The sequence below is a fragment of the Occallatibacter riparius genome (assembly GCF_025264625.1).
In the GTDB taxonomy this organism is placed as follows: Bacteria; Acidobacteriota; Terriglobia; order Terriglobales; family Acidobacteriaceae; genus Telmatobacter; species Telmatobacter riparius.
Genome location: NZ_CP093313.1, coordinates 6,159,801 through 6,275,143 on the forward strand (window position 1 = coordinate 6,159,801; position 115,343 = coordinate 6,275,143).

Sequence of the window (115,343 nt, forward strand, 5' to 3'; positions counted from 1 at the left end):
CTCCGCTATGACCTCCGCGTCCAACGCGCCCACCAAGATTGAATCCACCTCCTTCCCCTCCGGCGTCTGCATGGGCGCCACCTGGGACGCCCCCCTCGTCCAGAAGGAAGGCCAGGCCATCGCCCAGGAGACCAAAGCCCTCGGCCGCGACATGATCCTCGGCCCCACCGTCAACATCAACCGCCAGCCGCTCTGGGGACGCAACTTCGAAGGCTACGGCGAGGACCCCTATCTCTCCGGCAAGCTCGGCGTCGCCTACATCCGCGGCGTGCAGGGCGAAGGCGTCATCCCCAGCCTCAAGCACTTCGTCGCCAATAACGAGGAGTTCGAGCGCCACCGCATCAACGAAACCATCAGCGAGCGCGCCCTCCACGAAATCTACCTGCCCGCCTTCAAAGCTGGAGTGCAGCAGGGCGGCGTCTGGAACGTCATGTCCGCCTACCAGCTCGTCAACGGCGCGCACATGGCCGAAAACATTCCGCTCGTTCGCGATGTCCTTCAGCGCGAGTTCGGTTTCCAGGGCTTCGTCATCTCCGACTGGGGCTCCACCTACTCCACCGCGCCCACCGTCAACGCCGGCATGTCGCTCGAAATGCCCGGCGGCGAGCCAGCCAAGGCCATGATGGCCCGTCCGCAGACCCTGACCAACGGCAACAGCGACCTCTGGCTCGTACCCGACAAAGTCAAAGCCGAGCTCACCGCTGGCCACATCACTGAGGCGCAGATCAACGACAACGTCACCCGCATGCTCCGCGTCATCTTCGTCAGCGGCCTCTTCGACCACCCCCACCCCGGCGGCGGTGAAGTCGACACACCCGAGCAGCGCGCGATCGCCCTTCAAGGGGCAACAGAAGGCATCGTCCTCCTTAAGAACGACGCCAACCTGCTCCCCCTCGACACCACCAAGATCCACTCCATCGCCGTCATCGGCCCCAACGCCGCCGTCGCCCGCACCGGCGGTGGAGGCTCCTCGCTCGTCCGTCCCAAACAGGCCGTAGCCCCGCTCGACGGCATCAAGGAGAAGGCCGGCAGCGCCACGGTCACTTACGCCCTCGGCGTCGGCATGGACGGCGAAGATCCCACCCACGACACCCCAGAAGCCCGCGCCAAAGATCTCGCCCAGGCCGCCGAAGCCGCCTCCCACGCTGACGTCGCCATCGTCGTCGTCGGCCGCTACAATAAGAACGAAGGCGAAGGCTTTGACGTCGCCACAATGGATCTGCCCGCCGGACAGAACGCCCTCATTGAAGCCGTCGAGAAGGCCAATCCCCACACCATCGTCGTGCTCAACACCGGCAACCCCGTCACCATGAGCTGGCTCGACAAAACACCCGCCCTGCTCGACATGTGGTACGGCGGCCAGGAAGGCGGCAACGCCCTCGCCGCGGTCCTCTTCGGCGAAGCCAATCCCTCCGGCAAGCTGCCCGTCTCACTCCCCAAGCGCTACGAGGACAACCCCACCTACGGCCACTACCCCGGCGAGAATCTCCAGGTCGCCTACGACGAAGGCATCTACGTCGGCTACCGCTACTATGACAGCAAGAAGGTCGAGCCCGCCTTCCCCTTCGGCTACGGCCTCAGCTACACAACCTTCCAGTACGACAACATGGGCGCGGTCCCCCACCTCACCAGCACGAGCTCAGGCCGCACCCTCAATGTGGTCGTTGACGTCAGCATCCAGAACACCGGCACCCGCGCCGGAGCTGAAGTCGTCCAGCTCTATGTAAAGGAGAACAAGCCCAAGATCGACCGCCCCACGCACGAGCTCAAAGGCTTCCAGCGCGTCATGCTCCAGCCCGGCGAAACCAAGTGGGCCCACTTCCGCCTCGACCGCTCCGCCTTCTCCTACTGGGACCCCGCCACCAAATCCTGGACCACCGACCCCGGCGACTACGAAATCCAGATTGCCGCATCCTCCCGCGACATCCGCCAGAAGAAGGTCATCACCATCCCCGCCACCTGGCTCCGCGAACACTGACTACAGCAGCTGAGCGCATTGAGGCATCAGAGGGCAGTTTTCACAGTTTTGGCTTTTCCTCGGCGATCATCGAAACCCTGAAAACGGAGTCGAGCTCTGTCCTCAAGACCTGCAAACGCTCATTAGCTTCCCTCGCTCGGTCACCGAAGATTCGAACGTCCAACTGAAAATCCGAGAAGCTCCCCATTCCTCCGAAGATCATGCGATGTAGTTCTTGGCGATGCTGCGCCGTAAGTTCCTTCGATTCGCTTTCAAACATTTCTGCGTATCGCATTAGGATCCTGCACCATCCTGTTACATAATCTGGCTCCTGGCATTGCCCTTCAGGGTCAGAGCTGAAACCACGTGGCTCAATTGGAGCGATGCTTACCCCCGCCACTTGACTCCCTCGCGGTTGAAGGTGCTCCGCCACAGCCTTCCAAAACGCTGCCTCGTCACTTTTCCCCTCAGAGAGGGCTTCCGCTGCCAGATTCGCTGCATACCGGCAGGCGTTCCGGCCGTGACGGTTCACGAGTTCAAAGGCCGTCCGTCCGACTTCGATGAAGTCCGGCTTGGAATGCACACGGTGAGAGCGATCTTCCAGAGCCGCGTACGATTCCAGCTCGTGCGCGATCCGCGCGAGTAAGAGTGCGATTTTGTAGTCGTTTAGCACGGGCTCAGAATACGAAGGCGAGATGCAAACCTATATCCAAGAGGTATGGCTCGGCAATAGCTCTAGGCGAGCGACCGAAATATGGCCTTCTCGTCGCCCAATCACGGCTTCACAGGAATCGCCAGCAACACCGCAACATACTGCCGTACTTTGGTTAGCATTGCCGGCGCCACCTTCGAGTGGAAGTCCGCGTGACGCCCGGCCCAATCCAGGCTCTTGAGCTGGTCGGCCAGCACCGCGCCCTCAACTCCACCCACATTGATCGGCAGAGCGAACGGATATGGCTTGCGCTTACTAGTCAGCGGGCACACAACGGCGAGCCCACTCGCCCGGTTATACCGCACATCCGTAAGCACCAGCGCCGGACGCCGCTTCGCCTGTTCGCGCCCAACCTGAGGATCGAAGTCCAGCATCACGATGTCGCCGGCGTCAGGAACATACGGCTTCACCACTCCACCGCTTCCTTGCCGAACTCCGGACCGGTGCCGATCTCCTCATAGCGATTCTCTGGAGTAATCTGCGCAACCAGTTGGGCGAGGGTCGGGATCTTCCCGCCGCGATGCAGTTGCAGAGAGCCCTGCCCAGAGACCTCGATCTCTATTGGATCACCCTCGCTCAAACTCGCCTGCTCGGCAATCGGCTTAGGAATCCGTACCGCCAGGCTGTTCCCCCACTTCAGAATCTGTGCGCGCATCGCCAATACCTCCCGGCCGCTGTTTTCCCGCCTGTAGATACATCGTATCATCGCAGGTCGCTTGGATAATGAACCGATCTGCGGCTGCTTCCGAGCAAGGCCAGAGACCGCGATATGATTGCCCTGCACTATGACTCGATTCACCACTACACCCCTGCTCGCGCTCCTGGCTCTCGCACTCACTCCAGCGTGCAAGCCTCAGAATCCCAGCGCGCAACCCGAAATCATCGGCACGTGGCGCGGAAACTCCGAATGCACCTTCAAAAACAGTCCCTGCCGCGACGAAACCAACATCTATCGCTTCACCGCAATCGCCGCCCGCCCGGGCTGGTTCTCCGGCGACGGCAGCAAGCTGGTAAAGGACAAAGAAGTATCGATGGGGCCGTTGGTTTTCCGATACGACGCGAGCACCCACATCCTCCAGAGCAACACACCCAACGGAGTGTTCCGCTTCGTCATCCACGACGACAAGATGGTGGGCACCCTCTCGCTCCCCGACTCCACCATCTACCGCCGAATCCACCTGACCAAGGTGAAGTGATATTCATCGCGCGAAGGTGCGAATACGAAGTCGACCCCGCCTAGTTTTGCGCGACTCAATTCGCCATCGGCGTCACCACCGATACCGACGCCGCATGCGGCACCGCATACGGTGACCCCGGCGCCGATTCTACTCCGGAAGGCTTGAGCAAGTACACCAGCAGTCGATCCCCCAGAACCGCATAGATACGCTCCCCGTCCCATGCGATGCTGCCGAACTGCGGCCCCGAACAATCGCTGCTCGTGCACGAGCTCCCGCCGCTGATCTTCCCCATTGGAGTGAGAACGCTATTCTCCCCGTCCCACGCGAACAGTTGTATCTCTGCGCCGTCATTGGCTTCGAAGTATTTCCCGTCCGGTGAAAACCCGAACGTGACCCCGTTTTGAGTCACCGGAAATCCATTGTTCGCCATGTTCTTCCACGTGCTGTTTGTGCTGAGTGTGCCGGCATCATCAACCGTGTAGATCGCGAATTGCCAAGGCCCGCTTGGATCGCAGAATGGCCCTCCACAGTCTGTATAGGGCCGCACCTGAATCACAATGTGATTCGAACGATCCGCCGCAACACCCTGCGGGCAGTAATGACTGCCGACAGCAGGCTCAGGAAAAAGTCCAGATCCGACGTACTTCAGCGCACCATTGTCCTCTCTCTTGAACTCCGAGATCTGTGGCCCCACCCGGTAATAACAGGTGGCGCTCACCGCGTATCGGTCGTTCGATGCAATCGTAAGCGGGTACTCGCTAGCCGGGTTGGTCGCCGTGGCATTGATCGGTGCGACCTGTCCGGTATTCCCATCGAAACTGAAGCTGGCGTAATAGCCCTCCTCCGAAGGAACGAACACACTGCTGTAAAGATCCTCGTACTTCGGATCGAAGAACAAAGACGTCGGGCCGGAATAGATCGGTTGCCCCGCAATCCCGGTGCCCGCCGGTTGGCCCGCCACCAGCGAGCTTACCTCGCTGATGCAGCCATCCGAATGAATCGCATACGAGTAGATCTTGTAGCTATCCGCTCCGAACAGGTTCGATCCCCTGCCCACAGTGCCCAGCGGAGCCACTCCCTCCGTAGCGAACTGAGAGCCTGGAACCGCCGTCAACGAACTATCCTCGCCGACGGCAAACCCATAGATCTGGTAATTGGTGTCCTGTTGATCGCCGGTAGAGACATAAACGAACGAAGCGACTCCATTCGATCGTCCACTGTTGCACGCAGAGCCTCCCCCGCCGGGATCTACCGGCGCGGGATTCACGACGAGAGAAACCGTCGCAGTTACAGTCCTGTAGTCCGCCGCGTCCGTCGGAGTAAAGATAGTCGAGATCGTCTGGGTTCCGGCACTCAGCACCGTCCCGGCGGCCGGCGAATATGCGAACGTCCCCGCCACGTCGGCGCTCGCATTCAACTGCGCAGAAGTGAGCGGCGCGGGGTTAGTGATCGCCGCTGGCGTCGCCCACGTGATCACCGGCGTCTTTTTCTCGGGGATCGGACTCGAGCCACCACCCTGATTCGAACCGAGAGTTACGCTTGAGCAGGAAGTCAGGAGGGAAAGAGCTACAGCGGAAGACAGCACAAGAGCTACCGACCCAATGCGCATGTTGTTCCCCAGGAATGCGTAGACTCAACGCCAGCTACTTAGATGTCTCGCATTGTGCAATGGTGGTTTCCCGACGCAGTTCCTTCAGGAAACCTACACCGGATGCTCAAACACCCCATCCGCCTTGGCCCCGCTCCGCGCCGCCAGCCACGCAATATAGAGTCCTGAGCTCACAATCAGCACACTCCCCGCCACCATCCACACCGTCGGCAGCTCCCGCCACAGCGCATACGACATCACCGCCCCCGTCAGCAACTGCGTGTAGTGATACTGCGACACATTCGACGCCGACGTATGCTTCACCGCCGTATAGAAACACAGCGTCCCTGCCGCGCAGAACACGCCCATCATCACCAGTTGCGCCAGCAGCCGCCCGCCAATCGGCTCAGCATGCACCAGCATCGCAATCCCGCCGCTCACCGTCATGATCATGCCCGAAAAAAACGCCAGGCTCTCCGGTGACTCGGTCTGCGTCAGCACCCGCGACCACACCATGTTCACGCTGAAGCACGCCACGCACGTCATGCACGCCGCATATCCGATCCAGTCCCCTGGTGCATTCCCGCCCCACGGATCGAGCGCCACCACCACCCCCGCAAACCCGGCCACAATCGCAAAGATCTTGCGCGGCTCCCGATTCTCCCCCAGCACAATCACCGCCAGAAACGTAATCACCATCGGCGACGTGAACACCAGAATGTAGAACAGCGTCAGCGACACATGCCGCAGCGCAATCACCACGCAGAGATTGTTCACCAGGTCCAGGCACGACCGCACCAACTGCCGCTTCGGCTGCCTCGGCCGCAGAGTCTTCAAGTTCCCGTGCAGCCCCGCCCACGCCGCCAGCGTCAGGCACATCACCACGCCCAGAAAGAACAAAATCTCCAGCGGCGAAAGACGTGACCTCCCCACCACCTTCATCGTGGTGTCCGTCAGCACCCAGAAGGTGAACCCGGCAATCGCCAGCCCAATCGCCTCAATATGCGACTTGCGATCGCTCACGCACCCATCCGCTCATTTGGCGTCGAATCCGCACACTCTGTGCTCGCCACAAATCTCCGCATACCTAGAGCCTAACAATCGAGGGCTTCTGCTTTTGCCTTTGCTTTTCTTTCTGTCATTCCCACAGGGAATCTGCTGTTCGCCCGGCGCGTTCCACCACAAAGCTCTCGTGCCCCATCCTGTCGACTTTTTCTGTCGACAGGGTGGGAAACCACGAACCCAACCCAGCCGAGAATGGCGCCGAAGGTGCGGTGGCCGCACCGAAGGTGCCGGAATCCGCCCACCTCCGGACCGCATCTCACCTCCGTCAAGGAGCACCCTCATGCAGACCAGAAAGCTCGGCCACAACGGCCCTGAAGTTCCCATCATCTGCCTCGGCGGCAACGTCTTCGGCTGGACCGTCTCCGAAGCCGACAGCCTCAACCAGCTCGATCGCGCCGTCTCCTCCGGCCTTACCTTCATCGACACCGCCGACGTCTACTCCCGCTGGGCCCCCGGCCACCAGGGCGGCGAGTCCGAAACCATCCTCGGCAAATGGTTCGCCCGCTCCGGCCGTCGCAAAGACGTTATCCTCGCCACCAAGGTCGGCATGGAGATGGGTGAAGGCAAGAAAGGACTCAACCCCCGCTACATCGCCCAGGCAGTCGACGACTCCCTCCGCCGCCTCCAGACCGACTACATCGACCTCTACCAGGCACACCAGGACGACCCCTCCACCCCTCTCGAGGAGACCCTCGGCGCCTTCGACAAGCTCGTCAAAGCCGGAAAGGTCCGCTACATCGGCGCCTCCAACTACTCCGGCGCGCGCCTCTCCGAAGCCGTCGAAACCAGCCGCAAAAACGGCCTCGCCGAGTACACCTCGCTCCAGCCCCACTACAACCTCGTCGAGCGCCACAACTTCGAGTCCGACCTGCTCCCCGTCGTCCAGAAATACCAACTCGGCGTGATCCCCTACTTCTCCCTAGCCGCGGGATTCCTCACCGGCAAGTACCGCCGCGACTCCGAGACCCAGTCAGCCCGCGCCGGAATGGTAAAGAAGTACTTCAACGATCAGGGCTATGCTGTTGTAGATGCACTGGATGAAGTCGCCAGCCAGCACAAGGCCACACCCGCCCAGGTAGCCCTGGCGTGGCTCCTCGCTCAGCCCGGCATCACGGCTCCCATCGCCAGCGCGACCAGCGACAAGCACCTCGACGATCTCGTCTCCGCCGCCAATCTCAAGCTCGACCCAGCCAGCATTCAGCGCCTAACCGAAGCCAGCACCCCCGTAGCGGCCTGACTCGTTGAGCACCTAGAACAAAACAAAGGGCGCAATCCGCGTCAGCGGATTGCGCCCCATCTAATCCCTAAACCCTAACCCCTAAGCCCTGCTTTTCTATTCCCTATTCCCTATTCCCTGCTCTTATCACCTCGGCGCCTCATACGGCTCCACCCGCAGCATGTCGCTCAGGATATTTCGCTCCTGCGGCGAGAACTGCCCCTGGTATCGTGCGGAGTTCAGCACAATCGACCTCTGATCCGGCGGCACCGACCGCAAATCCCGAAACGCATTCCGCATGATCGACTGCCGATCCTGAGGCAGCGTCCGCCACTCCTGCGCCGAGTGATTCACCTTCAGCCGCTCCTCGGGCGACAGCCTTTCCAGGTTCTCCGCCCTGGCCAGCCGCCGTTCCCGCTGCTGCTCGCTCATGTTGTCCACGTGCTGCAGTTGCTGCACCAGCCGCTGCTGCTCGCCCTGCGGAAGCTGCTTGAAGCTCGGATCGCTCCGCAGCATCCTCTCCTGGTTCGCCACCGGCACATTGCGGTGCTGATCCAGCCAGTTCTGCAGATGCCCCGGTGGCGCAGTTGCCGGCGCGCGATATCCCGGATACACCGGCCGCGTATTCGACGGCGCAATGAAGTGCTGCCCTTGCGGCGGTTGATTGAACTGACTCGGACTCGTCGGCCGCTGATTGAACTGATTCGGAGGCGGTGTCCGCGGCTGCGTGTACTGCGGCGGCGCGTTCGTCGGCCTCGGCGGAACATTCGTAGGCCGCGGCTGTGTATTCGGCGGCCGCACCTGCGAACTCGGCGGCGGCGTGTAGCTATGCTGATTCCGCGCCGGCGACTCCGGATGGCTCTGCGCCCGCGGCGGCGGAGCCGAATTGTGTTGAGGCTGCGGATGCGATGGCGGCGGGCTCTGCTTATGGTTCTGCGCCCACCCGGCCGGCAGGCACAACGCCGCTGCAACCACGGCGGTAATCCCCGCCCGGCGCAACTCGCTCGCCTTAACCAACCCCTTCATCGCCTCCACCTCGTCTTTGCTTTTCTGTTCCCTGTTCCCTGTTCCCTGTTCCCTGCTTTACTGCTGCACCGTGTCCCCGTTATCATCCGGCGCTGAAATCGTCTCCAGCTGATCAAGCAGTTGCGCATTGTTATCCAGTGTCTGCAGATCGTGCACCACCGCCGCATGCGGATCCGCCGGAGTCGACTGCCAGTAGAAATCCAGGTACGCACCGCCGCCCACCAGCAGCAGCACCGTCATCGCCATCGCCGCCAACGGACGCGCATGCAGCCTATGCGGCTGCATCATGAAACGTGCCCGCATCCTCTCCAGCCACCCCGCCGGCTTCGCTAGTTGCTCTTCCCGAAGCCGCGCCTGAAACCTGGTCATGAAGTACGGATTCGGCTCCGGAGCCTCCCAGGCATCCATCAGCCCCATCGTGGCGCGCAGTTCCTCGAGTTCGCGGCGGCAACCGTCACACTCGCTGACATGCGTTTTCACCGCGGCAGGCACAGTCTCAGGATCGAGCAGCAGGTCCGCCAGCCTCGTCTCCATTCCCGCGCAGATCGTCGTGTTCCGTTCCATCTCAACCACCCCAGCTTTGTGGCCGTCCCCCGGCCTCAATTCCCTTTTGCCTTCTTAGACGAAATTCCCTCAAACGAATTCCTTCAACTTTTCCCGCAGCGTTTGATACGCCCGAAACAGCAGTGACTTCGTCGCCGACTCGCTCAGTTTCAGCACTTCCCCAATCTGCCGATAATCGAGCCCCTGGTACTTGTGCATCAGCACCGCGGTCCGCTGCCTCTCCGGCAGTGCCATCACGTGCTTGCGAATCGCGGCCATCCGTTCGTCCTTCAACAGCGACTGCTCCACCGAAGGCCGGTCGTCCGCCACCTCCGGCGTCGTGCCCGTCTCTTCATCCGGCACGTCCAGGTATACGTTCTGTGCCGCCCGTTCGTGCTTCGTATCCCGCGCGTTGTTCACCGCGAGATTCGTGGCAATCCGATAAAGCCACGTCGTAAACTTCGCCTCGGCGCGGTAGCTCTCGCGGCTCCGGTAAACCCGCAGGAAAACCTCCTGCGCCAGCTCCTCGGCAACTGCCTGATTGTGCACCATCCGGTAGAGGAAATTAATCATCGCCCGGTGGTATTTTCCGACCAGGTAGTTGAACCCCGCCTCATCCCCTGCCGCCACCCGCAGCATGATCGCCGCATCGCTGTTCGGATCGGCCGCTGCCGCTCCCGCCACATGCGGTTCCTGGCTCGGTTGCGGACCCGCTCCAGCGAGTCCCGGCCCCGTTCCTAACGCCGCATTGTCCAGCACCAGGGTTGCCATATCCTCTTCAACCCCGGAGTCCTCATTTTGTTGCGCCTTTTCCGCAACTTCCGAATCGTCATCCAGGCTCGAATCCGGCTCCTCGTCATCCCCGCCAAACCGTCTTCCCGCCGGCCTCGCCGCACCGCCGCCAGAGGCTCCCAGCGGCCGGTTCTCAGCATCGCCATCCGCCCGCGACCGCGCCAGCATCTTGGCAAATAATCCAGCCATAGCGCCAGCGGCAACCGAGCCACCGCCCGCAGCGGGCCCATCGGTCACGCCGAACGCACGCACCCCCGCCCCGCCCTCCGGAAGGAAGTCCGCCGCCGCCCGCATTCGCCTGAACCGAAACAACATACGTTCCGTGAATAACCCTCGGGCAGGTCCTTGCCTGTCCCTATTCCCTACTCCCTATTCCCTTGTCCCTCTGCCCCTTGTCCCTTTGTCCCTGCAACTTGGCCCTGTCGCCCTGCAAGTGTTACTCTAAATCACGTCGGGTTCACAATTGGGCGGTTAGCTCAGCTGGTTAGAGCGCCTGCTTCACACGCAGGAGGTCCGGGGTTCGAGTCCCTGACCGCCCACCAAATCCCACCACAAACCCGCACCCCCCACAACTTTGTCATTCTGAGCCACAGGCGAAGAACCCGCTGTTGCTTCTCCCCTCAAGCTATCGTCCTGAGGACCATGCGCTCCGGTCACTTCTCCCTCTGATCCCGTTCCCTCGCCTTCAGTATCTTGGGCGCGAACTCCCGCCGAATGCGCTCCAGAGCCGCCTCCATTTGCTCCCTCGAGGGCATCGTCCCTTCCCGAACCATACGCTTCGCTTCAGCTTCCATCGCAACCGGATCGAACCGCTTGTTTTGCTCCGTTTCGGTCAGAGTAGTTTGCGCAGCTTTGGGCCGCGTCCGTGCTTTCTTCGGCATTTGCTCCTCCAGATTCTTCGGTGACTCGAGCTCTCTCGATTGGGACCTTTGCCGCCCGCCAGCGAGTTAACTGATCACTAGCGGCAAAAGTCCCGTCCCAAAGGGGAACGCAACCTTGCGTCACTTCCTTAAACGGGCCCTTAGTTTCTCTGGCAACTCGGAGTAGCTAATACAAACCGGGCCTGGATTCCAGTCGTAGACGTGCCTCAGACCATCCCAGATAAAGGTTCTTCTGCTCTTCAACAGTTGGTGGAAAAGTTCATTCTTCTCAATGTCGCTCATGCTTGCCAGCACATCAGAGCCGACAACTATCTCTTCACAGTGATCCATCTGGCCCAGTAATTCCTTCAGCTTCTCGCTTCCGTCCTGTTGAAAAGCTTTGAAAAGTTCAGCCGCTGTGAAATGCTTTTTTGATTCGGATTGCTCAGACATCTACGCTCCTCTTTAGCCGCATTCGCCCTCAGGGCAGGGGCGGCAATCTGGAACAAATCCCCCTCGGTCAGCTTCCACATGGCAGGCGACCAGCCTGAGAATGGATCCGGACCTCACGCGAGTTAGCAAAATTGGTGCCCTGTCAGGCCAAAACGAAAACCCTCCGAGCGGAGGGTATGCCCGCTTGGTTGCCCTATCAGGACCGCATCCGCATTTCGCGACCACCTTGCCCGGGAAGGCAGGTTGGCATGGGTCGAACCGAACCCAATTCTTGATGCAGGTACAGACTACAGCAAGCCAGCAGGTGAGGCAATCCTACAATCAGTATTCGCTCTCGATGAGCGATCATCCTGCGGATATGAGCAGCCCAACTCAGCGAACGTCCAACGCCAGGCAGCATTCCAGCGCAACGAGAAATCCCGACGCGCATGGAATGCTCCTGGATCAAGAGCCCGACGCGCAGCTTTGCGCAGCAGCACTCAGGGTGGATTGAACGCCCACCGCTACGAATGCGGTCCGACGCTCAGATCATGGCCCGCCGCCGGCACTCTGGCCTTAGCGGCAGCCCCTGCTTCCTTGCGCACCGCGAAAAAGCTTCCGGTGCCGGGATTCGATCCAGCGGCCGCGTATCCCATAATGCCGTCCAGCGCATTCCGGGTCACATTCGCCGTGTAGATCAGGGTTGGATATTTGTTGAAGTTCCACGCCACAAGACCCTCCACCTGAATCCAGCGCCCTCCGCCGAATTGATAGGTCCAGGTCCCGTCCGGATTGAAGGTCCACTGTGTCGTCGCATTGCTCACCCCAGGACCGGAGTCGCCCCATGCAACGTGCCCATCCCAGGTGCCCACAATATTGGTTGCTGCTGCCATCGAGGCAGAGGCGTGAATGGCTTCAGTTAACATCGCGATTCTCCTTTCGTTCAGTTCGAGTTCGCGTCCCGCCGGCTGTTGATCAAAACCAGCGGCAGATCACGCTGCACCGCAGGCGAGAAGGCTGCTTCGCCCGCCGGCAATGTATCTCCGGGCTCGAGCACTGGTCTCGTGGCGGACTCGTCGATAACGAATCTCTTTGCAGATTTAAGGGGAAAATCTTCGCGCCTTCGCAGGCGTGGGGAACCGGAATCTCGCACCGTCCGGCGTCATCTCTCCGACGCTCGAATCGGTCGTCCTTAACGCACGAGCAACATACCCGGAGATCCGCGCGCGATTACAGCACTTCTCCTGCATGAAGACAGTGACCGGAGTCACCTATCGGTGTGAGCTACAGGATCACAGCACCGCCGCAGAAAGACGCGTCTCTTTCGCCGTGACTCAACTCCACCCCGGCCCCAGCCCTGTGAAACCACATCAGGAGCCGATCACACCCCGACCGCCTCCTCCTCATGCACAGGCGTCTCTGCCGCCACATCGAACCTCACCCGATCCGCCCGGCAGATCGCCTTCACCGTCGGCCGCGCCGTCATCGGCCCCGAAGGCAGCCCACCCCCCGGCATGATCCATTGCCCCACCATCATGAACTGCTTCAGCCCCGGCAGATGGTTCGGCAGCATCCGCATCCCGTCGCCCGGCTTGAACAGCCACCCCTCCTGGCTCCCGCACCAGTTCCCCGTGTAGCGCATCACCGTCGCCGGAGTCGACACGTCAACCGTCTCCACCGCGGCCCGAATTCCCGGCATCCGCCGCTCCAGAACCCCGATCACCGTCTCCGCAATTCGGTTCTTCGCCGAGTAGTACGCCATCGGAGCATTCCGCCGCAGTTCGTTCCAATACCGGAAATTCCGCGTCGGAAGAATGCACGTCACCGCCGTCTTACCCACCGGTGCAAACGTCGGGTCGAAGTGGAAGAACCGGAACCCCAGGTGCTCCACCGTCGTCTCCGGATCCACCACGATCGGTATCTCCAGAATCCGCGACACCATCGGCGGCTCGCCGCTCAAGTCCCGCGCCACACCCAGCGATACCTGCAGATACGACGCGAAGGTCTCGCCCTGCTGATACTGCTTCTGCGTCACGGGATCGATGTACCTTCCCCCCAGCAGCTCGAACACCGTCGTGTGCCCATCCGCCGCCGAGACCACCCAATCCCCCCGGACCAGTTCCCCGTTCGCCAGTTGCACGCCCACCGCCGTATCGCTCTCCACCAGCACACGGCGCACCCGCGCCTTGTACCGGATCTTTCCGCCGAGTGCCGCAATCTTCTCCTCGATCAACCGGATCAGCGCCTGCGACCCGCCGATGCAATACCCCGCATTTCCCGCGCCCATCCATGCCAGCGACAGCACCATCGCAATTGCCGGCAGCTTGCCCACATCCCCCATCGAGAAGAAATTCCGCAGCATCGAATCCGAGAACCGGCTCCCGTACTCCTTCCCGCTCATCTTCGTCAGCCGCGACAGCAGCGGAAAGATCGGAACATCCTGCAGCATGCCCCGCCAGTTCCCCGCCAACCCCCGCGACGGCTCCACAATCTTGAACTTCCGCAGGCTCCGGATCCCGTGCGTCAGCGCCCGGATCGGCGCCTCATCCTGCGGCGCATGCGCCAGCAGCTCCGCCTCCAGCCTGTCCGGATCCGTATACAGATTCAGCTCGCCGCCGCGCTCGTCTTCGATCCGCGCAAACACCTCCGGATCCACAAACGTCAGCTTCTCGATGTCGCAGACCTCCTGCCACATCTCGTGGAACTCGCCCCCAGGTCGCGACCCCACCAGCCAGTGGAGGCATGTCTCGAAGGTGTAGTCGCCACGCTTCCAGCTCATCGCGAGACCGCCGGCCATGTCGTGCATCTCCAGCACTTCCACGTCGTAGCCGCACTTCAGCGCATACACCGCCGCCGACAGCCCGGCAATGCCGCCGCCAATGATCACAATCTTGCGTCCATTGCGTTCCATCGCACACTCCTCCGCCCAGAGCATCGGAGTACCGAAGAACAATCCGAACCGACCCCATCTGCGCATGCGTGCAGCGTCTGCGCACGTGCGCAGCAACCTGCGCAGGGACGCAGCGATAGCCCGCGACCATCCTCCGGGCCCGTGTCCGCAGATTATGGGGCTACTCAGCCCCCGCCGCCGTGACAGCAGTCACCACCCGCCGTGATCACCAGAAGGTGGCGTCCCAGCCCCGAACCGAGGGTGCCCCATCCTTCGCGCGGCCTCATCGCGCGTAGGGTTGGAAACCAACCCAACCCCGCCTAGCCGCCTTTGTCTTTGCCTTTGCTTTTCTTTCTGTCATTCCCGAAGGGAATCTGCTGTTCGCCGCACTGCCGCCCGAGGCGGGAAGCCGAACACGCTCTTAAAGTTTCACTTGAAGTACGACTACGCAAACCGCACAAGGCTAACTAAACTATCCTCGGGTACTCGCTACCCATGCTCCCCTGTTCAATCGCCCCCAACCAATCCCTCAAGTTCTGCCTCAGCTCACTCACTGCAACCCCTTCAAAGCGCTCCGGATACCGCTCCAGTCTCCTCAGCGATCGCGTCAGCAGCGACCGCGCCCCCGCCACATTCCCGCGCCCCAGGTGATGAAAGGCCGCGGACACCTGAATCAGCGACTGCAGAAACGTCTTCTCCGGCTCTGCGCACCTCAGCCAGACCAGCTCCCAGTGCTCATGTGCCTCGAAGAACTCCCCCCTCCGGTAGCACCCGAGTCCCGCCGCCAGCTCCCCCTCCCCCCAGTCCCAGTTCATCGTTTCCCGTCCGCCCGCACCCGCCAATGCTTCCCATCTTGGCTGGTCCACACAGTCCCCGCATCGGTGGTCATTTCGAACACCTGCCCGCCACCCGCAGGCACAACCGCGAGCCGCTCCGCCTTCCCCGCCCACTTCGGCTTGACCTTCTTCCAGGTCTTGCCCGAGTCTCGGCTCAGATAGAGACGTCCCGCACCATCCATGCTGAGCATCCGTCCGCCCACCGAAACCCGCGCAGCAGCAGCCGCACCCCCCGGCAGCTTCTCCTCCTGCAGCAGACTCGCGACAGAAACCTCCGCCGTATCCAGCGGCGCATTGTTCGTCTCCACTGTCACAGTCTGCGAAGCCGCACCCACAGTCAGCACCGGTTCGAGCTTCGCCACTTGGCTCCCCGTCAGCTCCACCGATTCCACGCGCGTGTTGAATCCCCGCGCCGATACCCGCAGCTCATACTTCCCCGCCGGCACATCCGTAATCCGGAACCGCCCATCAAGCCCCGTCGCCACCTCCCGAACGGCCTTGTCCGCCCCCCCATTCAGGCTCACCGACGCCCCCCCAATCACTGCCCCACTCGCATCCTTCACCACGCCGCTCACTTCGCCCAGCGTCTGATCGTGCAAAACCTCAAGCGCCGCAAGATTCCGCCCCGTCAACGTAGCCCCCGCAACTGGATACTGCTGCTGCGCCGAAGGCCCTCCCTGCGCGGGCTTGTTCGCGGCAATCGCCTGCTGCTGCTGTGCCCCAGCATCCGCCACGGCCGCCGCAGCCGGCGCAGGCGCTGCCATGGCAGGAGGCGGCGGCGCAGCCGGAGCCGCAACCGCATTCTGCTGGAATCGCACCATATTCCCACGCGCCGCATCCAGCGCCTGCTCATTCGCCGTCACCGTCGGAGGCGCCTCCGGAGCCGCCTCGGGCACACCCACACCCAATCCACCACCCGAACCCCGTCCCCCACCAGACGCAGCCTTCCGGGCCTTAATCCCTTCCGCACCCTTGCTAGCCTGATCCGCCTCAATCGTCGGCTGAGCCTTCTGCATTCCCTCCGGCGATGGGGCATTCGCGGGACCAGTCGCCGGCGCCTCCACCCTCGCCATCTGCCCATCGCCCACCGGCGCGCCCGGCTGCCGCACATAGATCATGAGCGCCAAACCGAACGCCAGCACCGCCCCCGCCAGCCCGAACGGCATCCACCCGCGCCGCCACCACGCAGTGACCCGCCGATCCTCCGGCACCGCAACCGGCTCCGGATCTGCCACCCCCTGCGCCAGGAACACCATCTCCCGGCACGCCGCGCAGCCTGCCAAATGCTCCAGCATCTGCGCGCGCTCCTGCGCAGTCGCCGCCCCCTCCAGGAACAGGCTGATCTGGTCGGCATCGGGATGAACCCCGGTCTGGAACCGCTCCGTCACAGTCCTCCTTCCTTCCTGAGGAACGCCGGATCGCCCGGAGCTTGCAGCAGCTTTCGCAAATTCAAATCCAAATCCCCGGGATCGACGCCCAAAGCCTCCTCGGCGGCCCGGCGGCTCATCCCCCGATTCTGCAACGCCTTCAACAACTTCTTCCTGACCTCCTCGGTCACGCGCTTCAGCTTGCGGCTCACCGTGGCCTCATGCACCCGCAGCACCCCGCCCAGCTCCAGCAGCGTTCTCCGGTCCAGATAGTACGCCGACAGCAAGAACCGCGCCTCCGCATCCAGACCGCCCAGAACCCCGCTTACCGCCTCGGCCAGTTCCGTCGCCTGCACAGGCTGCGGCTCGGCCACCGCGTTCGCCACCGGCTCCACATCCTCCAGCGGACTCTCCCGGTGCGTCTTCCTGAAATGGTTCACATGCCGCTGCGCCAGCATGGCCCGCAGCCATCCCATCAGCGACCCGCGTCCCGAATACGTCTCCAGCGGCGACCACCGCCTGCCGTCCCTTTGAGTCAATCCGAACAGTTCTGAATAAAGCGAGTCCGCCAGCTCCTCACCCAGCGAGCTTGACCGCGTAATCCCGATCGCCGCCTGCAGCACCGGCCCCCGAAACTCCGCCATGAATTGCGTCCACGCCGCCTCGCGTCCCAGCGCACACGCCCGCGCCAGCGCAAGCTCCCGCAGGTGCAGCGCCCGATAAAATGCCTGTCTCTGATGAGCTTCCGCCGGCGCGCCGGCCGCCAATCCGAAGTTGCTCTTCCGTCCCGCCTCGTCCAGCGCCACCGCGAAATCCGCGAGCGTCAGGCCGAACGCCTCCGCCCCGCTCAGCCGATAGAGATCGTCCACCGCCTCCACGTCACGCAGACTCGAAGCCACAACATCCCGAGGCCGAACCTCAGCCGTTGCCTGCTCCAGATCTGCGGAATCGGATGCGCTGTCCACTCGCCCCTAAACTACACCATGTGCGCGCGGAGCAGCGTCTTCCGTGGCCGCCTCACCCAACCCGTTCACCACCGCAGGGGTCAGCCTCGTAGGAAGCACAACCCGCATCACCGTCCCCTTACCCAGCTCGCTCGAAGCCTCAATCGTCCCCTGCGCGGCATTCACAATGCTCTTGCAGATCGCCAATCCCAGCCCCGCTCCGCCCGTAGCGCGCGATCGCGAACTATCCTCGCGGAAGAATCGCTCGAACACCCGCTCCAGGTTCTCCGGCGCAATCCCCGACCCCGCGTCCCGCACCTCCAGCCGCACCTGGTCCCCCTCACGCTCGACTGTTACCACAACCTCCGCTCCCGCTGGGCTGTGCTGCAGCGCATTCAGAATCAGGTTTGAAGCCAGCGTCCGAGCTGCATCCGCCGCCACACCAACCTGCGTATCGTGCAGCGCGCACCGCACCGTCGCTCCCTGCATCTCGGCAAAGCTGCGCAGCGCGTGCGCCGCCGACCGAACCTCTTCCGCGAGGTTGCACTCGCCGTTGGCCGCGCCACTGCGATCATCAAAGCTGGCCAGCGTCAGCATCTGCCGCACCAGCCCCTCCACGCGCTCGTTGTCTTGGAGTACATCCTCCAACCCCTGCCGATACTCCTCCGCCGTCCGAGGTCGCATGTCCAGCACCTGGATCGACGACCGCACCACCGCCACCGCCGTCTTCAATTCATGCGCCGCATCATTAATGAACCGATGCTGCCGCTCGAACGCCTCCCGCACACGCGCCACCATCGCCGACAGCGCCTGCACCAGCGGCACCAGTTCCGTCACGCGCTCCGCAGAAGGCGGCGGCTCAAACGCCAGCGCATCTGTGTTGATTTGTGAAGCGCTCACCGCAAGCTGCTCCAGCGGAGACAGCAGCCGGCGCAGCAGCCATATCAGCACCAGCGCCGTCGCAAGTAACAGCCCCACGCTCACCATCAGGTAGAACTGGGTGGCCTCCACCGTCTCATGCCACAGGTGATTGGTCGTCGTCGCGTACACCACGGTGAACGGCCGCCGGATCCCCACGCCGTGCGTCTCATCGCGGTCGATAATGCGCAGCGCCTCGCGCTGCAGCACGCGAAATCGATGGTTGCCGTGCCGCGCATCGCGAAAGCCGTCCTTCTGCAGCGTCAGAAGCTCCGGCAACGCCTCCCCGAATTGCCCGATCAGCTTGCCGCTCGAGTTGAACACGGCGAACGAATCCCCCTTCGGAGCCGTAAACTCCTCCGGATTCACCGTGACATTGTCCTCAGGGTCCTCGGCATCCTGCACCGCGCCCATCAGCGAGTCCGCGCGCCCCTCCAGCGAGATATCGAGGGACCGCATGCGGCTGCCCCACTCATGCCACAGCGCGGTCGAAAGAATCCCCATCGCGCACAGCAATTCAATCAGCAGCACCGAGAGAATCGCCCGCCGCACCAGGGAATTACGCTTCATCGCACTGCCTCATCCATCACGGCCAGCCTGTACCCGCGCCCCCGCAGCGTCTCCACCACCGCCAGTTCCGACGCATTCCGCAGCTTCCGCCGCAAATTCGAGATATGCGCTTCAATCACGTTCGAGTGATGCTCCCACGTGAAGTCGTAGAGATGCTCCAGCAGCGTCTCCTTCGACACCACCGCGCGCGGATGATGCATCAGGTACTCGAGAATCCGATACTCCGTCGGCGACAGGTCGATATCCTTCCCTGCCACCATCACTCTCTGCTCGGCGATGCTCACGACCACGGGCCCCACTTTCAGCGTCGTGTTCTTCACGCCCTTGCCCCGCCGGATCAGCGCCCGCGCCCGAGCAATCAACTCGCCCAGGTCGAACGGCTTGGTCATGTAGTCGTCCGCGCCCAGGTTCAGCAGCTCGATCGTGCTCTCCGCCCCGCTTACCGCCGTCAGCACCAGCACCGGCATCACCTGGTTGTTGCGACGCAACCGTCGCAACAACTGGTCCCCCCTCACCTTCGGCAGCATCAGGTCCAGGATCGCGAGATCGTAGCTCGTCACATCGCACAGCAGCAGGGCCTCTTCGCCATCGTGGCAAACGTCCACCGCATAGTTCGGCCCCTCGCGCAGCGCCGCCGCAATGTTCTGCGCCAGCCGAACTTCGTCCTCGACCACAAGCACCCGCATCACCACCGAACCTAACACTTTCAACCTTAATCCCCGCTGAAATTCCCGGTGCCGGCAATCTTCCCTCTTTGGGTATCAATACACAGACGATAACCTTTAGCCTGGCGGAGTTGCGTCGTTCTTATTTCAACGGCAAGCCTGAGTCGCTTGGAGAGTCGCGTTGAAAGTCTTTTTGGTTGATGGCACCTACGAATTGTTTCGCCACTACTTCGGCGCCCCGAAGGCTCGGGACGCAAAGGGCCGCGAAGTGGGAGCGGTGCGAGGAGTCCTGGCATCATTGCTTGGCATGATGCGGGGCGGAGTCACCCACGTCGGCGTTGCCACCGACCACGTCATCGAGTCGTTTCGCAACAACCTCTGGGCAGGGTACAAGACCGGCGAGGGCGTTGAGCCCGACCTGCTCTCGCAGTTTCCCATCCTGGAGGAAACGCTCGCCGCAGCCGGCATTACGGTCTGGCCAATGGTGGAGTTTGAAGCCGACGACGCCCTCGCCTCGGCCTGTGCCTTCGCCTTGAAGGATCCCCGAGTCGAGCAGGTTGTCATCTGCACACCAGACAAGGACCTTTGCCAATGCGTTCGTGGATCGCATGTGGTGCAGTTGGTCAGGCGGACGGGCGTCACCATCGATGAAGCCGGCGTCTTCGCCAAGTTTGGCGTGACTCCGGAGTCGATCCCCGACTACCTTGCCCTCGTGGGCGATTCCGCTGATGGCTATCCGGGTCTTCCCGGCTGGGGAGCAAAGTCCAGCGCCTCTGTGCTGGCCAAATTCGGCCACATTGAATCCATTCCGGCATCCGCACGGGACTGGCATGTGAATGTAATGAACTCGGCTTCTCTGGCTGACACTTTGTCGCGCGAGCGTAAGCTTGCCCTGCTCTTCAGAATCCTCGCCACCCTCAGGAGCGACATCCCCCTTCTCGATAACGTGGACAGCTTGAAGTGGACTGGACCTCAACCGGACTTTGACGCAATCGCCAGACTGCTCGACGAAGCCGTAACCGAAAAGACGACCCGGAAACAGCCCAAAGTGAGAACTGGAGCGAACCAAACGGTTTGACCTTGAGGACAAATAACGATATATTCCGCAATATGGACGTTCGTTTCATGCCCGCTGGCTGTTGTTGCGCGTGTTGTCCCGCGCTGTGCCGGCCGTGTGCGTAAGCTGAACTCCTCTCAGTTTCGTTTCGAGGCCGCGTATCAGCCACTCCGCTGACGCGGCCTTTGTGCTTTCGGGCCCCGTCCACGGCCACCCCCAACGTGAGCAGCAAGACCCCGATGAGCACGACCTTTATTCAACTCGGCCAGATCGCTTCCGCCGCCCGGCGGATCGGCTGTTGTTGTTGTCGCTGATTTCCCTTTCTTCTCTTCATTCCAAATCAGCCTGAAAGTACCCGCCACTCACACGCGGAACTTGTCAGCACATTCCGATTCACCCTTTTTGCAGTCTTAACGGAGGTCTTACGTGATTTCTCTTAGGAAGCTGTATATTCCGGCATTCCTCTTGTCACTCCTGGTTGCCCTGCCCGCTGCTGCGCAAATCGTCGGAGGCACCATCAGCGGAACCGTGCACGACCCCAGCGGCGCCGCGCTCTCCGGCGCAAGCGTCATTGTCCGCCAGGTTGAAACCGGCGCAACCCGCACGCTGACCACCTCGCCCGATGGCCGCTTCTACGCCCCGTCCGTCCCCGTCGGTCACTATTCCGTCTCCGTGAAAGCTGACGGCTTCGATCCGCAGCAGCGCTCCGGCTTTGACCTCACCGTCGGCCAGAGCCTCTCCGTCGACTTCGTCCTCGGCATCGCCAATGTCGAGCAGCAGGTCGAAGTCGACGCCGCCGGCGAAGCCATCAACACCAGCACGCAATCCGTCTCCGGCCTCGTCGACGAGCGCCAGGTCAAAGAGCTTCCCCTCAACGGCCGCAGCTACGACCAACTCATCACCCTCAATCCCGGCACCGTGAACTACACCGGCCAGCGCTCCGGCGGAACCGGCACCTCCAACTCCTCCGTCGGCAACATGTTCTCCGTCAGCGGCCGCCGCCCTCAGGACAATCTCTTCCTCCTCAACGGCATTGAATACACCGGCGCATCGCTCATCAACGTCACCCCCGGCGGCACCAGCGGCCAGCTCCTCGGCGTCGATGCCGTAAAGGAATTCAACGTGGTCAGCGACACCTACGGCGCCAGCTATGGCAAGCGCTCGGGCGCGCAGGTCAGCGTCATCACCACTTCGGGCACCAACAACCTCCACGGCACCGCATTCGAGTTCATCCGGAACAGCGCCTTTGACGCCCGCAACTACTTCGACCAGGGCGACATCCCCAACTTCCAGCGCAACCAGTTCGGCGGCTCGCTCGGCGGACCCATCCGCAAGAACAAGCTCTTCCTCTTCGGCAACTACGAAGGCTTCCGCCAGGCCTGGGGACTCACCGCCGTCACCTTCGTTCCCGACAACCGCGCTCGTCAGGGCTATCTGCCCAACTCCTCCGGCGGCGAAACCTACGTCGGCGTCGATCCCTCCGTAAAACCTCTGCTCGATCTATGGCCCGTTCAGAACGGCCCCGAGCTCGGCGGCGGAATCGCCAAAGCCTTCAGCAATCCCAAGCAGCATATCCGCGAAGACTTCGGCACCGCGCGCGTCGACCACAACATCACCGCCAACGACCTCCTCTTCGGCGTCTACACAATCGACGACAGCTCGGCGAACTCACCCTCCCAAAACCCGCTCAGCCTCATCGATGAAACCCTCCGCGCGCAGGTCGCCAGCATCCAGGAGCAGCACGTCTTCTCCACCTCCCTGCTCAACACCGCGCGCTTCGGCTACTCGCGAGCCAGCTTCTTCTTCACCGGATACTCGCCCATCGATGTCCCCGGCTGGGTCGCCGGCAAGCCCATCGGCACCATCGTCGTGAGCGGCAGCACCGCATCCAACGGCGCATCGCAGATCACTCAGGCCGGCACCAACACCGGCAGCAACAACGACTCCACCCGCAACCTCTTCACCTTCGACGACCACGTCTACTGGACCCACGGCAAGCACGAAATCGAATTCGGCGGCTGGATCCAGCGCCAGCAGGCAAACGACATCCTCGCCCAGAACCAGTACGGCCAGGCCTCGTTCGCCGACCTACAGACCCTCCTTCAGGGCACGGTTAAAACCTTCACCGTCGTGCCTTCGCCCACCAAGCTCGGCTGGCGATCGCTCTTCGGCGCTGTCTTTGTTGAAGACACCTGGAAGGTTTCGCCGCGCCTTGAACTCCGCGCCGGCTTCCGCTTCGAATCCTCCAACGGCTGGAACGAGTCCCAGGGCCGCGCCTCCAACTACGCCATCGTCGACGGCGTCCTCCAGACCGACCCCATCGTTGGCAACTCAGCCCTCAGCAAGAATCGCGCAAAGTTCCTTCCCGAGCCCCGCGTCGGCTTTGCCTGGAACGTCTGGGGCAACGGCAAAACCGCCGTCCACGGCGGCTTCGGCATCTACAACGGCCTGCTCGACACCCTCAACTATCGCCTCGACCAGACCGCCCCATTCAACACCACGCAGTCTCTCTCCAACGTCAAGGTCGCAGACCTCCAGATCACCCCCGGCACACCCCCTCCGGCCGGCTCCAAAATCTCGCCCAGCAACGTGCAGCCCGATCTCAACACCCCCGAAGTCCTCGAGTGGAACCTCCGCATCGAGCAGCAGCTCGCGCCGCGCACGTCGCTCTCCGTCGGCTACGTCGGCTCGCACAGCTATCACCAGATCCTCTCCGCGGACCTGAACCAGCCAGTCCCCAGCTACACGCCCGACGGCAAGATCTACTATCCCTTCGCGAAGGACGCTAAAGGCCCGGCTTTCGCCAATCCCAAGCTCGCCAACACTACCTCGTGGATCTCCCCAGGCGCCGGTCTCTACAGCGGCTTCGTCGCCGACGTCCGCCGCACCTTCGGCCAGGGATTCCAGATTCGTGGCAACTACACCTGGTCGAAGAATCTCGACAACGGCTCCGCCTGGAATACCAGCGTCAGCGCCAACACCCCCGCCTATGTCGAGTTCCCGCTGAACCCCAAGCTCGACTGGGGTCCCGGCGCAACCGACATCCGGAACGCCGCCTCCATCAACGCCAGCTACGAGCTTCCCTTCGGCCCTGGCCACGCCCTGCTCGCCCACGCCACAGGACTCACCCGCTCCGCCGCCACCGGCTGGACCGTCAGCAGCATCATCGCTTCGCAGTCGGGCTTCCCCTTCACCCCGCAGCTCGGCTATAACCCCACGCTCAACGGCGACACGCGCAACCCCGTCCGCCCCAACTGGAACCCCGACTACCACGGCAAGCTGTATCCCAAGACCGCCGCGCAGTGGTTCGATCCCAACGCGTTCCTGCCGCCCACCATCACCTTCGATACCCCCACCTGCGGCAGCAGCAACACCTGCGGCACCTACGGCAACGTACGCCGCGACTCGCTCCAAGGCCCCGGCCTCACCACGGTCGACTTCTCGGTATCGAAGAACACCCGCTTCACCGAGCGCACCGGCCTCCAGTTCCGCGCCGAGTTCTTCAATCTCCTCAACCACACCAACTTCCTCACGCCCAACCCGGTGACCTACACGTCAGCCACGTCGGGAATCTCCCCCACCGCTGGCGTCATCACCGCAACCTCCACAACCTCGCGCCAGATCCAATTCGGCGCCAAGCTGGAGTTCTAACCACCTGCGGTGGGGCCAACTGCCTTCGGCCACCAGAGCTAAGCTAGTGGCTGAAGTCAGTTGGCTCTCACTTGAATCAATCGATGGGCACCCTTCTCTTCGGCTGCTCCGGCGGCTCCGAATAATACCCGGCCTTATATCGAATATTGAACTGCTCCGCCGCCGCCCTCGGCACCGTCACGCTCACGCGATGAAAGCTGATCCCGGGCTCCTGCTTGTGCGGATAGTAGCCGATCATGTATTGCGTACGCAGATCGTCGCTGACCTTCGCAAAAGCCTTGTCCAGGCCGCCCTGCTCGGCATAAAAGCTCTTCCCGCCCGTCTGCTCGGCCAGCGTAATCAGCGCGTGCTCGCCGCCCAGGTCGCGCCCCGCGCTCGCTTCAATCGGCACGTCGATGATCGAGTAGATCATCACTTCCCCGCGCAGCGCATGCTCCAGCGCGTCGTCATAGGTACTGTTCTTGGCCGTGTCCCCGCCATCGGAAACAATCACCAGCACCTTGCGCCCCTTCTTCGACGCAAGCGAGTCCGAGGCGGCATAGATCGCGTCGTAAAGCGCTGTCGCATCTCCGCCTTTCAGTGAGTTGAGTCCGTGATCGAGCTGGCCCACCTTGTTCGTAAACGGCACCAGCAGGTTCACGAAGGTGGCGAACTCGATAAGGCTCATCTGGTCCTGCTCCCGCATCAGCGCATGGATGAACGTCTTCGACGCATCGCGCTCGCGGGTGCGGTCAATCGCCGTGCTGGCGCTGGTGTCAATCGCCAGAATCAGCGACAGCGGCATCGCCGACTCGCGCTCAAACACCGCAATCTCCTGCGGCCGACCGTCTTCAAGAATCTTGAAGTCGTCTTTCGTGAGCCCGCCGACAATCGACCCGTTCCGGTCTGTCACGTTGACGAACAAATTCACCAGCTTCGATTCAATCCGAAACGTCGCGCCCGAATCCTCCTGCGCGCCTGCCGACGGAGCGAGGACCGGCAACAGAACGGCACAGAAGAGCGCCCGCCGAAAAAGCGAAGTTTTGATGGGGCAGGACTTCACTGCTTGCTGGAAAAGGCCATTCGGCACAGGTCTTGTATCAGGGGCTGCCTTCAGGCAGCCCACATGCGGCTCTATTCGTTGATCCTGGGCTTTAGCCCCTGCCAAAGCTGACTCGCTGAAAAGGCCTGATCTCGTTTTTTTCAACAAGCTGTTCGGTCGTGCCGTTAAACCGCCCAGAACAACCGCGGCTTTAGCCGCTGAGGGAGGGTTTTGCGCTCTCAGCGCAACGCTATCGTTCTGCCCAAAACCACCTGCAGGCGTCCGCCTCTGAGCGAAGGATTTACCCATGCGCCGGCTCCCCGCGCCCAGCCGCAATGTCTTCCGGAAACGGCTCTCCATCGGCCCACACAGCGCCATCCACGAAGGTCTCCTTCTTCCAGATCGGTACCGTCTTCTTAAGCGTATCGATCAGCCACCGCGAAGCCTCGTAGGCCTGCGCGCGATGCGCCGAAGCCACCACGATCAGCACACTGGTCTCGCCCACCAGCAGCCGCCCCAGCCGGTGTACGATGACGACCTGGCGCACGCCAAAACGGCTAACGGATTCCTGGGCTAGTTCGCGCATCTGCTTGCCGGCCATCTCCTCATACGCTTCATAGTCGAGATGAAGCGTTTGGCGCCCGCGCGAGTTGTTCCGCACGATCCCGTCGAACACGACAACCGCGCCGTCCTCGCCCTTCTTGATCGCTTCGATGATCTCTGCTGATTCGATCGGGACGCGATACAGCGCAGTCGCGGTCCGCAGCCCCTGTCCACGAATGAGGTGTGCAAGGGAAGAAGGATCCGGTTCACCGGACCCACCCGATACCGGCGGCAGCAACCCCACCTCATCGCCCTCGCGCAGCATCTGCGCCGCCTGCGCATACTCATGATTCACGCTGACCGCAATGCTCGCCCACGTCGACGCGGGCACAGCCGCAGGCGCCGCCGCCAGCCGCTCGAGCAGCGTCGCCACCGTCGCGCCCTCAGGCAGTTCCAAGGTGGATGCGCCGAGCCAGTCTTTCAGGATTCCGAAGGGAAGAACGCGTATTTGCATCGAGATAAAGAATAGCGCCTCAACTGACTTAGACGCGCCCGATGGCGTTTCATGTTCCCGGCGCTCCACCTCCGCCGCGCAACAGGCAGAACCCGCACCATCGCGCACGCTATAATCAGCGAGTTCATGGAGCCGGCTTCCCGCCATCAATGCCTTATCTACGGGGGTCCGCCGTCACGTCACCTGCCGGCCCTCGCTGCACTCCTGCGCCAAAAACTCCACCAGAACTTCCGCTGCCTCTACTTCAACAGTCCGCCCATGGTCACAGGCCTGCAGTCCTACCTCGCCGCGGCCGGTCTCGACGTCAACCACGAGCTCAAGAAGGGCAGCCTGCTCCTGTCTTCCGATCAGGGCCACCTCGTTGACGGCCTGTTTCACGCCGACACCATGCTTGAAGGGCTCGAGCTCGCCGCCCATCAGGCCCAGTCCGACGGCTACGAGGGCCTGTTTGCCGTCGGCGACATGACCTGGGAACTCGGCCTCGACCGCGACATCAAAAAGCTCCTTCAGTACGAATGGAAGCTCGAACAGCTCTTCCACCGCTGCCCTGCCCTCACCGGCATCTGCATGTATCACTCCGATACGCTTCCCCGTGAGCTGGTCCAGCACGGAACCCTCTCCCACGGCTCCATCTTCGTCAATCAGACGCTCTCCATCATCAATCCCTTCCACGTCCACACCGGCGCTCCCCGCCAACCGGTCCAAACCCTCGGCACCGAAGTCGAGGCGTTTTTGTCGAGAGTGATGCCCGAGACAATGAGCTAGCGCGCTGCTGGCTGCCCCAACTCCCGGTTCTAAGGAAACTCTGTCATCCTGAGCACCGGGTGCCCCATCCAAGCTCTGCTTGGGTGGGAGATCACCTACTCGCGCCTCCACCATCATCCCGGACTTTCGCGGGAGTGATCTGCATCCTGCCTCCCGTAGGGAGGCATCGAAAATAGCCCAGGCCGGGGTCCCCAGCGACAGGTCTTCGTCGCTGGGGTGGAGGCCGGAGCGAAGCGACGTCCTGGGACAACGCGGCCTAGCGTGAACCTCCCGACCGAGAACCTGGCGCGAGCCGTGACCACCATCACAGCCCGGCTTCCCCAAACGCGCTAATCTTTTCATGTCGTGTACCCTGTTCACGATCGTCGCGTCATCTCTGGATCGATTGAGCCTGTGGTATGAAGTGGGGGGAAGTAAACATGCACCGGAAATGCAGCATGTTTACTAGAGAATTAGCTACCCCTCCCCCTGTTTTTGCTTCTCCGTTTATTCGCTTTTCCGGCGGATATTTCGCGCTAAGCACCTGAATAACAGTAAGTTAATCCCGTTATGGTAATCCATATATTCACTTGGCGAAGAAGTGGCGAACCTCGCAAACTTTAACTCATCAGTAAACAAAAAAGGCTGCTCCGCGCTCCCACATTTTTACTAAACAAAAAGGCCGGCAGTTTCGCCGGCCTTTCCTGCACATTCTGCTGCGTTTACGCCGCGGCAGTCACGGGCTGATCCACCGCAGCGGGTGCTGCCACGTGCCGCACCTTGAACTGCGGCAACGCCACCTCCAGCACATCGTCAATCGTCCGCGCGAAGTGAACCGAGACGCCTTCCATCATCTCCGGCGTCAGATCCTCTTCCACGTCCTGCTTGTTGTCCGCCGGCAGAATCACGGTTGTGACTCCGGCACGGCGCGCGGCAAGGAACTTCTCCTTTATGCCGCCCACCGGAAGCACATTGCCGCTCAGCGTAATCTCGCCCGTCATCGCCGTCTTCTCATGCACCGGCGTATCCGAAAGCAGCGATGCCAGCACCGTTGCCATCGTCACACCCGCCGAAGGACCGTCCTTCGGGATCGCGCCCGAAGGCACGTGAATGTGGATGTCGAGATCCTTATTGAAGTCCTCCGGCAATCCCAGTCGGCTCGAGTTCGAACGCACCCACGTCAGCGCGGCCTGCATGGATTCCTGCATGACCTCGCCAATCTGCCCAGTGATCGTGAAGCTTCCCTTGCCCTTCATCTTGTTCGCCTCGATGAAGAGCACATCGCCGCCGGCCGGCGTCCACGCCAGGCCCACAGCCACGCCCGGACGCTTCACGCGCTCCGCCACTTCGGTCTCAACGCGTACCTGGATGTTGCCCAGGAACTCCTTGATGACCTCGAACGAAACGATCAGCTTCTCCTTCTTGCCTTCCACCACGCGGCGCGCTTCCTTCCGGCAAATGGTGCCGATCACCTGCTCCAGCTTCCGCACGCCGGCTTCGCGCGTGTAGTGCCGGATCACGTGCCGCACCGCCTCATCCGGGAACTCGATCTGCTCCGGCGTAATGCCGTTCTCCTTGATCTGCCGCGGAATCAGATAGCGTTTCGCGATATGCAGCTTCTCTTCCTCGCTGTAGCCCTGCAGCGGAATCAGTTCCATGCGGTCCAGCAGCGGCGGGGGCACCGTGTCGAGCATGTTCGCCGTGCAGATAAACAGCACCTTCGACAAGTCGAACGGCACGTCGAGATAGTTGTCGCGGAACGTGTTGTTCTGTTCCGGATCCAGCGTCTCAAGCAGCGCCGAAGCCGGATCGCCGCGGAAGTCGCGTCCCAGCTTGTCGATCTCGTCCAGCATGATCACCGGGTCGTTGGTTTCCGCCCGGCGAATGCTCTGGATGATCTGCCCCGGCAACGCTCCTATATAGGTGCGCCGGTGCCCGCGAATCTCGGCCTCGTCATGCATGCCGCCCAGCGAGATGCGCTGGAACTTGCGTCCCAGGGCGCGCGCAATCGAGCGGCCCAGCGAAGTCTTGCCCACGCCTGGAGGCCCGACAAAGCACAGAATCGGCCCCTTCATGTCGGGCTTGAGTTCCAGCACCGACAGGTAATCGAGGATGCGATCCTTCACCTTGCGCAGTTCGTAGTGATCCTCGTCCAGAATGTCCTTGGCCTTGGTGATGTCGATCGTCGAGCCCGACGACTTCGCCCACGGCAGCACCGCCAGCCACTCAATATAGTTGCGCGTGAGCGAGTAGTCGGCGGCCATCGGAGACATGCGGCCGAGGCGAGACAGTTCCTTCATCGCCTCCTTCTTCACGTCCTCCGGCATGCCGGCTTCATCAATCTTCTTGCGCAGGTCTTCGACCTCACGCTGGCCCTCGTCCTGCTCGCCCAGTTCCTTCTGGATGGCCTTCATCTGCTCGCGCAGATAGTAGTCCCGCTGCGACTGCTGGACCTGGTCCTGCACCTCGTTCTGGATCTTGGCGCGAAGCTGCTGTACCTCAATCTCCTTGGCGAGATGCGTATTGATCAGCTCCAGCCGCGCGCCGACGCTCGGCGTCTCGAGAAGCTGCTGCTTGTCGTCGGTAGTCAGGAACGGCAACGACGAGGCAACAAAGTCCACCAGCCTGCCCGGCTCCTCAATATTGGCCGCGATCGTGCGCAGTTCATCCGACAGCGTCGGCGACTCGGAGACAATCTGCTGAAACTGGCCGATCACAACCCGGACCAGTGCCTCCACCGAGGATGTGCTCTCGTGCTCGCCGGCTTCCAGCGGCTCAACTTCGGCAACCATGAACGGCTCGGTCTGCACATACCGCACCAGCTTCACTCGCTCCACGCCTTCGGTGAAGACGAAGCGACTTTGGTTCGGCATCCGGACTACCTTGTGCACCGTGGCCAGGGTGCCGACCTCGTGCATATCCGCCGGACTGGGCGAATCAAGGCGAGCGTCTTTCTGAGCGGTGACGGCAATGGTGCGCTCGTCCCCCAGCGACTCAATCAGCTGGATCGAGCTTTCACGTCCGACGGTAAGCGGCAGAACAGCATGGGGAAAAAGGACGGTATCCCGCACGGGAAGCACGGGTATGCGCCGGAGGCCTGAGGCAGGTGTCTCGGGAGATTTCGGCGTGGCAACTAATGGGTTCTGTTCAGGCATTGAGTGTCCTCTTGTCAACTTCTCTTACATTAGAGAGCGCAGTATACCAAAAGTTTCGAGATTCTGGCCGCCCGCATCGACTGCCCTGGATTACGGTCGCGGCCGCCCTGCTGTTCCCTTAGACAGCGCGCACCCTGCCTTGGAGTTGCTACAGTTTTCGCCCCACACCAATGTCTTGATGCCAGCCGGAACTGCTCCCAAAGCATATCGGCCACACCCACGCGAAGGTGAGTGTGGCCGATAGGGATGAATCAACACTGCGACGAATTAAAGGCTGGCGCCATGAAACTGTCCCCTCCGTGAAGGGTAGAAACGACGCGTGACGCCGGCCGGGCGGGGAGTTTATCCCCGGCTGGGTTGTTTTTCGGTGACTTCCGGTTCTTTGGGTTCCTCGCTGTCCTTATCGCGACCGATCGCGGACTGGATCTGTTCCCACAAGCGGTCCGGCGGATCCTCCACCGGGAAGAGCTGGCGGGCAGCCTCGGCAATCGTCTCCAGATCTTGCAAGAGGGCACGGCACAGAGCACAGCTTTGGACGTGAGGATGCCCCGACAGGTCTTCGCCGGAGCCGATCATCTCCGGCATATGCGACTGGAACTCCTCACATGTCATGTCTTTCAGGTTTTCGGTCATCGCCATCCCTCCCTGGGATGCGGCGGAGACTTGTGCCCGGCAGTCCTGATTTGCGTTCCGTGAGCCGGAAAGCTTCTCTCGCCCAACTGGTCATCGTTCGCCATGGCGTTGTCCTGTGGATTCCAATTCTCCATCACTTTGGTGCGAAAAACCAGGCGCAACCCGGGCATAGGATACGACATGCGTTCGTCGATCTCTCCCAGTGGTGCAATTTCTTCGCTGATCTTTTCCCACACGTTATCGGAAGGGTCGACATCGGGAAAGAGTTGCTGCGCGGCCTGAGCAATTGCTTCAAGGTCGGCAATCAGCGCCCGATGTATCCTGCAGTTCCTCACGTGCGGATGCGCGAAGATATCCTCTCCGGAAGCTACCAGCTGGGGCATCGCCGCGGTGAATTCTTCACACGTCATATGCCGGCGGTTCTTCATGGGCGCCGCCCTTCTCTCCGGGGAATGGTCCGCATGGCGTCCCGCAATTTGAGGCGGGCCTTGTGTAGCTGCGATTTGCTGTTACCGATCGAGCAGTCGAGCATGGCGGCGATCTCATTGTGCTCGTAGCCTTCGATATCGTGCAGGACAAAAATCAGACGATATCCGGCCGGCAGATCGGAGATGGCGCGCTCCAGCGCGAGCCGATCAATAGAGCCGGTCAAAGAAAGGTCGGGAGCGCCAAAGCTGCGGCCTGGACCTTCCTCGGGCGTCGGTTCCATAGCCTCGTCAAGGCTGATCACCGAAAGTCCCTTCTTGCGAAGATGCATGAGCACCACATTGATCGCCAGTCGGTGCAGCCATGTGGAAAACGCAGAGTCGCCGCGGAAAGTAGCGATCTTGCGATGCAGCTGAAGGAACGCTTCCTGCGTCAAATCCTCAGCTTCAGCCACGTTTCCGACCATGCGCAGGCACAGCGAGTAAATGCGCCGCTTGTGGAGGGAATACAGCTGTGCGAATGCATAGTGGTCACCGGCCTGGGCGCGCGCCAGAATATCAGCGTCGCTTCCGGGTGCGGGTGGTACGGCAGGTTTGGGGATAGCGGAGTCTGCAGGTGCGGTGGTATCGCCATTGTCCTGAACAGCCGTCGAAGTTTCCGTCTCGGATTCCTCGGCAGCGGCGGTCCGGATCGGAGTCACATTGGAAGTCTGCATAGTTGACCTGCTTAGCGTCATTCGTTTCCTTGGAGGACCGACCGAAAGGTCGCGAAGGGCTGCGCCGCTCATCATTCCTCGTTAGTATAGGGGGCAGCGGTTTGAAGTGGCAGAAGATCGGCTGAATCGCCGGGATCCTAAGCCTCGCTGATACCTGTTTAGATGCAGCTTTCCGGGCAAGTGTTGATCGGCGGCAAATTGGGAGTACGGATTTGAGGTCTGCAGACAGGGGAAGAGGCGGCGCGGTTCATAAGCGGCTATTTGCGTGCGTGCTGCTCGCCGTTCTCTTCAATATTTCGGCGATAGCGAAAGCGGGTCCGGTGGGCCCGGAACAGGACCAGGCGGCGCAACTTCAGGGCCAGCCGGTTCGCCATATCTTATTTGAGGGAATAGCCGCCGAGCGGATCGCCGCCCTGGAAGGCAAACTGCCGCAAAAGATCGGCGCTCCGCTCGACTCACAGAAGATTGCAGACAGCCTGCGTGAACTCTTCGCCACGGGTCTCTTTGATGCCGTGGACGTCTCGGCAGAACAGGGACCCGACGGCATAACCGTCATTTTTCAGGGAAAGCCCCGAATGTTCATCGGCAGGGTGACGGTGGCCGGCGCCAAGGGCGGCACCGTGAACACGCAGTTGGAACGAGCCGCGCGTCTCAACCCCGGCACACGCCTGACCAAGGCCAAGATGGCCCAGGCTGAGATCGCCATGCGCACGGTGCTGGCGCAAAACGGCTACAACGAGCCGACAATCAAGCACGAATTCACCGAGCACTCGCAGGAGCAACTCACCGACATCGCCTTTCAGATCGTTTCCGGCCCGCGGGCCCGCATAGGCGACGTGACGGTCACGGGCGATCCGGGCATGACAGTGGCCGAGTTCCGCAGCCTTGGCAAGCTGAAGGCCGGTGCAGCAGTCGACCGCGACACCGTGAGCCGCGCGCTTACGTCGATTCTCAAGCACTACCGAAAGCAGAAGCACCTCGAAGCTGAGATCAAGCTGGAGTCGCAGGAGTACGCCGCACACCGTGTGAATTACCGGTTCACGGCCAACCGAGGACGCGTTGTGAAGGTAGTTGTGGAGGGTGCGAGCCTGAGCGACGACCACATCGAAAAGCTGGTGCCTGTCTTTGAAGAAGGTACGGTAGACGACGACCTGCTGAACGAGGGCAACCGGCGCATACGCAACTACTTCCAAAGTCTCGGGTATTTCGATGTAAAGGTAGACCACCAGACGTCAACGCCGCCGGCCGGCGAAGTACTGATCGCCTTCAACGTGAACCTGGGACCGCGTCGCAGCGTGGAGAAGGTTTTAGTAGACGGCAACCACTACTTCAGCTCGGCCACGCTGGAGGATCTGTTGAGCGTTCACTCGGCCAGTTCCTTCGATCGTCACGGCGCTTACAGCCAGGCACTGGTGTCCTCCGACGTCGCCGCGCTGGAGGCGGTCTACAAGAACAACGGATTTTCCGATGTGAAGGTGACTCCGGAGACGCTATCCGGCGCCCCGCCTCCAGGTTCTCCGCAGGCTCCGCCTCCGTCTCAGGATCCCGCTTCGCAGCTTAGGCTTGTGTACCACATTCAAGAAGGACAACAGCAGCGGGTTGGGTCTCTGCTCTTCGAGGGAAATGATCACCTCACTTCACAGGAGCTTGCCTCCCAGCTGAACACAGAATCGGGCCAGTTGCTCTCCGCGCAGAACCTTGCCGCTGACCGTGACACTTTGGCCTCACAGTACGTGAGCAAGGGATTCGATCAGGTGCGCGTTGAGGTGGAACAGACCACCGAGGCGGGCGACACAACAAAAGCCGACGTGACGTTCCGGATTACCGAGGGACCGCAGATCTTCGTGCGCAACGTGCTGATGACCGGCCTGCACTACACGCGTCCGCAGACCGTTGCGAAGGCCATAACGATCAAGCCCGGCGATCCGCTGAACCAGCAGGCGATGGAAGAGACACAGCGAAACATGTATGACTTCGGGCTCTTCAGCGAGATCAACATGGCCGTACAGAATCCGAATGGCGGTGAGACGCAGAAGACGATCTTGCTCCAAGCCACCGAGGCGCGAAGATGGACGTTCACCTACGGCGGAGGGTTCGAGGTGCAGACCGGCACGCCCGTGAACGGCTGCCAGGGATATCTTGCGATTGGCATCACTACGTGCACCCCGGAAGGGAAAACCGGAGTCAGCCCCCGGGTACTGGGGGCGTTAACACGGAACAATTTGTTCGGGCGCGAGCAGTCGGCCTCCATCTCCGGGAACTACGGCCTTCTGGAACAAAAGATCGACCTTATTTACCAGAGCCCGCATTTTCTGGGGAGCCGCAACTTCGGTTTCACGTTCACCGGTGGATATGCGAACAGCCAGACGGTGACCACTTACGTCGCCTCTCGCCTCGAAGCGGGCTTTCGCGTCAGCCAGACATACAGCCGTCCGGGATCGGCCCTGCTGCGCGCCAACACGTTCATCTACAGCTACGACTTCCGGCGCGTGAAGGTCGCGCTCGAGAGCCTGCAGGTTTATCCAAGCCTGCTGACGCCGCTGTCCTCGGCGACTCGTGTGGGCGGCCCCAGCATCACCTGGGTGCGCGACACGCGCGACAGCCCTGTCGATTCGCATCGCGGCACGTATACGAGCTTCTCGGAATTCATCTCAGCGGCGCCGTTCGGAGCAGAGGCTCACTTTAACCGCATCGATATGTCCAACTCGAGCTACTACGGCTTCGATAAGGATCGGTGGGTGATCGCCCGCAACACCCGCTACGGCCAGGAGCGCGCGTTCGGTACGGATGCCGCCCGGCTGCTGCCGCTACCGGAACGGCTGTTCTCCGGCGGTGCGACCTCTCTGCGAGGCTTCTCGATCAACGCGGCCGGACCACGGGACCCAGACACCGGCTTCCCGATCGGCGGCGCCGGCGCGCTGGTGAACAGCACGGAATTGCGCTTACCGCCTACTCCGCTTCCCTACCTCGGGAATGCGTTGAGCTTTGTGATCTTTCATGACATGGGCAACATCTTCAATAACTCGAGCGATGTGTGGCCCAGCCTGCTGCGCACCTCGCAGCCCGACCGTGACAAGTGCAAAATTCTCACGAAGCCGATTCCGAACCCCAACCCGCCGCCCCCTGAGATCCTTCCCGAGCCTAGCGGTCCGGAGTATTCCACCGGCAAGTCCGGCCAGTGCCGGTTCGACTATTTCGCGCAGATCCCGGGGCTCGGCATGCGCTACCACACGCCGGTCGGCCCTATCCGGCTGGATTTCAGCTACAACCTGAACCCGCCCATCTATCCCGTGAACGTAGACTATGGCTTGAAAGAACCGTTCTCAGATCAGCACGTTGGCGCAGCGAGCCACTTCAACTTCTTCTTCAGCCTTGGACAGACATTCTGATGCAGGTGGCGCGGACAATTCGCTTGATGGCAGCGACGATCGCACTGTTGTGCGCGGCGTGCCTGTGCTCGCGTGCCCAGGAGGCAAAGCCAACCCGCGTGCTGCTCGATCGGGTTGTGGCTGTGGTGAATAACAGGGCGATCCTGGCCAGTGATGTCGAGCGCGCAATGAGGCTTTCAGCGCTGGAGCCCCGCACGAACAGCGAGGTTCCTGATGCGAGAAGCACGCTCGACCGCTTGATCAGCCGCTCGCTCATCCAGCAACAAATGGGCCGCGAGGAAGAGGTAGCAGACGCCCCGACGGACGGCGATGTGCAGGCCCGGATTGCGGAAATTCGCAAAGAACTGCCGGCCTGCGTACGGGCCAACTGCGCCACCGATCAAGGATGGAGCGCGTTTCTCGCGGCCAACAGACTGACGGTCGGCGAAGTGGAGAGCTACCTGCGCCTGCGCCTGCAGTTCCTGTCGTTTATTGAGAACCGGTTCCGCTCAGGCATTCATATTGCGCCGGAAGAGATTCAGGCTTATTACACCAATACCCTCGTTCCTCAGTACGCGAAGGACCAGAAGCCGCCCGCGCTGGAAGCCGTGTCGCAGCGAATCGAGGAGATCCTGCTTCAGGAGCAGGTCAACAAGCTGTTCAGCGCGTGGCTTGACAATCTCCGCAAGCAGGGCGATGTGCAGATTCTCGATCCGTCGCTGGAAATGCCAGCCAGGCAGGCGAGCAACAGTGGAGACAACGAATGAGTTCCACTGAGATCGAGCCCTCCGCGCAGCCACGCTCCGGGCGCAGACGCATATGGGTCTTTCGCATCGCGGGCCTGCTCGTAGCTGTCAGCGCTATCGTTGCGGCGCTCGGCTTCTGGGCGAACACGGCGCAGTTTCAGGACATGTTCCGGCGCGCGCTCATTTCAAAGCTGCAGAACGCGACAGGCGGCCGCGTGGAGATCGGTTCCTTCCGCTGTCGGTTAAGCGATCTCGAAGTGGAAGCCAAAAACGTCGTCATTCACGGCGATGAGGCAGCGACAGATGACCCCTATGCTCGCGTAGACCGGCTCCGCGCGAAGATCAGCATCCTCGGCTTCTGGTGGAGTCCGAATATCCTGCTGCGCGATCTCGAGATTGAGCGGCCGCAGCTTCACCTCATCCTGTATCCAGACGGGCTGACAAATCAGCCGCATCCCGCGAAGCCGCCGAAGAAGTCGAATACGCCGGCGATGGAGACGCTGTTCAATCTGCAGGCCGGACATGTGGCCGTTGAAAACGGAATGCTCGATATCGACGATCGCGTCGCAGAGGCGCTCGATACGCAGAATCGTTATCAGCCTCTGGATTTCAGGGCGGACGATCTGGGACTCGTGATGCGCTATATTCCGGCGGCAAATCAGGCGCCGGAGATGTACCGCATCGATGCAAGCGTCAAGGATTTGAATCTCTCGCGCAGCGGTGCCTTGAAGCAGAAGCTTCCGGTGCACGGATACCTGGAGAGTTCGATCGACCTGACCCGCGATGCAGCGACGCTGCGTTTCCTTCGTCTGACGGCTCGTGCGAAGGGCGTGCCCGACCGCACGCTCAACATCTCCGGCGCACTGAACCAATTTTCGCGGCCACGCTGGCAGGCGGTGGTAAAGGGCGAATTGGATCTGCGGCTGCTGGATCTGGTGGTGGGATATCCGTATGCGCCTGAGGGGCTTGCCCACCTGGACCTGACGAGCGGCGGTGACAGCCACGGATTCCGCATCGATGGAACAGTGCGGGCAGACAAAGCCTCCTACGTAGGGACCGGCGTTGTCGCGCACGGCATCGAACTGAACACGCGCGTGCACGCGGACAGCCAGCAGTTGCTGATCACAGGGATCAGCGCGCGCCTTGCACAAGGCGGAGAAATCGACGGCGAAGTACTGCTGCACAACTGGCTTCCCACATCGGTCCAACCGGTGGTGGTGGAAGCCGCGGCGCCGCCTGAGCCCGCCAAGAAGGGCAAACACTTCTTCAAGCGACAGCCGAAGCCCCCTCCACCGGCGCCTGTGAAGCCGCAGGCTCCTCCCCACGCTACGGTGGTCAAATCGCCGCTCTCGGTGATCCCTGTCAACGGCAGAGTGAATACGACCTTCAAGAATGTGTCGGTGGATACGGTGCTGGAGATGGTGAGCGTTCCGCCTTTCCAGCATCTAGGCTTCAACGCGCTACTCAACGGACCTGCGGTGGCAACCTGGGAGCACGGCGATGTGCGCACTCTGAACGTGACCTCCACGTTGTCGCTCACCGGCACTGGACGGTTCTCAACGGCCGAGGCTCCGGCGATGGGTATCATCGATGCCACGTATACCCAAGCCGATGGCGCGGTGAACGTCCGCAATCTTGAAGTGCAATTGCCAGCCAGCCACATCGCGGCACATGGCCGTGTGGGTGCATATCCTTTAACCAGTCCGACGTCTTTGACCGTGGATTTTCACACCTCGAATCTCTCCGAGTTCGACACGCTCTTCCGCGACCTGGGTGTGACAAGAAACGGGAAAGCGGGCACTGCGGCGCTGCCTGTAGGCATCAAGGGGCAGGCGGATTTCCGCGGAACATGGGAAGGCTCGCTGGCCTCGCCGCGCATGAACGGCCAGTTGCAGGCAACGCAGGTTGCGATTGAGCTTCCGTCGGACTCCGGCGAGCCACGGATAGTGAACTGGGACACCATAGAGGCTGAAGGCTCGTACACGGCGGAGCGTATCTCGGTGATGCACGCTCAGCTTCAGCACGGCGAAGAGCAGATCGTGCTGAACGGCACGCTTGCGGCAACACCCCCTGCGATTACTGCCCACAAGAAAGCTGGGCAGCAGATGCCCGCGTTCGACAATCAGTCGATACTGACCTTTCACGCGCGAGCCGGAAAGGTCTCACTGCCCGACCTCCTCGGTGTTGCCGGTATAGATGCTCCGCTCACCGGGACGGTCGACGCGCAGATTGAGGGTGAGGGACCTGTCAACTCGCTGAATGGCTCCGGATCTTTGACACTCAAGGACGGCTCGGCGTACGGCGAGCCGGTAAACAGCGTGTCCTTGCAGGGGTCGGTCAATAACCACGTGCTGACAGTCAAGGAAGCCACTGCAGCAACTCCGTCGGGCAACATCTCGGTGCATGGCACTTATGACATGCGTACGCGGGTCTTCGATGCCCAGACAAGCGCATCGGGGTTGGAGCTAGCGAAGCTCAAACATTTGCGCGACAGCATGCCCAGCATGAGCGGCCGGCTGGGTATGCAGTTCACTGCATCGGGAACCATCGACGATCCTCGCATTGATGGGCACGGCACCGTGAATGGGCTTTCGGTTCGGGGGCAATCGTTTGGCGATGTAGCCTTCAAGGCGCATGCAGCCAATCACGCGATCCTTTACGACGCAAGCACGCAGTTCGAATCTGCCCACGCTTCAGTGCATGGCCAGACGCAATTGCACGATCCGTACGAGACTGAAGGGAACCTGAAACTGGATGATTTTGACCTGGGCACGATCTTCAAGCTGGCCCACGTTCAAAATCCAGCATCGCAGTCGATCGTCAGCGGGACGGCGCAGTTTTCCGGGCCGCTCGCCCGACCGAAAGAGATGCGCGGCGATCTGCGGCTCCCGCAGGCGGCCATCACGGTCTCCGGCATGACATTCAAGAGCGAAGGCGGTGTGCATGCCGCGCTCGACAAAGGGCGCGTGATACTGGACCCGCTGCACATTACAGGCGAAGACACGAACCTCCGCGCGCAAGGCAGCATGAACCTTGAGGGCACGCAGAACCTCGACGTCGCCCTGAACGGTTCTGTGAACATGAAGATTGCGCAGTCTTTTGATCCGGACCTGACCGCCACCGGCAACTCGATCTTCGAAGTTGAAGCGCATGGACCACTGGCGGATCCAGAACTGCGCGGCCGTGTAAAGATCGAAAACGGCGCGTTTGCGCTTGAGGACATTCCCAACGGAATTAGTCAGTTGAACGGGACCTTGGAATTCAACAAGAACCGGCTCGAAATCCGTCAATTGCAGGCGGTGACAGGCGGCGGCAAGGTGGACATAGGAGGATACCTTGCCTACCAGCACGGACTGTTCTCGAATCTGACAGTCACGGCGCAGGGAGTTCGCATCCGGTATCCCGAGGGTGTCAGTTCCATGGTCGACGCCAACCTGCAGGTGCAGGGCACGCAGGCCAACACGCGGGTCTCGGGACGCATTCTTATTACCCGCTTCTCGATCAGCCCCGATCTCGACATCGCGGCACTGGCGGCTCAGGCTAATGCGGTACATCCGGTTGCGTCGCCCAATGCACCTTCAAATCGCATCACGCTCGACCTGCGGATCCAATCGTCTCCTCAACTCAACTTCCAAAATGCCTTTGCAAAACTGGCCGGCGATGTCGACTTGCGCCTGCGAGGCACGCTGGCGTCGCCGTCACTTCTGGGACGAATCTCCGTAACTGAAGGAAACGCGACCATCGCGGGTACACGGTACGAGTTGCAGCGGGGCGATGTCACGTTCACCAATCCCGTTCGCATTCAGCCCAATATCGACATCAGCGCTACGGCTCGCGTGGAAGACTACGATATCAACCTGGGGCTGCATGGCACGCCTGACAAGATGTCAGTGACGTACCGGAGCGATCCTCCGCTGCCGGAGACCGATGTTGTGGCACTTCTCGCCCTGGGCCGCACGCAGAGCACCGGGCTCTACACGCAGCAGCAACAGCAGTCGGCAGGCCTGACCCGATCGAGCGATGTGCTACTGGGCGGCGCACTCAACGCCACGGTCAGCAGTCGCGTGGAAAAACTCTTCGGCGCCGGCTCGGTAAAGGTGGACCCCAGTTATCTCGGAGCGATGGGCAACACCACCACGCGCATCACCGTTGAGGAGCAATTGGGAAAGAACGTAACTCTCACCTATGCGACGAACGTCGACACGACGTCGCAGCAGTTTCTGCAGGCGGAATTCGCGATCAACCGGCACGTTTCGCTGCAGGTGACGCGCGATGAATCCGGCGTCTTCTCAATGGTTGTGAAGGCAGTCCGCCGCTATCGTTGATCCGCAGCACGCCTCCTCAGCCGGCTTGCGTGGTGACTCCGCCCCGCAAAAAAGAGTGGACGCCCATGCCCGCCTCTGGTAGCCTGCCATCATTCATACGGTATATTTTTCAATACTTAAGGGCTGAAATGAGATTCCCAGTCGTGCGCGAGCGTGTGCGCGTGAAAGGCAAAGAGGGCACTTTCCTTGTGCTTTCGGTGGATCGCGTGCGCGGCTTCGCTGATCTCATGCCGACTAACAAAGGTCAGCAGATCGAAAAGGGCGTCCCACTTTCATTGGTGCTGCCGCTGATGGATGAAGGGCCCGGGAAACCGGACTCCAAGACTGAGGCCGGAAACTAAGCTCCGGAGGATTTTGGACGATCCGCCTCAGCCGCACTTGTCGAATTTGGAATCGAGGGCCTCGCTCACGGCAACATTCGCAGAATCTCTGTGAGCATCAGGCTGCGTGCCGCTCCGATGGGCAGTGGAATGGGTCGGTTCCTCCGAGCGCGGCGGATTTGTCTTCACCAGTTGGAGGCCAAGCTCCCTGGCCCTGCGGCGCAGGCGCTCGCGCTCGTAGACTCCGCTTACCGATTCGCTCCGGTTCCGCTGGTACAACATTGCCTTCGTCTCCTGCTGAAGTGGAGGCTTGCTTGCTGACCTATGACGCCAAGGCGTATTGGCGGGATGTTTCCGGGTCTGAGCCCGCCTTAAAGCGAGCCTGAATGCAGTCTACGCCCAAAGTCGGCTGAGGGTCGCAAACGGCGGTTCGGCCGAAACTCGTTGCGGAAAGGAGCAGCGAGGCGGTAACGTGAATTGCGCCGGACCGGCCTTCTACAACGCTTCCGGCAAGTCCCTCATCAGGAATGATTTTCTTCGTTCCTGCACAACCCCGAAACCTGTAGCTGCATTCTGTGTCTATTTAGAACGCCGGAGGTCGAGGTTCAGCCGGCGCGCTGCGGAGATCCAAAGGACGGACTGCAGCGTTCACCCGAAGAGGAGCAAGAAATGTTCAGGACGATGCGTTTTTCCAGATCCGCTGCCATGACGGCCACGCTCGCCGGGGTTCTCACGGTTCTTCCCCTGACGGCATGGAGCGCGCCCATGCAGGACGACTCGAATGCCGCCAGCGAAGTCCAGAAGAAACTGGACAAGAAGCAGTTCAGCAACGTGAAAGCCACAGTGGACGGCAGCGGTGTAGCTACGCTGACCGGCACCGTGGACCTTTACGAGTACAAAGCGGACGCCGAGAGACGCGCCTCGAAGGTGAAGGGCGTCAAAGGCGTGCGCGATGAGATCGAAGTCGCCGGGCCAACGGTACCCGACCAGCAACTCCAGCAGAAACTGGTGGAGAAGCTGCAGTATGACCGCGTCGGATACGAGATGGGCAACACGTTCAACGCCATCTCAGTGAACGTGCAGAACGGCGTGGTAACGCTGGGCGGCCATGCCCGCACCTATCCCGATCGCGATTCGGCGCTGGGGATTGTGAGCACGTTCCCCGGTGTGAAGGGCGTGAACGACGAGATCGAGGTCGATCCTACGTCGATTATGGACGACCAGACTCGCATTGCCGTGGCGCGCGCGGTTTATGGGGATCCGGTGCTGAACAAGTACGCGATCAATCCGGCCAAGCCGATTCGCATCTCGGTGCAGAACGGGCATGTGGCGTTGTACGGAGTGGTCGATAGCAAGGGCGACAAGGATATCGCCGGCATCCGTGCCAACGGCGTAGCCGGTGTATTCAGCGTGCAGAACAATCTGATGGTCGCGGGCGAGCAGCCTTCAGAGAAGTCGCAGAAGTAGAAGCAGGGATGGAGAATGAGGACCGCGCCTTGATCGAGGCTGCGGTCCTGTCCTATCCCTCTGTTCTGCGAGGCTTACGTATCGATTCATCGATTTGTAATGATCGGCATGGGTGCACGTAAATAGACTTTGCCCATGCAAAAAGACGATCCATTGCAGGTGGATGTGCGGGACGGAAGTGCGGCCGGAACCCGTATCTACCAGATCACCGGCCCCATCACGCTCCCCAACCTCTTCACGTTTCAGGATTCGATGCGGCAGGGCGAACCGCCTCAACTGGCGATTCTCGATTTGACCCAGGTGCCGTATATGGATTCGGCCGGCATGGGCTCGATTATCAACTACTTCACGCACTGTCAACGACGTGGCATCAAGCTGGTGATCGCTGGCGTGAGCGCGCGCGTGTCCGAGCTGTTCAAGATGACTGGCGTGGACACGCTCATCCCGATGAAGGATTCCATCGAAGCGGCCGAAGGGCTCGTCTAACCTCTTCCCCGCCCTTCGCTGAGCTTAATTAGGACCCATGCGGAGAAATACCACGAACCACTAACGGTCCCATTGGCGCCGCAGGCGCGGTTAGCCGCACCGCAGGTGCCATTTACACTGGGTTCGTGGGATCAACCATGCCAAATCTGTGGGCCAGAACGCGTATAACCCTGGAAATGATCAAGTGGGAGCACTCGATTTTCGCGCTCCCGTTTGCATTGACGGCGGCGATTTTGGCCGCGCACGGGCTGCCTGCGCTGCGGACGCTGTTGTGGATCCTGGTGGCGATGGTGTCGGCGCGGTCGTGCGCCATGGCCTTCAACCGCTGGGCCGACGCGGACATTGATGCGGCCAATCCGCGGACCCGGACGCGGGCGATTCCGGCTGGATTGCTTTCCCGGCAATTTGTGCTGGGCTTCACGATTGTGACGGCGGCTCTCTTCGTGGCGGCCTCGGCCGCGCTCAATCGGCTGACGCTGATTCTGTCGCCGTTTGTGCTGCTGGTGCTGCTCAGCTACAGCTATATGAAGCGCATCACGCGGTGGTCGCACCTGGTGCTGGGACTGGCGCTGGGGCTCGCGCCTTCGGCCGCGTGGATTGCGGTGCGGGGCTCACTGGATCCGCGGATCATTGTGCTGACCGCCGCGGTGATGCTGTGGGTGGGCGGCTTCGATGTGCTGTATGCGTGCCAGGATTACGAGCATGATTGCGAAGCTGGCTTGCAGAGCCTGCCGCGGTACCTCGGGATTTCCGGCGCGTTCTGGGCTGCACGATTGATGCACGCGGCGATGCTCGGGCTGCTGGTCTGGTTCGGCACGCTGTTCCATTTCCAGATTGCCGGCTGGATTGGGATTGCAGCGGTGGGCGCCCTGCTCGCCTATGAGCACTCCATTGTTTCGCCACGCGACATGCGGCGGCTGAATGCAGCGTTCTTCACCATGAACGGCGTAATCGCGATGGTTTTCCTGGCGTTTGTGGCTGCGGATCTGTGGATGAAGAGCTAGTATTTACCGGTGTTTACTGGTAAGTACAATGACGCGATAGTTGTTGCGACGAGCTCTTTTTCGCCTATGAGATTTAGTATACGCCTAAAATGTTTACATTGCTGAGCTTAGGTTGATCTTAGGCGAAGATTAGGAGAAGTAAAAACAGGGGGAGGGGTAGCTAATTTTCTAGTAACCCCAGTGACTTACTAGTTACTTCCTTGTTTTCCTGCGTTGTGGGCCGGGTTTGCGGCAGTTTTTCGTTGCTCGCCTGCGATTTTTTGAGCCCGGAGCCGGTAGACACACAGATCCCAACGCTTTCACGATAGGGGACGGAGATTTCCTTGTATGTGATGGCGGTCACGGGTGGTGGGAAGGTGCCCACAATTTCCCAGGGCAGAACTTTCGCATCGAGGGTAATTCGTCCAGAACCAACGAATGGCTATTTGAAGAGCGACTGAAGAATCCAAAGACCCAACAAAAGACCGTAGGTCGTCGACATCAGGAAACTCACATCTGAATTGATCTGCGCGGATGCTCTGACAGTCACGTCTTCCGTTGACTGCAGGGTCTTGATTCTTCGCCTCAGGCGCAGTCCGAGCAGAAAAGGACCGGGGAGAATTACGGGATATGTGTAGACAACAAGATCGCGCTGATTGCCCGGCAGGGCGAGTATCCATTTCACTAGAGCAAATTCGCAGACAAATACCGCAAACGCAGCTATCCCGATGCCAATAACATCGTCTCGTCGCTGGCTTGTGGCCGCATCGAGTTTTAGTTTCATTGCCACACCTCTGAACCTGCACAGTATAGTCCGCGTCGAGGCTACGTTGCGGGATCAGAACGAGTTTGTCGGCTAATCGTCACTATGCCCTGCCAGCACCGGATCACTTCCGAGTAAGGCGGTAAATCGGCCACAACGCCGGGTTACACACTGCAGCGATATCACGCCGAAACAGGGGTTGAGACTACTTGCTGTAGTTTTCCCACTGAGTATGAAACGGCGCGACCCATGCAGGCGGCGCTTTCTTGCTATCCGCATTCCATTCCGAAAGCAGCTTTCCTGTGTGTGAGTCATAGAGCGTCGCTTTGCCAAGTCGCCCTCCATGACCCGTTTCCTCCCACGTCGCAATGCGCTGGCCACCGTCCACAAAGTGCCAGGCGCCGATCACCCGGCCGGGAAAGATACTCTTCGCAGGTCTACCGTTCCACGCTACCAGCAGTTCGAAGGGCTCCGGGTAGTTCGCGTCGCTAAGATCCGTCCGCCCGACCAGCCAGGCCGCCACCGAATGATCGGATGCAATCCTGAGGTCCTCAGTGTCCGTCTGCTCCTCGCCGGGGCTTTGCACCAACTCCGGCCGACCCGTCCAACGCAGATAGACGCGATTGTCCGGACCGATCCGCGCTGATTCCACGCGCAGCCGGTGATCCTGCCCGGGACTGCCATGCGCCGACAGCGCAACGACCGCCACAAACAAAATTGCTTTGCGCATAGTGGCCATCCTAAAGCAAGCACACCATGGCTAAAAGAACACTTTGTGCGAGACATCACCCGATTCAATGGTCAGAGGTCGGGCCGCCGTTCTCATCCAAGAGTTTCTTCCTTATAACGGGGTAATCCATTCCGCGGTCTTGCCGAAGCTTCCGCTCGTTCTCATCCAGAAGCTTTCGCTTCAAGGCAGGGTCGTCGACCACAAAGAAATACGGCCAATTGCGCCCATGTTCATTCTTTTGCATTTTGAGTCCGATAATCTCAGGCACCCCATCCACGACATCAATGAAGTAACGTCCTGACAAACTGAAGGAATTTCCGCGAACCTCTTGCAGCTTCTCATCATTGCTAAATAGAACCACCTTTAATTCGACACCGTGACGGGTTGGCTCCATGGCTTCTTCTACGACCTGAACATCTGCGCGTGTGAAGCCAGACGGGAGGGTGATCCATATTGGCAATCTCGAGTCGCTCGACAGTTCCCAAGTTGATTGAATACATCCGCCGATTGCGAAACAACAAACACACGTTGCGGCGATGAGCAGGTACTTCCTGGTGTCTGAAAAGATTGCGGCTTTCATGCTGGAGAGCCTACTTCGATTTCCGATGCTTTGTGAGTAAGGAATGTGACACTTCCAGGACTGTCCCTGCACGCGCCGATCCGTTCTGAGCGGTTTGTCGCCGAAGGAGAAGTTTCAACGAACGGCAACCGCCGCGATAGATGGCGCGTCGTGTCAACCGGGAATGACGAAAATGTCGCCACGGCGGGCACGGGGTGAGCGGATCTTGACGCGTGTTTTCAGTGGACTGCTGGTCGTGAGCGCACCAGCGTCCTGTGTCTTCGCAGTAGCACAATGAGTGCGCGGCGCAGATACACGGCCAGCAGCGGCATTGCAATTGCAGCCACCAATCCCCAAACGAGCAGCGCATGCCACTCCCATTGCCAGATGTCGTGAAGCAGCCGCAATGGATGATGGCTCAGGTGCTCAAGCTGGCTGCGATTCATTGGCAGCTTGCGGGTGTGAAACAGATGCACACCGAGATCGATGAACGGGAGGAACAGCAGCAGGTGCACGGGCGCCACCACATGCGCGCCCACCAGGGATGCGAACTTGCTTAGGCCAAAGGCCCACGCCAGAAGCACCACCAAGAGGGTGGTTAGCCCTACAGACGGGTTGATGCCGACCACCATACCCACTGCCAGGCTCCAAGCCATCCGTCGCGGCCTAACACCGCCCCTCAAGGCACGGAGCAGTGGCCGCAGCACCTGGCAACGAAACCACTCTCGAATGGATTGCGGCACCAGCACACAGGGTTTGACGCCAACCAGGACGTATGCGGTCGCCGCCCGCCCTGACGGTTTTTCAGGGCAGGTCTTTCGTGGAGCTTCCCATGAACGGGGAGGCTGGTTCGCGCCGCCCCTACGGGGCTCCGGAGATTTATTGGGATCGCTTACCCAGGACTTCGTCCTGGGCTAACTTCTTACCGTCCCGGAGGGACTGTGAGGTGGCACTGCGGGGAGATGTGGCATTTAGGAGATTAGCGTTCATTTCCTCAGCGGACTCTCGACACGGAGTGGGGAGGCTCAGCAGCATCCCTCGGGGGCTAAAGCCCCAATTCAGTTGAGGGGGAGCGCATGCGGGCTGCCTAAAGGCAGCCCCTGATACGAGACCTGCTCCGAATGGCCTTTTCGGCAAGCTGTGAGGTCGTGCCCCTTCAAATAGAGTCCGGAATCGGCCATCAGATTACCAAGGCAGTCCCTGATACAATACCTGTTCCGAATAGCCTTTTTGCACGCCGTGAAGTCGTGTCCCTTCATCTGAGCTCCACATTCGGCGACCAGGCAATTGAGACCGCAATCGGCTATCGACCACCTGATCACTTGACCACATGAGCGATCGAGCGCTGGCGGCGGAACTACTTCCCTCCTCACCTTGTACCCTGTAATCATGAAGATCGCCATTCAGGGAGAACCCGGCTCGTTCAGTCACGAAGCTGCGCTGAAGCTCGTGCCGGGCGCGACCATCGTTCCCACTTCCCTTTCCGCGGACGTGTTTGCGGCAGTTTCAGACGGCAGCGTGGATGCGGCGGTGATCCCGATCGAGAACAGCCTGGCGGGGTCGGTGCTGGAGCACTTCGACCTTCTGCTGAATCACGATGTGCAGGTGGAGCGCGAGACGCTGCTGCGGATTCGCCACAACCTGATCGGCATGCCGGGAACCACGGTGGAGGACATCGGACGCGTCTTCTCGCACCCGGTGGCGCTGGCCCAGTGCCGCCGCTTCCTGGCTGAGCATCCTGACATGGAGTCGTTTGCCTATTACGACACGGCGGGCAGCGTGAAGCAGTTGATGGAGCTGCGGGACCGGCATGCGGGCGGCATTGCCAGCGCCGCCGCTGCGAAGTACTACGGCGCGCAGATTCTGGCCGCCGATATTGAGGACAATCCCGAGAACTACACGCGGTTCTTTCAGATCCGCCGCACGAGCGAGGCAACGGCCGATCCGGAGGCGAACAAGATCAGCATCGCGTTCAGTGTGGAGAACCGGCCCGGGTCGCTGGTGGCCGCGCTCTCGGAGCTGTCGAGGCTGGGCACCAATCTGACCAAGATCGAGTCGCGGCCGGTGCACGGCAAGCCGTGGGAGTACATCTTCTATGTGGACTGCCAGTTGCGGGAGCGCGCGGAGGCCGACCGCGCGGTGGCAGTGCTCAAGCCGCATTGCGCGATGGTGAAGTCGCTCGGGTGCTATGGCGAAGCGCGGCAGTAGCTACTTCTGATCTGGCTTCGGATCAAGCGGCGTGTAGTTAACCATGCGCATGGTGGAACCGAAGCGGCGGTAGTTGCGGAACTCCATTGTGTTGAGCACTGCACTGTGCCTGCCTTGGATGAGGCGCATCTCCGCGCTCACGGGAACGAGGTAGTCGCGATCGCTGATGGCGACATAGTCGTAGTCGACGTCGATGCGCGTGGCATGGGTGGGGAAGTTTTTCGGCAGCTCGTCGGCAATGAGGCTCACGCGGCGGACGCTGCGGGTGGCGCTGTCGATGTAAACCTGGCCATGGAAGCCGGGCTTGGTCTCGCGGCCGTTCGATGCCGTTACGGTGAAGTTGGAGTGGGCGGGCGAGACGTTGTAATCGAAGACCTGAACGGTGCCGGTGCCAAGCGCCTCGGTGGATTTCCACTTGAACTCGGCCTGCGCGGGCTGCGAGAAGATGGCCTGCAGAACGCCGCCGAACTCGCCGGCTGAGAGCGATCCGCGCATGGCCTGACGGTCTACGGTGCTGCGCTTTCCGTTCAGTTCGATGGTGGTGCGGGTTTCCTGCTTGTCGCGATACTTGAGGACCTCGACGAGGCTGTCATGCAGCTTCCATCGGCCGCTGGCGCCGGGGTCGTCGGAGCGGTTGGTGACTTCGACGCACATGAAGTTCGGCAGGGAGTCGCGGTAGCTCAGGGCTCGTTCGCGCGCATCCTCAATCAACTGCTTTGCTGCTTCTGGTGCGAGCGGGGCTGTGGGATTGTCGAGGGGCGTGATGGCCAGTTGACCTGCGCCGCCTGAAACGATGCCAGCGGAGGGATCGAGGGAGGCCACGGTAGCCTGCACCGAGCCTGCTTCGGTTTCGGGCTGATTGCCGAGGCCGTTCTGGCCGACGTGGAATTGGACCTGCTTCTCGGTGAGGTTGTCGCCCTGCTTGAGATAAGCGATGACCTTGTAGTCGCCGGGAGCGAGCGCGTTCTGCCCGAAGCTGGCCATGTAAGGCAGAGCCGCGCCAGCGAGCCCGGAGCGCAGAGGGAGCGGGATTCGGCGGCCGGCTTTGCCGTTGTGGATGACCTGCATTTCAAGCGTTGGATCTCCCTTCGCGGCAGCTTCAGGATGGAGCACCAGGAAGAGGCTCAGGCCTTTGGCACCGGGCGCGAGTTCGCCGGAGATGTTCGGCGTGATCCTGCTGCTCTCGTAGCGCAGCGGTTCCACCGAGTCCTGATCGTCGCTGGCGATTTGATCGGTCTTCTTTACGAGGACGATGTCGCTGATGCCGGCCTTCTCCGGGCCGGGAATTTCAAAGGGGATGCGCTGCACTCCGACCTTGCCGTTCATGCGATCGACGACCGCGACCTCAAGCATGTAGGGGCCGGGTGCGGAGATGAAGTGACGGTCGAGCGTGATCGCCGCGGTGCCATCGCGGTCGACAGACTCGAGAGCGCCGCGGCTGGTGATGTCGTCGCCCACGCGCTCGACTTCGACGCCGTGGCTGTCGCGCACCCGCGCCTCAAGGCAGATGTGCGCGGAATAGAGGTGGTCCTGCTCGTTGCGCTGGAAATCCAGGGTCTTTACAGGCACCGCGATGGCGAGGGTGCTGGTGTTGCCCTCGGTCATCTCGCCAAAGCGCAAGACCGTGGCGTGGAAGGGTACATCTGCAGGCGACTCGTTTGTGTCCAGCAGTTTCAGCATCGGGCGTTCGAACGGGCGAAGTCCCTGCTCTTCACCAGGTGCGACGGCGAAATATCCGGCTTTCGATTGCACGCGCAGATCTTTGCGCACGGGGCTGATGCTGATGGTGCGATAGCTTCCGTCGGAGTCGTGTTTGGGTGGTGTGTAGGTGGCTTCGTAGTAGGTCGTGAGCTCTTCGCTGAGCTGAAGGAGGCCCTTCTTGAACCCATTCTGCGGGTCGAGGTAGAGGCCGCCGGAGATTTCCGAGAGCGCGATCATCGGATTCTTCTTGTAGGCGAACATGGCGTAGTCGCCGGACTGGCGCTGGAAGTCGGTCATGACCATGATGTCGTGCTTGCTCTTCCAGACGTATCCGGAGGTCGAAGGATCGCCGTGGATGGGTTCGCCATACTCCTGCTGCAGGCGTTGGACATACTCGCAGCCTCCCGATCCGCAGCCGATCTTATCCTTTCCAGGGACGAAACGCGGCATCGCATTGCCTTCTGCGTTGGACATTTCGTAGGAGTGGGCGTCGTTCATGGCGTCGAGATCCACGATGTAGATGGTTACGCCGGCGCGGGTGGCGGCGGCCGCGACCTTGGTGATCATCTGCTGGGCGGAGGAGTCCATCTGCCGGTTGCGGGTGAAGTAGATGAGGGCCTTCCGCTCCGGTGCGCGCTCCTGCGACTCGACCAGCGCCTGCAGTCCGGCGAGGGATCGGTAGGTGTGCTGTTCCTGGGTGATTTTCTGCGCGTTCTGCAGGGCGGAGAGGAGCATCTGGGCGCGCTGCTTCTCGATTGTGCCGGCGTTGCGGCCCGAGGCATCGACGCCGGTGCGCGCTACGGCAATCAGGTTCTTTTCGGCGGCCCCGGCGAATGCCGAGCGCTTGCTATCGGCGGTGTCTCGCGTGATGTTTACATCGAGGCTGAGGGTTGTGGTGAGAGTGATGGGATGGCTATCGGTCTCCACCGCGATTGCGCTGTCTACGAGTTTTCTGTCGGTCGTGAAGGGCTGGAGGAGACGCAGCCTTCCGCCGAGATCGAGGACGGCAAATTCGTATTCCTTCTCGGGGAAGAGCTTGAGGATCTTCTGCGCGTCAACGCGGGCTTCTCGGGCCACTGCTCCGGAGAATGGATCGAAGACCAGCGTGACCAGGTGGCCTCGGGCTGAGTTCCCGCGAACCAGGTGGAGTTCAGTCAGTTTTACGGGCGTGCCGTTATCGGCGATGGCGAGGTCTTCCGGCTTGAGGTCGAGGATGGGCTTGCGCTTTTTGTTGTGGACGGTGAGGTCGATGGAGACTTCGTCTACCTGTTTGCGGAATTCGGGCTCCTGGGACGTGGAGGCCGATTGCCCCGGGGATGGCGCGGGCAATTGCGCGCCCTGGGCCCGGTGAACGGGGAGCGCAGAAGCGAGGAAGAGGCAGATCAGGAGTGAAGGGAGAACGGACTGATGGCAGGCTTGGAACCTGATTGCGTGAATCCTGGTGCGTGCAGCCGAAGCGGACATGCGCGGGCCCCCGGACTGAGATAGGTTGTCAGAGTTGGTACTGGTGCGTAACCATGCCGATGGGCGTGGTTGGACGGTGTTCCCCTTCTGCTCTGAAGGGGCGGTCATCATGAATGGTTGCCTGTGAACAAGTACACCTCTGCAAGAAATTGGGAAAGAGAGGGCGAGTCGGACGGCGAAGCCACCTATCGGGCGCTGACTTCATCCATCCCGGCAGAGGTTCGCGGCCGGGAGAAGTGTGCCCGGGGCGGCGGCCCAATCCAGCAGAGCCGAGGTACGCGTGGCGATCGGACGCACCATCTGGAATTTCTTCTTCGGATGCCATCATCGGCAACTGAGCCGGGCATTCACCAGCCAGGGCGAGACCTATAAGGTGTGCCTGAAATGCGGCGCGCGACTGGCTTACTCGTGGGAAACGATGTCTGTGGTTCCGGAGAAGAAGCAAACCCGCAAGGTGGCGAACGGCCCCTCGCGTTGAGGGCTTGCGGGGTGAGCGAATCGATAATCTTGAGTTTTTCCCGATGCAGCCGGACCGCTGCGGCGCACATAAGCTTATACCTGTGAGCTACTTACAGTGAAATGAGACCTCCAGCCCCTTCGAAAATGGCGGGCGTTTGCCGTAGGGGGTTGCGCAGCAACGTCAGTAAATAGTGCCTCTTCGCTCAGACAGCGGCATCTATTTAGCAGGCAGCGGAACTCGTTGGCGGGTGGTCGGTTCAGTGAGTCGGCCTGTTGCAGAGCGGGTGACCAGCCGATGAGGAAGACATGTTTGGTTTGCCGCTTCGTCATCCAAGAACACCGGAATCCGTCCATCCTGGCATGGGAATGCTCTATCGCTGCCCGTGCTGCGGGTGCCGGACGCTGGCCGCGCCGGAGAGCTTGCAACTGTGTCCGGTTTGCTGGTGGGAGGACGATGGCCAGGAGGACGCGGACGCCGCGGAGGTTCGGTTGACGGTGAACGGAGCGCTCAGCCTGAACGACGCGCGGACTCATTACCGGGAATGTGGCGCGGCGCACCCCCGATTCCTACCTTATGTAAGAAAACCGCTGGCATCGGAACAGTAAATAACTTCGGTACTTCATCTACTACTTTTGTGCGGGCTGGGGAGTTTGACCCTGTCCGCGCTTCCCTCTTACCATGAACTGATAGTGTTTCCCCACGGGAGCGGAGGCCACGGGCCCGCACACCGGTCCCGTCTGGTTTCGCAAGGTCCTTTTTTGACGCGGCGCCTGAGAGCGCCTGGAAGGCAGACAGTTGAGTTCCGCAGACACCCTCGAGAACAATCAGAATCCGGCCAATGTTGAGACCGGCCACGAAGGTCACGATCACACTCACGATCATGACCACGATCACGAACACCACCACGATCACGAACACGATCACGCAGGCCACAACCACGGCCCGGTGCTGAATCCGGAATGCACGCGCGAGCTGGTGCTCGATGTTCCGGCCGAGGAAGTGTCGAAGGCGTACCGCAACGTGACGAAGAATTATCAGCGCTACGCGCGGATTCCCGGCTTCCGTCCCGGCAAGGTTCCTGAGGCCGTGATCAAGCGGAAGTATGCCGCTGAGATTCGCAAGGACGTAGTTGAAGGCCTGCTGCCGGAGCGCTTCAACCAGGGCGTTCGCGAACTGGGAGTTACGCCGGTGGGCCAGCCGCAGGTGACGGAGCTGAACGTGGAAGACGGCCAGCCGATGCACGTGAAGGCTGTGTTCGAGTACGTTCCGGACTTCTCGATTGAAGGCTACAAGGACGTGACGGTTCCGAAGCCTTCCGCAGAAGTGACCGAAGAAGAGTTCAGGCAGGAGATGGAGCAACTCCGCGAGAGCCGCGCCACGGTTGAGCCGGTGGAAGAAGACCGCGCGTTGACCGACGGCGACTGGGCGCAGATTGCCTACACCGGCAAGATCGAAGGCGACGAGGAAGCTGCTCCGATCAACACTGACGAAGCGCTGGTGGAGATCGGTGGCAAGGACACGGTTGCGGCGTTCACGTCGGCGCTGCGCGGCGCGAAGGTCGGCCAGGAGCTGCATGTTTCGGCGAGCTACCCCGCGGAGTACCCGCAGGCGCAACTGGCGGGCAAGACCGTCGATTACGACATCACGGTGAAGGCGATCAAGAAGCGTACTATTCCGGAGCTGAACGATGACTTCGCGAAGGAACTGGGCGGCAACTACGAGAACCTTTCGGAGCTGGAAAACCGCGTCCGCGAGCACCTGCAGAATCGCAAGACTCGCAGCGTCGAAGGCGAGACGAAGGACAAGCTGTTCCAGGCCATGATTGAGCGCTTCCCGTTCGCTGTTCCGGAGTCGCTGGTGCAGGAACAGATTGACGCGCGGCTCGATCGCGGGTTGCGGGCGCTGGCTGCGCAGGGAATGACCCCGGACGCAATGCGCAAGCTGGATTTCGGACGCCTGCGTGAGGCTCAGCGCGACAGCGCAGCGGCCGAGGTGAAGGCGAGCCTGCTGCTGGCAAAGATCGCGCAGGCGGAGAACGTCGAGGTATCGGACGAGGATGTGGACCGGGAGATTCAGATAGCCGCCATCCAGAGCCGCGAGCCGTTGGAGACCCTGCGGGCTCGTTTGACTCAGGAGGGCGGTCTGGCTAGAATCCGTGAACAACTGAAACGAGAAAAAACCGCTCAATTGTTATACGAACGTCTTCCGGCCTGACAGCAGGCCGGAGGTATCCCCTTGCCGCAGAAAGTGGAGCGGTGAAAGCCAGGAACCTAGGGCGCAAGCGGGCCCGCAAAGAACGCGAAAGAGCGAGTAAAAGCATGGCATTGGTTCCCATGGTGGTTGAGCAGACGAGCCGGGGCGAGCGCGCCTACGACATTTACAGCCGTCTGCTGCGCGACAACATTATCTTTCTCGGCACACCGATAGACGACCAGGTGGCCAATCTCGTGGTAGCGCAGATGCTGTTCCTTTCCGGCGAAGACCCGGAGAAGGACGTGCAGCTTTACATCAACTCTCCGGGCGGTTCCATTACCGCAGGCCTGGCCATCTATGACACGATGCAGTTCATCAAGAACAACGTGGTTACTTACTGCATTGGACAGGCGGCCAGTATGGGCGCATTCTTACTTCTGGCGGGGACCAAGGGTAAGCGGTTTGCACTTCCCAATTCCCGCATCCTGATCCACCAGCCGTCGATGGGCGGACTGAGCGGACAGGCAACGGACATTGATATTCATGCGCGTGAGATTCTGCGAATTCGCGAAATTACCAACAACCTCATGGCGAAGCACACGGGGCAGCCGCTGGAGCGCATCGAGCGGGACGTGGAACGCGACTTCATCATGAACGCACAGCAGTCGAAAGAGTACGGCATCATCGACGAAATTATCGACCGTCCCCGCACGTAGGGACACGCCCCTCGGGGCGCAATCCATATTGGAAGCAAGTGTCCACAGGAGTGGTACAACATGAAAACGCGCACGGGACCCGAAGAAGCACTGCGCTGCTCGTTCTGTCACAAATCGCAGGACGCTGTGGCGAAGTTGATCTCGTCGCCCAGCGACTATCCCCGGGCTTACATCTGCGACGAGTGCGTTGCGGTGTGCAACTCGATTCTCGAAGACGATCGAGGCGAGTCGCACCCGGCCACTACTGCGGGCCACCTTCCCAAGCCGCAGGAGGTCAAGAGCTTCCTGGATGACTACGTGATCGGCCAGGACCAGACGAAGAAGAAGCTGGCCGTCGCCGTTTACAACCACTACAAGCGCATCCAGATGAACCGGATGCGCAACAACGAAGTGGAACTGGCCAAGAGCAACATTCTGCTGGTGGGACCGACCGGCTCAGGCAAGACGCTGCTGGCGCATACACTGGCGAAGATGCTGGATGTGCCGTTCGCGATTGTCGATGCGACGACGCTGACCGAGGCCGGTTACGTGGGCGAGGACGTCGAGAACATTATCCTGAAGCTGCTGCAGGCAGCCGACGGCGACGTGGCGCGCGCGCAGCAGGGCATCATTTACATCGACGAAATCGACAAGATCGGCCGCAAGGACGAGAACCCGTCGATTACGCGCGATGTGAGCGGCGAAGGCGTGCAGCAGGCTCTGCTGAAGATTCTGGAAGGCACGGTTGCCAATGTTCCGCCGCAGGGCGGGCGCAAGCATCCGCACCAGGAGTTCACAGCCGTCGACACAACGAACATCCTCTTCATCTGCGGCGGCGCGTTTGTAGGACTGGAGCGCGTAGTGGGCCGGCGCATCGGCAAGAAGGCGCTGGGCTTCCGCAGCGGCGAAGCCGAGGCGGATCAGGCAACCACCCGCAGCCATCGCGATACGGAACTGCTGCGCAAGACCGAGCCGCAGGACCTGATCAAGTACGGACTGATTCCGGAGTTCGTGGGGCGCCTGCCGGTTATGGGCATCCTCGACGAGTTGGACGAGGCCGCGCTGGTGGAGATTCTCACCAAGCCGCGCAATGCAATCCTGAAGCAGTATCAGCGTCTTTTCGAATACGAGAATGTGCGGCTGCACTTCTCGCAGGACGCTGTTGCTGCCGTGGCGCGCGAAGCGCTCGCACGCAAGGTCGGTGCACGCGGACTGCGCATGATTCTGGAAGAGCTGATGCTCGACCTGATGTATCACCTGCCCAACAACAAGAAGGTACGCGACCTGGAGATCAGCAGGGATATGGTGGAGCGGCGCGATCTGTCGCTGTGCCTGCTGGAGAAGGCGGGATAGCGGGTTCACAAAAGAGGAGTCCTCTGTCGTGAAAGATGCGAGAGGTGGTTTCCGATTCAGTTATGCAAAATGGGCGCTCTATGCGCCCATTTTGTTTTTGGTGGCCGGTGTTGGGAATGCAGCGGGTCAGTGTTCGCAGGCTGGGGGGCCGGGTGTGGCGGCTACGGATCAGGCGGCGAATGCGGCGAGGGTTTCGCCTGCTCCTGCTGCGGACGAATCCTCTTCGTCTGATACACCGGGCGGGGTGCGCTTCGTTACCGGCAGTGCGGTCACAGTGCTGGAAGATACGCCGCTGCAGGTGCGGAATGACATGGCCATCAGTTCGCGTAACACGAAAGCGGGCGATAGGCTATCTTTCACGGTGACGCGCGATGTTGTGGTCGGCGGAATCCTGGTGATTCCCTGCGGCGCCATCGTCACCGGAACCATGGTGGAGGCGAAGCAGGCGGGCCGGCTTGTGGGCGCTTCCAACCTGACGTTGCAATTGACTGCGCTCAACCTGGATGGCAAGAGCTATCCGCTGTACGCGCCTCCGTTCAAAGTAGTCGGTGCGAGCAAGACACGGCCGACCGTATATAAGACGGCCGCCGGTGCTGCGGTGGGAGCGCTGGTAGGAGATGCGTCGATGCCGCGCGTGACAGTGACAGATATGGACGCGGGAAAACGGGTGAGCTACACGCTGGGACCGGCAGATCAGGCAAAGGCAGACGCCGTCTACGCTGGTGTGGGAGCGGGTGTGGGCCTGGCAGTTGCAGCGAGCTCGCCGCCGTCGATTGCGGTGATTCCTGCGGAATCGCAATTCGAGTTCACGCTGGCTTTGCCGATTGCGGTCTATCCTGTGGATCAGCGTACGGCGGTGAGGCTGGCGGAGGGGATGCATCATGGGCCGCCGGCTCTGTATGTGCGCGGCGAGATTCAGTGAATGACTAAATCCCTGCAAATGGAACCGCCCTTTCATCTCAGCAGATGAAAGGGCTTGTTGTTTGTGCCACAATGACAGGTGCTTGGGGACGCCGATCACTTCCCTCTCCGGATTGATGTTCCACTGTACAATCCCCCTAGGGCCGTAGTTCGCGCATCCCTGGCAGTTCTCGCGCGTCGAATGGTTAGGTGTCTATGAATTCTTCCCGTGACAAAAACGAGCCGCGCAAGTTGCCCATGATGCCCATTCGGGACATGGTGATCTTCCCTTACATGATGACGCCCTTCGTCGTGGGCCGCGAGTCGAGCGTACGCGCGCTCGAAGAAGCGCTGAACGGCGACCGCAAGATTTTTCTCGCGACGCAACATGACGCCTCGATGGATGAACCGAAGGCGAAAGAGATTTACCAGGTCGGGTCAATCTGCAACATCGTGCAGAGCGTGAAGATGCCCGACGGCAACATCAAGGTGCTGGTTGAAGGCGTGGAGCGCGCGAAGTCGATTGATGTGACGGACCGCGATGGATTCTTTGTTGCAACGGTGCGCGTGGGCAAATCGAATTTCGAGATGACGCCGGCTGTTGAACAGCTCATGCAGCGCGTCACTTCCCTCTTTGAGCAGTATGTGAAGCTGCAGCAGTCGCTGAACTACGAGACCATCATCGCCAGCGTGCGTATGGATGAAGCGGCGCGCCTGTCTGACGTGATCGCGGCGAATCTGCAGCTCGGCATCGAGGAGAAGCAGGAACTGCTGAGCATCTTCGATCCGGCGGCGCGGCTGGCGCGCATTGCCGATGTGCTCGACATTGAAATTGAAAAGCTTGATCTCGACCGCAACATCCAGTCGCGCGTGAAGCGGCAGATGGAGCGCGCGCAGAAAGAGTACTACCTCAACGAGAAGATCAAGGCTATCCAGAAGGAACTGGGCCGCGGCGAAAAGAGCGAGTTCGACGAACTGCGCAAGAAGATTGAAGCCGCCGGCATGCCGAAGGACGTTCTGGAAAAGGCGATTACCGAGCTGAAGAAGCTCGAAGCCATGCCGCCGATGTCGGCCGAGTCGACTGTCAGCCGCAATTACATTGACTGGCTGCTCGCTGTTCCGTGGAAGAAAAAGTCCAAGGAGACGCGGTCGATCGACTACGCCGAGAAGGTGCTGAACGAAGATCACTACGGTTTGGAGAAGATCAAGGAACGCATTCTCGAGTTTCTCGCAGTGCGTCAGTTGGTGAAAAATCCTAGAGGCTCGATCCTCTGCTTTGTTGGACCGCCGGGCGTGGGCAAGACTTCGCTCGGTATGTCGATTGCGAAGTCGACGGGACGCAAGTTCGTGCGACTTTCGCTGGGTGGTGTGCGGGATGAGGCAGAGATTCGCGGACATCGGCGCACGTATATCGGCGCGCTGCCTGGGCAGATCATTCAGCATATGAAGAAGGCGGGAACGAAGAATCCTGTCTTCCTGCTGGATGAAGTGGACAAGATGGCTTCGGACTTCCGCGGCGATCCGGCATCGGCGTTGCTTGAGGTGCTCGATCCGGAGCAGAACACGTCATTCCAGGATCACTATCTCGACGTGGATTACGACCTCTCGCAGGTGCTGTTTGTCGCGACTGCGAATGTGCTGCATACGATTCCCGCGGCGTTGCAGGACCGCATGGAGATTCTGCGGCTGCAGGGTTACACCGAGAACGAGAAGCTGGAAATCGCGCGGCAATACCTGGTGAAGAAACAGCGCGAGCAGACGGGGTTGAGCGAGAAAAACATCGTGTTCAAGGACGATGCCATTCTTGAGATCATCCGCAATTACACGCGCGAAGCCGGCGTACGCAACCTGGAGCGCGAGCTGGGCAACCTGTGCCGCAAGGTGGCGCGCAAGGTTGTGAAGAACGGGCCGAAGCACAAGGAAGAAATTTCCGCGGCGAATGTTGCGGAGTTCCTCGGAGTACCGCGCTATCGCGAAAGCGAAGTGCATGAGAAGAGCGAAGTGGGCCTGGTAACCGGGCTGGCCTGGACGGAAGTGGGTGGTTCGATTCTGACCACGGAAGTGCAGGTGCTCGACGGCAAGGGCAAGCTCACCATCACTGGCCAGCTCGGCGATGTGATGCAGGAGTCGGCGCAGGCCGCGCTCAGCTACATTCGCGGCAAGGCGCAGGCGCTGGGACTTTCGCGTGAGTTCTATCGCAACGTCGATATCCACTTGCATGTGCCGGAGGGCGCGATCCCGAAGGACGGGCCGTCGGCCGGCATCACAATGGCGACGGCGCTGGCGAGCGCGCTAGCGAAGATCCCGGTGCGGCGCGATATTGCAATGACGGGCGAGATCACGCTGCGCGGCAAGGTGCTGCCCATCGGCGGATTGAAGGAGAAGCTGCTCGCGGCACTGCGCGCGGGCATCTTCGAGGCGATTCTGCCGCGTGCCAACGAGAAGGACTTGCAGGAGCTGCCGGACAATATCAAGAACCACATGAAGCTGCACTTTGTGGATCAGATGGATGAGGTGCTGGCGCTGGCATTGGAAAGCCCACTGCCTTCGCCGGTTCCGCCGGAGACGAATGTGCTCACGGCTGTACCGCCCGCAGAAGTGGGATCGGGACAGGTCGCACGGCAGTAGATTGAGGTCAAACCAGAAGCGGCGCCTTCCGTTGATTCGGAGGGCGCCGCTTTTGTTGCTCGTCTGGGTAACGGGATGGTTTAGCGAATAGTGGGAAGGCTCGCTGAAATCGTCTTGGCGGCTTCGCTGCAGACGGGGTGTCCCCATCCGCTGGCGCTGACGCCGATAGCGAGACCGGACGCGGGTGCGATGTCGTAGACGATGTTGTCGGGGCGGCGGGGATCGCTACTGACACCGCCGGGGACGTGGTCGAGATTGAGCGTGTGCCGCGTGCGCCATGCGATGTTGTGGTCGGCGCAGGAGGAGTCGCCGCTCACGCCGAGGGCGCCTACCAGTTCGCCTTTGGAGTTGTAGAGCGCGAGGCCGCCGCCGAAGACATTCACGCCTCCGATGCGCTTGCCCACCATGGGGTCGTTCTCCTGACCATAGCGCGTGGGGTCTCCACCGTAGGCATAGTTCGTGTCAACAGGGTTGCTGTGCTGCAGGCCGAAGAGGCTGCCGCCGGGCTGCACTGCGCTGAAGAGCTGCGCAGTTGAAAGCGCGAGTTTAGGCAGACTGAACGCATTGGCGGTGTTGGCCTTTTGCGCGGAGATGACGCGGCTGCCAGGCCACTGCGATCCGCGATCAGCGCCGGTGAACGCGACCGCGCACACCACTCCGTCGCGATCGACGATGGTGGCCCACATATCGAGGTTGAAGCCGCCGTTGTCCAGGTTGCGGGCCGCGGTGAGAGCGGCCTTCAGGTCGCTCCAGCCGGGCAGGTTCTTGCATGCATTGTCCATGGAGAAGTCCTTTCGGGTGGCCGCAAGAGAGACGCAAAGGGAAGCCGGAAAAAGGAGTACTAGCACTCTCTGGGCCGCCCCCGAAACTAGCATGGTGGTGAGGGGAGAAGCAAACGGAAAGTACCGCCCGGCTGAACGCCACAACCGCGCGTGTCAGGTCCAGAAAAAGCGGCGCTTCCGGTTGGTACGAGAGCGCCGCTGTTGCTTGGGGAAATCCATGGGAGTCGAGAGTGGAAGGCGAGGGTCCCTACTGCACGGCAGGCAGGCTCGCCGAAATGGTTTTCGCCGCATCGCTGCAAACGGGGTGTCCCCATCCGCTCGCGCTTGTGCCGATCATCAGGTCGGCGGCTGGTGTGATGTCATACACGATGTTGTCCGGGCGGCTTGAGTCAGGACCGACGCCGCCGGGTACAAAATCGAGGTGCAGAGAGTGCCGGGTGCGCCAGGCGATGTTGTGATCTGCGCAGGAGGAGTCGCCGCTGACGCCGAGCGCGCCGATCAGTTTGTGCTGAGCGTTATAGAGAGCGAGCCCGCCACCGAACACGTTCACGCCCCCAATGCGCCCGCCGACCATGGGGTCGTTGTGCTGGCCGTAGTTTCCTGCATTGCCGCCATAGGCAACCATGGTGTCCACGGGATTGCTGTGCTGCAGGCCGTAGAGACTTCCGCCCGGCTGCACCGCGCTGTAGAGGTCTGCCGTGGAGAGTGCGAGGTTCGGGAGACTGAAGGCGTTCGCGGTGTTTGCCTTCTGCGCGGAAATGACGCGGCTTCCGGGCCATTGCGATCCACGATCAGCTCCGGTAAATGCTACGGCGCAGACCACGCCATCGCGGTTCACCACCGTACCCCACATATCGAGGTTGAAGCCACCGTTGCTCTGGTTGCGTGCTGCCACGAGAGCCGCTTTGAGCTGGCTCCAGCTGGGCAGGTCTTTGCAGGCATCGCGATCGCGATCAGCCTGCGCGAGCGCCGGCATGGCAGAACACAATGCCAGCGCAAGGGACAAAAAGGTCTTCTTTGTCATAAGGGGAAGTCCTCTCAGGGCGGACAGAGAGACTCTTCGACAGAACTTCGGAGGGGGCCCGCGGACTCTCTGAAGGCCGCCCGCACCGTACCACGGCCTCGCTTCGACATGCAATTGCAAACTTGCACAGAGGGGGCCGGGCTCGCAGCGCAGGATATGCTCAAAGAGGAATGAAGTACACGACGCAGTTTCTTCTTTCGGCGATGGCGCCGGAGCAGTTCCCTTCTCCGTCGGTGCCGGAGATTGCTTTTCTTGGCCGCTCGAACGTGGGGAAATCGAGCCTGTTGAATGCGCTGGCGGGCGAGAAGGCGGCGAAGGTTTCGTCAACGCCAGGACGCACGAGGGCGATTAATTTCTTCGCGCTGAACGATGAGAGCCAGCGCCGGAAGATCGTGTTTGCCGACCTGCCGGGTTATGGCTACGCGAAGATTTCGAAGTCGATCTCGGCTGAGTGGCCGAAGTTCATTGAGCCGTATCTAGCCGAGCGCGAGACGCTGGGGCTGTGCGTGTGCCTGGTGGACTCGAATGTGCCTCCGCAGAAGCGCGATGCGCAACTGCTGGACTGGCTGCGCAGCGTGGATCGCTACTTTGTTGTGGTCGCGACCAAGGTTGACCGGCTCAGCGGTAACGAACGCACGCGGAATCTCGCGGCCTTGCGCAAGGGGCTCGGCATCGATGAGATTGTTCCCGTTTCGGCGAAGACTAGTGCGGGCATCAAGGAGCTTTGGGCGCGGATCGAAGGCGTAGAGGTCGAGTAGCGAAAAGCAGGAATGCTCAGGGCCGGGCGAGTTCCGCGGCGATGGAAGAATCACACGGCACGGAACGAATGCGCCGGGCCTGCGGGCCGAGATAACGATGCGCGAGCCGCAGCCATCGGCGCGCAGCGTGATCGCCTGCGGGAATCAATGCTAGCGCACGTTGCTCCAATTCGGCTGACGGCGACTGGGCTGTGACGAGCGAGTGACCGACAGGCGGGGCGGTTGCGTGAACAAGCTGCGCGCCCTGCGAAACGAATGCCGCGACAGCGTCACTCTCGCGCAGCAGGTCGGGAAGGACGCCGCGTTCTGTCATCTCAGCTACAAGCTGCGCATGCGATGCGCTCACGGCAACTGATACACCGTTGTGCTTGCGAAGCTCGTTTTTTAGGATGCGGAGCGCTTCATCGAGGGACGTGACAAGAAAATCAACTATGCCGTCGCGAATGGCGGATCGCTGCGCCTGCGTATCGCTTGCCGCGCTGAGCGAGGCAGCGCCGGCGATATTGGCAGCGCGCACCAGCCGCGCACCCTCCTGGTCGAGTTCGCCTGCGTAGAGTAGCTTTCCGCCCAAGCCGGATTCCGGGTCGAGATCGCTCGCCAAGACTGCGTAATACGCGTAGACGGCTTGGAGTTCAGCTTGAAGAGCGGGGTCGATTGAAACTGGAATCGGCATGCTTGCTCTACGTTAAAACAGTTGCTCGGAGGGTGCATCCGGGGCCGGCGAACAGCAGATTCCCTGCGGGAATGACAGAAAGAAAAGCAAAGAGCAAAGCAAGTGCAGCAGCAAGCCTTCACCAGGCGGAGTAGGGCTGGCCGTCGGTGCCCTGGTCCTGACTTCCGGAGTGCACGTTGTCGATGCCGGGGTCGGTCTGGTCGGTGCTGTGAAGATCGGTGCCCTGGTCCGTCACCCAGGTCTCCTTGCTGTGGGTCATGGGGTCTTCAGGAATGGCCTTGAGATAGCCCTCCTGGACGAGGTCATCGAGCGACTGGGGAGCTTTCTGCTTGTCGGCGGTGTAGGAGTCGATGGCGACGCGGATGGTGTGCAGGTCCTCGCGCAGCACGGCTTCGCGGGCCTGCCGGATGGCGGCCTGGTAGGCAGGGACGGCGACCACGGCGAGAATCATGATGATCGCCAATACGACCATCAGCTCTACCAGCGTGAAGCCTTCGCTGCCCCTGGTTCGACTTTTGCGCGCAACGTTCAAGAATTACCCCTCGGCCCTACCAGTCGGAATACTTGGTTCCATCGAGAGCCGTACCCTGCGATTTCGAATACACATCAAAGACGCTCTGGCCGCCGAACGAATCCGATTTTGGATCGTCCTGCATGGAGCGCATTCCCCACTCTGCGTTGCCGGTCATCGGATCTACCGGAATACGGCGGAGGAACTTCACCTTCTTGCCCTGGATATCGACTCCTTTGACTAACGTGTCGAGATCGGGCGGATAGTTCTGGCTGTCGACCTTGGTCTGGATCGCGCCCTTGTCGGCCGCGTCCTTGTACTTGTCGATCGCGTCGCGCATGGTCCACAGATCATAACGGAGCTCGCGTTCCTTCTCACGCTTGATCTGGAATCGCGTGATGGGGATCGCCGCAGAGGCCAGGATGGCGAGGATGGCCGCCGCGACGATGAGCTCAACCAGAGTGAGCCCCCGTTCGCCTTTCCGGATTGGCAGCGCGCGCCTCATCCTATTTCACCGTGATGCTGACCTGGGAGCCGCGCGCCGGCACCTGCTTCTGCGCGCTCGACATCGCTCCCGGCTTGGAGATGACGACGAGCGTGGGACCGGCAGCCTTGGCCTGGAAGGTCAGCATGCAGACTACGCCCGCTCCGTTCATGCCGGCTGCACCGGGAGGTCGCGATGCGTTCACCGAGATGGTTCCGGGCCCGTCGTCGCGATGTACCAGCGCAACCGCCTGGCCGTCGCGGCTGAGGAAGTCGCCCTGCCCCACATTCACAAGCGAGAGCTTTGCGGGATCGTACTGGATTTGCAGGGGCGTGGAGACGACGTCGGATGCGCCGCTGATCACGACTGGGAGTTGGAACGTGCTTCCGTTCGTCACGGGACCGGGCGCGGTCAACATGAACCTGGTTCCTCCGCCCTGCCCGCCGGCATCGGCCACAGGCGGAGTACCGGGACTGGCGCCAAGCGGGCCGGGCGGAGCCGCGGCCGGATTGGTCCCAGGGTTCGGAGGCGTGGTCGCGCCGGGACTAGCGCCTGGATTCGCCGCTGGACTAGCACCGGGATTCACCGTTGCTGGATTCGCGGAGAGTGGCGCTGCCGGATTGCCTTCCGGAGTGGTTGATGACATGCCGGGCGGCGGTCCCGGCGGTGGCACGGGAGGCTCGGATCCGGTTGTAGTCGTCGTGGGCTGCTTCACCTGCAGATTTGGCTGGGGCACTTCCTGCGTGCCACCCGCTGCCTGCCTGAGCTGGTCGAGAGCCTGGGGCGCGGCTGCTGCGGCATTCGCGGCACCCGGCACGGTTGCAAGGCCCGGCTGGGGCTGCATCACGGGCGGATGTGGCGCGATCGATTGCGTCGTCACCGGCTGAAGCTGCGCGGGCGAATTCGCTCCGGGGCCTTCGGCCGCGATGCGGCGGAGTTCAACGTTCTGGGTGCCCGGACCTGTATCGATGGCGCGGAGATTCTCCGGCGTGATGTCTGTTCCGCGAACGATGTGGGGGACCATCAGGAACACGACTTCATCGTTGGAGATCTGGTGGTCCTTCGAGCCGAAGATGTACTTGAGAATCGGTATGGAGCTGAGCCCCGGAATGCCGCTCCAGCTCACCTGGTCCTGCTGATTGAGAATGCCGGAGAGGATGTTCGCTTCGCCTTCTTTCAGGCGCACTGTTTCCTCTGAGGCCTTCTGCGCAATGATGGGCTCGGTGACGCCACTGATGGTGACGTTCCCGGCCTGCGCGGTAACGGACATCTTGGTCTTCAACGTGATGTCGCGATCGGCATGCACGGTAGGCGTGATTTCGATTTCAACGCCGACATCGATGTACTGGAACTGCGTGTTCACCAGCGAGCTGACCAGGGCTGTAGCTGCTCCGGTCTGATAAGAACCGGTGGCGATGGGGATACGCTGGCCGATCTTGAGGCTGGCCTTCTGCATGTCGGTGGCGCGCAGGCGCGGATTCTGCAGGATGCGCGTGTTGGAATCCGTCAGCAGCAGGTTCGCCGTCGCGGTACCGATGGTCACCGCAAAGTTGGTGGAATTGAGATGTGCCAGGTCGTACAGCGTCGGACTGGTGGCGGTGGTCGTCGGCGTACAGTCCGTGCTGCCTTGGGGGCAAGTATTCGAACTGGTGGTGCCGGACTGAATGGAGACGCTGGCGCTGGCCGGCCACTGGATGCCGATGTTGCGCTCCCAGTTCTTGCTCACTTCCATCACCGCAACATCGACTACGACTTCAGGCCGGGCCTTATCGAGATCGCTGATGAGCTTTTGTGCAAGCAGCAACTCGTCGGGCGTTCCGCGAACCACAAGCGCGTTCTGGCTGGCGAGCCCGTAGACCTTCACCTGGGTGAGCACGTTGCGGATCGCGGTCTGAACGTCGTTGAGGTCGTTCTGCTGCCAGGCGTTGGTGAGGTAGAAGGTCTGAACGGCCTGCTCATCGAGCTCAGTTCGCTTTGACCGCGTGTTCTGCGCAACGAAGATCGTGTTTGAGGTGATGGGACGCCAGAAGGTATTCGAGAGCACTCCCACGATGCGCAGGGCGTCCATCAGCGTGGAGTTGGTCAGGTCTACCTGGATGCGCTTGGAGTTGTAGTCGGGGTCGAAGAGGACGTTGATGCCGGCGGCCTTGCCGATCGCCTGGTATACCGTCTTGGCGTCCTCGGTGTAATGCAGGGTGAGAGGCTCGTTGGTAACCGGCTTCAGTTGGACGGGTGCGCCGATGGTGGCCAGTTCCTGCGCCTGCATCTGCTGAGGCGTCATGGGCGGCTGCCCGGTGGGCGGCTGGGTCTGCCGCTGGCGAATGGCCGCGATCTCCTGGCCTGCGGCTTCGTTGGCGGGATCGATCTCGGCGGCGTGCAGGAACTCAGTCAACGCGCCCTGGTCGTCGCCGGCCTGCACAAGCTGGTGGCCTTTGAGCATGTGGACGGCGGATGCCTGCCCGCGAACGCGATACATTGCCTCGCGGATGCGGATGTCCTTGGGATTCTTGTTGGCCGCCTGGACGTAGTCGTTGTAGGCGGTGTCCCAGTCCTCGCGCTGCTCGGCCTGCTGGCCATGCTTGTAGAGCTTGCCGGAGGACTCGTGGGATTGCGCGGGCGCATCCATCTGAGCACCCGCCTGCATCGTAAGCGGGCCGACGGGAATCAAAAAGAGGAAGAAGGCAATCCAGAATGCGTGTCTGGGGGCAGCCGGAAAACCAGCGCGGTTCATCGAACTCCCTGGCGTGCCTGGGGTCAGCGGGCCGTCTGCAGCGCCAGCATAATCGGCTGCGAGTCGGCTGATATGGCCGCCCTGTACGCGATTGTTGTGGGGGTGGTCCCCCATCCAACGTAGGCTCATTTTAGCAAAGCCCCATGACACCAGGGCTGTATAACGCCCCGGTGCTAGGATGAAGATTCAAGGACATTTGACCATGCCGCGCCAGACCACCCACGTCATTAATACCGCCGCCCGCTCCGCCGCACCCAAAACGGCGCGCCCGCGCGATCCCGTGGCTTCCGGTGAACGCGATGCTGCCCAGAACCGGCGCGCCAGCCACGATTATTTCCTGCTGGAGCGCTATGAAGCGGGGATTGCCCTGCGCGGGACGGAAGTTAAATCCATCCGCGAGGGCAAGGCAAACCTCAAGGACGCCTACGGTCTGATCAAGGACGACGAGGCGTTTCTTCTGAATGTCCATATAGGACCTTATTCTCACGGCAATATTGCCAATCACGACGAGACCCGTACGCGCAAACTCCTTATGCACCGCGAAGAGGTCCGCAAGCTACTGTCTAAGACGCAGGTTAAGGGGCACACGCTCATCCCAACCCGGCTCTATTTCAAAAATGGCCGGGTTAAGTGCGAACTTGCACTGGCGAAAGGCAAGCAGGACTGGGATAAGCGGGAGACCGAGCGCAAGCGGGAAGCCGACCGCGAAGCGCGGTCGGCCATTAACGCGAGCAAGCATCGGACCAGCCGCCACAAGGACTAATCGCCTAACCCGGAATCAGCTGCATGCCCTTTAGGATGCACATCGCCGCCCAGAAAGGCGGGCCGCAGCAGCTTCGGCAATGGAACCTCCCATACTGGTGACTTCAGCTCGGGCATGGGCGACGCCCGGAACAGCTTCTTGCATTGCCGTGCCGTCCAGCGAGCCCATCTTTTCGACTTCTTCCGCCGCGCGCTGTCCGTAGATATACCTGTTCCCGCGTACATCTGGCGATAGAGCTTCGACAGAAAGACAAAGGCGATGCGCGCCCGCAGATTGGGCGTGCAGGCCGATCGTTCCCAGACCGGACGCCAGGCATAAAACCTGTCCCAGACCTTTTGGGTGCGATCCCGGATCTCGTCCGAGCTCATGGTGGGATGGGGCGTGAACATCTTTGGCCGAACTTCAGTGGGGATGAGCCAATAGCGCGTAAGGGGAACGTCTCCCACGGCCGGGGGTGGGACAGGCTGCTGCTTCTCCCAGCGTCCGAAATCCACGGTGCCTGGGAAGGGCGTCATCATCACAAACTGGGCAAACGTCACTCCCGCCTTGAGCGCCATCTCCACCGTCGCGTCAAAGGTGGCCGCCCGATCGGTGGGCAGCCCGAAGATGAACGATCCCAGCACATGCACGCCGTGCTTCTTGAAACTCTGCAACTGCCGCGCCAGCGCGTCTCCGGAGTAGTTCCAGTCCTTGAAGACCGCCTTCAGGCCCTCCGGCGTGACGGCTTCGACACCTACCAGGGCTCCTTTGATGTTGGCGGCGCGCATGGCATCCAGAAAGTCGCCGTCCTCGCCGGCCTCCATGGTGATCTGGGTGAAGAAGACCATGTCCTTGGGCAGCTTGGCCAGTTCCTCCATGAGTTGGAATCGCTCCTTCCGGATCGCCGTCAACTCCGCCACTCGCGCGGCGTTGCCCTGCTCGCTGGCCAGGCGCAGGTCGGTTTTGGTGACGGGGTAGAAATTGTCGTCGGCGAGTGCGATGTAGCGGAATCCGATTCGCCGCAGAGACACGATCTCATCGATCACCACCTGGTGTGGCCGCTGGCGTGGCTGCTGCCCGTCGGTACGCCATACGCTGCAAAAGGAGCAATGCTTGGGGCAGCCGCGCACCGTCTGCACTGATGCCCACATATATTTGTCGGCCTGCATCAGATCCCAACGGGCCGCTAGAAAATCCGTGCCGCCTATGCGCCCGCCCTCGTAGATCCGCTCCGGGGTTCCCGCAAGACAGTCTTTGACCGCCTTGCCCCAGGCGATGTCGCCATCGCCTTTGACCACGGCATGCGCTTCCCCGTGCTCAAATGCCTCCTCGGGAAACAAGGTGGCATGAATGCCGCCGTAGACCACCCACGCGCCACGCGCCCGCGCCATGCGCCCCACCCGATAGCCGCGCAGCGCATTCCCGGTGTGGACACTGATCCCTACAATATCGCCGGCCGCGATGCTCTCCGGCTTGATCTGCTCCAGGGACTCATCGGTAAGGATGGGCTCGCCAGCAACCTCAGGAGTGGCCGCCGCCAATACAAATAGCCATCGGGGCGTGATAACTGCTGTTCCAAACGAATTGTCGCTGGGGTTTACAAGATGAACGCTCAAATCATTGCCTTTCCACGTACGGTGAGTCGCAAAAGCGAGTGTGGAAGATGCGATGAGCGTGGTCGAGGCGTGCTTGGCGCCGAAGGCTCGGTACTTGAATGTATCCGGTTAATCATACAGAGAACTGACGCCTTGAAGAACCCGGGTAAACCCTCACTCCGCTCGGCCCTCGCTCAACGGCTGTCTTTCTTGCCGGTTGCCTCTGCGGCGTGAGATGCAATAATCCCGGTTATGCGTACGGAATTGTCTTTTTCTCCACTTTCCCAAATTGAGACTGAGCTGCTGGCTGTTACGGCTGTGGACACGCAGACCGCCAAAGGGCCGGATGCCAAGCCCGCGCCCGAGTTGCTGACCGGAGATGGCGCCGTGAATGAAGCGGCCGCCGCCGTGCTGGCGAGCGGCGAGTTCAAGGCTGGACCCAATGAGACGCTGCTGCTGCACGCGCCCGCCGGGCTGAAGGCCAAGCGACTGCTGATCATTGGCCTGGGCAAAGAGGCTAAGGCCACCGCGCACGCCGTTCGCAACGCCTCGGGAACGGCTGTCCGGTTCACCAAGCCGCGCGGAATTCGCAAGGTGGTGTTTGCCTTGCCCGAGGCTGACATTCTGCCGCCAGGGCCGTGCGCGCGCGCCGCCGTGGAAGGCGCATTTGTGGGCGATTTCGACCCCGACACCTACCGCAGCGATCGCAAAGACCTGAGTGTGCAGTCGTTCACCGTAGCGGCTCCGGGAGCCGATAATGCTGCTGCCGAATCGGGATTCGGGGAAGGAGTCATCATCGGCGAAAGCCAGAACTTCGCGCGCACGCTGGTGAATGAGCCGGGCAACAAGCTCACGCCAACCGAGTTCGGCCGCCGCGCCGCGGAGATGGCTCGCGACGCCGGCCTGAAGTGCGAAGTAGGTTCGACGGACAAGATCAAAGAGCTGAAGATGGGTGCGTTCTGGAGCGTAGCGCAGGGCTCTGAAGAGCCTCCGGCGCTGATCGTGCTGCGCTATGAGCCCGAGGGCGTGACGGACGGGCCTGTGCTGGGCCTGGTCGGCAAGGGCATTACGTTTGATACGGGCGGCATCTCCATCAAGCCCTCGGACAACATGGAGAAGATGAAGTACGACATGGCGGGCGGAGCTGCCATGCTCGGCGCCATGCGGGCCATCGCGCAACTCAAGCCGAAGGTCCGTGTGATCGCTATTGTCTGCGCCTCAGAAAACATGCCGGACGGCAAGGCCCAGAAGCCCGGCGATGTGCAGACCGCCATGCCGCTCTCATCCGACAAGCCAGGCAAGACTATCGAGATTATTAATACGGATGCGGAAGGAAGGCTTGTCCTGGCCGACGGCATCACCTACGCGCGGCAGCTTGGCGCAACGCATCTGATCAACGCTGCCACGCTCACGGGAGCGATCGGCGTGGCTCTCGGCACGCACAATGCTGGCGCGTTTTCGAATGACGACGCGACGTATGCGAAGTTCCAGGCCGCTCTTGAAACTTCGGGCGAGAAGTTCTGGCGCATGCCGCTCGGAGACGAGTACGCGGACATGATTAAGAGCGACATCGGCGATATCAAGAACACCGGCGGGCGCTACGGTGGAGCCATCACCGCAGCCGAGTTCCTGCATGTCTTCGCTGAAGACACGCCGTGGATCCATCTCGACATCGCCGGGATGGCCTGGATGGAAGACGCCAAGCCATTCATCGCCAAGGGGCCGACGGGCGTTGGGGTGCGGTCGATTCTGGAGTGGGTGAGAAGTTACGGCTCGTAGCCAGTAGCCGGTAGCTTGTAGCTGCGGGCTACCGGCTATCGGCTATCTACATCGCTTCGGGCGATTCGATCCCCAGCCAGCCAAGCACCGTCACCAATTCGCGCAGCGTCACCGCTGCGGTCGCCAGCAGGAATGTCTTCTTGGCCGGGTCTTCTTCGGTGAGGATGTGGTGATGGTGATAGAAGTTCGAGAAGTCCTGCGCTAGCTGGAATGCGTGCTTGGCGAGGTGCATGGGCTCGGAGGAGGCAATGGCCTGTTGCAGCACTAGAGTGCGCTGCCCCGCGCGAAGCCAGAGCGCCCAGATGTCTTCGTTGTCTTCGCCTGAGAGATGGGCGGCTAACTCCGATATGCCCGCCAGCTCTGCGAGCACCGTTTCTGGCGTCGTTCCGCCCTTGCGGAAGATGCTGCGAATGCGCGCGGCTGCGTACATCAAGTAGGGTCCCGTCTCGCCTTCGGGCGAGAGGGCCATGTCCTGATCGAATGCGATGACCGAATTGCGGCTGAAGCGCAGCATGTAATAGCGCAGGGCTCCGTAGGCAATCTTCTCTGCGACCGAGGTGACCTGCTCGGCGGTCCAGTCGGCGTGGCGCTTCACGACTTCGGATTTGGCCGCCTCGATCATCAGGTCCATCAGGTCGTCAGCCTTTACGCCGAAGCCCTTGCGGCCGCTGATCTCGATATACGGCCGCGCCCGATCTTCATCGGTGAGCGAGTAGCCAAGCTGTGCCGCATAGCTTGGCGTCAACGCCACCATCTCGTAGCCGAAATGCGTGTAGTGGTCGGCCTGATCTGTGTGCCCCATGCCGCGCAGCGCCTGGATCACGTTCGCCTGCGGATCGGCCTGGCGTGAGTCGATCACGTTGTAGATCGCGGTTGCGCCGCCGAAGTGCGGATGCGGCTCGATACCGTGCTCGGTCGAAATCCAGCACTCGTGATTGGGATAGGTGAAGAACGGCTTGTAGCCGAAGTCGCGGCCCAGCAGGCCAAACTTCCAGAGGTGATACGCAATGTCCTTGCCGACGTAGGTGACGGTGCCGTTCGAGCGCACGATGACCTTGGCGTCTTCATCAAGCTCGCCTTCGGCAATCTCCGCACCCGGCCTGCGCATCACCCAGCAGCCGCTGTTCTTGCCCTTGTCCTCGAAGTAGAGAACGCCCGTCTGCTTCAGCAGTTCGAAGGCCTTCTCCCAGAACTTCAGGTGCAGAATCTCGCTCTCGCGCGGAAGGAAGTCGTATTCGATGCCGAGGCGCAGCATGGTTTGCAGGTGGCGGCGCAGAACCGCAGTCGAAATCAGCTCGGCAACTTCGGCCGTTTCGTTGCCGCCATGCTCGATCAGGTGCAGCGTGTCGTACCGCAGCTTCTTGCGCTGCGTGTTCTCTTCGTCGGTCCCGCTGGTGTACCACTGGCCGGCGCGCGTGTAGAGATCCCAGCAGTAGTAATCAATGCCGGCGGTGTGGGCACCTGCGACACCTGCGGTGTGGCCAACTGCGCCTTCGGCGCGACGTTCGCAGTCTGCGATGAGGTTGCGGATTTCGGAGAGAGATTTCTTTTCGATGTGGAGGAAGCCGACGGCGACATCGGCCACCTGCACGCCGGTGTTGTCGATGTAGTTCTGAACATCGACCTTGTTGCCGGCGGCCCGAAGCAGGCGCACAAACGAGTCGCCGAGGATGGCGTTGCGGAGGTGGCCGATATGCGCGGCCTTGTTGGGGTTGATGCTGGTGTGCTCGACGAGGACGTGCCCCTGCGCGGACGGCTGGGTCTCCTGGCCGGCCGCAATCGCGCGAACGCACTGGCCGCGATCCATGCGCGCATTGATGTATCCCGCGCCGGCGACTTCGAATCCAGCGAAGGCCTCAACCGAGCCGAGTTCCGCCACGATCTCCTGCGCGATCATCTTCGGCGCCTTGCGCAGCGTACGGGCGAGTTGCAGCGCGATGGGCGTAGCCAGTTCGCCGAACTTCAGGTCCGGCGGAATCTCAACTGGGATGTTCTCGATCGTCAGATCGTACTTGCGTTGGAGAGCATCGCGCAGATGCCCGGCGAGCCGCTTTTGCAGTTCCAGATACACGTAGAAAGCCTCTGAAATCCCTTGATTTACAAGGTGATTCTATCAGCAGGGCCAGTACCGGGCTCACTGGTACAGTCATCTCATGTCGGATGAGGAACAAGAGCCTGTCCTAACCAGTTGGGAAGCTGCCCAAGCCAAGATGCGACGGGTGGTCGCCGCGAGTTCTGATCCTTTCGATTTGGCGACTGTTCGGAATGCCGAGTACCTTTTCACGGCTTGCCGAGATCGGATCCAAGCGCCGGTCGAAGTTGAAAAAGGATACTGGAGCACAATCTGCGTCTGGTGGGAGGGGATTGAGGTTGAAGTCTTCGACGATCGTTATGAGCTGTATGTCTTTCGGGATCGCGCCACTGATATCGAATACTTCGCGATGAGTTCTGAAGAACCAGTCCCGGAGAAGCTGGTCGAGCGTTTGCCGTGCCTTAAGATTGAAGGTTAGACCAATGGCCGATCCCAAGACGCAAAGCTCGCACTTCTACCTGACCACGCCCATCTACTACGTGAACGCGCGGCCGCACCTGGGCCATGCTTACTCGACGATCGTCTGTGATGCGATTGCACGCCGCAAGCGCGCACTCGGAATCGATACATGGTTCCTTACCGGCACCGACGAGCACGGGCAGAAGATCGAGCGCTCCGCAAAGCTCGCCGGCCGCACGGAGATGGAGTTCACAACTCACATCTCCGGCGAGTTCCGCGCGCTGTGGGACCGCCTCGACCTGACTTATGACGACTTTATCCGCACCACGGAGGAGCGCCACAAGCGCGGCGTGCAGCGTCTCGTCGCCACCCTGCGCGACCGCGGCTTCATCTATAAGAGCACCTACACGGGCCAGTACTGCGTTTCCGACGAAGCGTGGCAGGACGTCGATCCCGGCGCGCCCTGCCCCACCTGCGGACGCATCACCGAAACCGTCAGCGAAGAAAACTACTTCTTCAAGCTCTCGGCATTCGAGCGCAAACTGCTCGAGTTCTACGAAGCGAATCCCGGCTTTATGCAGCCCGAGTCGACGCGCAAGGAAGTCATCTCGTTTGTGCGCAGCGGGCTCAAGGACCTCTCCATCAGCCGCACCAGCGTGAAGTGGGGTATACCGGTTCCCGGCGACGACAAACACGTGATCTACGTCTGGCTCGACGCGCTGGCCAACTACATTACGGCGCTCGGCTATGGTTCCGACGACCCCCAAGACAAGGCGCGCTTCGAAAAATTCTGGCCCGCCGACATGCACCTCATCGGCAAGGAGATCAGCCGCTTCCACTGCGTGTACTGGCCGGCGTTCCTGATGGCCGCGGGGCTGCCTACTCCGAAATCCGTGCGCGCCAATGGCTGGCTGCTCTTTGATGACACCAAGATGTCGAAGTCGCTGGGCAACATTGTGCGGGCTGAGACGGTGGATGAGGTGCTCGGCGCCGATGCGCTGCGGTACTTCCTGCTGCGCGAGATTCCGTTTGGTTCCGACGGCAGCTTCACCTTCGACGCGCTGGTGCGCCGCTACAACGGCGACCTCGCCAACGGCTACGGCAACCTGGTCAGCCGCGTCGTGAACATGATGCACAAGTACTTCGGCGGCGCGTTGCCCGATCCGGGCGCGACCACCGAGGGCGAGATGAACCTGCGGGCGGCCGCGGAGAGCACCATTGGCGACTTCGGTCCGCTCTTCGACGATCTGCAATTTTCTGAAGCGCTGAAATCGCTGTGGGCACTCGTCGCCGAGACGGACGGCTATCTAACCGCTAATGCTCCATGGAAGAAGCCGGCCGACCGCACCGATGCCGACCACACGGCGCTGCAGGCGCGGGTGCTGGCCACGGCCGCCGAGGCGATCCGCGTGATTACGGCGCTGGTCTATCCCATTCTGCCCGCCTCGGCATCGAAAGTATGGTTGCAGCTTGGCCAGGGAGAGCTGGCCGATGCGGCAAAGCACGGATTCCTGAAAGACCTCACGTGGGGCGGCCTGAAGCCCGGCACTCAATTCGGCGAGCCCGCGCCGCTCTTCCCCCGCGCAGAAAAGGACGCAACGGAACGTATGCAGAATCTCGAAAACCAGAACAACGCAAGCGCCGTGGATGCGGCCGCGGGCAAGCCGGTATCGCCCGGCAGCGCTCCGGCCTCGACATCGGTGGAATCATCCTCGGCTCCGTCTACTGGAAACGCCAAGTCTGAAGAGCCGGTGACGCCGTCGACGAAGGCGCCGCATGGCCCCAAGCCCGTCGATACGGCCAAGGTGCATGAGGTATCCAAGGACATCGCCTCGGCCCGTGTGAAAACCGAGCCCAGTGCGGCTGAAACTGGAGAGAAACACGTAAACCCTAGCCAGGCTCCGCAGCCTGGCGCTTCGGCGACTGGTACGACGGCAAGCGGCACCGCAGCGGCTACCCCCGGGCACGGGGCTGCGGAGCAATCCGCCCCGGACTATACTTCAGCCTCATCTCCCGTCATCAGCATCGACGACTTCGTAAAGGTGGACCTCCGCGTCGCCCAGGTGCTCGTCGCCGAGCGCATTCCCAAAGCGGACAAGCTGCTGCGCCTGGAGGTCGATCTCGGCTACGAAAAGCGGCAGATCCTCGCCGGAATCGCGATGTATTACGAGCCCGAGAAGCTGATCGGCCGCAAGATCGTGATTGTCGCCAATCTCGCTCCGCGCAAGATGCGGGGGCTGGAGTCGAACGGCATGTTGCTGGCAGCTTCCCTGCCGCCGGATGGCAATCCTGTGCTGGCTGGTTTCCTGGAAGATGTACCGCTGGGCGCGCGGTTGAAGTAGCATCCGAATTTCGAGCACCGGCTTCGCAAAATACCGGTGCTCCCCACACAATCCAGAAGCGCGCTATTCTTTGTTCTCGGAGCAAGAACCAAGAATTATGAACCCCGCAGGTTGGACGCGCCTTCTGGCTTCGACAGCCGTGTTTCTCCTTTCCGTGTCGACCGCCCTTGCAATTCAACCCACCTGGGCCAAGAAAGCCGTCGCCTTCCCGAGCCGATGTGGACTTGAAGAAGGAGCGGCCGCGAGAACCGGTTTGCGAACCGCGCTCGCTCCCCCTTCCATGGCCACATCCTGCAAGCCGATCCGGATTCCTTCGCCTGATAAGCAGCTCTCCATCGAAATCGAGTACGGCAAGGTTGAAATCGACCAGGATGATCACATGCTCATCGCATCGTTTCGGCTCCATCTGCGCGATGGCTCAATCCGCGAAGGCTCCTTCCCCGATGGCTTCCAGAACATCGACTTGCTCTGGTCGCCCGACTCGAAGGCCTTCTTCGTGAACGGCGGAAACGGCGGAGGATATTGGGGCTTCTTCGTCTACGTCTACCACGTCGACGATTCCGATCTGGAGCCCGTCAATATCATGCGCATAGCCCAACTCGATATGGTGAAAACCTTCCCGCCCTGTCGAGCCTCCTACCTTGATCGCGAAGAATGTGTCTACCTCGAAAAGGAGCCGGACGCCAACATGTCCGGCATCGACTGGGCCGGTGACTCCTCCGCATTCATCGTCATGGCTGAAGTTCCGTGCAGCGGCGGACATGGCGGCATCATGTGCCAGGTTATGGGCTACAAACTCGACGCAAAAACCGGAGCCATCCTTGAGCGGATGCCATCCCCTCATTTCAAGCACGAGTGGCAGCCCGGCATGGCCTTCCGCTTTCATATCCCCGACCCTCCGGAATACTGCGAAAAAGGAAATTCGAAGCAGATTCCTGGTTGCATCGGGCACGACTGGTGATCGGCCCCTTCCGTCCCGCGCCTATACACATAAAGCGTGCTATCCTTACACATCGGAAGGCACGCCATGCGCACCAACATCGACATTGACGACAAGTTGATGAAAGCCGCCATGAAGGCCACCGGCGCCACAACCAAGAAAGCCGCCGTGGAAGCCGCATTGCGCAAAGTCGTCCAACTCAAGAAACAGGAACGCATTCTCCGGCTCTTCGGAAAAGTGCAATGGGAAGGGGATCTCGATGCCATGCGCGAGAGCCGCTTCCCCGAGTGGCACGGGCTCCCCGATAAACCTCTATCCAAACAGGCGGACGAGGACGCTGCGTAGCCGAATCGGAACGCCACAAAATGATCATTGTCGATACGTCAGTCTGGATCGAGTTCCTCAGAGGCAGCCTCACCGCCGAGACCAGATGGCTCCGAAACGCGCTCGTCCAGAATCAAGAGCTTGGCCTGACCAGCCTGATCCTTTGCGAGGTCTTGCAGGGAATCCCACAGGAGCGCCAATTTCGCGAAACTCGGGAGTATCTTTCATCACTGCCCGTGTTCGAAGCGAGCGATGAAGAAACCGCGGTCGCCGCGGCGGAGAACTACCGGGCGCTCCGCGCACTGTCGTTCACTGTGCGCAGCACTATTGACTGCATGACAGCTACATTTTGCATACGCGAAGGTTATGGCCTGCTTCATCGCGATCGTGATTTCGCCCCATTCAGCAAACACCTCAAACTCGCGGTGGTCGATCCTGTGCCCACCGGATCGTAATCTGTCACAAATGCGAGTTGGCCCGCGGCACACGCGGGCCTTCTTATGGGTGCAAGACTCGTATGCGCTGCCTGCTTCTTTTTGCCGTGGAAGATTTACCGCAGAAATTAAGAAGCGGGCTGCCGAAATCGGGAGTGGAAGGAGTTCCCGAAACCGGCCGCCCGCTGGACCCTGAACCGGGTCTAGGTGGTATGTGTAGTGTGGCCCTATCGGCCGCAGAAATCAAGTAGAATCTCGGAGGCGAAAGTCACGCGAAAACTGCTTTGAGCGTACCGAATGGTGATGCTTCACTCACCCGGCTGTGATGGCCGTCATTCTCGCGTGTGATATGGCCGGAAATCCACTGTTTTCATGGGTCCGGCGCGTTGACCGCTTAGGGTTTGGCCTGATAGAAATGGGTGTTCAATCAATTCAGTTTTTGTATCTAACCATCCGTAACTAACCGCCTGAACGAATAGCCGATACCAGCATGGACGAAATTCTTCAACAAGTCGGGACCCTTCTGCTCGGCGCCATACCTACGGCGCTGCTGTTCATCGTGCTGGTCCTGGCATATCAGTTTCTGATCCAGGGGCCCCTCAGCCGCACGCTGAAAGAACGCCGTGCGCGCACCCAGGGAGCCGTCGAGGAAGCCCATAAAGCGATTGCCCGGGCCGAAGAGCGCGCCCAGGAATACGCCAACAAGCTCCGCCAGGCGCGCGCGGAGGTCTACAAGGCCCGCGAGCAGCGCATCAAGCAATGGAGTGCGGAACGCGATGCGGCGCTGGACGCCGCCCGCCTTGCCGCCGGACAACGGGTCAGCCAGGCCAAGACCGAATTGGAAGCCCAGGCTGCCCAGGCACGTCAGGCTATCCAGGCATCTGCCGGCGAGCTGGCCAGCCGGGTCGTTCGCGCCGTTTTGCCCGTGGCCGCCGGGGGTACGCGTTGAAGCATCTGCAGGGTACAACTACCGATCGTCTTTTCGCTTTTGTCCTGATGGCCGGACTGGCCACGGGCGTGGCGTTCGCGCCGGTGCGCGCGTTCGCCCAGGAAGCCAATCCGTCCGCACCCGTGAAGTCACAGGCCGACTCACACGGCCAGGCTGGCCTTCCGGCCCAGCCCGGCCAGGAGAAAGCCGAGGAAGAAGAAGAGCACAACGTCTTCCGCCACAACTCGCTGGTGCAGGCCATTTCTGACGCTGTCTTCAAGGACGACAAGAACGCTACCGATCCGGAACAAAAAGCGCGCCGCGACGAGCACATCGAGAAGACCGCCCGCACCTTCGAGTGGGTCAACTCGCTCATCCTGATCCTCTGCATCGTGATTCCGCTGGCGAAGATTCTGCCGAAGATCATTCGGCGCCGCTCGGAGACGCTCAAGCAGAATCTCCAGGAAGCCCGCAAAACCACGGCCGACGCGAATACGCGTCTGAGCGCCGTGGAAGCGCAGCTCGCCCGCCTGGACGAGGAGATCGCGCAGATCCGCGCCAACGTCGAGTCGGAAAGCAAGCAGGACGAGGCCAAGATCAAGGCCAGCATTGAGGAAGAAAGCGCCCGCATCGTGGCCTCAGCCGAGCAGGAGATCGCTTCGGCGTCCGCGCAGGCACAACGCGCCTTGCGTCACTTCGCAGCCGAGCTCGCGATCGACAATGCAGCGCGCCAGCTCACGCTCTCGCCCGAAGCCGACCGCGCTCTCATCGCACAGTTCGTCAACGATGCGAATCATAATGGCGCATCTAACGGCGGAGCCCAGGGAGGAAAACGCTAATGGCAGCCTTTGTCTCCCACTACGCCCGCGCCCTCGCCGATGTGGTTCTGCAGGCGAAGCTTGATATAGCCGGCATCGACCGGCAGATCAATGACTTTCTGGCTGCCTGGGACTCGAGCCCGCAACTGCGGGAAGTTTTCGAAAATCCGGCCATCTCTGAGGCTCAGAAGGTTACGGTTCTCGACAAGATGAACGCGAAGCTGGGCATGATTCCGCAGCTCCGCAACTTCATCGCCGTGCTCATCCGCAATGGCCGCGTCGCCCACGTGCGCGAAGTCATCCAGGCTTATCGCACTGAGTTGCAGGAGCGCCAGGGCGTCCGGCAGGCAGAGATCGTAACGGCCCGCGAACTGGGCGAACAGGAACGCAATTTTCTGCTGGCGGGCGTAGGTCAGCTTGCCGGCGCAAAGATTCAGGCTACATTCAAGCTCGACCCGTCGATCCTCGGCGGAACCGTCGTCCGCATCGGCTCTACCGTATACGACGGCTCCGTAAAAGGACGGCTGGAGCGCTTGAGAGAAGAATTGGTGGCGGGCTGAGAGCCCGCCAGTACCTAGTTCACAGTTCATAGTTCACAGTCTTGGGAAGTGGACTCGGAGCTGGATCACACTGTGAACTGCGAACTACGAACTGTGAACTAAGAACCGCAAGGAACTTGCACATGGCTCAGATCAAGGCAGACGAGATTACGCAGATACTTCGCGAGCAGATCGCGAATTACGACTCGAAGGTGCAGGTCGACGAAGTCGGCACCATCACCTCCCTCGGCGACGGCATCGCCCGGATCCACGGCCTGGACAAGGTCATGGCCGGCGAGCTGCTCAGCTTCCCCCACGGCATCGCGGGCCTCGCCCTCTCGCTTGAAGAGGACTACGTCGGCGCCGTCATCATGGGCGAGTACACCGAGCTCAAGGAAGGCATGGAGGTCAAGCGCACCGGCAAGATCCTCTCCGTGCCCGTGGGCGAGGCCATGATCGGCCGCGTGGTCAACACGCTCGGCCAGCCCATCGACGACAAGGGTCCCATCGCCACCAAGGACATGCTCCCCGTCGAGCGCCTTGCCCCCGGCATCATCGACCGCCAGGGCGTGCGCGAGCCCATGGCCACCGGCCTCAAAGCCATTGACGCCATGATTCCGATCGGCCGCGGACAGCGCGAGCTGATCATCGGTGACCGCCAGACCGGCAAGACCGCCGTCCTGCTCGACACCATCATCAATAACGCCAAGAACGACCTGATCTGCATCTACTGCGCCATCGGCCAGAAGCGCTCCTCGATCGCCGGCGTGGTGCAGACGCTCACCGAAGCCGGCGCCATGGGCCACACCATCATCGTGGCCGCTTCTGCCTCCGAGCCGGCGCCGATGCTCTACCTCGCGCCCTACGCCGCCACCGCCATGGGCGAGTACTTCCGCGACAACGGCAAGCACGCGCTGGTGATGTACGACGATCTTTCCAAGCACGCCATGGCGTACCGCGAAATCTCGCTGCTGCTCCGCCGGCCGCCGGGCCGCGAAGCCTATCCCGGCGACGTGTTCTATCTCCACTCGCGCCTGCTCGAGCGCTCCTCGAAGATGAGCAAGGAGCGCGGCGGCGGTTCGCTCACCGCGCTGCCGGTCATCGAGACTCAGGCCGGCGACGTCTCCGCCTACATTCCCACCAACGTCATTTCGATCACCGACGGCCAGATCTTCCTTGAAACTGACCTGTTCAACTCCGGCGTTCGCCCGGCTGTGAACGTCGGCCTCTCGGTCTCGCGCGTCGGCTTCTCGGCGGCCATCAAGGCGGTCAAGCAGGTCGGCTCAACGCTGAAGCTCGACCTCGCCCAGTACCGCGAACTCGCGGCCTTCGCGCAGTTCGGTTCCGACCTCGATGCGCTCACGCAGAAACAGCTCAACCGCGGCCAGCGCCTCACCGAGTTGCTCAAACAGCCGCAGTTCCAGCCGCTCACCTGGCAGCAGCAGGCCATCGTTCTTTTCGCCGGGACCCAGGGCTATCTGGACGACCTGAAGATCAGCGAGATCCGGCCCTTCGAAGACGGCCTGCACAAGTACTTCGCGACCCAACAGTCGGCGCTGGTCGACGACCTGACGCAGAAGAAGCAGCTCGATGACGACCTGCGCAACCGCCTGCACGCAGCCATCAAGGACTACAAAGAGACCTTCAAAGCGCAGACCGCGGAAGCAGTAACGGCGTAAAGATGAGCTTCTAGCCTCTAGCTTCTAGCTGCTAGCTGGATTCGAGAGGCAGAAGCCGTGATGCAAAAGCTAGGAGCTAGAAGCTAGGAGCTAGCAGCTAAGAGATGGCCAACGTACTCGATCTTCGACGCCGCATCCGCAGCGTAAAAAACACGCGCCAGATCACCAAGGCCATGAAGATGGTCTCGGCGGCCAAGCTGCGCCGTGCGCAGGAGCGTGCGCTGGCTGCGAGGCCTTATGCGCAGATGATCTCCAGCGTGCTGGAATCGCTTACCCGGCGCATTGACATCTTCGATCCCGAGACCGGTGAGCTGCGCCACCCCCTCTTCATCACCCGTCCTGAGAAGCGCGTGCTGCTCATCGTGATCAGCGGCGACAAGGGCTTTGCAGGGGCGTTCAACGCCAACATCCTCAAGGCTTCGCTGCAATACATTGAGGCTGCCGGCGACAAGCAGATCGACATCGAGGCCATCGGCAAGAAGGGCCGCGACCTGCTTCGCCGCCGCTACCCCGCAGCCTCCTGCACCGACTGTTCGGAAGAACACCCGACCGGCCGTCTGGAGCGCAAGAGCGCCGTCGAGCTCATGCCCGACCACCCCGGCATGCTGCTCAAGCTCGAAGCCAGTCGCGTCTTTGAGCTCGCGCAGAGCATCGTCTCCCGCTACGTGCATGAGGATATCGACGCCGCCTACATCGTCTACAACGAGTTCAAGTCGGTCATCGCACAGCGGCTCGTGGTCGAGAAGCTCCTTCCGCTCATCAAGATCGGCAGCCACCAGCTCGCCGGGGTAATCGAGTTCAGCCCTGAGGAGTTGGAGCGCGCCGGCGAAGCCGCACGCACCGCCGGTGTTTCGCTCGAGCCCGCCGACACCGCAGAGGCCGACGAGGAAGCCAAGAAGTTCGGCACCGCGAACGTCGACTACATCTACGAGCAGTCGCCCGAAGAACTGTTCAACGGCCTGCTCCCGCAGTACATCGCTTCCCTGCTCTACCACGCCATGTCGGAGTCGGTCGCTGCAGAGCAGGCAGCCCGCATGACGGCGATGGATTCGGCAACCAACAACGCCACAGACATGATCGACGCCTACACGCTGCAGATGAACCGCGTGCGCCAGGCGGCCATCACCAAGGAAATCATCGAAATCGTTTCCGGCGCCGCCGCAGTGTAAGAATCAGCTCGTAGCCGGAAGCCCGGAGCTACGAGCTACAAGCTACAGGCTCAAGAGAAGGAACAATGGCACAAAACATCGGCAAGGTCATCCAGATTTCCGGTCCCGCGGTGGACGTTCAGTTCGACGAAGCCACGATGCCGCCCATCTACCAGGCGCTCCAGGTCACCAGCGAAGGCTTCAACACGCCTGTGCCCATCGACGTGATGCTCGAAGTCCAGCAGCACCTGGGCGAAGGCCGCGTCCGCACCGTCGCCATGCAGGCCACGGACGGCATGGTGCGCGGCATGAACGCCATCGACCTCGGCGGCCCCATCCGCGTTCCGGTAGGCAAGGAGACGCTGGGCCGCGTGCTCAACGTCATCGGCCAGCCGGTGGACGAACTCGGTCCCATCGGCGAAAAAGAGCGCAACCCCATCCACCGTCTCGCGCCCGCGTTCGACGAGCAGTCAACGCGCGAAGAGATGTTCGAGACCGGCATCAAGGTCATCGACCTGATCCAGCCCTTCCTCAAGGGCGGCAAGATCGGCCTCTTCGGCGGCGCCGGCGTCGGCAAGACCGTCGTCATCATGGAGCTCATCAACAACGTTGCCAAGAATCACGGCGGTTTCTCCGTGTTCGGCGGCGTGGGCGAGCGCACCCGTGAAGGCAACGACCTTTGGGTCGAAATGACCGAGTCCGGCGTCATCAAGCCCGGCAAATGGGAGGAGTCAAAGTGCGCCTTGGTCTATGGCCAGATGACCGAGCCGCCCGGCGCTCGCCTGCGCGTGGCCCTCACCGCTCTCACCGTCGCCGAGTACTTCCGCGACGTGGAAGGCGCCGACACCCTGCTCTTCATCGACAACATCTTCCGCTTCACGCAGGCCGGATCCGAAGTATCCACGCTGCTCGGCCGTATGCCCTCCGCCGTGGGATACCAGCCCAATCTCGCAACGGAAATGGGCGAACTCCAGGAGCGCATCACCTCAACGAGCAAGGGCTCGGTCACCTCGGTGCAGGCCGTATACGTGCCCGCCGACGACCTTACCGATCCCGCGCCGGCCACGACCTTCGCCCACCTCGACGCCACCACCGTGTTGAGCCGGCCGTTGTCTGAGCTTGGCATTTACCCCGCTGTAGATCCTCTGGCTTCCACCTCGCGCATCCTCTCCGCACGCGTCGTCGGCCAGGAGCACTACGACGTGGCCCAGGGCGTGAAGCGCATTCTGCAGCGCTACAAGGACCTGCAGGACATCATCGCCATCCTCGGCATCGACGAACTCTCGGAAGAAGACAAGCTCACCGTGGCCCGCGCCCGCAAGATCCAGAAGTTCCTCTCGCAGCCGTTCCACGTTGCCGAGCAGTTCACTGGAATCAACGGCCGCTACGTTAAGGTTGCCGACACCGTCCGGAGCTTCAAAGAGATCCTCGAGGGCAAGCACGACGACGTGCCAGAGCAGGCCTTCTACATGCAGGGCGCTATCGAGGAAGTCCTTGCCCAAGCCGAGAAGCTGAAGGCGACGGCGTAAAAACAGGGAATAGGGAACAGGGACTAGGGAGTAGAAGGCAAAAGCAACGGAACGAATCGCGGTTTGCTCTTCCCTGTTCCCTACTGCCTACTCCCTGGCGACTGAAAGGAGCCCATGGCTGATACATCCAACGAACTTCGGGTCCGGCTCGTCACTCCCGAGCGCATCCTCTTCGAGGCCTGCGCCGATGCCGTCGAGCTGCCCGCGAAGAACGGCTACATGGAAGTCCTCTACGGGCACGCGCCGCTGCTGGCCGAGCTTGGCGCGGGCGACGTTCGCCTGCACGGAGCCAAGGGCGGAGACATGCAACCCGAGCAAATCTACAACGTGAGCTGGGGCTTTGTCGAAGTGCTCCCCGACCGCGTCACCATTCTGGCCAACGATGCCCTCAAGCCGCAGGAGATCGACGTCAATCGCGCCCAGCAGCAGCTCGACCGCGGCACGAAGCTCTGGAACGAAGCCGGCGAAAGCGAGGAGGCATACGATCACGCCCTCCACGTCATCTCCGAAGCCGAAGCCAAGCTGGCCACCGCCCAGGAAAAATAACGCCTCCACTCCTTAATCAAAAGGCCCGCGCTCAGCGGGCCTTTTTCTCTTCCACCATCTTTGAACGCTATCCGTTAGGAGTTGCTGCCGCCGGTGCAGCCGACGCCCCGGTCCGCTTCAATTTGAGATCCATCGGCGGCTCTTCCTGCGGATCGGTCTGCGTCCATGTTCCCGTTAGCTCGTTGCCATCGGCGCTGACCGTTCCGGCGAGCGTGCCACGAATCTGCAATGTCTGCCCGTTCACGTCCACCTGGTCATCCACGGTTACGGTGATCTTGGAGTCCTTGAAGTCCGTCACCTTAGCCTTGATGCCCGTGACCCCTTCGTCATTATTGTCGAAGTTGGTTGTGACTGTGCCATCTGGAGCGGCGGTCACATGCCAGACGATATGAATCTCGTGGTCGCCGGCATTGATCACTCCCTCCCACACGCCGGCAAGCGACGCCTGGGCGTGGCAGAACGAACTCGCGATCACGAAAAGCGCGGCAGCAAGAACAAATCTCAACGGACGCAATATGCGCATCGATCTCCCTTTCTTTCACGGCACGCAGGCCCTGCGCCGCAATTGCGAAGTTGAAGATTCCCGGCCCGCACTGATCCATACGCGCGTCCGAGCAGCAAAGTTCAACCAGGTCGCCCGCTGTGCAAGGGGCCCCGCCAAGTCCTACAATGCTCAATGACATGGCGAAGCAGACCAAACCATCCGTTGAAGTGTTCGAGGTACCCTGTCCCGACTGCGGGGCGATGATCAAAATAGATGCGGCCACGGGACATGTCATCAGCCACACGCCCGCGCCGCGCAAGCGCACGTTTGAAGACCTGGAAACTGCGGCCAAGGCCATGCGCGAACGCGACGAACGCGCCGAGTCCATCTTCCGCCAGAGCGTCGACGCAGAGAAGAACAAAGCCGACCTGCTGGAGAAGAAATTCGCCGAAGCCCTGCGGAAGGCCAAGGATGCGCCGGAGGGCAAACCCCTGCGTGAGTTCGACCTGGACTGATCTGCGGCCCCGAGGCGCGCCCTCGGGCTACCGTCAGGCCTCGCACCTGCATCTGTTCCTGCATCGGCCATTTGCGCGAAGGACGCCAGCCGAAATTTACCCGCGCAGTCTCCCAGGAGCACCGCGGAAGGCAAGATCAATAAGGAGACCCAAATGAGCGCCGTGCTTCCAGCCGGAAATCAAGCCCACTACATCGAGTCGCACAACCGCAGCCACAACACGGACTGGATGCGCATCGGGGTGGGGGCCAGCCTGCTCACCGGCTCGTTGCTGCTTCTCACCGGCAAGCGCAAGGCCGGCCTGCTGCTCACGGCCGCCGGAACCGCCTTGGCCATGCTCGACAACCGCGAAGTCGTCGCCGAATGGTGGCAGGCACTGCCGCAGCACCTGCAGAAGGCCCAACACATCCTCGACCAGACCCAGCAGACCATCGACGACCTCACCTCGAAGCGCGACAAGATTTTCGAGATGTTCGGAAAGTAGCCTCTTCGGGAAGCCTTCAAATGCCAAGCTGACGCCGTCCCGCTTCGCTGATGCGGTGCGGCGTCCACTTCGGCTCCCACACCAGTTCCACGTCCACCTTTGAAATATGGGGGATGCTCGCCAGCCGGTTGTGCACCTGTTCGAAAATCAGGCCGCTGGCGGGGCACGCCTGCGTCGTCAGGGTCATCTTCACCTTCACCCACTGCCGTGGCCACATCGGCGTCGAATCCGGATCGGGTCCCGTTTCCACGCCATAGATCAGCCCCAGATCAACGAGGTTCAGCTTCACCTCGGGATCGAAGCAGTCCCGCAGAGCTGTGAAAATGTCGATTTCAGTAAGCATCTACGCCAGACCCGGCCCCCGTGTTCTGTTCCCTGATTTTCAGTTCTTGCGCTCAACCAGGTACTGCGCCACCGACTTCAGCCCGTCCGCCCGGCTGCCATATGGGGCCAGCGCAGCAAATGCTTCCTCAATCAGCGCCGCCGCATCGCGCTCGCTCTGCTCGATGCCGTAGACAGCGGGCCACGTGGCCTTCTCCGTTGCTAGATCCTTGCCTGCCGTCTTGCCCAGTTGCGCGGAGTCTACCGTCATATCCAGCACATCATCGACAATCTGAAACGCCAGCCCAGCCTTGCGCCCGAACGTATCCAGCCGCGCTACGTCTTCATCCGTAGCCCCGGCAAACACACCGCCGGCCACCACGCTCACGCGGATCAGCGCCCCGGTTTTGGCGCGATGAATGGCCTCCACCAGCTCCGGCGTCGGCTTCTTGCCCTCGCTCTCAATATCGAGAACCTGCCCGCCGATCATCCCATCCACCGTGCCCACCGCATTCGCAATCAGCCCGATGATCTTCACCGTCGAGGCCGGCGGACACTCCAACCCTGCCAACACCTCGAACGCCCGCGTCTGCAGGGCATCGCCTGCGAGAATCGCAATCGCCTCGCCGAACGCCACATGACACGTCGGCTTGCCGCGCCGCAGATCGTCGTTATCCAGCGCCGGCAAATCGTCATGAATCAGCGAATAGGTATGCAGCATCTCCAGCGCCGCGCCCAGGTTCTCAATCCCGCGCGGAACAGAGCCGGCAATCGTCGCCGCAGCCTGCATGGCGAGCACCGGCCGCAGCCGCTTGCCGCCCGCAAACGTCGAATGCCGCATGGCCCCGTGGATCGAATTCGGCACGGTCTCGGCGCTCGGAATCAGAGCCTCAAGCGCGCGATCCGTAAGCTCCGCGCCCTCGTGAATCAGCGTTTTTACGTCGACTGACATTTCCTTCATTTTAGCTGAGATTGACTGCGCCGCCCCACCGCACCCAGCACTGTGACAAGCCCGAGGGCGGCGGTCAGCGTCAGCGCGGTAAAACTAATCAATCGACCCTTCCACATATCCGGTGTAGCCCGCCACTCCGCCTGCACCTTCACGGATCCCGGCGACACCGGCACCACCATCAGCCCATCATCCCGCGTGCCCAGATCGGCGACGCGCGCGCCATTCACCGTAACGTTCCACGCCGGGTATCGCCGCAGCCGCAGTACCAGGTACCCTGCGCTCGGCACGCTACCCTCCGCCCTCCAGTGCTTCGCATCTGCCGATTCCGGGTCTGGCACGACCGCCACGCAGCTCTTCTGCTCGGCCGCCCACGAGGGCTGCGGATTGTCGGCACTCGTCTTGCCCAGCGCGGCGTTCGCATCGGCCACCAGGCACGCCGCAGGCAGATTCTCCGCTACCAGTCCGTTCTCCGCTCCAACCGGCTCATACTCGTCCGTCCCCTGGAAACCGTCGCCGTTGTGATAATCCTGCAGCATCCCCGGAATCGCGTCGTACGGATCGCACTCTTCAAAAAAAACCCGCCCAACAAACACGGTCAGCCCAACAAACACTAGCCCGCACACCGCACGCCCGATCCACTGCAGCCTCTCAGGACGTCCTATTCCCTGTTCCCTACTCCCTACTCCCTGCTCGACCGCTGCCGCGACGAAGATGCCCAACGGCGCCTCCAGCACCACCAGCCATCGCCACGGAAACTGCAGAAACTGCATCTTCGGCAACAGATTCCAAACAGGCAAGCTGAGCGGAAGCAGCAAAAACAAAACGCCTGCCGGAATCAGCGCCAGCGGCACCCACCAGCTCCGCGCACCCGCCAGCTTTTTCCGCCGCCACGAGATAACAAGGGCCGCGGCTATCACGGCCAGCATCGCAACCGCAATCCACGACACCCGCTGCAACTCCGCGTCATGCAGCGCAAGCTGCGGATCCGCGTGATGCCCGAATAGGAAGCTGTTCTGAATCTGCTCGCCGGCGTCGCCGGTGGCCTGCTCGATATCCACCCACTTCTGTTCCACCGCCGCAGGCATCAGATAGAAAGCAGCCAGACCCAGCCCCAGCACCGCTCCCAGAGCGGCCCGCAAAACCGGTTTCAACGACCGCCGCATCACTGCCACAACAACCGCGAACCCCGCCAGCAGATAGCACGCCATCACGCCCACCGGAGCGTTCGACAGCCACGCCCCCGCTACCACCAGCGCCAACCCTGCCGCCGCCGTCCCATCCACCACGCGCTGTCTCTCACTCAGAACCAGCAACAACAGCAGCGGAATCCAGATTCCTCCCGCCAGTTCCGCAAACGCCGAGCGCTCATATACGGTGTACAGTGAATAGCCCGAAAATATCGCAACGCATCCAGCCAGCGTCGCTGCTCCCTCCGGCAACGCCTGCCGCGCCAGTGCCCGCGTGGCCAGGCCTGTGCCCGCCAGCAGCAGAAAAGTCATAGCCACCGGCACGGCCATCCACGGCAGCACCGCCCCCAGAGCCGCCCCCAGCATCCACGTCAGCGGCGGATAGAACACGAACCGCGGCTCGCCCGCCATGTAGTTCGGAGTCGTAGCCCAGTGCGGATACACAATGCCGTGCCGCCAGCTATCCAGCGCATCGATCCACGACACAAGATGAAAATCGAAATCGTGCCCGCACGAAGTTCCGCGTAGCACCAGCGGCACAACCGCCAATGCGGCGGCCAGCAGCACAAGCAGAGGGCCTAGCCACCACTGCCCACGCGCAGTTTCTATTTTCCTTTTTCCTTTTTCCCCTTGGTCCCTCATGGATTCAGCCGCAGCGTGTGCCGCGTATTCCCCGCCACCGCTGCCTCGCTGAACGGCAGCGCAAACGTCGTGCCGTTGTACCAGTCATTCCACTGGTCGCGGAAATGCGCGCTATAAGGATTGCTGCTCTCACCCAGCACGATATTTTCCGTCGAGCCGTCCACGTTGCTCCAGTCCATGGTGAACCGCTGCGACGGCCCCAGCGTGCGGCCGATCTGCTTCACCGTCGTCGGATCGCCGCTCATCGGCTGCGGCCCCGTTCCAGCGAATCCGTTCAGGAACGGCAGCATCCCCGCCAGGGGATGCTCGATATCCATCGTGTGCCAGCTTCCATACGTCCACTTCGTCACGTCACTGGGAGCCTTGCCCTTTGCCATGCCGCGCCGCACGGCCTCCGTCAGCAGATCATCCCAGCTCTTGTATTCTTTGGGCAGCCACTCACCCGACCCGTGCATGATGATTTCTTCCTGCGCGAAGTTTTCTTCTGCCCAGCGATAATCCGCAGCCAGCTCTCCCAGCTTGGGATCCAAAATCAGCGGCCACAGCGCGTGCTTCGCCTGGTCCACCAGTGAGGCCGCAGCCGAATCAGTCGTCAGCTTCCCGTCCCAGCTCCGCATCAGATCCGCGGCCTTCTTCAGCCGGTCATCCGCCTTGCTCGCATGATCGATGGCGTACGCGAATCGGTGCGCCAGCTCCTGGTCCACCTCACTGTAGATATCGGTCTGCACCGCGATCATGTCCTTCGGCGTCAGCTTGTCGCGCCCCTGCAGCGACTTGTAGATCCGCTGCGCGCGATACGGATCGATCCACTCCAGCGTCAGCAGGTAGGAAGACTTCTCCGAGGTCACCCGCGAGTTCGCTGTGGCCAGAAATCCCGATGGCGGATCGAACGCGTTTGGCAGCCCCTCAAAAGGAATGTACCCGTTCCACTCGTGCCCGCCATCGCCCGCCGCGATCGGCTTACCCTGCAAGCCCGCCGGCCGCATCGGAATCCGCCCCACCGCGTGATACGCAACATGACCCTGGTCATCGGCGTACACCAGGTTCTGCGTCGGCCAGCACCATTGCCCCAGCGCCGTCGAAAACTCCGACCAGTTCTGCGCCGAATTCATCGCATACAGCGGCAGCCCGTTCAGCGACGCGTCATACAGCGTCCACTTCAGCGCCACCGGTTCTCTCTGCACCTTCGGCCACAACGGATTCAGCAGCGGCCCGTGTCCTGTCGACTGCACATCGACAGTCACATCCTTGCCGCCGCGCACATGGATCGTCTCGTGATCGACGCCCAGCGGCTTCCAGGTCCCATCCGCGGCCTGGTAGTTGCCCTTGCCGTCGAGCCGCTCGTGATACAGATCCTGCACATCGCCCATCAGCGCCGTGAATCCCCATGCCACGTGCTCGTTGTGCCCGGCGACAATCCACGGCAGCCCAGGGAGCGCCACACCCGCCGCGTGATACCCCGGAGCCTTCAGGTCCGCCATGTACCAGATGTTTGGCTCCGTCAGCACCAGGTGCATATCGTTGGCGAGCAGCGGCTTCCCGCTCGCCGTATGCGTCCCGCTCACTACCCAGTTATTCGACCCCGAAACGCACCCTGAACAATCCGGCAGGCCGAGCATGCCTCTCAACGCACCAACATCCACCCGCTCGTCGCGCGCACCCCTGCCCCTCTGTCCCCCGTGTCCCTCTGTCCCCGCCTTAGCCGTCGTATTGTCCTCATCCTCATCATCCGTCACCGGCGGCGTATTCACCTCCGGCTGCGTCAGATCGATCATCTCGCCCGTCGGCGGATGATCGCGCCACGAACCCACCGGATACAACTGCGCCTCAAGCTGAGGCCCGTTCGGCAAACTGCCGAGCTTCGCAGCGATCTGCTCCCTGACCAGCTTCGTGTCCCAGTGCGCGTCGAGCATGTCGATCATCATCGTCCCCACGCTCATCGAATCCACACCAGACCACGGCTTCGGCTTGTACATGAGCAGGCGAAACTCCGCCGGCAGATCATCCCCGTGCTGCGCGATGAACGCATTCACGCCCTTGGCATAGTCATCGAGCCAGCGCCTGTCCTGCGCATCCAGCCCCGCATACATCCGCTCCGCAACCTTGCGGAAGCCGAGCACGCGCTGCGCGCGATCATGCGCTACCAACCCGGAGCCCAGCACCTCGGCCAGCTCGCCGTTCGCATTGCGGCGATACATGTCCATCTGCCACAGGCGATCTTGCGCCACCACGTAACCCTGCGCGAAGAACAAATCGTCCTGCGTGGCCGCCTCAATGTGGGGAACCCCACGCGCATCGCGCCGTACCGTCACCGGTGCCGACAACCCCGCTACGCGGACATCGCCGTCCAACTGCGGCAGCGCAGCCTTGGCCGCCGAACGTAGCCACATCACTCCGGCAACGCCGAGCACCAGAACCAGCAGCACCAGCACGGCCAGCGTAACCAGCACAATGCGCAGCCACCGCCTGCGCCTCCGCGGAGTAACAGGGGAATCTTCTAACGGCGAGCTCTCAAACGCGCTGATCCGTGCCATGGGTCAACAACAGAATACCGCCGCGGCGAACGTGATCAACTCTTGCGCAATTTATGGCCGCAGGTTCACCTGACCTCGGAATAGTCGCAGCTTGGGTTTTCCAAAATTCGTGAACACTCCGTAGGAGACATGGACGGCTCCGCAGATCTGTTCTCGCCGATCTCTCTGGAAGACACCATCACTGACGATTTCACCCAGAAGTACCAGATTTCGCACGGAGTGATTTCTCCCTGAATTCCGCTCTCCGCATTGGGTTTGGTTGGGACGTCTTCAGTCATCCCGAACGCTCCGGCCATGCAGTAGAGCGGCATCATGAGACAGGTAGCCACATCCTTGCCATTGACAGGTCCTTTGCGACGGTTCGGATCGGTGCGAGTCAAGTGGATGCTTTCCTTTCCTATCTTCATTTTTCGCACGCGCACCACAAGCTCTGGCCACTGTTGATAAGCAATGCCGGGCTTCGCGCGGCTTACAATTCCGATCACCGGTACACCGGCGGGCAGCACCGTGATTCCATCGACAATCACGTCTTTAGCCAGAACGAAACGCACAGTTGAGCCATTCTTTGCCGTGTCCGAAGCCAGCCTTTCCAATATCCTCAGCGTGATTTTCGTACCCGTAGGGATTGTCACTTGAGCTGGGACTGCTGTTCGAGCATGTAACGCGGTCTTTAGCTCGGCCCTGTCCGGCGGCGAAGCCCAACAGGGAGGATGCACGACCGCATCTCTCGCCAGTTCTGGCCCCACCTCCCGGGGCATTGCTGCAGTCGACGCTGAACGAGCCTGCGGCATTCGACTATCGGGCGTCCCCTGGCACATCACCACCAGCGACGGCAGCATTGCGCAAAGAAGCGCCATCAGCATCGGCTTCATCGCGATTCGCGGAACCACTTCACACTCAATGCGCATTCGGCACCGCAGCATTCTGCCGCGCCACTCGCGGCCGATACACCACCGTCACCCACTCCCCATCCGGCTCTGACAATGCGATCGGCGCGCCGACGACTCCCGCAACCGCCGCCGCTGTCACACCCGCCGCGGCCGCTGTACCCGCATCCGCGTGGTTTCGCGCCGCCGAAATCCCAATCAACAGTCCACTTGCAATCGTCGCCCCGATCCAGACGGGATGATGATTCTTTCTGAGGACAGTCGCCTCCACGCTGATCACCGTTGCACGATCGAATTGCCACCCCTGTCCACCGGGGCTCTCCGCTGCATCGCAGAACAGCGCATCGTCGGTAGCCGCGGCCATGCGGCACGCAAGCGCCGGCCCATACGTATTGCCCACCACTAGGTACGTGCCCCGGGGCAGTTTCTGAATCTTGCGCCACTCCTTATCCGGAGGTGTCAAGGCCTGTGGCGCATTCTGAGTGGAAGCGGTCTGCGTAGCCGGCGGTGCAGTCGCCTGGCACACCGCCGCCAGCGGCGACAGCACCACAAGGAAGAGCATGAGTGTGAATCCAAGCTGTTTCATACCCCGCCATCGTAGGCAGGGCCGCACACACCTGTGCGCCCGCGCAGGACACTTCCCGCACTGTCACATTAGCCTGCAGCCAGTAGCTCGTAGCCGGCAGCAAACACGCCGGCAGTTTGGCAGCACCGCGAGGGCATCCCCTCCCCGGCTATAGAGCTACTGGCCTACTGGCTACTGGCTCCGCCGCCCTTAACGTCTCCAGCGCCTTTTCCGCCAGCAGCCGGAACTCAATCGCCCGGCACCCCTTCGGCAGCTCCGGACACGTCACCGCATCGCACACCACCGCCGCTGTCTCGGCCAGGCCGCGCTTCCATCCCGGCTTCGCAGCATCGCACACAATCAGGCTCTCTGGAGCGATCCCCACGGCAATCAGCATAACGTGGGCAATATTCTGAAACTCCACCCAACGCGACGCAATCCCCACCAGCACGCCCGCCGGTGCCGGTAGATAACTACTCAACTCCGGCGCCACCGGATGCACCTCCAGCACCGTCAGCTCCGCGCCCGCCGGCAACAGCTTCCGAACCATCGCAGCCTTGCTTGGCAGCACCACCGGCATCGCGCCCCGCAGCACGGCAACCTCCGCGCATTCCGCGGGCGCGCACCCCAGCACCGGGAGCCGCACGGCCTGCTCCATCTCCGTAATCACAATGCGCCGCAGCTCTTCATCCGGCTCGATCACCAGCCAATGCCCCGGCGGCTCCATCTCCATCCATCGCTGCATGCGCGCGCGAATCAGCTCTGCAGACGCACCGGCCCGCCGCGCCTTCCGCACCAGCTCGCCAATCAGCTCGTCGACATTGAATTCAAGCGCCAATTCCGGCGACTTAGGCACCGCCGGCCGGCTCGCCCGCACATACACGCCGCTGCCGTGCCGGAACTCCAGCCACCCATCCTGCTCCAGCTCGCGATACGCCGCGCTCGCCGTATTGGCATGGATCCCGAACCGCCGCGCCAACTCCCGCGTGCTCGGCAGCCGCTCCCCGGGCTTCAGCTCGCGGCACAGAATTCCCAGCCGCACCTGCGTGATCAGTTGTTCGCGCAGGCTGATCTCACCCGATCGATTGAGCCAGATTCGCACGGCTTCAGCCCGCCGTCTGCACGGCTGCAACCTCGCTTCGCCGCCCTCGTCCATACAGCCCCAGGATCGCCAGCAGCATTAGCAGGATTACACCAAGCACCAGCACGCTGCCTTCGGGCCCATCCGCGCCGCCGCTCCAGAAAGCCGGACCCGCAGGCGTCGCAGTCAGCAGGTGCCCCTTCGCCACCATCCCCGAGTCCGCTGTGCCGTAGAAATAGGTCTCGCCCCAGTCCCACGCCGCATGGCACCCAATCGCCCACCACGCCGAACCCGTCACGTACACGCTCACGCAGAACACAAACCCGATCGCGCCGGCCGCGAAGATCCCGATCCAGTTCTCGCCGTTGTTTCCGGTGTGTCCCGCTCCGAAGAGAAACGACGTCACCCACGCCGCGTTCCAGAAGCCCGCGCTCGGCGCCTTCTTCATCTGCAGCCAGAAACACGGCAGCAGCCCGCCGAGCGCCAGCATGTAAGCCCCCCACGCGCCCTCGCCGTGCACCTTCCACAGCAGCAGGCCCGAGACGCAACCCACCAGTCCCGCTGCCCACTGGAAGTTGATCCCTCGCGTAAATGTGTACAGCAGGTAGCACCGCATCGTTCCTTCTTCAAAACAGCCCACCAGCAGAAAGGTCGCTCCCCACAAAGCCGCGTACACCAGAATCTGTCCGCCGCTCAGCGCCACCGGGCCAAAGTGCAGCCACCCTCCGGCGGCCAGCCCGCCCACAAGAGCGGACAACGCAGCAAATCCGCACATCAGTCCCGTTGCAAAATAAAAACCGCGCCGCACCCCGCGCAGGTTATAGTCCAGCAGCTTGCGCTTCTCAATAAGCGACACAATCCACGCCGCCAGAATCAACACCACCACGCTCATGAACTCACTTATCAGGCCGGAAGCCGGCGAGAATTCATGGCTGTGCGAAGGCGGATGAATGGCGCGCGCAATGGCACTGGCAACCGCGCCCAGCATCACAATCAGCGACACAAAGATGACCACCGACCAGCCTGCCCTCAATCCATCCGGGCCGAAGAATACCCAGCGCAGATCGTGATCTGGCGGCGCCGTCATAACGGCCCCTTCCACCGGCGTTATCTCATTCGATGGGCTCACAGGCACACTCGTCGGACTCTCCGGCTCCATGCAGCCTCCTTCCGAAAATCATCTCGCTATTCTGTCGAATCTTACTCGATCAGAGGGTGGACCGGGGGATATGAGGGACAGGGGGGACACACGGGGGACACGGGGGATATGTGGGAGACGCGGACAGCGCAGGTACGCGCTATTTTGGATTCAGCTTTTTACGCCTGTTCGGCTGCGGCGGCTCGCCTCTTTCATCTTGTCGAATAATCTATTGAGCAGCAGGCTAGCCTTCGCGGATAGCTCCTCGACCGAACCGCGCAACTCCTTATCGCCATATCCCAGCGCCTCTGATATCACCATTTGCGTTTGTAGCTCACACAGTGAACCCCGGGCATGGCCCAGAAACTGCACATATTCGCCGCGCGTGGACCGGCCATAGCCCTCGGAGATGTTACTGGCCACAGAAACCGCTGCCCGTCGCATCTGGTCCGTCAGCCCGAATCGCTCTGAGGATGGAAAGGCTGCTGTGAGCTTATAAACCGCGGTGGTCAGTTCGATAGCCCGCTGCCATGCAAGATTGTCCCGGAACGACTCACCCATTCTTTGCCCCAGTTCTCCGGCAAAGCATACCCGCCCGATATCGCTCCATCCCGAGATTCTCATCACAGCCTTGTCCCCCGTGTCCCCCGTCTCCCCTGCCATTCGTGTGGCACAACCACAGGTACCTGTGTCATACTTCTGTGGCAACGCCACAGGAGATAAATTGAGCCCGGAGAAACTAGACCTGCTGCAAGGAACCCTCGACCTCATGGTTCTGCAAACCCTGGCCGCCATGGGCTCGCTTCACGGCTACGGCATCGCCCGCCGCATTGAGCAGGTCAGCGCCAACGAAGTTCTGCTCAACCAGGGCACCATCTATGCCTCCCTCGTCCGCCTCGAGCAGCGCGGATGGATCGAGTCCGAATGGGGCGTCTCCGGCAACAACCGCAAAGCCAAGTTCTACTCCATCACCAAATCCGGCCGGCGCCGCCTTGCAGAAGACACGCAATACTGGCAGCGCCTCACCGGCGTCATTGACCGCATCTTCGCCATGGACCCCAACGCAGAAGAGGAGACGGGCGAAGCATGAGCGGGCTTAAGAGATTCAGACGCCGCGTCTGGGCTTTCTTCGCCAAGAAGGCGCTGGACGCCGAGCTCGAAGCCGAGATCGAAACCCACATGCAGCTCGCCATCGACGAGTACATGGAACACGGCGTTCCGGCCGACGAAGCACGGCGCCTCGCATTGATTCACTTCGGTGGTATGCAGCAGGCTCGAGAGAAACAAAGAGAGGCTCGCGGACTTATGCAAATCGACATCCTTCTTCAGGACCTGAAGTACACCACGCGCAAACTCATGCGCGATCCCGGGTTCACCATTGTCGCGGTGCTCATTCTCGCTCTCGGCATCGGAGCCAACATCGCCGTCTTCAGCGTCGTCAACACCATCATGCTGCGCCCGCTCCCCTTCCCGAACGCGCAGGAGCTCGTCTGGATCGCCCCGCCACCCACCAAATGCGGCCTCTCGTGCGCCACTTACTCCACTGACGCTTACGACGAGTTCCGCATGAACACGCGCTCCTTCCAGGACGTCACCGGCTACTTCGCCTTCTCCACCCCTGGCAATCTCAAACTGCGCATCGGCAATGGCGCGCCTGTTCCTGCTACGGGCATCGATGTCATTCACAACTTCTTCAACGTCCTCGGCGTGCAGCCCGCCAAGGGCCGCCTGTTCCGGGCCGAGGACGCTCGCAACGGCGCAGCCCCGGTCATCGTTCTCTCCGACGCCTGGTGGCGCCGCCAATTCAACGCCGATCCCGACATCGTCGGCAAAGCATTCAACATCAATGGCACGCAGACCACCGTCATCGGCGTGCTGCCAAAAACGTTCGACTTCGGCGGCGTGTTCTCTCCCGGCGCAAAAATCGACGCCATCACTCCGCTCAATCTCTACGGCCCACCGCGCGACTGGGGCAACATCATCACCATGATCGGCCGCATGAAGCCCGGCGTTACTCTCGGCCAGGCCGTCGGCGATTCCAAAGCCGCCGAGCAATACATGTGTTGGAACAACCGCCAGGCCAACAGCTGCGGCACTTCCTACAAAGACGGCGTCGTTCCCGTACCGCTGAAGGACTACGTCACCGGCCGCCTCCAGCAATCGCTCAAGGTCCTCTGGTCCGCTGTCGGCATGATCCTTCTCATCGCCTGCGTCAATCTCTCCAACCTGCTGCTCGCCCGCGCCATGTCCCGTTCCAAAGAATTCGCCATGCGCGGTGCTCTCGGTGCAGGCCGCGGCCGCATTATCCGTCAGCTCCTCACGGAAAGCCTCATCCTCTCCGGCGCAGGCGCGGTTGCCGGCCTTCTCCTCGCCGCCATCCTCATCGCATGGCTCCGCACCCAGGGAGCCATCGCTCTGCCTTTGCTTAGCCAGTTGCATATTGACGCTGCGGCTCTCGGCTGGACCTTGCTAATTGCCACCACATCGGCCATTCTCTTCGGCCTCCTGCCTGGCCTGCGCATCTCCGCCGGCAATCTGCATGAAGCTCTGAAGGACTCCGGCTCAGGCTCCGGCCAGAGCCGCAAGCAGGAGCGCCTGCGCTCCATTCTCGTCGTCTCTGAAGTCGCCCTCGCCTGCATGCTTCTCGTCGGCGCAGGCCTCCTGCTGCGCAGCTTCCTGCAGGTCCTGTCCGTCGACCTCGGCTTCCAGCCCCAGCGCGCCGCAGCAGTCACCGTAGATTTCAACGACAACCCAGCAGATGGCGACGGCAATTCGAAGGACTCAACGAACAAGATCCTTGCCCACCGAGCCGCGCACTTCCAGCCTCTGCTCGACCGTGTCCGCGCCCTCCCCGGCATTGAAGGTGCGGGAATGACCGACTATATCCCTCTCGGCGGCAATCGCTCCTGGGGTATGCCCTTTGCGCGCGGAGCATCTCGGCCCCAAAAGACGCCTCCGGGCCCGCTCGTCTACGTAGTGTCGCCAGGTTATCTGCAGTCCATCGGCACTCGCCTGCGCGGGCGTGATTTCTCGTGGAACGATCGCACCGACGGGGAACGGGTTGTCGTTATCGACTCGGAGTACGCCAAGTATCTCTCCTCCTTCGTGCACTGGCCGAACAACGATCCTGTCGGGCAGCTGCTCTATGACGGCGATAAGGACACGTGCGATCAGAACTCCTGCATGCGCATCATTGGCCTGGCCGACAACGTCCACGCCGAAAGTGTCGAAGGCGAGAACGGTTGGCAGATTTACTATCCCGACACACAGAACTTCGCCAGCGGATCGCAGCTCGTCGTGCGCACCACGCTACCGCCCGCGCAACTCGCCACCAGCGTCATGAGCGTGCTGCACGAAGCGAATGTGAACCAGACCGCGGCCGAGTTCAAGCCAATCCAAATGCTCGTTGACCGCTCCAACTCCCCGCGTCGCTTCTTCCTCATGCTGGTTGGATCATTCGCCGCTCTCGGCCTGCTACTCGCCGCGCTCGGCATCTACGGCGTCATCTCTTACTCTGTCACCCGTCAGACGCAGGAGATCGGCATCCGCATGGCCCTCGGCGCCAGCGCCGCGCACGTGCGCAAACAAGTGCTGGTCAGCACGCTGAGGCTCGCCGCAATCGGAGTGGTTCTAGGCGCAGTCGCATCCATCGCAACATCGCGCCTCATTCAATCGTTGCTGTTCGCAACCTCACCCTGGGATGGCACGACCTACATCGCCATGGCCATCGCACTCCTCGCGGTTGCGGCAATAGCGGGCTACGTCCCCGCCCTTCGCGCTTCGCGCGTCAGCCCACTCATCGCCTTGCGCGCCGAGTAACCTCGAACCGAGTGTCCCACCCTCCGCGGTGGGACACTCGCCTATAAAACGACTTGTCATCCTGACCCTGAGCAAGGCAAAGGGGAAGGATCTGCGGTTGCTTCTGATCGGAGCAGGGCCGCGCCGAAGCTCACTACTAACCACTAACCACTATTACGAGCTCACGCCCGCGCCGTAGCCAATTCCACCGCTACCGCTTTCACCCCGCGCAAATCAATCTTCCCCGTCCCCAGTACCGGCAACGCATCCACACGGAAGAACTGGTTGGCCCGCGGCTTCCACAACGCGGGCAAATCGCACTGCGCGAGCTTATCGAGAACAGGATCGAGCTTCTCATCCGACAGTGTCGTCACGACTACAATCCGCTCGCCCTTCTTCTCGTCCGGCAATGACGTAACCGCAAACACCTGCTCCGTAATCCCGGCCAGTTCGTGAAGCTTCTCTTCAATGCGAATATGCGGAACCATCTCGCCCGCAATCTTTGAAAAGCGCGACAACCGATCCGTGATGGCAAGGAAACCGTCTTCTTCCATCAGCGCCACATCGCCCGTCGTGTACCAGCCATCGTGCAACACTTCCGCAGTCTTCTCCGGCTTGCCCAGATATCCCTGCATCACGTTCGGCCCTTTCACCAGCAGCATTCCGGGAGTGCCGGCCGCCACTGGCTCGCCCGTATCAATATCAACGATGCGCACTGAAATCCCCGGCAGCGGATGCCCTATGCGACCGCGCCTTCCGCCTACCTGCCGGAACCCCGGCGCGCGGAAGTCGCGTCCATTCACCGTGACCACCGGCGAGCACTCGGTGCAGCCGTAGCCCTCGAGCGGACGAATTCCAAACGTGTCTTCGAATGCAAGCGCAACGCGCTCCGGCAGCTTCTCCGCACCCACCAGTACGAATTGCAAACTACCAAAGCTCTCAGGCCTGCACCGCCGCATATAAGTCTGTAAAAACGTGGGCGTAGCAATGAGGAACGTGACGCTGTACTTCTCGACCAGCTCGCTGATCACGCCGGTATCGAACGGATTGGGATGATAGACAACCCCGAGCCCATTCACCGCCGGCATCCAAAGTGCGCCCATGAATCCAAACGAGTGGAAGAACGGCAGGATCCCCAGCACCTTATCGCTGCGCCCCAGCATGAACACCTGCGAAACCTGCTGAATGTTCGACACCAGGTTGAAATGCGACAGCATCACGCCCTTGGGATCTCCCGTGCTTCCGCTCGAAAAAATCACCGTGGCAAGATCATCGATCTTCGGCCTCGGCCCTCGCGCACCCACAGCCTTGCGCAGCAACGCCACTGGCAGCGTCAGCGCGAACACCAGCGCCGCCAGCTTCTCGCTCCCTCGCGGCGAAGCCAGCGTATCCTCAAGAAACACAGCCCGCCCCGGAATCTCCAGCTTTGGGAATCGTTCTACGAACGCCTTCGACGTAATCACCACATCGATATCGCACTGCTGCGCGCACGATGCGATGATCTCGCCTGAAGCCGTGTAGTTCAAATTCACCGCAATCCGCCCCAGCAGCGTCAGCGCATAGTTGGCCAGCGCCCCGCCAACCGACGGCGGCAGCAGCAGCCCAACCATCTTCTTCTCGCCGATCACGCCACGTAGCCGCCGCGCGATGTAAATTGTCTTCGTCAGCGCGGAGAAGAAGCTGACTCGCGCCGTCTTGCCGTCGGCCATCATGAAGCGCAGTGCGTAGCGTCGCGCGGTGCGCACAAATGCACGATCCAGCGTCCGCATGCGGCGCTTGCGCTGGTAGAAGGCGTCCGCCTGCAGCTCCTGGACCGCGCGCCGCACATCAATCGCAGTGCTCGTCGCCGGCATCGGCCGCCCAAAGCTCACCGTCACCGGATACGGAATCTTACGCGGCATCTTCCACAGAAACCGCCCGCGTTCGAAGCTGAAGATGCTGCCCCAAACGCCATCCAGATTCACCGGAATGATCGGCGCATCCACGCCCTTCATAATGCGCTCGAGCCCGCGCCGGAACGGCAGCATCTGTCCAGTGCGCGTAATCTGCCCTTCCGCGAAAATGCAAACGATCTCGTCATTGCGCAGCGCATCCGTCGCCGTGCGCAGCGAGCGAATCATGTCGCGCGGCCGCTGCTCGCTCGATATCGGAATCGCCTTCATCATCCGCGCAAACGGATACACCACGCGATTCTCATAGATGCCCTTGTACATGAGAAAGCGAATCGGCCGGTCAGTCGATGCAATCAGCAGCGCTGCATCCACAAACGACATGTGATTGCACACCAGCAGCGCGCCCGTCTTATCTGGAAAGTTCTCCCGCCCCAGCACCTTGAGGCTGTAAATCGTGTGCGTCAGGAAAAACAGAATCAGCCTGCCAAACCACTCCGGCAGCAGGATAAGCACATAGACGGTTCCCGCCGCCGTAATCGCGGATGCAGCAAGAATCACTTCCTTCGGATCGAGATTGATGAAGCGCGAGGTGAATACGTAGTACACACCAGACGAAAGCGCGATACCGATAAACGACAGCAGATTCGCCGCCGCGATGATGCCGCCCTTGTCCTTCTCATCGGGCCGGTGCTGTATCAGCGCATTCACAGGCACCGCGAAGAAGCCCGCCCAGAAGCCAAGAATCGACAGCAGCACTGCGGAACCAATGATGCCTGTATGCGTTACGCCGAGCACCACACCGGTGCACGTCATTCCGATCGAGCCGAGCGGAATCAGCCCGTACTCAATCTTCTTGCCACTGACGATGCCCGCAGCCATGCTGCCTATGCCAATGCCGATGGCAAGCGCGGCGTTGAGATAGGCTGTCTTGCCCGGGCCAATGTGCAGCACATCGGGCCCATAAACCACCACCGTCGCAAACAGCAGCGACCCCAGAAACCAGAAGTACGTATTGCCCAGCACCGCGAGAAACAGCGCCTGGTCGCGGCGCATGATCCCGATCTGCTTCCACAAATCGCCAACGAAGTTGATGCGGAACCGCTTTGCAGGTGCGGCCGCCGGCACTCGATCGATGCCCAGGCTGGTGAGGAATCCCACTCCCGCAAGCCCGATCAAAATATATCCGGCGAAGATCTCTTCTCCCGGAAAGCGCTCAGCCAGCCCTGCACCGGCAACGGTTCCCAGAATGATCGCGAGAAACGTGCCAAGCTCGATAACGCCGTTGCCCCACGACAGCCGCGTAGACGGCAGCAACTCCGGCAGCAGTCCATACTTTGACGGCCCAAACAGCGCAGCCTGCGTAGCCACCAGCCCCAGCGCCGCCAGCGTAATCACCTGCGAGTGCAACGCGAGTCCGGCGGTAGCCACCGTCATCGCACCCACTTCCATCACCTTGGTCCACAGCGTCACCTTGCGCTTGCTGAAGTGGTCTGCAAGCCAACCGCCCGACATGCTGAAGATCACAAACGGCACAGAGAAGAGAAATGTAACGATGGAGACGAAGGTGTCGCGATGGCCTTTATCCAGGCCCATGCCGACAACCATGGCCAGCAGCAGATTGCGCAGAACGTTATCGCTGAAGGCGCCCTGGAACTGCGTAACGATCAGTGCCCAGAATCCACGTTCGCTGCGATGGACGTCGGGCCCGGGCAAAAGATCCGGCTGGTGACTCAGATTGGTCTGGCTCATATAAAGGTCTGTCGAGAATTAGGACAGATTATAGAGCGCTTCCCATGCCCGGTCGACTTCTATCTTCGACAGTTCAACTCAATGAATCGTCTTCGATTTCCGCGACATGAAATCCATCAGCAGATACTCACCTAATCTATCCGGGCTCGTGAAATATGCCTTCCCCCGGCACATCTGACTCACCTGCTGCACAAACCGCACCAGCTCGAAATCCTGCGCCAGCATGAACGTATTGATCATCACGTTCGACCGCTTGCAGCGCGCTACTTCCTCCAGAGTCTCGTTCACCACCAGCGGATCGAGCCCGTAAGGATTCTTGTATATGCGCCCATCTTCCAGCGTCAGGGCCGAAGGCTTCCCATCCGTGATCATCACAATCTGCTTCATGTCCTTGCGTTCGCGCGCCAGAATCCGCTGCGCCACCCGCAGTCCCTCGCGCGTATTCGTGTGCCACGGCCCCACCTTCACGCGCGCAATCTGCCCCACCGGCATCTCTTCCGCTGAATCATGAAAGAGCACCAGGTTCAGTGAATCCCCCGGATACTGCGTACGGATCAAATGCGACAACGCCATCGCCACCCGCTTCGCCGGCGTAAACCTGTCCTCGCCATAAAGAATCATGGAGTGCGAGCAATCCAGCATCACCACCGTCGCGCACGAGCTCTGATACTCGCACTGGTGCACATGCAGGTCGTCGTACTCGAGATTCAGCGGCAGTTTCAGGCCCTCGCGCGCAATCGCCGCGCCCAGCGTCGCCGTCGTATCCAGGTTCAGCACATCGCCAAACTCATACTTCCGCGACCCGCCGCTTGCCTCAATACCGGTAGCCCAGTGCCGCGTGTCATGCCGTCCATAATTCGACTTACCCAGCGAACCCAGCAAATCCCGCAGCGTCTTATAACCCAGGAAATCCAGGCTCTTATCCGTCACTTCAAACCGGACATTCTCATCCATCGAATCATCCGGCCCGTCCACATGCCCGTTCCCATTCGGCTGCGTATAGGAGATATACCGTTGCTGCTCCAGTTGCTCGATCAACTTATCGATCAACTCATCCAGCTTGCCTTCTGCGCTGAGTTGATCGATCTTCGCCTGCAACTCCGGATCGAAGAACTCGCCCGACTCCAGAATTCTCCGCAGCGCCTCGCGCAGCGATTCCAGATCATGCTCCAAATCGCCAAACCGCGACAACGGATCACTGAATCCCGAGTCCAGAAAATAGTCGGACAGCGCCTTCAGCAGATCCTCCAGATCCACCTCCGACGCCAAATCTCCGGAATACTTCTGATACCGAACCCGCTTCATAAGGAATCACCCAATGCGCTTGTTATCCCGAGCGAAGTCGAGGGATCTGCGGTTGCTTTTGCACTTGCTTTTCTTTCTGTCATTCCCGCAGGGAATCTGCTTTTTGCGCGCTGCCACTCCGCCACTCAGTTATATCCCCTCCTCGATCTCCTCCCCCTCTCCCAATCCTCGTAATCAATCTCCATCTTGTGCGTCTCCTGCTTGCGCGATTGCTTCTCCTGCGCGCCAAACCCACGCTCCTCATTGCGGCTTAGCTTGCGGTGCGCCACCATACCCTCCAGCAGAAACTCCGCACCGCCCACCAACACCGGCGAATTATCGGATAGCTTCAGCCCCAGAGCCGATACCTTCTCCATCAATCCCTGGATCCCGCTCAACTCGGCCAGCGCCGCATCGGCACTGATCGCATCATCCAGCTTCACCGTGCCGCCCAGGTTGAACCACATCTCAATCTGCTGTGTGTCGATGTCGCCGAAGTGCTTGTCGTACGTCTTCCGCACCGCCGTCGCAATCAGGTCCTTCACCACGGTGTCGGCGCCCTTCAGCTCGCCCTCATACTCAAGCTCGAGCTTGCCCGTGATTCCCGGCAGCGCAGCGTAGATATCGCTCACCCGCGGCACAATCACCTCTTCTTGATTGATCAATGCCCGGCGTTCCGCATTGGAGATCACTAACTCCATCGTCGAGATAGGTAGCCTCTGGCTGACTCCACTCCGCTTATCCACCTTCTTGTCTTCGCGCGCACTGAAGGCGATCAACTCTACGATCTCGCGCATATAACTCGGAATCTCAATCCCAGGTCCGCGCGCTTCCCACGCCTCCTGCGAAGTGATCGCAATGCCTTCCTCAATCGTCTCCGGATAATGCGTGCGAATCTCCGACCCGATCCTGTCCTTCAGCGGAGTCACAATCTTCCCACGCGCCGTGTAGTCCTCAGGATTCGCGCTGAACACTAGAGCCACATCCAGTTCCAGCCGCACCGGGTAGCCTTTGATCTGTACATCGCCTTCCTGCATGATGTTGAACAGCGCCACCTGGATCTTCCCCGCGAGATCCGGCAATTCATTGATCGCGAAGATCCCGCGGTTCGCTCTCGGCAGCAATCCATAGTGCATCGTCAGTTCGCTCGCAAGGTTCTCGCCTCCGCGCGCCGCCTTAATCGGATCGATATCGCCAATCAAATCAGCCACCGTCACATCCGGCGTGGCCAGCTTCTCCACATAGCGCTCCTCGCGCGTCATATAGGCAATCGCAGTCGCATCGCCGCGATCGCTTACCAGTTCACGGCAGCGCCTGCACAGCGGATGGAACGGGTTGTCGCGAATCTCGCATCCAGCCACATACGGCGTGCGTTCATCCAGCAGCGCCGTCAGCGCCCGCAGAATCCGGCTCTTCGCCTGCCCGCGCAGGCCCAGAAGAATGAAGTTCTGCTTCGACAGCACCGCATTCACAATCTGCGGCACTACCGTATCCTCGTACCCAACAATGCCCGGAAAAATCGTCGCGCCGCTCTTCAGCAGCGCAATCAGATTTCCGCGCATCTCGTCCTTAATCGAGCGGTTCGCAACTTGAGCGTAGTGGCTGTTTCGCAGTTCTCCCAAGGTCAATGGAAGAGTCTCCCCCGATCGGGGAAGTGGATGGGCTGCAGGCATCAAATGCCTCCTCATCGCCGGGCCGTGCATCCCAGCGGCTAATTACGATAGACGTGCTGTTATCAGATAAGTGCCCCGTCACCGCATCTCTTCGAGCAGAATCAAAGGGGAAGCTGCGGCCTCCGGTTCACGTAGTATGCGCGCCCCAGCCGCCTTTCGCAAACGCACCCCGCATCTCGTTCCCATAAAACGAAAAGAGCGCGGCATCCTCTGCCGCGCCCCAAATCTCCTGTTCGTAAACTCAGCGGGCCGGAGCACCCGCCGCCTCGATCAACTTCTCCATCGCCGGCAGAAACACAAACCGCGTCAGCCCCGACGGCTTCTTCGCCTCTTCAATCGCCGCCTTCTGCGCATCCACCCACGCGCTCGGCGCAGCCGCATGCGTCTCGATGAACGCCAGCGCCTCCAGCCCCGCCGTCCCCAGCGCACCTAGCTGCCGCGCACGATCCGACTGGTCTGACAGCCGCGCCGACTGCGCCGCCATCGCCTGAATCTCCGGCGCAACTTCCTGCCAGCTCTCAAACCGCCGCCGCAGCTTCATCGCCGCCGCCTTGTCGCCGCTCAGCGCCGCATCCACCTGTCGCGCAATCTCCTGTCGCGCCGGCGGATCGGGCACAACCGCATCAATCATCCGGTCCAGCGACGTCAGCCGATCCGTCTTCTGTGCCTGGTAGCGCTCGCCGAACGTCGCCGGCTCCACCGCCGCCGCCATCACATTCAACGCCTCCGGATGCGCCGATCCAGCCAGATTCCGTCGCAACGTCTGCGGCCCCGAAACATGCGTCAGGCCCACATCTTCCAGCTCAAGCGAAGCCGCCCTCAGCCGCCGATACATATCCGCCACATCACGGTCCGACTGCGGCGACCAGAACCGCTCCGCAATCGCCAGGCTCCGCGGCCAAATTCTCGAGTCCACCGTCTCCGGATTGATTTGCTCGCCCCACATGCAGATTTCGCCGCCCCAGATCAGCTTCTGCTGCTCCGGCGTCAGCTTCGTATCCGCCGGAATCGGGTCCGCCAGGAACATCATCTCGCTCGTCTTCATCGCGTCCAGGTAGTACGGCGCCGACAAAATCCCTACATAGCCCTGCTCCGCACCTGCAGCCAGGCTCTTCTCTCCGCGCCAGCTCTGCACCATGATGTCCTTCGGCAGCTCCGGCGTCAGAATCTCGTCCCACCCCATCATCTTCTTGCCGTGCTTCTGCAAGATCGGCAGCAGCCGCTGGTTGAAATACGCCTGCAGCTTCTCCGGCTTATCAAAGCCCTTCTTCTTCATGAACTCTGCAATCCGCGGATTCTCTTCCCACCCCTTGCCCTTCGTCTCGTCGCCGCCAATGTGGAAGTACGCGTCCGGAAAAATCGCCCCCATCTCCCCAATCAACTCGTCGAGAAACTTGTATGTCTTCTCGTTGCTCGGATCCAGCTCGGCCTGCGGAATCCCGAACGTGATCGGCATCTCCTTGATCTCCTCCGCTCCAAACTCGGGATAGGCCACCAGCCAGCTCGACGTGTGCCCCGGCATATCGAACTCCGGCACCACGCGAATCCCCCGCGCCCGCGCGTAAGCGACAACGTCCTTCATCTGCTCTTGCGTATAGAAGAGCCCGTCCGACGCAACCTGCGTGAAGCGCGGAAACTTCTTGCTCTCCGCCCTGAACCCCTGGTCATCGCTCAGGTGCCAGTGGAAGACGTTCAGCTTCGCCACCGCCATCCCATCCAGCGTCCGCTTGATCACCTCGACAGTTTCGAAATGCCGGCTCACATCCAAATGCAATCCCCGCCACCGGAACCGCGGCACATCATCAATGCTCACCGCCGGCAGCCTGCACGCGCCTTCCTTCATATCCGCGAGTTGCAGCAGCGTCTCCATCCCGTGCATCGCGCCCACATCGGTCGCCGCACTCAACTGCGCCGCGCTCGCCGAAACCGTCAGCTTGTAGCTCTCGTCCTCGTCCACGCTCTGCACCGCGCCACCAGGCCCCGCTACTTTCACCGTCAGGACAAGCGCAGCGTTCTGCGCAGCATCATGTTGCGCCCGCCGAATCCCCCCGCACTGCCGATCGAGCTGCACTAGAAACCGGTCCAGCGCCGCATCCAGCCGAGCATCGTGCTGGCCATCAAAGCCGGCCTTGAAGTTCGTTCCCAGCACCAGCTCGCCCTGCCCCATCTGCACTGACGAGGGCAGCGGCATCAAATGCAGCTTCTCAGTGCCGGCGCCTTGCCCATAAACAGAAACGCCGGTCATCAGACCGGCAGCCATTACCAAAGTCCCAAACCACCGCGCGGAAGCACACTCGACCAGAAGGCGCATCACAGTCCTCTTCAGAAAAAGGAAGATTCAGTTCACGCCAAGCATAGCAGCCAAGAACCGCTTTTTGATCGAATCCAGCGAATAAAATCACCCGATTGCTCCCAGCAAAGCCAAACAGCCATCACTCTGCGCCTGTTCCCCGGCCCCCAAACCTGCCCAAAGCAAAATGGCCATCCCTCAGAGAAGGATGGCCGTTTCACGCCAAAACCACTTGCGTCAGGCAGAGAGCATCAGAGAGAACCCGGGCAGAATCGACCAGAATTCAGCAATATTCCCCGAACGCAAGCTGCGATCAACCGCAGTCTTCCGCACCCGCCGGGTGCCCCCGCGCTCCAGGATCAAATCGTTTTACTTGGGACTGATGGAAGCATACCCCGATTCCCGCAGGAAGCAAGTGTCATCCACATGACACTTTTGTGCAGTTGAGTTCCCAACCATTCGTCCAGGACGAAAAACCCTTGCGCCTTCTTTCTGGCGCAAGGTCCACAGGCCCTCAAAGCTCAGTCAGCCTCGAATGGCGCCTACGGCGCAGTTGGCCGCACCGCAGGTGCCGCCGTGATCTGATCCATCGGCAGTTCCAGCGCAAACAAGCTGTTCGTTCCCTGGTCCGCATGCACCCAGATGCCGTGGAACGCCTCTTTCAGCTCCGGATGCGTCGCCAGCAGGGCCGTCATCACATCCATCACCTGCTTCCGGGCCATCGGCGGATTCCGCAGCGAAGCCGCCTGTCCCGCATCCGGCGTGTAATGCACTTCCAGGTCCAGCCCGCCAAACGCCGTAGTCGTATCCACCGCCGTCACCTGGAAAGCCCCGGAAGTCGAATTCACAGTCACCGGCTTATCCACCGGAAAGTCCGCCGGCTTCACCTCTTCAGTTTCCTGCTGCAACTTCTGCAGATTCGGACTCTGCAGGTTATCCAGCGGCTCCAGCAGATTCCACGCCGTCCGGTAGTACATCCACGCGGCCCACTTGCCATTCATCTGCTTGTACTTCCGCGCGCTCACCCAGTACCACAGCCCATCATGCCCGGCCGTGATCATCGGCTTCGCGAAGAATCCTGCAAGCTGCCACTGCCCGCCGTTTTGCGCCAGAATCAACGAAACCTGCTGCGGTTTCTCCACGCCCGTCGTGTGCGTCAGCGCCAGGGCATACTTCCCCGGCGGAAGCCCCGCAAAGTTCAGCACCACCACCGGCGCCGCCCCGCAGAAAAACTGAATGCTCTGCTGCCCCGCCGCGTCCGTGGACGCGTCCAGGTCGTACACCGCCTCCACCGTCACCGTGGCCGCCTTGATATTCGGCGACAACTCCTGCACACTCTGCGCAATCCCGCCAAAGTCAGCAGCCACCGCAGGCAGCGTGTTCGCCTTCAGCCCGTTCACATCGCCGTTCTGCACCTGCACCAGCATGCCCCTGGCGGCCGACGCCAGCGCCGTGCGCTCCTGCGCAGTCATCGTCGCCTGCGTCAGACACGAAGCCGCCCGCGCCATCGGCGTCGATATTCCGAGAGTCACAAGGCAAACAGGCAGAACGAGCTGCCCCATCCCAAACCTGAAAACGGATCTGAAGAACATCACAACGGCCTTTCCAAGCTGATATGTAAGAAATCCGGCCGGACAGACCAGTCCCGCCTCACATATAACTTGGATGCAAACCCCGCCCCCCGCGCCCATTCGCGCAACTTACCCAAACACAAATCTGTCATTCTGAGGAGCGCAGCGACGAAGAACCCGCTTTTCGCGACTTATGTGCCGGAAGGCTGTCAATGAGCGGGCTTTGTACCAGGGCATGCTGAAAAACGCCATTCGGAACAGGTCTCGTATCAGGGGCTGCCTCGAGGCAGCCCGCATGCCGCCCCACTGGTAGTCCTGGACTCTAGCCCTCAAAGGTATGCCACTTGATCAATGCGTCCGCGGCGCAGGTTTCGGCGATGCAGGAGCAGGCACCGCTCTCTGCCCTGGCTTCGCCGCCTCCGGCGCAACGGTCGGTCCCGAAGAACCCGGCTCCGCGGTTTCAGCCGCATCGCCCGACTGCGCCGCAGCTTGCGCGGCCTGTTGCGCCTGAAGATCGGCAATCCTCTTCTCGATCCTCGCGATGGCCTCGCGGTCATGAGCGACGATCTCGCCGGCCTGCCCGTTGTCTTTGAGCTGATCAATCCGGTGCTGGTGGGCCTCGATCAGCCCGCGCAGCAGCGAAACCGTGTCCCAGTCCTGCTTTTCGATCTCAGCCTCGCGCGTCTTAGCCTGCTCCAGTTGCACATGAAGCTGCTGCCGCCCCTCCTCCACCAGGCTGGGCTTCGACGTGACCGGTTCATACACGGCATGCCACACATTCCAACCGGCAAATGCGATGAGGACAAGGAGAGCGGCGAACGCGATGGCAAATTTCTTCATGCAGGAGCTGTACTCCTCCATGATAGAGGCACTCGTGCCTCCCCGCGCAGAGTGCCCCCCAGCCATCCGGCGCTGAAGAAGCCCGGCCGGCGCGCGCCAGCCGGGAATGGCGCCGCCGGCGCAGTGGCCCCACGGCAGGTGGCCGACCGAGAATGGCGGCGAAGCCGCAGTGGCCCCACCGCAGGTGGTGTGGAAATCTTGTCAAGGGGTATTTCGAAAAATAGTTTGTAAGTAGCCGAATTATCAGCTACATACAAATCGAAAATAATTGCCGATTTACCTTCGAAATATGCCACACTTAAATTAATCAGGAAAAACACCGCCCGCCGGCGCTAAACCGGCGGGCTTTTCTTTGCCCGAAGCCCATCCGGGTGCCCCATCCAAGCTCTGCTTGGGTGGGAGGGAACTCCGCGCGCCGGGTGCCCCGGTTCCTCGCATTTGGGGACCAGGGAGGGATTCTCCACTCACCACCTACTAACCGTCCCCATCCTGTCGCCTTTTTCCTGGCGACAGGGTGGGAAACCACTGACCCCATACAGCCCTGCAGTTGGCCGCACCGCAGCTGCCTCAACCACTAAGAAAGGAACCACACCATGACCACACCAGAACAAGCCGTACAACGCTGCCTCGACGCCTACAACAAAGCCTGTGCCGAAGACGATGCCCGCAACGACCACAGTCCTGAATCCCTCGCCCGCGTCAACCGCGCCTACCGCCGAGCCATGCCCTTCCTCACCCCCGCCACCATCGACGCATTCCTGGCCTGCGTCACCCACGGACTCGTCCTCGAAATCTTCACCACCGCCGAGGCCGCCAAACTCCTCTACGCCACCCAGATCGCCGTAGGCTCCCGCCGCACCGCTCAACAGCAATCCAAAGCACAGCAGCCCCAACCGGTGCCCACCCCCCTAGGCACGAAGGGCGCCGAAGGCGCAGTGGCCCCACCGCAGGTGGCGCAGGTGCCCACCCCCCTCCCCCCAGGCAAGAAAGGCGCCGCAGGCGCAGTGGCCCCACCGCAGGTGGCAAACGACAAGGAGAAAGCCCACGTCCAGGCCATGCTCGAGCAGATCCTCTCTGGCAAAACCATCCCTGAAGCCCCCCTGGCTCCCTGGAGGAAGGCACCCCCCACCCCCTCCCCCCTCACAAAGTCCGGCTTCGCCCTCCCCACAGCCAGCTGACCGCTGACTTGCTGACGCGCCGGCCCGCTAACTAGCCAAAGGAGCCCTCTGACCCACCCATCCCTCTGTCGAGCCACCCCACGCCAACGAGCACCACAGGACATCCCTGCTCAAAAACGCCCCAAGGCGCCGAAGGCGCAGCGACTGCACCGCAGGTGCCACCCTACGCCAACGAGCCACACAGGATATCCCTGCCCAAAATCCCCCCAGTAACCCTGTCCCTGCGGTCTACTCCCTATTCCCTACTCCCTGCTTTTCTGTTCCCTATTCCCTGCTTCATTCATCCAGCTTGAAGATCTTGATCTGCACCAGCTTTGCGATCGTCAGGTCCTTGAACCCGCGATCCCGCATCTGGCGGATGAACTCAGGCGTGACCTTGAAAATCCTTATCTGGATCAGCTCATCCAGGCTCGGCTGGTACCCCATCTGCCGAAGCTCCTTCACCTCATTCATATCCACACCCTGCACCTTCAGCGCGATCAGCTTGTCCGCATCCGGCGTCTGGTAGCCCATGCTCGTCAACTGCGACACGTATGCCGGCTCCGCTCGGAAAATTTTCAGCGCGATAATGTTGTCGACGGTCATGCCGCTGACCTTCGCGGCCTTCAGCGACTCCACCCACGCGCTCTTGATATCGAAGAACGTATAAGCTTGGAGCTTCTCCGAATTGAAACCCGTAAAGCCTAGCTGCCGCATCCGATCCACAAACTTCTGATCAGGCGTAAAGGTGGATTTCCCTTCGAGTGCGCCGTCATGCACCGTTCCCGCGCAGGTGAAGGTGCCCGCTTCCGCGCTCATTACCGCTGTCACTTGCGCTCCATCCCGCGACAGATCCGCCGGCGTAAATCCGGTAAACCTGCCCGCCAGGCCGTCGCTGCTGAAGTTGTTGCCGCAGTGCTCTCCGCTTTGGCAGTCCTCATCGCCAACCCGCAGCTGCAACGTCCCCCACTTTTCACCGGCGGTGATGGAGCACGACGAATGCAAAGTCTCCAGCGCTGCCGCCGGCATGCTCATCAAAACCGCGACCCCTGCCGCAGCAACCAATCCCCGTAAAGACATACGCCCTCCCTTGCGCGCCTCACTGAGACGCACCTCACTCTTCCTACCGTGGTTGTCTTCTTTGTGGTGCCTGAGCACTCTATGCGGCGCAAGCCGCAGTCAGCCGCACCGCAGGTGCCCGCAGTGGCCGCACCGCAGGTGCCCGCAGTGGCCGCACCGCAGGTGCTTACTGCTTCGCCGACTCGTCGTCGAGAATGCCCGAGATCCGGATCTGCACCAGCTTCTTGAACGTCAGATCCTTAAAGCCGTGCGCCTTCGCGGATGCGATGAAGTCCGGATTGATGTTGAAGATCTTACTCGAAATCAGATCGTCCGCGGAAAGTCCCGGGAACTGCTGCGACACCTGCTTCGCGTATTCGGGCGTCACGCCCTGCACACGCATGGAGAGCAGCTTCTTCGAATCCAGATCCGAGAATCCCGCAGCCTTCATGCCCTGCACAAACTCCGGAGTCACGCTAAAGATTCGGTACGATACCGCATCGTTGAACGACTTCACTTCGAGCCCTTGCTGCTTGAGCTGCGCAATGGTCTCCGGCTCCACGCCCTGAATTTTGCACGAGACAAGCTCATCCGCCGTCGGCTTACCCAGGCCCACCTGGGCCATCGCTTTCGCATACTCCGGCGTCACACCCTGGATCTTCATGCTGATCAACTTGTCCAAATCCTCGTCGTAGCCTGCCGCCTTCATGCGGTCGATATACGTCTCATGCGAACCGCTGCCGCTCGTGGATCCGCTCGCCGCCGACGCGCTCTGTTGCGTAGGCTGCGGTGCCGGGGAGGGCTTCGCGCTCGCTGTTTGCGCTGTTTGCGACGCGGGCGCGGCAATGGCCTTCGCCACCGGCACAGCCGCCGCGGGCCTGGTCACTTCGGCCATGGCCTTCGCCACAGTTGCAACCGCCGGCGCAACTTGCGGCTTCAGGCTCGCAATCACCTGCGGAGCCGACAACACGAGCACCAGCGCGCCCGCCACAACTGCTGCTATTGAAAAACGCCGCTCGGCCGGTACGGCAAACGCAGCATGGTCTCCAAGTATCCTTGCAATCCTCATACGAAGCGTCTGCCTCCCTTGGTTTCCGTCCAACGCCATAGCCATGTGGAGCTGCCGTGAACGCTGCTCCTCCAGATGAAACAGTGCGCTCGCGTACACCACCGGATTCGGGCACACCTCAAGCGCAAGGTCATCGCAGCACAGCTCCCGCTCATGCCGTACCCGTCCGCTGATCCACCACACCGCGGGATGGAAGAAGAACAACGTTTCTGCCACCGTCTGTAGCAGATTCCACATAAAATCCGCCCGTCGCACATGTGCCAGCTCATGCGCCAGCACAACCTCAAGCTCCTCAGGACCAAGCCCGCTGAGCGCTGAGAACGGCAGCAGCACCATCGTCTTCAACGCACCCACCGTCACAGGCCCGGCAATCGCGTCACTCAAGCGCAGCATCACCTCGCGCTTCAGCCCGAGCGCTACGACTATGCGCGCAAACCGCTCCTGCACATCGGCCGGAGCCAGGTTCTTCTCGGCGCGCGAGCGCAGCCGGCGAATGATCCATAGCCCTCCGGCATTCCGGAAAGCAAGCCCGCACACGCCGATCAGCCACAAGCCGTCGATCCACAACAGATACGAAGGCATGCGTTCCGCAAGTTGCTCACCGGCTGCAAACGCCGCCGCTGCGGGAGCGCGTCCAGGCGCAGCGCTGCGTGGAAAATCTCCGACGGCAACCTGCACAGCACTCGCATTCCACACTTCGCCGCGCGGTGCCATCTGAAACGCAAACGTGAGCAGCGCCGCCGCAAACATAGACACGAGCGCCGTGAGCGCAACCGTATACCGCACATGGCTCGACCGGTGCGCCGTCATGCGCGCCGCAACGCCATACGCCGCGGCGATCATCGCCGCCTGCCAGCAGAAATGAATGAGTGTCCAGGCAATCGCCTGCCCTATGCCCTGCACGCTCTGGCTCATCGACGCTCCTCCCCGTTTTTCTCTGAATGCCCCTTGCGCCTGGATTCAATCAACATGCGAATCTCCTCAAGCTCACTGGCGCTCGCCGGCTCCATGGCCAGAGCGTGCATGGCCAATTGCGCCGCGGACCCCGCAAACAAGCGCATGCTCAAATCCTTGAGAATCTTGCTTTGCATGTCTTCCTGGCTGATAGTGGCGCGGTATACGTGCGCGCGATTTGCCTCGTCGCGCTCCACCAACCCCTTCACCGTCATGATCTGCATGAGCTTCAACACCGTGGTGTAGCCCACCTCGCGCTCCTGATTCAGCGCCTCGTGGATCTCCCGCACGGTGGCCGGCTCAATCGCCCAAAGAATCCGTAGAAGCTCGAGTTCGGCTTCCGTCGGCTTGGGCAATGCCTGTGTCTTTCCTGTCATGAGTGGGACGTTATACGAAGCACTTCGTAGATGTCAACGAAAATCTTCGTAGATCATGTGCGCAGGCAAAAAAAGAGAGCCGCGATCCTTCTCGCAGCCCTCGTCACATGAGAATTGTGGCTTCTATCAGCTAGCCCGCTGCAGCGTGACCGGTTCGGTCGCTTCTTCTGGCATCTCGTCCAAGTTCATGCGCACGAAATGCATGCCGCAGTACCTCGGCTTTCATCTGCTCGATGGGCCCAGCCGGGATGACTGTGACGCCGCCGAGCATGTCGGCCAGGTCGAGATATGCGCGCCGGTTAATGTAGATAAAGTCGAGCGGATACTCGGGCTTGCGCGCACGGGCCGCCTGCGGATCGGCATCCAGCACATAGCTGACGTCAGGCCGCGGCACAATCTTCATCAGCGCTTTCACATACGTGCGGATCAGGCCGCTGCGCATCTTCATGTTCGCGAACTGATCGTAGATGTAGCGGTCGAAGATGATGAAGTCGGCATCCGATTTCAGCGCCTTCTTCACGTTGATGCGCGTCGAGACCGCATCGAGAGCGTAAAGCCCCAGGCGAACGCAGGTCATGGGCCACGACTGCACGTTCTTGTCGCGGCGATTCACCGGAGCCTCGGGACTGCCCACGCCCTTCTCGCCCTTGAAGATCTTGTGGCCGGCGCCTTCGCGA

97 protein-coding genes, 1 tRNA gene and 1 riboswitch (2 of these 99 cut by a window edge) are annotated in these 115,343 nt (G+C 61.2%); of the genes, 42 read left to right on the plus strand and 56 right to left on the minus strand.

Features of this window, described 5'->3' with window-relative positions:
* On the plus strand, nt 1-1,978 hold the 3' portion of the coding sequence (locus tag MOP44_RS25155; protein WP_260793272.1) for a glycoside hydrolase family 3 C-terminal domain-containing protein. It extends 350 nt beyond the left edge of the window; the window shows 1,978 of its 2,328 coding nt (coding positions 351-2,328); the start codon falls outside the window, past its left edge; its stop codon occupies nt 1,976-1,978.
* A 40-nt stretch (nt 1,979-2,018) separates the two neighbouring features.
* Here the strand turns inward: MOP44_RS25155 and MOP44_RS25160 are convergent, their stop codons facing one another.
* The 3 genes from MOP44_RS25160 to MOP44_RS25170 all read right to left on the minus strand — a co-directional run bounded on the left by MOP44_RS25160 (nt 2,019) and on the right by MOP44_RS25170 (nt 3,324).
* Nucleotides 2,019-2,630, minus strand: a complete 612-nt coding sequence (locus MOP44_RS25160; RefSeq protein ID WP_260793273.1) for a DUF6966 domain-containing protein — start codon at nt 2,628-2,630, stop codon at nt 2,019-2,021.
* Between the two features lie 101 nt (nt 2,631-2,731).
* A complete protein-coding gene (locus tag MOP44_RS25165) occupies nt 2,732-3,082 on the minus strand; it encodes a type II toxin-antitoxin system PemK/MazF family toxin (RefSeq protein WP_260793275.1) in 351 nt (116 codons plus the stop codon).
* Entirely contained in the window at nt 3,076-3,324 is a 249-nt protein-coding gene (locus tag MOP44_RS25170) for an AbrB/MazE/SpoVT family DNA-binding domain-containing protein (protein WP_260793277.1), read from the minus strand. The genes MOP44_RS25165 and MOP44_RS25170 overlap by 7 nt, the downstream gene beginning before the upstream one ends.
* Nucleotides 3,325-3,454: 130 nt before the next feature.
* Between MOP44_RS25170 and MOP44_RS25175 the strand changes: the two genes are divergently transcribed.
* Nucleotides 3,455-3,865: a hypothetical protein gene (locus tag MOP44_RS25175; protein WP_260793279.1), complete on the plus strand. Its 411-nt coding sequence runs from the start codon at nt 3,455-3,457 to the stop codon at nt 3,863-3,865.
* Nucleotides 3,866-3,920: 55 nt separating this feature from the next.
* Here MOP44_RS25175 and MOP44_RS25180 read toward each other — a convergent pair whose 3' ends face one another.
* Together MOP44_RS25180 and MOP44_RS25185 are read right to left on the minus strand one after the other, a co-directional pair.
* A complete protein-coding gene (locus MOP44_RS25180; RefSeq protein WP_260793281.1) occupies nt 3,921-5,456 on the minus strand; it encodes a lactonase family protein in 1,536 nt (511 codons plus the stop codon).
* Between the two features lie 93 nt (nt 5,457-5,549).
* A complete protein-coding gene (locus tag MOP44_RS25185; RefSeq protein WP_260793282.1) occupies nt 5,550-6,458 on the minus strand; it encodes a DMT family transporter in 909 nt (302 codons plus the stop codon).
* Nucleotides 6,459-6,780: 322 nt separating this feature from the next.
* On the opposite strand from MOP44_RS25185, the gene MOP44_RS25190 reads away from it, so the two are divergent.
* A complete protein-coding gene (locus MOP44_RS25190; RefSeq protein ID WP_260793284.1) occupies nt 6,781-7,737 on the plus strand; it encodes an aldo/keto reductase in 957 nt (318 codons plus the stop codon).
* A gap of 126 nt (nt 7,738-7,863) precedes the next feature.
* On the opposite strand, the gene MOP44_RS25195 is transcribed toward MOP44_RS25190, so the two are convergent.
* The 3 genes from MOP44_RS25195 to MOP44_RS25205 all read right to left on the minus strand — a co-directional run bounded on the left by MOP44_RS25195 (nt 7,864) and on the right by MOP44_RS25205 (nt 10,371).
* Nucleotides 7,864-8,742: a DUF3106 domain-containing protein gene (locus MOP44_RS25195; RefSeq protein WP_260793286.1), complete on the minus strand. Its 879-nt coding sequence runs from the start codon at nt 8,740-8,742 to the stop codon at nt 7,864-7,866.
* A 57-nt stretch (nt 8,743-8,799) separates the two neighbouring features.
* A complete protein-coding gene (locus tag MOP44_RS25200) occupies nt 8,800-9,306 on the minus strand; it encodes an anti-sigma factor (protein WP_260793288.1) in 507 nt (168 codons plus the stop codon).
* Nucleotides 9,307-9,375: 69 nt separating this feature from the next.
* Nucleotides 9,376-10,371 carry an RNA polymerase sigma factor gene (locus tag MOP44_RS25205; RefSeq protein WP_260793290.1) on the minus strand — a complete coding sequence of 332 codons (996 nt, stop codon included), beginning with the start codon at nt 10,369-10,371 and terminating at the stop codon, nt 9,376-9,378.
* Nucleotides 10,372-10,542: 171 nt separating this feature from the next.
* On the opposite strand from MOP44_RS25205, the gene MOP44_RS25210 reads away from it, so the two are divergent.
* Nucleotides 10,543-10,619 (plus strand) — tRNA-Val (locus tag MOP44_RS25210).
* A 111-nt stretch (nt 10,620-10,730) separates the two neighbouring features.
* Here MOP44_RS25210 and MOP44_RS25215 read toward each other — a convergent pair.
* The 9 genes from MOP44_RS25215 to MOP44_RS25255 form a co-directional block, all read right to left on the minus strand.
* Nucleotides 10,731-10,958 carry a hypothetical protein gene (locus tag MOP44_RS25215; protein WP_260793292.1) on the minus strand — a complete coding sequence of 76 codons (228 nt, stop codon included), beginning with the start codon at nt 10,956-10,958 and terminating at the stop codon, nt 10,731-10,733.
* Between the two features lie 120 nt (nt 10,959-11,078).
* A complete protein-coding gene (locus MOP44_RS25220) occupies nt 11,079-11,390 on the minus strand; it encodes a hypothetical protein (protein WP_260793293.1) in 312 nt (103 codons plus the stop codon).
* A 174-nt stretch (nt 11,391-11,564) separates the two neighbouring features.
* Nucleotides 11,565-11,673: riboswitch (SAM-I-IV-variant riboswitch) on the minus strand.
* A 220-nt stretch (nt 11,674-11,893) separates the two neighbouring features.
* On the minus strand, nt 11,894-12,295 hold the full coding sequence (locus MOP44_RS25225; protein ID WP_260793295.1) for a hypothetical protein: 402 nt from the start codon (nt 12,293-12,295) through the stop codon (nt 11,894-11,896).
* A gap of 455 nt (nt 12,296-12,750) precedes the next feature.
* A complete protein-coding gene (locus MOP44_RS25230; RefSeq protein WP_260793297.1) occupies nt 12,751-14,280 on the minus strand; it encodes a phytoene desaturase family protein in 1,530 nt (509 codons plus the stop codon).
* A 446-nt stretch (nt 14,281-14,726) separates the two neighbouring features.
* Nucleotides 14,727-15,074 carry a DUF309 domain-containing protein gene (locus MOP44_RS25235; protein ID WP_260793299.1) on the minus strand — a complete coding sequence of 116 codons (348 nt, stop codon included), beginning with the start codon at nt 15,072-15,074 and terminating at the stop codon, nt 14,727-14,729.
* Nucleotides 15,071-16,483, minus strand: a complete 1,413-nt coding sequence (locus MOP44_RS25240; protein ID WP_260793301.1) for a carboxypeptidase regulatory-like domain-containing protein — start codon at nt 16,481-16,483, stop codon at nt 15,071-15,073. Before MOP44_RS25240 ends, MOP44_RS25235 begins: the two co-directional genes overlap by 4 nt.
* Complete coding sequence (locus MOP44_RS25245; RefSeq protein ID WP_260793303.1) at nt 16,480-17,427, minus strand: sigma-70 family RNA polymerase sigma factor; 948 nt, start codon at nt 17,425-17,427, stop codon at nt 16,480-16,482. The genes MOP44_RS25240 and MOP44_RS25245 overlap by 4 nt, the downstream gene beginning before the upstream one ends.
* Nucleotides 17,428-17,433: 6 nt before the next feature.
* Nucleotides 17,434-18,894: a sensor histidine kinase gene (locus tag MOP44_RS25250; RefSeq protein WP_260793305.1), complete on the minus strand. Its 1,461-nt coding sequence runs from the start codon at nt 18,892-18,894 to the stop codon at nt 17,434-17,436.
* Nucleotides 18,891-19,598 (minus strand): response regulator transcription factor, encoded by a 708-nt coding sequence (locus tag MOP44_RS25255; RefSeq protein WP_313901080.1) that lies wholly within the window; start codon nt 19,596-19,598, stop codon nt 18,891-18,893. Before MOP44_RS25255 ends, MOP44_RS25250 begins: the two co-directional genes overlap by 4 nt.
* Nucleotides 19,599-19,740: 142 nt before the next feature.
* On the opposite strand from MOP44_RS25255, the gene MOP44_RS25260 reads away from it, so the two are divergent.
* Entirely contained in the window at nt 19,741-20,637 is an 897-nt protein-coding gene (locus tag MOP44_RS25260) for a 5'-3' exonuclease (RefSeq protein WP_260793307.1), read from the plus strand.
* Nucleotides 20,638-21,042: 405 nt separating this feature from the next.
* On the plus strand, nt 21,043-24,267 hold the full coding sequence (locus MOP44_RS25265; RefSeq protein WP_260793309.1) for a TonB-dependent receptor: 3,225 nt from the start codon (nt 21,043-21,045) through the stop codon (nt 24,265-24,267).
* A gap of 76 nt (nt 24,268-24,343) precedes the next feature.
* Here MOP44_RS25265 and MOP44_RS25270 read toward each other — a convergent pair whose 3' ends face one another.
* Nucleotides 24,344-25,336, minus strand: a complete 993-nt coding sequence (locus MOP44_RS25270; RefSeq protein ID WP_260793311.1) for a VWA domain-containing protein — start codon at nt 25,334-25,336, stop codon at nt 24,344-24,346.
* A gap of 253 nt (nt 25,337-25,589) precedes the next feature.
* Nucleotides 25,590-26,345, minus strand: a complete 756-nt coding sequence (locus MOP44_RS25275) for a molybdenum cofactor biosynthesis protein MoaE (RefSeq protein ID WP_260793312.1) — start codon at nt 26,343-26,345, stop codon at nt 25,590-25,592.
* 126 nt (nt 26,346-26,471) lie between these two features.
* On the opposite strand from MOP44_RS25275, the gene MOP44_RS25280 reads away from it, so the two are divergent.
* Entirely contained in the window at nt 26,472-27,110 is a 639-nt protein-coding gene (locus MOP44_RS25280) for an MEDS domain-containing protein (protein WP_260793314.1), read from the plus strand.
* Nucleotides 27,111-27,811: 701 nt separating this feature from the next.
* Here the strand turns inward: MOP44_RS25280 and lon (MOP44_RS25285) are convergent.
* The 4 genes from lon (MOP44_RS25285) to MOP44_RS25300 all read right to left on the minus strand — a co-directional run bounded on the left by lon (MOP44_RS25285) (nt 27,812) and on the right by MOP44_RS25300 (nt 32,093).
* Nucleotides 27,812-30,244, minus strand: coding sequence for an endopeptidase La (gene lon / locus MOP44_RS25285; RefSeq protein ID WP_260793316.1), 2,433 nt, complete (start codon nt 30,242-30,244; stop codon nt 27,812-27,814).
* 342 nt (nt 30,245-30,586) lie between these two features.
* Entirely contained in the window at nt 30,587-30,877 is a 291-nt protein-coding gene (locus MOP44_RS25290; protein WP_260793318.1) for a hypothetical protein, read from the minus strand.
* A complete protein-coding gene (locus MOP44_RS25295) occupies nt 30,874-31,305 on the minus strand; it encodes a hypothetical protein (protein ID WP_260793320.1) in 432 nt (143 codons plus the stop codon). Before MOP44_RS25295 ends, MOP44_RS25290 begins: the two co-directional genes overlap by 4 nt.
* Nucleotides 31,302-32,093 carry an RNA polymerase sigma factor gene (locus MOP44_RS25300; RefSeq protein ID WP_313901034.1) on the minus strand — a complete coding sequence of 264 codons (792 nt, stop codon included), beginning with the start codon at nt 32,091-32,093 and terminating at the stop codon, nt 31,302-31,304. Before MOP44_RS25300 ends, MOP44_RS25295 begins: the two co-directional genes overlap by 4 nt.
* 137 nt (nt 32,094-32,230) lie before the next feature.
* On the opposite strand from MOP44_RS25300, the gene MOP44_RS25305 reads away from it, so the two are divergent.
* From MOP44_RS25305 to MOP44_RS25335, 7 genes are all read left to right on the plus strand, one after another.
* Nucleotides 32,231-35,407 carry a POTRA domain-containing protein gene (locus MOP44_RS25305; protein WP_260793321.1) on the plus strand — a complete coding sequence of 1,059 codons (3,177 nt, stop codon included), beginning with the start codon at nt 32,231-32,233 and terminating at the stop codon, nt 35,405-35,407.
* A gap of 26 nt (nt 35,408-35,433) precedes the next feature.
* Nucleotides 35,434-36,153, plus strand: a complete 720-nt coding sequence (locus MOP44_RS25310) for a SurA N-terminal domain-containing protein (protein WP_260793323.1) — start codon at nt 35,434-35,436, stop codon at nt 36,151-36,153.
* Complete coding sequence (locus MOP44_RS25315) at nt 36,150-40,457, plus strand: translocation/assembly module TamB domain-containing protein (RefSeq protein WP_260793325.1); 4,308 nt, start codon at nt 36,150-36,152, stop codon at nt 40,455-40,457. The genes MOP44_RS25310 and MOP44_RS25315 overlap by 4 nt, the downstream gene beginning before the upstream one ends.
* 128 nt (nt 40,458-40,585) lie before the next feature.
* Nucleotides 40,586-40,798 carry a hypothetical protein gene (locus MOP44_RS25320; protein ID WP_260793326.1) on the plus strand — a complete coding sequence of 71 codons (213 nt, stop codon included), beginning with the start codon at nt 40,586-40,588 and terminating at the stop codon, nt 40,796-40,798.
* Between the two features lie 648 nt (nt 40,799-41,446).
* Entirely contained in the window at nt 41,447-42,244 is a 798-nt protein-coding gene (locus tag MOP44_RS25325; protein ID WP_260793328.1) for a BON domain-containing protein, read from the plus strand.
* 135 nt (nt 42,245-42,379) lie between these two features.
* Nucleotides 42,380-42,730 (plus strand): STAS domain-containing protein, encoded by a 351-nt coding sequence (locus MOP44_RS25330; protein ID WP_260793330.1) that lies wholly within the window; start codon nt 42,380-42,382, stop codon nt 42,728-42,730.
* A 137-nt stretch (nt 42,731-42,867) separates the two neighbouring features.
* Nucleotides 42,868-43,734 (plus strand): UbiA-like polyprenyltransferase, encoded by an 867-nt coding sequence (locus MOP44_RS25335; RefSeq protein ID WP_260796704.1) that lies wholly within the window; start codon nt 42,868-42,870, stop codon nt 43,732-43,734.
* Between the two features lie 421 nt (nt 43,735-44,155).
* Here MOP44_RS25335 and MOP44_RS25340 read toward each other — a convergent pair whose 3' ends face one another.
* The 4 genes from MOP44_RS25340 to MOP44_RS25355 form a co-directional block, all read right to left on the minus strand.
* The gene (locus MOP44_RS25340) at nt 44,156-44,497 is read right to left on the minus strand and encodes a hypothetical protein (protein WP_260793331.1); all 342 of its coding nucleotides are present in this window, start codon (nt 44,495-44,497) and stop codon (nt 44,156-44,158) included.
* Nucleotides 44,498-44,681: 184 nt separating this feature from the next.
* Nucleotides 44,682-45,206, minus strand: coding sequence for a hypothetical protein (locus MOP44_RS25345; protein WP_260793333.1), 525 nt, complete (start codon nt 45,204-45,206; stop codon nt 44,682-44,684).
* Nucleotides 45,207-45,270: 64 nt separating this feature from the next.
* Nucleotides 45,271-45,786, minus strand: coding sequence for a hypothetical protein (locus tag MOP44_RS25350; RefSeq protein WP_260793334.1), 516 nt, complete (start codon nt 45,784-45,786; stop codon nt 45,271-45,273).
* 218 nt (nt 45,787-46,004) lie between these two features.
* A complete protein-coding gene (locus MOP44_RS25355; RefSeq protein ID WP_260793335.1) occupies nt 46,005-46,514 on the minus strand; it encodes a DUF2062 domain-containing protein in 510 nt (169 codons plus the stop codon).
* 640 nt (nt 46,515-47,154) lie between these two features.
* Between MOP44_RS25355 and pheA the strand changes: the two genes are divergently transcribed.
* Nucleotides 47,155-47,973: a prephenate dehydratase gene (pheA, locus tag MOP44_RS25360; RefSeq protein ID WP_260793336.1), complete on the plus strand. Its 819-nt coding sequence runs from the start codon at nt 47,155-47,157 to the stop codon at nt 47,971-47,973.
* On the opposite strand, the gene MOP44_RS25365 is transcribed toward pheA, so the two are convergent.
* Nucleotides 47,974-51,003, minus strand: coding sequence for a VWA domain-containing protein (locus tag MOP44_RS25365; protein WP_260793337.1), 3,030 nt, complete (start codon nt 51,001-51,003; stop codon nt 47,974-47,976).
* A gap of 415 nt (nt 51,004-51,418) precedes the next feature.
* On the opposite strand from MOP44_RS25365, the gene MOP44_RS25370 reads away from it, so the two are divergent.
* The 7 genes from MOP44_RS25370 to lon (MOP44_RS25400) all read left to right on the plus strand — a co-directional run bounded on the left by MOP44_RS25370 (nt 51,419) and on the right by lon (MOP44_RS25400) (nt 59,367).
* Complete coding sequence (locus MOP44_RS25370; protein ID WP_260793338.1) at nt 51,419-51,616, plus strand: hypothetical protein; 198 nt, start codon at nt 51,419-51,421, stop codon at nt 51,614-51,616.
* 347 nt (nt 51,617-51,963) lie between these two features.
* A complete protein-coding gene (locus MOP44_RS25375; RefSeq protein WP_260796705.1) occupies nt 51,964-52,203 on the plus strand; it encodes a CPCC family cysteine-rich protein in 240 nt (79 codons plus the stop codon).
* 190 nt (nt 52,204-52,393) lie between these two features.
* The gene (gene tig / locus MOP44_RS25380) at nt 52,394-53,812 is read left to right on the plus strand and encodes a trigger factor (protein ID WP_260793339.1); all 1,419 of its coding nucleotides are present in this window, start codon (nt 52,394-52,396) and stop codon (nt 53,810-53,812) included.
* A 41-nt stretch (nt 53,813-53,853) separates the two neighbouring features.
* Nucleotides 53,854-54,507, plus strand: coding sequence for an ATP-dependent Clp endopeptidase proteolytic subunit ClpP (gene clpP, locus MOP44_RS25385; RefSeq protein WP_260793340.1), 654 nt, complete (start codon nt 53,854-53,856; stop codon nt 54,505-54,507).
* Between the two features lie 60 nt (nt 54,508-54,567).
* Nucleotides 54,568-55,839, plus strand: a complete 1,272-nt coding sequence (gene clpX, locus MOP44_RS25390) for an ATP-dependent Clp protease ATP-binding subunit ClpX (RefSeq protein ID WP_260793341.1) — start codon at nt 54,568-54,570, stop codon at nt 55,837-55,839.
* 28 nt (nt 55,840-55,867) lie between these two features.
* Complete coding sequence (locus tag MOP44_RS25395; protein ID WP_260793342.1) at nt 55,868-56,761, plus strand: hypothetical protein; 894 nt, start codon at nt 55,868-55,870, stop codon at nt 56,759-56,761.
* A gap of 194 nt (nt 56,762-56,955) precedes the next feature.
* Nucleotides 56,956-59,367, plus strand: coding sequence for an endopeptidase La (gene lon / locus MOP44_RS25400; protein ID WP_260793343.1), 2,412 nt, complete (start codon nt 56,956-56,958; stop codon nt 59,365-59,367).
* Between the two features lie 80 nt (nt 59,368-59,447).
* Here lon (MOP44_RS25400) and MOP44_RS25405 read toward each other — a convergent pair whose 3' ends face one another.
* Both MOP44_RS25405 and MOP44_RS25410 read right to left on the minus strand, forming a co-directional pair.
* Entirely contained in the window at nt 59,448-60,149 is a 702-nt protein-coding gene (locus tag MOP44_RS25405) for a GlcG/HbpS family heme-binding protein (RefSeq protein WP_260793344.1), read from the minus strand.
* A 247-nt stretch (nt 60,150-60,396) separates the two neighbouring features.
* Entirely contained in the window at nt 60,397-61,173 is a 777-nt protein-coding gene (locus MOP44_RS25410) for a GlcG/HbpS family heme-binding protein (protein ID WP_260793345.1), read from the minus strand.
* A gap of 170 nt (nt 61,174-61,343) precedes the next feature.
* Here MOP44_RS25410 and yihA point away from each other — a divergent pair, with 170 nt between their 5' ends.
* The gene (gene yihA, locus MOP44_RS25415) at nt 61,344-61,931 is read left to right on the plus strand and encodes a ribosome biogenesis GTP-binding protein YihA/YsxC (RefSeq protein ID WP_260793346.1); all 588 of its coding nucleotides are present in this window, start codon (nt 61,344-61,346) and stop codon (nt 61,929-61,931) included.
* 16 nt (nt 61,932-61,947) lie between these two features.
* On the opposite strand, the gene MOP44_RS25420 is transcribed toward yihA, so the two are convergent.
* From MOP44_RS25420 to MOP44_RS25435, 4 genes are all read right to left on the minus strand, one after another.
* Entirely contained in the window at nt 61,948-62,604 is a 657-nt protein-coding gene (locus MOP44_RS25420) for a hypothetical protein (protein ID WP_260793347.1), read from the minus strand.
* Nucleotides 62,605-62,722: 118 nt separating this feature from the next.
* Complete coding sequence (locus tag MOP44_RS25425; RefSeq protein WP_260793348.1) at nt 62,723-63,136, minus strand: type II secretion system protein; 414 nt, start codon at nt 63,134-63,136, stop codon at nt 62,723-62,725.
* 16 nt (nt 63,137-63,152) lie between these two features.
* Nucleotides 63,153-63,620: a prepilin-type N-terminal cleavage/methylation domain-containing protein gene (locus MOP44_RS25430; protein ID WP_260793349.1), complete on the minus strand. Its 468-nt coding sequence runs from the start codon at nt 63,618-63,620 to the stop codon at nt 63,153-63,155.
* A 1-nt stretch (nt 63,621) separates the two neighbouring features.
* Complete coding sequence (locus MOP44_RS25435; protein WP_260793350.1) at nt 63,622-66,444, minus strand: cohesin domain-containing protein; 2,823 nt, start codon at nt 66,442-66,444, stop codon at nt 63,622-63,624.
* 88 nt (nt 66,445-66,532) lie between these two features.
* Between MOP44_RS25435 and smpB the strand changes: the two genes are divergently transcribed.
* Nucleotides 66,533-67,093 (plus strand): SsrA-binding protein SmpB, encoded by a 561-nt coding sequence (smpB, locus tag MOP44_RS25440; protein WP_260796706.1) that lies wholly within the window; start codon nt 66,533-66,535, stop codon nt 67,091-67,093.
* Here smpB and MOP44_RS25445 read toward each other — a convergent pair.
* On the minus strand, nt 67,090-68,688 hold the full coding sequence (locus MOP44_RS25445) for a B12-binding domain-containing radical SAM protein (protein WP_260793351.1): 1,599 nt from the start codon (nt 68,686-68,688) through the stop codon (nt 67,090-67,092). The two genes, smpB and MOP44_RS25445, sit on opposite strands and share 4 nt — an antisense overlap.
* Nucleotides 68,689-68,919: 231 nt before the next feature.
* On the opposite strand from MOP44_RS25445, the gene MOP44_RS25450 reads away from it, so the two are divergent.
* The gene (locus MOP44_RS25450; protein ID WP_260793353.1) at nt 68,920-70,446 is read left to right on the plus strand and encodes a leucyl aminopeptidase; all 1,527 of its coding nucleotides are present in this window, start codon (nt 68,920-68,922) and stop codon (nt 70,444-70,446) included.
* 46 nt (nt 70,447-70,492) lie between these two features.
* Here the strand turns inward: MOP44_RS25450 and MOP44_RS25455 are convergent, their stop codons facing one another.
* Complete coding sequence (locus tag MOP44_RS25455; RefSeq protein WP_260793354.1) at nt 70,493-72,517, minus strand: arginine--tRNA ligase; 2,025 nt, start codon at nt 72,515-72,517, stop codon at nt 70,493-70,495.
* Nucleotides 72,518-72,599: 82 nt separating this feature from the next.
* Between MOP44_RS25455 and MOP44_RS25460 the strand changes: the two genes are divergently transcribed.
* From MOP44_RS25460 to atpC, 12 genes are all read left to right on the plus strand, one after another.
* On the plus strand, nt 72,600-72,956 hold the full coding sequence (locus tag MOP44_RS25460) for a hypothetical protein (RefSeq protein ID WP_260793356.1): 357 nt from the start codon (nt 72,600-72,602) through the stop codon (nt 72,954-72,956).
* Nucleotides 72,957-72,960: 4 nt separating this feature from the next.
* Complete coding sequence (metG, locus tag MOP44_RS25465) at nt 72,961-75,279, plus strand: methionine--tRNA ligase (RefSeq protein WP_260793358.1); 2,319 nt, start codon at nt 72,961-72,963, stop codon at nt 75,277-75,279.
* A gap of 97 nt (nt 75,280-75,376) precedes the next feature.
* Nucleotides 75,377-76,240, plus strand: coding sequence for a hypothetical protein (locus MOP44_RS25470; RefSeq protein WP_260793359.1), 864 nt, complete (start codon nt 75,377-75,379; stop codon nt 76,238-76,240).
* Nucleotides 76,241-76,306: 66 nt separating this feature from the next.
* Nucleotides 76,307-76,564: a type II toxin-antitoxin system VapB family antitoxin gene (locus tag MOP44_RS25475; RefSeq protein ID WP_260793361.1), complete on the plus strand. Its 258-nt coding sequence runs from the start codon at nt 76,307-76,309 to the stop codon at nt 76,562-76,564.
* Between the two features lie 20 nt (nt 76,565-76,584).
* Nucleotides 76,585-76,998, plus strand: coding sequence for a type II toxin-antitoxin system VapC family toxin (vapC, locus tag MOP44_RS25480; RefSeq protein WP_260793362.1), 414 nt, complete (start codon nt 76,585-76,587; stop codon nt 76,996-76,998).
* 469 nt (nt 76,999-77,467) lie between these two features.
* The gene (locus tag MOP44_RS25485; protein WP_260793364.1) at nt 77,468-77,926 is read left to right on the plus strand and encodes a F0F1 ATP synthase subunit B family protein; all 459 of its coding nucleotides are present in this window, start codon (nt 77,468-77,470) and stop codon (nt 77,924-77,926) included.
* Nucleotides 77,923-78,744 (plus strand): ATP synthase F0 subunit B, encoded by an 822-nt coding sequence (locus MOP44_RS25490; RefSeq protein ID WP_260793366.1) that lies wholly within the window; start codon nt 77,923-77,925, stop codon nt 78,742-78,744. Before MOP44_RS25485 ends, MOP44_RS25490 begins: the two co-directional genes overlap by 4 nt.
* A complete protein-coding gene (gene atpH / locus MOP44_RS25495) occupies nt 78,744-79,283 on the plus strand; it encodes an ATP synthase F1 subunit delta (RefSeq protein WP_260793368.1) in 540 nt (179 codons plus the stop codon). The genes MOP44_RS25490 and atpH overlap by 1 nt, the downstream gene beginning before the upstream one ends.
* A gap of 122 nt (nt 79,284-79,405) precedes the next feature.
* Complete coding sequence (atpA, locus tag MOP44_RS25500; RefSeq protein WP_260793370.1) at nt 79,406-80,941, plus strand: F0F1 ATP synthase subunit alpha; 1,536 nt, start codon at nt 79,406-79,408, stop codon at nt 80,939-80,941.
* Nucleotides 80,942-81,045: 104 nt separating this feature from the next.
* On the plus strand, nt 81,046-82,110 hold the full coding sequence (gene atpG, locus MOP44_RS25505) for an ATP synthase F1 subunit gamma (RefSeq protein WP_260793372.1): 1,065 nt from the start codon (nt 81,046-81,048) through the stop codon (nt 82,108-82,110).
* Nucleotides 82,111-82,175: 65 nt separating this feature from the next.
* The gene (gene atpD / locus MOP44_RS25510) at nt 82,176-83,618 is read left to right on the plus strand and encodes a F0F1 ATP synthase subunit beta (protein ID WP_260793374.1); all 1,443 of its coding nucleotides are present in this window, start codon (nt 82,176-82,178) and stop codon (nt 83,616-83,618) included.
* A 114-nt stretch (nt 83,619-83,732) separates the two neighbouring features.
* On the plus strand, nt 83,733-84,164 hold the full coding sequence (gene atpC / locus MOP44_RS25515) for an ATP synthase F1 subunit epsilon (RefSeq protein ID WP_260793375.1): 432 nt from the start codon (nt 83,733-83,735) through the stop codon (nt 84,162-84,164).
* A gap of 67 nt (nt 84,165-84,231) precedes the next feature.
* Here atpC and MOP44_RS25520 read toward each other — a convergent pair whose 3' ends face one another.
* On the minus strand, nt 84,232-84,687 hold the full coding sequence (locus MOP44_RS25520) for a hypothetical protein (protein ID WP_260793377.1): 456 nt from the start codon (nt 84,685-84,687) through the stop codon (nt 84,232-84,234).
* A gap of 158 nt (nt 84,688-84,845) precedes the next feature.
* Between MOP44_RS25520 and MOP44_RS25525 the strand changes: the two genes are divergently transcribed.
* Together MOP44_RS25525 and MOP44_RS25530 are read left to right on the plus strand one after the other, a co-directional pair.
* Nucleotides 84,846-85,163, plus strand: a complete 318-nt coding sequence (locus tag MOP44_RS25525) for a hypothetical protein (protein WP_260793378.1) — start codon at nt 84,846-84,848, stop codon at nt 85,161-85,163.
* Nucleotides 85,164-85,316: 153 nt separating this feature from the next.
* A complete protein-coding gene (locus tag MOP44_RS25530; RefSeq protein WP_260793380.1) occupies nt 85,317-85,646 on the plus strand; it encodes a hypothetical protein in 330 nt (109 codons plus the stop codon).
* A 16-nt stretch (nt 85,647-85,662) separates the two neighbouring features.
* Here MOP44_RS25530 and MOP44_RS25535 read toward each other — a convergent pair whose 3' ends face one another.
* The 9 genes from MOP44_RS25535 to MOP44_RS25575 all read right to left on the minus strand — a co-directional run bounded on the left by MOP44_RS25535 (nt 85,663) and on the right by MOP44_RS25575 (nt 95,514).
* Entirely contained in the window at nt 85,663-85,989 is a 327-nt protein-coding gene (locus tag MOP44_RS25535) for a metal-sulfur cluster assembly factor (RefSeq protein WP_260793382.1), read from the minus strand.
* A gap of 39 nt (nt 85,990-86,028) precedes the next feature.
* The gene (locus MOP44_RS25540; protein ID WP_260793384.1) at nt 86,029-86,919 is read right to left on the minus strand and encodes a polyprenyl synthetase family protein; all 891 of its coding nucleotides are present in this window, start codon (nt 86,917-86,919) and stop codon (nt 86,029-86,031) included.
* Between the two features lie 5 nt (nt 86,920-86,924).
* Nucleotides 86,925-88,673, minus strand: coding sequence for a 6-pyruvoyl-tetrahydropterin synthase-related protein (locus MOP44_RS25545; RefSeq protein ID WP_260793386.1), 1,749 nt, complete (start codon nt 88,671-88,673; stop codon nt 86,925-86,927).
* Nucleotides 88,674-88,744: 71 nt separating this feature from the next.
* Nucleotides 88,745-91,282 (minus strand): penicillin acylase family protein, encoded by a 2,538-nt coding sequence (locus MOP44_RS25550; protein WP_260793387.1) that lies wholly within the window; start codon nt 91,280-91,282, stop codon nt 88,745-88,747.
* 65 nt (nt 91,283-91,347) lie between these two features.
* Nucleotides 91,348-92,190 carry a hypothetical protein gene (locus MOP44_RS25555; protein WP_260793389.1) on the minus strand — a complete coding sequence of 281 codons (843 nt, stop codon included), beginning with the start codon at nt 92,188-92,190 and terminating at the stop codon, nt 91,348-91,350.
* A complete protein-coding gene (locus MOP44_RS25560; protein WP_260793391.1) occupies nt 92,180-92,755 on the minus strand; it encodes a hypothetical protein in 576 nt (191 codons plus the stop codon). The genes MOP44_RS25555 and MOP44_RS25560 overlap by 11 nt, the downstream gene beginning before the upstream one ends.
* A 148-nt stretch (nt 92,756-92,903) precedes the next feature.
* Complete coding sequence (locus MOP44_RS25565; RefSeq protein ID WP_260793392.1) at nt 92,904-93,836, minus strand: GntR family transcriptional regulator; 933 nt, start codon at nt 93,834-93,836, stop codon at nt 92,904-92,906.
* 4 nt (nt 93,837-93,840) lie between these two features.
* Nucleotides 93,841-94,974 (minus strand): CPBP family intramembrane glutamic endopeptidase, encoded by a 1,134-nt coding sequence (locus tag MOP44_RS25570; RefSeq protein ID WP_260793394.1) that lies wholly within the window; start codon nt 94,972-94,974, stop codon nt 93,841-93,843.
* Between the two features lie 150 nt (nt 94,975-95,124).
* Nucleotides 95,125-95,514, minus strand: coding sequence for a four helix bundle protein (locus MOP44_RS25575; protein ID WP_260793396.1), 390 nt, complete (start codon nt 95,512-95,514; stop codon nt 95,125-95,127).
* A gap of 163 nt (nt 95,515-95,677) precedes the next feature.
* Between MOP44_RS25575 and MOP44_RS25580 the strand changes: the two genes are divergently transcribed.
* Nucleotides 95,678-96,043, plus strand: coding sequence for a PadR family transcriptional regulator (locus MOP44_RS25580; RefSeq protein WP_260793398.1), 366 nt, complete (start codon nt 95,678-95,680; stop codon nt 96,041-96,043).
* Nucleotides 96,040-98,772: an ABC transporter permease gene (locus MOP44_RS25585; RefSeq protein ID WP_260793399.1), complete on the plus strand. Its 2,733-nt coding sequence runs from the start codon at nt 96,040-96,042 to the stop codon at nt 98,770-98,772. The genes MOP44_RS25580 and MOP44_RS25585 overlap by 4 nt, the downstream gene beginning before the upstream one ends.
* 161 nt (nt 98,773-98,933) lie before the next feature.
* On the opposite strand, the gene MOP44_RS25590 is transcribed toward MOP44_RS25585, so the two are convergent.
* The 6 genes from MOP44_RS25590 to MOP44_RS25615 all read right to left on the minus strand — a co-directional run bounded on the left by MOP44_RS25590 (nt 98,934) and on the right by MOP44_RS25615 (nt 110,050).
* Nucleotides 98,934-102,392, minus strand: a complete 3,459-nt coding sequence (locus MOP44_RS25590) for an acyl-[ACP]--phospholipid O-acyltransferase (RefSeq protein ID WP_260793401.1) — start codon at nt 102,390-102,392, stop codon at nt 98,934-98,936.
* A gap of 78 nt (nt 102,393-102,470) precedes the next feature.
* A complete protein-coding gene (locus MOP44_RS25595) occupies nt 102,471-103,697 on the minus strand; it encodes a vWA domain-containing protein (protein WP_260793403.1) in 1,227 nt (408 codons plus the stop codon).
* Between the two features lie 125 nt (nt 103,698-103,822).
* Nucleotides 103,823-105,349, minus strand: a complete 1,527-nt coding sequence (locus MOP44_RS25600; protein ID WP_260793405.1) for a sigma 54-interacting transcriptional regulator — start codon at nt 105,347-105,349, stop codon at nt 103,823-103,825.
* Between the two features lie 241 nt (nt 105,350-105,590).
* A complete protein-coding gene (locus MOP44_RS25605) occupies nt 105,591-107,660 on the minus strand; it encodes a beta-N-acetylhexosaminidase (protein ID WP_260793407.1) in 2,070 nt (689 codons plus the stop codon).
* Nucleotides 107,661-108,181: 521 nt separating this feature from the next.
* Nucleotides 108,182-109,231: a hypothetical protein gene (locus MOP44_RS25610; protein WP_260793409.1), complete on the minus strand. Its 1,050-nt coding sequence runs from the start codon at nt 109,229-109,231 to the stop codon at nt 108,182-108,184.
* A 327-nt stretch (nt 109,232-109,558) separates the two neighbouring features.
* A complete protein-coding gene (locus MOP44_RS25615) occupies nt 109,559-110,050 on the minus strand; it encodes a hypothetical protein (protein ID WP_260793411.1) in 492 nt (163 codons plus the stop codon).
* Nucleotides 110,051-110,643: 593 nt separating this feature from the next.
* On the opposite strand from MOP44_RS25615, the gene MOP44_RS25620 reads away from it, so the two are divergent.
* The gene (locus MOP44_RS25620; RefSeq protein ID WP_260793413.1) at nt 110,644-111,228 is read left to right on the plus strand and encodes a hypothetical protein; all 585 of its coding nucleotides are present in this window, start codon (nt 110,644-110,646) and stop codon (nt 111,226-111,228) included.
* A 276-nt stretch (nt 111,229-111,504) separates the two neighbouring features.
* Here the strand turns inward: MOP44_RS25620 and MOP44_RS25625 are convergent, their stop codons facing one another.
* The 4 genes from MOP44_RS25625 to MOP44_RS25640 form a co-directional block, all read right to left on the minus strand.
* Nucleotides 111,505-112,287, minus strand: coding sequence for a hypothetical protein (locus MOP44_RS25625; protein WP_260793414.1), 783 nt, complete (start codon nt 112,285-112,287; stop codon nt 111,505-111,507).
* A 166-nt stretch (nt 112,288-112,453) separates the two neighbouring features.
* The gene (locus MOP44_RS25630) at nt 112,454-114,250 is read right to left on the minus strand and encodes a M56 family metallopeptidase (protein ID WP_260793416.1); all 1,797 of its coding nucleotides are present in this window, start codon (nt 114,248-114,250) and stop codon (nt 112,454-112,456) included.
* A complete protein-coding gene (locus tag MOP44_RS25635; protein WP_260793418.1) occupies nt 114,247-114,666 on the minus strand; it encodes a BlaI/MecI/CopY family transcriptional regulator in 420 nt (139 codons plus the stop codon). Before MOP44_RS25635 ends, MOP44_RS25630 begins: the two co-directional genes overlap by 4 nt.
* Nucleotides 114,667-114,796: 130 nt before the next feature.
* A protein-coding gene (locus MOP44_RS25640; protein WP_260793420.1) for a dTMP kinase crosses the window boundary here: on the minus strand, nt 114,797-115,343 show its 3' portion. 152 nt of this gene lie beyond the right edge of the window; only the last 547 of its 699 coding nucleotides appear in the window; its start codon lies off the right edge, out of view; it ends in the stop codon at nt 114,797-114,799.

Coding starts and splice junctions, on each gene's coding strand:
- MOP44_RS25170 (WP_260793277.1), bottom strand. CDS start 3,324: ATGCGCGCACAGATTCTGAAGTGGGGGAACAGCCTGGCGGTACGGATT.
- MOP44_RS25175 (WP_260793279.1), top strand. CDS start 3,455: ATGACTCGATTCACCACTACACCCCTGCTCGCGCTCCTGGCTCTCGCA.
- MOP44_RS25180 (WP_260793281.1), bottom strand. CDS start 5,456: ATGCGCATTGGGTCGGTAGCTCTTGTGCTGTCTTCCGCTGTAGCTCTT.
- MOP44_RS25190 (WP_260793284.1), top strand. CDS start 6,781: ATGCAGACCAGAAAGCTCGGCCACAACGGCCCTGAAGTTCCCATCATC.
- MOP44_RS25195 (WP_260793286.1), bottom strand. CDS start 8,742: ATGAAGGGGTTGGTTAAGGCGAGCGAGTTGCGCCGGGCGGGGATTACC.
- MOP44_RS25200 (WP_260793288.1), bottom strand. CDS start 9,306: ATGGAACGGAACACGACGATCTGCGCGGGAATGGAGACGAGGCTGGCG.
- MOP44_RS25205 (WP_260793290.1), bottom strand. CDS start 10,371: ATGCGGGCGGCGGCGGACTTCCTTCCGGAGGGCGGGGCGGGGGTGCGT.
- MOP44_RS25215 (WP_260793292.1), bottom strand. CDS start 10,958: ATGCCGAAGAAAGCACGGACGCGGCCCAAAGCTGCGCAAACTACTCTG.
- MOP44_RS25220 (WP_260793293.1), bottom strand. CDS start 11,390: ATGTCTGAGCAATCCGAATCAAAAAAGCATTTCACAGCGGCTGAACTT.
- MOP44_RS25225 (WP_260793295.1), bottom strand. CDS start 12,295: ATGTTAACTGAAGCCATTCACGCCTCTGCCTCGATGGCAGCAGCAACC.
- MOP44_RS25230 (WP_260793297.1), bottom strand. CDS start 14,280: ATGGAACGCAATGGACGCAAGATTGTGATCATTGGCGGCGGCATTGCC.
- MOP44_RS25235 (WP_260793299.1), bottom strand. CDS start 15,074: ATGAACTGGGACTGGGGGGAGGGGGAGCTGGCGGCGGGACTCGGGTGC.
- MOP44_RS25250 (WP_260793305.1), bottom strand. CDS start 18,894: ATGAAGCGTAATTCCCTGGTGCGGCGGGCGATTCTCTCGGTGCTGCTG.
- MOP44_RS25275 (WP_260793312.1), bottom strand. CDS start 26,345: ATGCAAATACGCGTTCTTCCCTTCGGAATCCTGAAAGACTGGCTCGGC.
- MOP44_RS25280 (WP_260793314.1), top strand. CDS start 26,472: ATGGAGCCGGCTTCCCGCCATCAATGCCTTATCTACGGGGGTCCGCCG.
- lon (WP_260793316.1), bottom strand. CDS start 30,244: ATGCCTGAACAGAACCCATTAGTTGCCACGCCGAAATCTCCCGAGACA.
- MOP44_RS25290 (WP_260793318.1), bottom strand. CDS start 30,877: ATGACCGAAAACCTGAAAGACATGACATGTGAGGAGTTCCAGTCGCAT.
- MOP44_RS25295 (WP_260793320.1), bottom strand. CDS start 31,305: ATGAAGAACCGCCGGCATATGACGTGTGAAGAATTCACCGCGGCGATG.
- MOP44_RS25300 (WP_313901034.1), bottom strand. CDS start 32,093: ATGATGAGCGGCGCAGCCCTTCGCGACCTTTCGGTCGGTCCTCCAAGG.
- MOP44_RS25310 (WP_260793323.1), top strand. CDS start 35,434: ATGGCAGCGACGATCGCACTGTTGTGCGCGGCGTGCCTGTGCTCGCGT.
- MOP44_RS25315 (WP_260793325.1), top strand. CDS start 36,150: ATGAGTTCCACTGAGATCGAGCCCTCCGCGCAGCCACGCTCCGGGCGC.
- MOP44_RS25320 (WP_260793326.1), top strand. CDS start 40,586: ATGAGATTCCCAGTCGTGCGCGAGCGTGTGCGCGTGAAAGGCAAAGAG.
- MOP44_RS25325 (WP_260793328.1), top strand. CDS start 41,447: ATGTTCAGGACGATGCGTTTTTCCAGATCCGCTGCCATGACGGCCACG.
- MOP44_RS25330 (WP_260793330.1), top strand. CDS start 42,380: ATGCAAAAAGACGATCCATTGCAGGTGGATGTGCGGGACGGAAGTGCG.
- MOP44_RS25335 (WP_260796704.1), top strand. CDS start 42,868: ATGCCAAATCTGTGGGCCAGAACGCGTATAACCCTGGAAATGATCAAG.
- MOP44_RS25340 (WP_260793331.1), bottom strand. CDS start 44,497: ATGAAACTAAAACTCGATGCGGCCACAAGCCAGCGACGAGACGATGTT.
- MOP44_RS25345 (WP_260793333.1), bottom strand. CDS start 45,206: ATGCGCAAAGCAATTTTGTTTGTGGCGGTCGTTGCGCTGTCGGCGCAT.
- MOP44_RS25350 (WP_260793334.1), bottom strand. CDS start 45,786: ATGAAAGCCGCAATCTTTTCAGACACCAGGAAGTACCTGCTCATCGCC.
- pheA (WP_260793336.1), top strand. CDS start 47,155: ATGAAGATCGCCATTCAGGGAGAACCCGGCTCGTTCAGTCACGAAGCT.
- MOP44_RS25375 (WP_260796705.1), top strand. CDS start 51,964: ATGCTCTATCGCTGCCCGTGCTGCGGGTGCCGGACGCTGGCCGCGCCG.
- clpX (WP_260793341.1), top strand. CDS start 54,568: ATGAAAACGCGCACGGGACCCGAAGAAGCACTGCGCTGCTCGTTCTGT.
- lon (WP_260793343.1), top strand. CDS start 56,956: ATGAATTCTTCCCGTGACAAAAACGAGCCGCGCAAGTTGCCCATGATG.
- MOP44_RS25405 (WP_260793344.1), bottom strand. CDS start 60,149: ATGGACAATGCATGCAAGAACCTGCCCGGCTGGAGCGACCTGAAGGCC.
- MOP44_RS25410 (WP_260793345.1), bottom strand. CDS start 61,173: ATGACAAAGAAGACCTTTTTGTCCCTTGCGCTGGCATTGTGTTCTGCC.
- yihA (WP_260793346.1), top strand. CDS start 61,344: ATGAAGTACACGACGCAGTTTCTTCTTTCGGCGATGGCGCCGGAGCAG.
- MOP44_RS25420 (WP_260793347.1), bottom strand. CDS start 62,604: ATGCCGATTCCAGTTTCAATCGACCCCGCTCTTCAAGCTGAACTCCAA.
- MOP44_RS25430 (WP_260793349.1), bottom strand. CDS start 63,620: ATGAGGCGCGCGCTGCCAATCCGGAAAGGCGAACGGGGGCTCACTCTG.
- MOP44_RS25435 (WP_260793350.1), bottom strand. CDS start 66,444: ATGGGGGACCACCCCCACAACAATCGCGTACAGGGCGGCCATATCAGC.
- smpB (WP_260796706.1), top strand. CDS start 66,533: ATGCCGCGCCAGACCACCCACGTCATTAATACCGCCGCCCGCTCCGCC.
- MOP44_RS25450 (WP_260793353.1), top strand. CDS start 68,920: ATGCGTACGGAATTGTCTTTTTCTCCACTTTCCCAAATTGAGACTGAG.
- MOP44_RS25460 (WP_260793356.1), top strand. CDS start 72,600: ATGTCGGATGAGGAACAAGAGCCTGTCCTAACCAGTTGGGAAGCTGCC.
- metG (WP_260793358.1), top strand. CDS start 72,961: ATGGCCGATCCCAAGACGCAAAGCTCGCACTTCTACCTGACCACGCCC.
- MOP44_RS25470 (WP_260793359.1), top strand. CDS start 75,377: ATGAACCCCGCAGGTTGGACGCGCCTTCTGGCTTCGACAGCCGTGTTT.
- MOP44_RS25475 (WP_260793361.1), top strand. CDS start 76,307: ATGCGCACCAACATCGACATTGACGACAAGTTGATGAAAGCCGCCATG.
- vapC (WP_260793362.1), top strand. CDS start 76,585: ATGATCATTGTCGATACGTCAGTCTGGATCGAGTTCCTCAGAGGCAGC.
- MOP44_RS25485 (WP_260793364.1), top strand. CDS start 77,468: ATGGACGAAATTCTTCAACAAGTCGGGACCCTTCTGCTCGGCGCCATA.
- atpH (WP_260793368.1), top strand. CDS start 78,744: ATGGCAGCCTTTGTCTCCCACTACGCCCGCGCCCTCGCCGATGTGGTT.
- atpA (WP_260793370.1), top strand. CDS start 79,406: ATGGCTCAGATCAAGGCAGACGAGATTACGCAGATACTTCGCGAGCAG.
- atpG (WP_260793372.1), top strand. CDS start 81,046: ATGGCCAACGTACTCGATCTTCGACGCCGCATCCGCAGCGTAAAAAAC.
- atpD (WP_260793374.1), top strand. CDS start 82,176: ATGGCACAAAACATCGGCAAGGTCATCCAGATTTCCGGTCCCGCGGTG.
- atpC (WP_260793375.1), top strand. CDS start 83,733: ATGGCTGATACATCCAACGAACTTCGGGTCCGGCTCGTCACTCCCGAG.
- MOP44_RS25520 (WP_260793377.1), bottom strand. CDS start 84,687: ATGCGCATATTGCGTCCGTTGAGATTTGTTCTTGCTGCCGCGCTTTTC.
- MOP44_RS25525 (WP_260793378.1), top strand. CDS start 84,846: ATGGCGAAGCAGACCAAACCATCCGTTGAAGTGTTCGAGGTACCCTGT.
- MOP44_RS25530 (WP_260793380.1), top strand. CDS start 85,317: ATGAGCGCCGTGCTTCCAGCCGGAAATCAAGCCCACTACATCGAGTCG.
- MOP44_RS25535 (WP_260793382.1), bottom strand. CDS start 85,989: ATGCTTACTGAAATCGACATTTTCACAGCTCTGCGGGACTGCTTCGAT.
- MOP44_RS25540 (WP_260793384.1), bottom strand. CDS start 86,919: ATGTCAGTCGACGTAAAAACGCTGATTCACGAGGGCGCGGAGCTTACG.
- MOP44_RS25550 (WP_260793387.1), bottom strand. CDS start 91,282: ATGGCACGGATCAGCGCGTTTGAGAGCTCGCCGTTAGAAGATTCCCCT.
- MOP44_RS25555 (WP_260793389.1), bottom strand. CDS start 92,190: ATGCGCATTGAGTGTGAAGTGGTTCCGCGAATCGCGATGAAGCCGATG.
- MOP44_RS25560 (WP_260793391.1), bottom strand. CDS start 92,755: ATGAAACAGCTTGGATTCACACTCATGCTCTTCCTTGTGGTGCTGTCG.
- MOP44_RS25570 (WP_260793394.1), bottom strand. CDS start 94,974: ATGGAGCCGGAGAGTCCGACGAGTGTGCCTGTGAGCCCATCGAATGAG.
- MOP44_RS25575 (WP_260793396.1), bottom strand. CDS start 95,514: ATGGGTGAGTCGTTCCGGGACAATCTTGCATGGCAGCGGGCTATCGAA.
- MOP44_RS25585 (WP_260793399.1), top strand. CDS start 96,040: ATGAGCGGGCTTAAGAGATTCAGACGCCGCGTCTGGGCTTTCTTCGCC.
- MOP44_RS25590 (WP_260793401.1), bottom strand. CDS start 102,392: ATGAGCCAGACCAATCTGAGTCACCAGCCGGATCTTTTGCCCGGGCCC.
- MOP44_RS25595 (WP_260793403.1), bottom strand. CDS start 103,697: ATGAAGCGGGTTCGGTATCAGAAGTATTCCGGAGATTTGGCGTCGGAG.
- MOP44_RS25600 (WP_260793405.1), bottom strand. CDS start 105,349: ATGCCTGCAGCCCATCCACTTCCCCGATCGGGGGAGACTCTTCCATTG.
- MOP44_RS25605 (WP_260793407.1), bottom strand. CDS start 107,660: ATGCGCCTTCTGGTCGAGTGTGCTTCCGCGCGGTGGTTTGGGACTTTG.
- MOP44_RS25610 (WP_260793409.1), bottom strand. CDS start 109,231: ATGTTCTTCAGATCCGTTTTCAGGTTTGGGATGGGGCAGCTCGTTCTG.
- MOP44_RS25615 (WP_260793411.1), bottom strand. CDS start 110,050: ATGAAGAAATTTGCCATCGCGTTCGCCGCTCTCCTTGTCCTCATCGCA.
- MOP44_RS25620 (WP_260793413.1), top strand. CDS start 110,644: ATGACCACACCAGAACAAGCCGTACAACGCTGCCTCGACGCCTACAAC.
- MOP44_RS25625 (WP_260793414.1), bottom strand. CDS start 112,287: ATGTCTTTACGGGGATTGGTTGCTGCGGCAGGGGTCGCGGTTTTGATG.
- MOP44_RS25630 (WP_260793416.1), bottom strand. CDS start 114,250: ATGAGCCAGAGCGTGCAGGGCATAGGGCAGGCGATTGCCTGGACACTC.
- MOP44_RS25635 (WP_260793418.1), bottom strand. CDS start 114,666: ATGACAGGAAAGACACAGGCATTGCCCAAGCCGACGGAAGCCGAACTC.